At 65.0% G+C, this 109772-nt stretch carries 109 protein-coding genes and 16 pseudogenes (2 of these 125 only partly in view); 66 read left to right on the top strand and 59 right to left on the bottom strand.

Features of this window, described 5'->3' with window-relative positions; genetic code table 11:
• Positions 1-161, top strand: partial view of a 23S rRNA (uracil(747)-C(5))-methyltransferase RlmC gene (rlmC, locus tag ACFQDL_RS16195; protein ID WP_379909946.1) — the end only. It extends 1054 nt beyond the left edge of the window; the window shows 161 of its 1215 coding nt (coding positions 1055-1215); its start codon lies off the left edge, out of view; its stop codon occupies positions 159-161.
• On the opposite strand, the gene ACFQDL_RS16200 is transcribed toward rlmC, so the two are convergent.
• Positions 158-1015, bottom strand: coding sequence for a transglycosylase SLT domain-containing protein (locus ACFQDL_RS16200; protein WP_465263965.1), 858 nt, complete (start codon positions 1013-1015; stop codon positions 158-160). The genes rlmC and ACFQDL_RS16200 overlap by 4 nt on opposite strands.
• Positions 1016-1319: 304 nt before the next feature.
• On the opposite strand from ACFQDL_RS16200, the pseudogene ACFQDL_RS16205 reads away from it, so the two are divergent.
• The 6 genes and pseudogenes from ACFQDL_RS16205 to ACFQDL_RS16230 all read left to right on the top strand — a co-directional run.
• Positions 1320-1529: pseudogene (locus ACFQDL_RS16205) on the top strand (pirin family protein); the annotation flags it as partial.
• 80 nt (positions 1530-1609) lie between these two features.
• Positions 1610-2116 (top strand): pirin-like C-terminal cupin domain-containing protein, encoded by a 507-nt coding sequence (locus tag ACFQDL_RS16210; RefSeq protein ID WP_379913122.1) that lies wholly within the window; start codon positions 1610-1612, stop codon positions 2114-2116.
• A gap of 29 nt (positions 2117-2145) precedes the next feature.
• The gene (locus tag ACFQDL_RS16215; RefSeq protein WP_379909947.1) at positions 2146-2772 is read left to right on the top strand and encodes a hypothetical protein; all 627 of its coding nucleotides are present in this window, start codon (positions 2146-2148) and stop codon (positions 2770-2772) included.
• Positions 2664-3620 (top strand): AAA family ATPase, encoded by a 957-nt coding sequence (locus ACFQDL_RS16220; protein WP_379909948.1) that lies wholly within the window; start codon positions 2664-2666, stop codon positions 3618-3620. The genes ACFQDL_RS16215 and ACFQDL_RS16220 overlap by 109 nt, the downstream gene beginning before the upstream one ends.
• 32 nt (positions 3621-3652) lie before the next feature.
• The gene (locus tag ACFQDL_RS16225; protein ID WP_379909949.1) at positions 3653-4066 is read left to right on the top strand and encodes a GFA family protein; all 414 of its coding nucleotides are present in this window, start codon (positions 3653-3655) and stop codon (positions 4064-4066) included.
• Between the two features lie 425 nt (positions 4067-4491).
• On the top strand, positions 4492-5526 hold the full coding sequence (locus ACFQDL_RS16230) for an acyltransferase family protein (protein WP_379909950.1): 1035 nt from the start codon (positions 4492-4494) through the stop codon (positions 5524-5526).
• 3 nt (positions 5527-5529) lie between these two features.
• Here the strand turns inward: ACFQDL_RS16230 and ACFQDL_RS16235 are convergent, their stop codons facing one another.
• Positions 5530-5943, bottom strand: a complete 414-nt coding sequence (locus ACFQDL_RS16235; RefSeq protein ID WP_379909951.1) for a DUF4399 domain-containing protein — start codon at positions 5941-5943, stop codon at positions 5530-5532.
• A 220-nt stretch (positions 5944-6163) separates the two neighbouring features.
• On the opposite strand from ACFQDL_RS16235, the gene ACFQDL_RS16240 reads away from it, so the two are divergent.
• Positions 6164-6571: a hypothetical protein gene (locus ACFQDL_RS16240; protein ID WP_379909952.1), complete on the top strand. Its 408-nt coding sequence runs from the start codon at positions 6164-6166 to the stop codon at positions 6569-6571.
• 30 nt (positions 6572-6601) lie between these two features.
• Here the strand turns inward: ACFQDL_RS16240 and dacB are convergent.
• A pseudogene (gene dacB / locus ACFQDL_RS16245) lies at positions 6602-8055 on the bottom strand (D-alanyl-D-alanine carboxypeptidase/D-alanyl-D-alanine endopeptidase).
• A gap of 141 nt (positions 8056-8196) precedes the next feature.
• Complete coding sequence (locus tag ACFQDL_RS16250; RefSeq protein ID WP_379909953.1) at positions 8197-8391, bottom strand: hypothetical protein; 195 nt, start codon at positions 8389-8391, stop codon at positions 8197-8199.
• A gap of 180 nt (positions 8392-8571) precedes the next feature.
• Between ACFQDL_RS16250 and ACFQDL_RS16255 the strand changes: the two genes are divergently transcribed.
• The 3 genes and pseudogenes from ACFQDL_RS16255 to ACFQDL_RS16265 all read left to right on the top strand — a co-directional run bounded on the left by ACFQDL_RS16255 (position 8572) and on the right by ACFQDL_RS16265 (position 10957).
• Positions 8572-9186 carry a hypothetical protein gene (locus ACFQDL_RS16255; protein WP_379909954.1) on the top strand — a complete coding sequence of 205 codons (615 nt, stop codon included), beginning with the start codon at positions 8572-8574 and terminating at the stop codon, positions 9184-9186.
• A pseudogene (locus tag ACFQDL_RS16260) lies at positions 9138-9929 on the top strand (sensor domain-containing diguanylate cyclase); the annotation flags it as partial. The gene ACFQDL_RS16255 and the pseudogene ACFQDL_RS16260, both read left to right, overlap by 49 nt.
• Positions 9930-10180: 251 nt before the next feature.
• Positions 10181-10957 carry an EAL domain-containing protein gene (locus ACFQDL_RS16265; RefSeq protein ID WP_379909955.1) on the top strand — a complete coding sequence of 259 codons (777 nt, stop codon included), beginning with the start codon at positions 10181-10183 and terminating at the stop codon, positions 10955-10957.
• A 25-nt stretch (positions 10958-10982) separates the two neighbouring features.
• Here ACFQDL_RS16265 and ACFQDL_RS16270 read toward each other — a convergent pair whose 3' ends face one another.
• The 11 genes and pseudogenes from ACFQDL_RS16270 to ACFQDL_RS16320 form a co-directional block, all read right to left on the bottom strand.
• Complete coding sequence (locus ACFQDL_RS16270) at positions 10983-11384, bottom strand: AIR synthase-related protein (RefSeq protein ID WP_379913124.1); 402 nt, start codon at positions 11382-11384, stop codon at positions 10983-10985.
• The gene (locus ACFQDL_RS16275) at positions 11381-11998 is read right to left on the bottom strand and encodes an AIR synthase related protein (protein ID WP_379909956.1); all 618 of its coding nucleotides are present in this window, start codon (positions 11996-11998) and stop codon (positions 11381-11383) included. The genes ACFQDL_RS16270 and ACFQDL_RS16275 overlap by 4 nt, the downstream gene beginning before the upstream one ends.
• Positions 11991-13112 carry a hydrogenase formation protein HypD gene (gene hypD / locus ACFQDL_RS16280; RefSeq protein ID WP_379909957.1) on the bottom strand — a complete coding sequence of 374 codons (1122 nt, stop codon included), beginning with the start codon at positions 13110-13112 and terminating at the stop codon, positions 11991-11993. Before hypD ends, ACFQDL_RS16275 begins: the two co-directional genes overlap by 8 nt.
• A gap of 46 nt (positions 13113-13158) precedes the next feature.
• Positions 13159-13356: pseudogene (locus ACFQDL_RS16285) on the bottom strand (HypC/HybG/HupF family hydrogenase formation chaperone); the annotation flags it as partial.
• 2 nt (positions 13357-13358) lie between these two features.
• Positions 13359-14048, bottom strand: coding sequence for a hydrogenase nickel incorporation protein HypB (gene hypB / locus ACFQDL_RS16290; protein ID WP_379909958.1), 690 nt, complete (start codon positions 14046-14048; stop codon positions 13359-13361).
• Complete coding sequence (hypA, locus tag ACFQDL_RS16295) at positions 14048-14389, bottom strand: hydrogenase maturation nickel metallochaperone HypA (protein ID WP_379909959.1); 342 nt, start codon at positions 14387-14389, stop codon at positions 14048-14050. Before hypA ends, hypB begins: the two co-directional genes overlap by 1 nt.
• Positions 14377-14598 carry a hypothetical protein gene (locus tag ACFQDL_RS16300; RefSeq protein WP_379909960.1) on the bottom strand — a complete coding sequence of 74 codons (222 nt, stop codon included), beginning with the start codon at positions 14596-14598 and terminating at the stop codon, positions 14377-14379. The genes hypA and ACFQDL_RS16300 overlap by 13 nt, the downstream gene beginning before the upstream one ends.
• A gap of 44 nt (positions 14599-14642) precedes the next feature.
• A complete protein-coding gene (locus ACFQDL_RS16305) occupies positions 14643-14864 on the bottom strand; it encodes a hypothetical protein (RefSeq protein WP_379909961.1) in 222 nt (73 codons plus the stop codon).
• Positions 14857-15723 carry a Kae1-like domain-containing protein gene (locus ACFQDL_RS16310; protein WP_379909962.1) on the bottom strand — a complete coding sequence of 289 codons (867 nt, stop codon included), beginning with the start codon at positions 15721-15723 and terminating at the stop codon, positions 14857-14859. The genes ACFQDL_RS16305 and ACFQDL_RS16310 overlap by 8 nt, the downstream gene beginning before the upstream one ends.
• Entirely contained in the window at positions 15714-16049 is a 336-nt protein-coding gene (locus ACFQDL_RS16315) for a hypothetical protein (RefSeq protein ID WP_379913126.1), read from the bottom strand. Before ACFQDL_RS16315 ends, ACFQDL_RS16310 begins: the two co-directional genes overlap by 10 nt.
• 24 nt (positions 16050-16073) lie before the next feature.
• Positions 16074-17158, bottom strand: a pseudogene (locus ACFQDL_RS16320) (Sua5/YciO/YrdC/YwlC family protein); the annotation flags it as partial.
• 150 nt (positions 17159-17308) lie between these two features.
• Here ACFQDL_RS16320 and ACFQDL_RS16325 point away from each other — a divergent pair.
• The 9 genes from ACFQDL_RS16325 (at position 17309) to ACFQDL_RS16365 (ending at position 24540) form a co-directional block, all read left to right on the top strand.
• Positions 17309-17653 carry a hypothetical protein gene (locus ACFQDL_RS16325; protein WP_379909963.1) on the top strand — a complete coding sequence of 115 codons (345 nt, stop codon included), beginning with the start codon at positions 17309-17311 and terminating at the stop codon, positions 17651-17653.
• Positions 17623-18429, top strand: a complete 807-nt coding sequence (locus tag ACFQDL_RS16330) for a 4Fe-4S dicluster domain-containing protein (protein ID WP_379909964.1) — start codon at positions 17623-17625, stop codon at positions 18427-18429. Before ACFQDL_RS16325 ends, ACFQDL_RS16330 begins: the two co-directional genes overlap by 31 nt.
• Positions 18422-19252, top strand: a complete 831-nt coding sequence (locus ACFQDL_RS16335; protein WP_379909965.1) for an FAD/NAD(P)-binding protein — start codon at positions 18422-18424, stop codon at positions 19250-19252. The genes ACFQDL_RS16330 and ACFQDL_RS16335 overlap by 8 nt, the downstream gene beginning before the upstream one ends.
• 1 nt (position 19253) lies before the next feature.
• Positions 19254-20051, top strand: a complete 798-nt coding sequence (locus ACFQDL_RS16340; protein WP_379909966.1) for an NADH-quinone oxidoreductase subunit B family protein — start codon at positions 19254-19256, stop codon at positions 20049-20051.
• A 100-nt stretch (positions 20052-20151) separates the two neighbouring features.
• The gene (locus tag ACFQDL_RS16345; protein ID WP_379909967.1) at positions 20152-21342 is read left to right on the top strand and encodes a Ni/Fe hydrogenase subunit alpha; all 1191 of its coding nucleotides are present in this window, start codon (positions 20152-20154) and stop codon (positions 21340-21342) included.
• A 265-nt stretch (positions 21343-21607) separates the two neighbouring features.
• Positions 21608-22024 carry a DNA-J related domain-containing protein gene (locus ACFQDL_RS16350; protein WP_379909968.1) on the top strand — a complete coding sequence of 139 codons (417 nt, stop codon included), beginning with the start codon at positions 21608-21610 and terminating at the stop codon, positions 22022-22024.
• A 94-nt stretch (positions 22025-22118) separates the two neighbouring features.
• Positions 22119-22631 (top strand): DUF2726 domain-containing protein, encoded by a 513-nt coding sequence (locus ACFQDL_RS16355; protein ID WP_379909969.1) that lies wholly within the window; start codon positions 22119-22121, stop codon positions 22629-22631.
• An 86-nt stretch (positions 22632-22717) separates the two neighbouring features.
• The gene (locus tag ACFQDL_RS16360; protein ID WP_379909970.1) at positions 22718-22858 is read left to right on the top strand and encodes a hypothetical protein; all 141 of its coding nucleotides are present in this window, start codon (positions 22718-22720) and stop codon (positions 22856-22858) included.
• 236 nt (positions 22859-23094) lie between these two features.
• Positions 23095-24540: a two-component system sensor histidine kinase NtrB gene (locus tag ACFQDL_RS16365; protein WP_379909971.1), complete on the top strand. Its 1446-nt coding sequence runs from the start codon at positions 23095-23097 to the stop codon at positions 24538-24540.
• 34 nt (positions 24541-24574) lie between these two features.
• Here ACFQDL_RS16365 and ACFQDL_RS16370 read toward each other — a convergent pair whose 3' ends face one another.
• Positions 24575-25531 carry a DMT family transporter gene (locus tag ACFQDL_RS16370; RefSeq protein WP_379909972.1) on the bottom strand — a complete coding sequence of 319 codons (957 nt, stop codon included), beginning with the start codon at positions 25529-25531 and terminating at the stop codon, positions 24575-24577.
• Between the two features lie 159 nt (positions 25532-25690).
• Between ACFQDL_RS16370 and ACFQDL_RS16375 the strand changes: the two are divergent.
• From ACFQDL_RS16375 to ACFQDL_RS16405, 7 genes and pseudogenes are all read left to right on the top strand, one after another.
• Positions 25691-26032: pseudogene (locus tag ACFQDL_RS16375) on the top strand (AraC family ligand binding domain-containing protein); the annotation flags it as partial.
• Positions 25930-26619 carry a helix-turn-helix domain-containing protein gene (locus ACFQDL_RS16380; protein WP_379913128.1) on the top strand — a complete coding sequence of 230 codons (690 nt, stop codon included), beginning with the start codon at positions 25930-25932 and terminating at the stop codon, positions 26617-26619. The pseudogene ACFQDL_RS16375 and the gene ACFQDL_RS16380, both read left to right, overlap by 103 nt.
• Positions 26620-26677: 58 nt before the next feature.
• Positions 26678-27848: pseudogene (locus tag ACFQDL_RS16385) on the top strand (thiamine pyrophosphate-dependent dehydrogenase E1 component subunit alpha).
• Positions 27849-27850: 2 nt separating this feature from the next.
• Positions 27851-28828 (top strand): alpha-ketoacid dehydrogenase subunit beta, encoded by a 978-nt coding sequence (locus ACFQDL_RS16390; protein WP_379909973.1) that lies wholly within the window; start codon positions 27851-27853, stop codon positions 28826-28828.
• A gap of 11 nt (positions 28829-28839) precedes the next feature.
• Entirely contained in the window at positions 28840-30135 is a 1296-nt protein-coding gene (locus ACFQDL_RS16395; protein WP_379909974.1) for a 2-oxo acid dehydrogenase subunit E2, read from the top strand.
• Between the two features lie 75 nt (positions 30136-30210).
• Positions 30211-32025 carry a protein kinase domain-containing protein gene (locus tag ACFQDL_RS16400; protein ID WP_379909975.1) on the top strand — a complete coding sequence of 605 codons (1815 nt, stop codon included), beginning with the start codon at positions 30211-30213 and terminating at the stop codon, positions 32023-32025.
• Between the two features lie 56 nt (positions 32026-32081).
• Entirely contained in the window at positions 32082-32357 is a 276-nt protein-coding gene (locus ACFQDL_RS16405) for a hypothetical protein (protein WP_379909976.1), read from the top strand.
• 216 nt (positions 32358-32573) lie between these two features.
• On the opposite strand, the gene ACFQDL_RS16410 is transcribed toward ACFQDL_RS16405, so the two are convergent.
• The 7 genes and pseudogenes from ACFQDL_RS16410 to ACFQDL_RS16440 form a co-directional block, all read right to left on the bottom strand.
• The gene (locus ACFQDL_RS16410) at positions 32574-33251 is read right to left on the bottom strand and encodes a nitroreductase (RefSeq protein WP_379909977.1); all 678 of its coding nucleotides are present in this window, start codon (positions 33249-33251) and stop codon (positions 32574-32576) included.
• A gap of 9 nt (positions 33252-33260) precedes the next feature.
• Positions 33261-33737, bottom strand: coding sequence for a MarR family winged helix-turn-helix transcriptional regulator (locus tag ACFQDL_RS16415; protein ID WP_379909978.1), 477 nt, complete (start codon positions 33735-33737; stop codon positions 33261-33263).
• A gap of 65 nt (positions 33738-33802) precedes the next feature.
• Positions 33803-34105, bottom strand: a complete 303-nt coding sequence (locus ACFQDL_RS16420) for an acyl-CoA dehydrogenase family protein (protein WP_379913130.1) — start codon at positions 34103-34105, stop codon at positions 33803-33805.
• 247 nt (positions 34106-34352) lie between these two features.
• Positions 34353-34940 (bottom strand): annotated as a pseudogene (locus ACFQDL_RS16425) (acyl-CoA dehydrogenase family protein); the annotation flags it as partial.
• A 49-nt stretch (positions 34941-34989) separates the two neighbouring features.
• The gene (locus tag ACFQDL_RS16430) at positions 34990-35772 is read right to left on the bottom strand and encodes an enoyl-CoA hydratase-related protein (protein ID WP_379909979.1); all 783 of its coding nucleotides are present in this window, start codon (positions 35770-35772) and stop codon (positions 34990-34992) included.
• A 34-nt stretch (positions 35773-35806) separates the two neighbouring features.
• Complete coding sequence (locus ACFQDL_RS16435) at positions 35807-36574, bottom strand: SDR family NAD(P)-dependent oxidoreductase (RefSeq protein ID WP_379909980.1); 768 nt, start codon at positions 36572-36574, stop codon at positions 35807-35809.
• 30 nt (positions 36575-36604) lie between these two features.
• Positions 36605-38287 carry an AMP-binding protein gene (locus ACFQDL_RS16440; protein ID WP_379909981.1) on the bottom strand — a complete coding sequence of 561 codons (1683 nt, stop codon included), beginning with the start codon at positions 38285-38287 and terminating at the stop codon, positions 36605-36607.
• 190 nt (positions 38288-38477) lie between these two features.
• Between ACFQDL_RS16440 and ACFQDL_RS16445 the strand changes: the two genes are divergently transcribed.
• From ACFQDL_RS16445 to ACFQDL_RS16490, 10 genes and pseudogenes are all read left to right on the top strand, one after another.
• On the top strand, positions 38478-39254 hold the full coding sequence (locus ACFQDL_RS16445; protein WP_379909982.1) for an enoyl-CoA hydratase-related protein: 777 nt from the start codon (positions 38478-38480) through the stop codon (positions 39252-39254).
• 46 nt (positions 39255-39300) lie between these two features.
• Positions 39301-40008 (top strand): enoyl-CoA hydratase-related protein, encoded by a 708-nt coding sequence (locus tag ACFQDL_RS16450; protein WP_379909983.1) that lies wholly within the window; start codon positions 39301-39303, stop codon positions 40006-40008.
• Positions 39978-40652, top strand: coding sequence for a 3-hydroxyacyl-CoA dehydrogenase family protein (locus ACFQDL_RS16455; RefSeq protein WP_379909984.1), 675 nt, complete (start codon positions 39978-39980; stop codon positions 40650-40652). Before ACFQDL_RS16450 ends, ACFQDL_RS16455 begins: the two co-directional genes overlap by 31 nt.
• Positions 40653-40662: 10 nt before the next feature.
• A complete protein-coding gene (locus tag ACFQDL_RS16460; RefSeq protein ID WP_379909985.1) occupies positions 40663-41859 on the top strand; it encodes an acyl-CoA dehydrogenase family protein in 1197 nt (398 codons plus the stop codon).
• Between the two features lie 15 nt (positions 41860-41874).
• Positions 41875-43038 carry an acyl-CoA dehydrogenase family protein gene (locus ACFQDL_RS16465; RefSeq protein WP_379909986.1) on the top strand — a complete coding sequence of 388 codons (1164 nt, stop codon included), beginning with the start codon at positions 41875-41877 and terminating at the stop codon, positions 43036-43038.
• A 17-nt stretch (positions 43039-43055) separates the two neighbouring features.
• Positions 43056-44117: a 3-hydroxyacyl-CoA dehydrogenase NAD-binding domain-containing protein gene (locus ACFQDL_RS16470; protein ID WP_379909987.1), complete on the top strand. Its 1062-nt coding sequence runs from the start codon at positions 43056-43058 to the stop codon at positions 44115-44117.
• A 77-nt stretch (positions 44118-44194) separates the two neighbouring features.
• Positions 44195-44598 (top strand): annotated as a pseudogene (locus ACFQDL_RS16475) (3-hydroxyacyl-CoA dehydrogenase family protein).
• A pseudogene (locus ACFQDL_RS16480) lies at positions 44595-45791 on the top strand (3-oxoadipyl-CoA thiolase). The pseudogenes ACFQDL_RS16475 and ACFQDL_RS16480 overlap by 4 nt, the downstream one beginning before the upstream one ends.
• A 27-nt stretch (positions 45792-45818) precedes the next feature.
• Entirely contained in the window at positions 45819-47000 is a 1182-nt protein-coding gene (locus ACFQDL_RS16485; RefSeq protein WP_379909988.1) for an acyl-CoA dehydrogenase, read from the top strand.
• 509 nt (positions 47001-47509) lie between these two features.
• Positions 47510-47644: a hypothetical protein gene (locus ACFQDL_RS16490; protein WP_379909989.1), complete on the top strand. Its 135-nt coding sequence runs from the start codon at positions 47510-47512 to the stop codon at positions 47642-47644.
• A gap of 32 nt (positions 47645-47676) precedes the next feature.
• Here ACFQDL_RS16490 and ACFQDL_RS16495 read toward each other — a convergent pair whose 3' ends face one another.
• From ACFQDL_RS16495 to ACFQDL_RS16550, 13 genes and pseudogenes are all read right to left on the bottom strand, one after another.
• A complete protein-coding gene (locus tag ACFQDL_RS16495) occupies positions 47677-48864 on the bottom strand; it encodes a tRNA-queuosine alpha-mannosyltransferase domain-containing protein (RefSeq protein ID WP_379909990.1) in 1188 nt (395 codons plus the stop codon).
• Between the two features lie 131 nt (positions 48865-48995).
• The gene (locus ACFQDL_RS16500) at positions 48996-50204 is read right to left on the bottom strand and encodes an alpha-amylase family glycosyl hydrolase (protein WP_465264017.1); all 1209 of its coding nucleotides are present in this window, start codon (positions 50202-50204) and stop codon (positions 48996-48998) included.
• Positions 50189-50584, bottom strand: a pseudogene (locus ACFQDL_RS32975) (alpha-amylase family glycosyl hydrolase); the annotation flags it as partial. The pseudogene ACFQDL_RS32975 and the gene ACFQDL_RS16500, both read right to left, overlap by 16 nt.
• A 109-nt stretch (positions 50585-50693) precedes the next feature.
• Positions 50694-51818, bottom strand: a complete 1125-nt coding sequence (locus ACFQDL_RS16505; RefSeq protein WP_379909991.1) for a Gfo/Idh/MocA family protein — start codon at positions 51816-51818, stop codon at positions 50694-50696.
• Between the two features lie 177 nt (positions 51819-51995).
• A complete protein-coding gene (locus ACFQDL_RS16510) occupies positions 51996-53096 on the bottom strand; it encodes an ABC transporter ATP-binding protein (RefSeq protein WP_379909992.1) in 1101 nt (366 codons plus the stop codon).
• Between the two features lie 28 nt (positions 53097-53124).
• The gene (locus tag ACFQDL_RS16515) at positions 53125-53955 is read right to left on the bottom strand and encodes a carbohydrate ABC transporter permease (protein WP_379909993.1); all 831 of its coding nucleotides are present in this window, start codon (positions 53953-53955) and stop codon (positions 53125-53127) included.
• Positions 53955-54962 (bottom strand): carbohydrate ABC transporter permease, encoded by a 1008-nt coding sequence (locus ACFQDL_RS16520; RefSeq protein WP_379909994.1) that lies wholly within the window; start codon positions 54960-54962, stop codon positions 53955-53957. Before ACFQDL_RS16520 ends, ACFQDL_RS16515 begins: the two co-directional genes overlap by 1 nt.
• 72 nt (positions 54963-55034) lie before the next feature.
• A complete protein-coding gene (locus tag ACFQDL_RS16525; RefSeq protein ID WP_379909995.1) occupies positions 55035-56300 on the bottom strand; it encodes an ABC transporter substrate-binding protein in 1266 nt (421 codons plus the stop codon).
• 72 nt (positions 56301-56372) lie between these two features.
• A complete protein-coding gene (locus ACFQDL_RS16530) occupies positions 56373-57455 on the bottom strand; it encodes a Gfo/Idh/MocA family protein (RefSeq protein WP_379909996.1) in 1083 nt (360 codons plus the stop codon).
• Positions 57455-58234 carry a ThuA domain-containing protein gene (locus tag ACFQDL_RS16535; RefSeq protein WP_379909997.1) on the bottom strand — a complete coding sequence of 260 codons (780 nt, stop codon included), beginning with the start codon at positions 58232-58234 and terminating at the stop codon, positions 57455-57457. The genes ACFQDL_RS16530 and ACFQDL_RS16535 overlap by 1 nt, the downstream gene beginning before the upstream one ends.
• A 137-nt stretch (positions 58235-58371) precedes the next feature.
• Positions 58372-59547 (bottom strand): MFS transporter, encoded by a 1176-nt coding sequence (locus ACFQDL_RS16540; RefSeq protein WP_379909998.1) that lies wholly within the window; start codon positions 59545-59547, stop codon positions 58372-58374.
• A 319-nt stretch (positions 59548-59866) separates the two neighbouring features.
• Entirely contained in the window at positions 59867-60274 is a 408-nt protein-coding gene (locus ACFQDL_RS16545) for a substrate-binding domain-containing protein (protein WP_379913132.1), read from the bottom strand.
• Positions 60178-60882 (bottom strand): LacI family DNA-binding transcriptional regulator, encoded by a 705-nt coding sequence (locus tag ACFQDL_RS16550; RefSeq protein ID WP_379909999.1) that lies wholly within the window; start codon positions 60880-60882, stop codon positions 60178-60180. The genes ACFQDL_RS16545 and ACFQDL_RS16550 overlap by 97 nt, the downstream gene beginning before the upstream one ends.
• Positions 60883-61108: 226 nt before the next feature.
• Between ACFQDL_RS16550 and ACFQDL_RS16555 the strand changes: the two are divergent.
• Positions 61109-62945 (top strand): annotated as a pseudogene (locus ACFQDL_RS16555) (ABC transporter ATP-binding protein).
• 90 nt (positions 62946-63035) lie between these two features.
• On the opposite strand, the gene ACFQDL_RS16560 reads toward ACFQDL_RS16555, so the two are convergent.
• Genes ACFQDL_RS16560 through ACFQDL_RS16570 form a run of 3 tightly spaced genes read right to left on the bottom strand, consistent with a single transcriptional unit; the run spans position 63036 to position 64080 of the window.
• Positions 63036-63371, bottom strand: coding sequence for a hypothetical protein (locus ACFQDL_RS16560; RefSeq protein ID WP_379910000.1), 336 nt, complete (start codon positions 63369-63371; stop codon positions 63036-63038).
• Positions 63368-63766, bottom strand: a complete 399-nt coding sequence (locus ACFQDL_RS16565) for a phage holin family protein (RefSeq protein WP_379910001.1) — start codon at positions 63764-63766, stop codon at positions 63368-63370. The genes ACFQDL_RS16560 and ACFQDL_RS16565 overlap by 4 nt, the downstream gene beginning before the upstream one ends.
• Positions 63766-64080 (bottom strand): ElaB/YgaM/YqjD family protein, encoded by a 315-nt coding sequence (locus tag ACFQDL_RS16570; RefSeq protein WP_379910002.1) that lies wholly within the window; start codon positions 64078-64080, stop codon positions 63766-63768. The genes ACFQDL_RS16565 and ACFQDL_RS16570 overlap by 1 nt, the downstream gene beginning before the upstream one ends.
• Positions 64081-64258: 178 nt before the next feature.
• Here ACFQDL_RS16570 and ACFQDL_RS16575 point away from each other — a divergent pair, with 178 nt between their 5' ends.
• Genes ACFQDL_RS16575 through ACFQDL_RS16585 form a run of 3 tightly spaced genes read left to right on the top strand, consistent with a single transcriptional unit; the run spans position 64259 to position 67266 of the window.
• Entirely contained in the window at positions 64259-64822 is a 564-nt protein-coding gene (locus ACFQDL_RS16575) for a hypothetical protein (protein ID WP_379910003.1), read from the top strand.
• Between the two features lie 33 nt (positions 64823-64855).
• Entirely contained in the window at positions 64856-66016 is a 1161-nt protein-coding gene (locus ACFQDL_RS16580) for an AI-2E family transporter (RefSeq protein ID WP_379910004.1), read from the top strand.
• 8 nt (positions 66017-66024) lie between these two features.
• The gene (locus ACFQDL_RS16585) at positions 66025-67266 is read left to right on the top strand and encodes a cation:proton antiporter (protein ID WP_379910005.1); all 1242 of its coding nucleotides are present in this window, start codon (positions 66025-66027) and stop codon (positions 67264-67266) included.
• Positions 67267-67435: 169 nt separating this feature from the next.
• Here the strand turns inward: ACFQDL_RS16585 and ACFQDL_RS16590 are convergent, their stop codons facing one another.
• The 3 genes from ACFQDL_RS16590 to ACFQDL_RS16600 form a co-directional block, all read right to left on the bottom strand.
• Positions 67436-69148, bottom strand: a complete 1713-nt coding sequence (locus ACFQDL_RS16590) for a DEAD/DEAH box helicase family protein (RefSeq protein ID WP_379910006.1) — start codon at positions 69146-69148, stop codon at positions 67436-67438.
• A gap of 70 nt (positions 69149-69218) precedes the next feature.
• Positions 69219-69761 carry an IclR family transcriptional regulator domain-containing protein gene (locus tag ACFQDL_RS16595; protein ID WP_379910007.1) on the bottom strand — a complete coding sequence of 181 codons (543 nt, stop codon included), beginning with the start codon at positions 69759-69761 and terminating at the stop codon, positions 69219-69221.
• Positions 69692-70015 carry a helix-turn-helix domain-containing protein gene (locus tag ACFQDL_RS16600; protein ID WP_379910008.1) on the bottom strand — a complete coding sequence of 108 codons (324 nt, stop codon included), beginning with the start codon at positions 70013-70015 and terminating at the stop codon, positions 69692-69694. The genes ACFQDL_RS16595 and ACFQDL_RS16600 overlap by 70 nt, the downstream gene beginning before the upstream one ends.
• Positions 70016-70290: 275 nt before the next feature.
• Between ACFQDL_RS16600 and ACFQDL_RS16605 the strand changes: the two genes are divergently transcribed.
• From ACFQDL_RS16605 to mhpT, 13 genes and pseudogenes are all read left to right on the top strand, one after another.
• Complete coding sequence (locus ACFQDL_RS16605) at positions 70291-70458, top strand: hypothetical protein (RefSeq protein ID WP_379910009.1); 168 nt, start codon at positions 70291-70293, stop codon at positions 70456-70458.
• Positions 70459-70587: 129 nt separating this feature from the next.
• A pseudogene (locus ACFQDL_RS16610) lies at positions 70588-71037 on the top strand (FAD-dependent monooxygenase); the annotation flags it as partial.
• A 56-nt stretch (positions 71038-71093) separates the two neighbouring features.
• Positions 71094-72260, top strand: a complete 1167-nt coding sequence (mhpA, locus tag ACFQDL_RS16615) for a bifunctional 3-(3-hydroxy-phenyl)propionate/3-hydroxycinnamic acid hydroxylase MhpA (RefSeq protein WP_379910010.1) — start codon at positions 71094-71096, stop codon at positions 72258-72260.
• 1 nt (position 72261) lies between these two features.
• Positions 72262-73203 carry a 3-carboxyethylcatechol 2,3-dioxygenase gene (locus ACFQDL_RS16620; protein WP_379910011.1) on the top strand — a complete coding sequence of 314 codons (942 nt, stop codon included), beginning with the start codon at positions 72262-72264 and terminating at the stop codon, positions 73201-73203.
• Positions 73204-73241: 38 nt separating this feature from the next.
• Positions 73242-74099, top strand: a complete 858-nt coding sequence (locus ACFQDL_RS16625; RefSeq protein ID WP_379910012.1) for an alpha/beta fold hydrolase — start codon at positions 73242-73244, stop codon at positions 74097-74099.
• 19 nt (positions 74100-74118) lie between these two features.
• Positions 74119-74907, top strand: a complete 789-nt coding sequence (gene mhpD / locus ACFQDL_RS16630) for a 2-keto-4-pentenoate hydratase (protein WP_379910013.1) — start codon at positions 74119-74121, stop codon at positions 74905-74907.
• A gap of 25 nt (positions 74908-74932) precedes the next feature.
• Entirely contained in the window at positions 74933-75868 is a 936-nt protein-coding gene (locus tag ACFQDL_RS16635; RefSeq protein WP_379910014.1) for an acetaldehyde dehydrogenase (acetylating), read from the top strand.
• Positions 75869-75907: 39 nt separating this feature from the next.
• Positions 75908-76899 (top strand): annotated as a pseudogene (gene dmpG, locus ACFQDL_RS16640) (4-hydroxy-2-oxovalerate aldolase).
• A 65-nt stretch (positions 76900-76964) separates the two neighbouring features.
• Entirely contained in the window at positions 76965-77990 is a 1026-nt protein-coding gene (locus tag ACFQDL_RS16645; protein WP_379910015.1) for a TRAP transporter substrate-binding protein, read from the top strand.
• Positions 77991-78002: 12 nt separating this feature from the next.
• A complete protein-coding gene (locus ACFQDL_RS16650) occupies positions 78003-78512 on the top strand; it encodes a TRAP transporter small permease (protein ID WP_379910016.1) in 510 nt (169 codons plus the stop codon).
• Positions 78513-78524: 12 nt separating this feature from the next.
• Complete coding sequence (locus ACFQDL_RS16655) at positions 78525-79853, top strand: TRAP transporter large permease (RefSeq protein ID WP_379910017.1); 1329 nt, start codon at positions 78525-78527, stop codon at positions 79851-79853.
• Positions 79854-79864: 11 nt separating this feature from the next.
• Positions 79865-81106 (top strand): multidrug effflux MFS transporter, encoded by a 1242-nt coding sequence (locus tag ACFQDL_RS16660; RefSeq protein ID WP_379910018.1) that lies wholly within the window; start codon positions 79865-79867, stop codon positions 81104-81106.
• A gap of 230 nt (positions 81107-81336) precedes the next feature.
• Positions 81337-82560, top strand: coding sequence for a 3-(3-hydroxy-phenyl)propionate transporter MhpT (gene mhpT, locus ACFQDL_RS16665; RefSeq protein WP_379910019.1), 1224 nt, complete (start codon positions 81337-81339; stop codon positions 82558-82560).
• A 166-nt stretch (positions 82561-82726) separates the two neighbouring features.
• Here mhpT and ACFQDL_RS16670 read toward each other — a convergent pair whose 3' ends face one another.
• The gene (locus tag ACFQDL_RS16670) at positions 82727-84490 is read right to left on the bottom strand and encodes a SulP family inorganic anion transporter (RefSeq protein WP_379910020.1); all 1764 of its coding nucleotides are present in this window, start codon (positions 84488-84490) and stop codon (positions 82727-82729) included.
• Between the two features lie 106 nt (positions 84491-84596).
• Between ACFQDL_RS16670 and ACFQDL_RS16675 the strand changes: the two genes are divergently transcribed.
• Positions 84597-85430 carry a LysR family transcriptional regulator gene (locus ACFQDL_RS16675; RefSeq protein ID WP_379910021.1) on the top strand — a complete coding sequence of 278 codons (834 nt, stop codon included), beginning with the start codon at positions 84597-84599 and terminating at the stop codon, positions 85428-85430.
• Between the two features lie 42 nt (positions 85431-85472).
• Here ACFQDL_RS16675 and ACFQDL_RS16680 read toward each other — a convergent pair whose 3' ends face one another.
• Positions 85473-86258 (bottom strand): dioxygenase family protein, encoded by a 786-nt coding sequence (locus tag ACFQDL_RS16680; protein WP_379910022.1) that lies wholly within the window; start codon positions 86256-86258, stop codon positions 85473-85475.
• Between the two features lie 251 nt (positions 86259-86509).
• On the opposite strand from ACFQDL_RS16680, the gene ACFQDL_RS16685 reads away from it, so the two are divergent.
• Positions 86510-87466: a ketopantoate reductase family protein gene (locus ACFQDL_RS16685; RefSeq protein ID WP_379910023.1), complete on the top strand. Its 957-nt coding sequence runs from the start codon at positions 86510-86512 to the stop codon at positions 87464-87466.
• A 174-nt stretch (positions 87467-87640) separates the two neighbouring features.
• Here ACFQDL_RS16685 and ACFQDL_RS16690 read toward each other — a convergent pair whose 3' ends face one another.
• The 3 genes from ACFQDL_RS16690 to ACFQDL_RS16700 form a co-directional block, all read right to left on the bottom strand.
• Positions 87641-88654, bottom strand: coding sequence for a type I asparaginase (locus tag ACFQDL_RS16690; protein ID WP_379910024.1), 1014 nt, complete (start codon positions 88652-88654; stop codon positions 87641-87643).
• Positions 88651-90054: an aspartate ammonia-lyase gene (locus tag ACFQDL_RS16695; RefSeq protein WP_379910025.1), complete on the bottom strand. Its 1404-nt coding sequence runs from the start codon at positions 90052-90054 to the stop codon at positions 88651-88653. The genes ACFQDL_RS16690 and ACFQDL_RS16695 overlap by 4 nt, the downstream gene beginning before the upstream one ends.
• A gap of 70 nt (positions 90055-90124) precedes the next feature.
• Positions 90125-91597, bottom strand: coding sequence for an alanine/glycine:cation symporter family protein (locus ACFQDL_RS16700; protein ID WP_379910026.1), 1473 nt, complete (start codon positions 91595-91597; stop codon positions 90125-90127).
• A gap of 265 nt (positions 91598-91862) precedes the next feature.
• Between ACFQDL_RS16700 and ACFQDL_RS16705 the strand changes: the two genes are divergently transcribed.
• On the top strand, positions 91863-92678 hold the full coding sequence (locus tag ACFQDL_RS16705) for a helix-turn-helix transcriptional regulator (protein WP_379910027.1): 816 nt from the start codon (positions 91863-91865) through the stop codon (positions 92676-92678).
• A gap of 153 nt (positions 92679-92831) precedes the next feature.
• Here the strand turns inward: ACFQDL_RS16705 and ACFQDL_RS16710 are convergent, their stop codons facing one another.
• Both ACFQDL_RS16710 and ACFQDL_RS16715 read right to left on the bottom strand, forming a co-directional pair.
• Positions 92832-93182, bottom strand: a complete 351-nt coding sequence (locus ACFQDL_RS16710; protein WP_379910028.1) for a ribbon-helix-helix domain-containing protein — start codon at positions 93180-93182, stop codon at positions 92832-92834.
• Between the two features lie 123 nt (positions 93183-93305).
• A complete protein-coding gene (locus ACFQDL_RS16715; RefSeq protein WP_379910029.1) occupies positions 93306-93875 on the bottom strand; it encodes a DJ-1/PfpI family protein in 570 nt (189 codons plus the stop codon).
• Between the two features lie 148 nt (positions 93876-94023).
• Between ACFQDL_RS16715 and ACFQDL_RS16720 the strand changes: the two genes are divergently transcribed.
• The 7 genes from ACFQDL_RS16720 to ACFQDL_RS16750 all read left to right on the top strand — a co-directional run bounded on the left by ACFQDL_RS16720 (position 94024) and on the right by ACFQDL_RS16750 (position 98792).
• Positions 94024-94608, top strand: coding sequence for an NAD(P)H-dependent oxidoreductase (locus ACFQDL_RS16720; RefSeq protein ID WP_379910030.1), 585 nt, complete (start codon positions 94024-94026; stop codon positions 94606-94608).
• Between the two features lie 42 nt (positions 94609-94650).
• Positions 94651-94983, top strand: coding sequence for a YnfA family protein (locus ACFQDL_RS16725; protein ID WP_379910031.1), 333 nt, complete (start codon positions 94651-94653; stop codon positions 94981-94983).
• A gap of 75 nt (positions 94984-95058) precedes the next feature.
• Complete coding sequence (locus ACFQDL_RS16730; RefSeq protein WP_379910032.1) at positions 95059-95487, top strand: hypothetical protein; 429 nt, start codon at positions 95059-95061, stop codon at positions 95485-95487.
• A gap of 133 nt (positions 95488-95620) precedes the next feature.
• A complete protein-coding gene (locus ACFQDL_RS16735) occupies positions 95621-96487 on the top strand; it encodes a bifunctional methionine sulfoxide reductase B/A protein (RefSeq protein WP_379910033.1) in 867 nt (288 codons plus the stop codon).
• A gap of 39 nt (positions 96488-96526) precedes the next feature.
• A complete protein-coding gene (locus ACFQDL_RS16740; RefSeq protein WP_379910034.1) occupies positions 96527-97033 on the top strand; it encodes a YpsA SLOG family protein in 507 nt (168 codons plus the stop codon).
• Positions 97034-97087: 54 nt separating this feature from the next.
• On the top strand, positions 97088-98617 hold the full coding sequence (locus tag ACFQDL_RS16745) for a cryptochrome/photolyase family protein (RefSeq protein WP_379910035.1): 1530 nt from the start codon (positions 97088-97090) through the stop codon (positions 98615-98617).
• 4 nt (positions 98618-98621) lie between these two features.
• A complete protein-coding gene (locus ACFQDL_RS16750) occupies positions 98622-98792 on the top strand; it encodes a DUF2256 domain-containing protein (RefSeq protein WP_379910036.1) in 171 nt (56 codons plus the stop codon).
• Between the two features lie 595 nt (positions 98793-99387).
• Here ACFQDL_RS16750 and madM read toward each other — a convergent pair.
• From madM to mdcA, 10 genes and pseudogenes are all read right to left on the bottom strand, one after another.
• Positions 99388-100152, bottom strand: a complete 765-nt coding sequence (gene madM, locus ACFQDL_RS16755) for a malonate transporter subunit MadM (RefSeq protein WP_379910037.1) — start codon at positions 100150-100152, stop codon at positions 99388-99390.
• A 9-nt stretch (positions 100153-100161) separates the two neighbouring features.
• Entirely contained in the window at positions 100162-100554 is a 393-nt protein-coding gene (madL, locus tag ACFQDL_RS16760) for a malonate transporter subunit MadL (protein WP_379910038.1), read from the bottom strand.
• A gap of 135 nt (positions 100555-100689) precedes the next feature.
• Positions 100690-101610, bottom strand: coding sequence for a malonate decarboxylase subunit epsilon (gene mdcH / locus ACFQDL_RS16765; protein WP_379910039.1), 921 nt, complete (start codon positions 101608-101610; stop codon positions 100690-100692).
• Positions 101604-101953, bottom strand: a pseudogene (locus ACFQDL_RS16770) (phosphoribosyl-dephospho-CoA transferase MdcG domain-containing protein). Before ACFQDL_RS16770 ends, mdcH begins: the two are co-directional and overlap by 7 nt.
• On the bottom strand, positions 101950-102243 hold the full coding sequence (locus ACFQDL_RS16775; RefSeq protein WP_379910040.1) for a hypothetical protein: 294 nt from the start codon (positions 102241-102243) through the stop codon (positions 101950-101952). Before ACFQDL_RS16775 ends, ACFQDL_RS16770 begins: the two are co-directional and overlap by 4 nt.
• Complete coding sequence (gene mdcE / locus ACFQDL_RS16780) at positions 102243-103079, bottom strand: biotin-independent malonate decarboxylase subunit gamma (protein WP_379910041.1); 837 nt, start codon at positions 103077-103079, stop codon at positions 102243-102245. The genes ACFQDL_RS16775 and mdcE overlap by 1 nt, the downstream gene beginning before the upstream one ends.
• The gene (locus tag ACFQDL_RS16785) at positions 103076-103930 is read right to left on the bottom strand and encodes a biotin-independent malonate decarboxylase subunit beta (protein WP_379910042.1); all 855 of its coding nucleotides are present in this window, start codon (positions 103928-103930) and stop codon (positions 103076-103078) included. The genes mdcE and ACFQDL_RS16785 overlap by 4 nt, the downstream gene beginning before the upstream one ends.
• Positions 103927-104232 (bottom strand): malonate decarboxylase acyl carrier protein, encoded by a 306-nt coding sequence (gene mdcC, locus ACFQDL_RS16790; protein WP_379910043.1) that lies wholly within the window; start codon positions 104230-104232, stop codon positions 103927-103929. Before mdcC ends, ACFQDL_RS16785 begins: the two co-directional genes overlap by 4 nt.
• 18 nt (positions 104233-104250) lie before the next feature.
• Positions 104251-105117 carry a triphosphoribosyl-dephospho-CoA synthase gene (locus ACFQDL_RS16795; protein ID WP_379910044.1) on the bottom strand — a complete coding sequence of 289 codons (867 nt, stop codon included), beginning with the start codon at positions 105115-105117 and terminating at the stop codon, positions 104251-104253.
• 25 nt (positions 105118-105142) lie between these two features.
• Positions 105143-106783 (bottom strand): annotated as a pseudogene (mdcA, locus tag ACFQDL_RS16800) (malonate decarboxylase subunit alpha); the annotation flags it as partial.
• A gap of 143 nt (positions 106784-106926) precedes the next feature.
• Between mdcA and ACFQDL_RS16805 the strand changes: the two are divergent.
• Together ACFQDL_RS16805 and ACFQDL_RS16810 are read left to right on the top strand one after the other, a co-directional pair.
• The gene (locus ACFQDL_RS16805) at positions 106927-107847 is read left to right on the top strand and encodes a LysR family transcriptional regulator (protein WP_379910045.1); all 921 of its coding nucleotides are present in this window, start codon (positions 106927-106929) and stop codon (positions 107845-107847) included.
• A 387-nt stretch (positions 107848-108234) separates the two neighbouring features.
• On the top strand, positions 108235-109772 hold the 5' portion of the coding sequence (locus ACFQDL_RS16810) for an ABC-F family ATPase (RefSeq protein ID WP_379910046.1). Its footprint extends 52 nt past the window's final position; 1538 of the gene's 1590 nt are visible here — the first part of the coding sequence; it begins with the start codon at positions 108235-108237; the stop codon falls past the right edge of the window.

Here is a 109772-nt window from a genome sequence, read left to right on the forward strand (position 1 = left end):
CGGCTGCCCGCTGGCTGATCTACTCGAGCTGCAATGCCCCGAGTCTGGCGCGGGATCTCGAGCGCATGCCGTCGTTCAGGCCGCTGCAGGTGCGCCTGCTCGACATGTTTCCGCACAGCCACCACTACGAGCTGATCACCCTGCTCGAGCGCGATGGCTAGCAGTCTGTCGGGCTTGATCGATCGTAGTATCCGTAGGATGGGTGGAACGACGCATGGTCACGGGATATCCGATCCTTACGCAAACAGGGCGTCGTGTAACCCATCTTAGGGTGTCGGGCCGGCATCGCAGCAGCCGGAGTCATTGATGGGTTACGCCGCAGCCGATCTCCTGCGCACTGACCGTACAGTGCCATTGCGGCTCCACCCATCCTACGCTTTCTAAAGCGCGATGAACCTAGAAAAACAGCCACCCGCCGCGGCTCAGGTCGTCCTTGCAGCCCTTGTACTGGGCGGCATAGCGGCGCGAGCGCTGATCGACCTTGTCCGCGACCCGCACCAGCCAGGCCTTGTGCCGGTAGCTGCCGTTGCGATACCCCCCAGCCCTCGTGATAGGCGAGGTACTGGCCGCGGGCGTCCCATTTCGACACCCCGGTCAGGCGCTGGGTCTTGTGGGTGTACCAGCCAACGAAATCCATGGCATCGGCGAAGTCGTCCCGCGACGACCAGCCATTGCCGGTCTCCCGTTCGTAGTCGCTCCAGGTGAGGGTCTTGGCCTGACTGTAGCCGTAGGCGGAGCTGGCGCGGCCATAGGGGATCAGCCCCAGAAACCAACGCATCGGCGGTCGGGCATCGTGGCGAAAGCCCGACTCCTGGTACATGATCGCCATGGGCACGTACACCGGCGTGCCCCAGCGCTTGTTCATGTCCAGGGCCGCTTCGTGCCAGTCGCTTTTTTCCTCGAAGATCGAGCAGATATTGTCGGGCTGACGGGGCGGGGCACTGCTGCAGCCGGCCAGGGTGAGAATCCCGGCGAGGGCGGCGAACAGTCGTGGCAAGGGAAACTCGTAAAGCATCTAACCGTCCTGGTCTGGTGTTGCCCCGAAACTTTAACAGAAATTGCAGGGGCTTGAAGCGATGAGTGGTGAGTCGTGAGGGCGTTAGGACGTAAGGACGTAAGGACGTAAGGGGTGGTACCCGTGAATACAGCCGCCCGGGCTTCTATTCTTAACTGAACGGGGTAAACCGATGGAGGCGATCATGACCATGCCGGGCGAAACTAGAGCGCCGGAGCCACAACTCGATCTGTTGCACGGAAGGGCCAGCGATCTGGGCGCAGGGCTGATCGTCAACCGACTGCTGCCGCAGCGGGCGCGGCGCATGATCGGGTCCTGGTGCTTTCTCGACCTGATCGGACCTGTCGAGTTTGCACCGGGAAAGGGCGTCGATGTCGCGCCCCATCCCCACATCGGCCTGCAGACCGTAACCTGGCTGATCGAGGGCGAACTGCTGCACAAGGACAGCCTGGGTTCGCTGCAGCGCATCGAACCGGGCCAGCTCAACCTGATGACCGCCGGCGCCGGCATTGCCCATTCCGAGGAGAGTCCGGGCGATCGCAGCGCGCGCATGCTCGGCGTGCAGTTCTGGGTGGCGCTGCCGCCGAATGCCGAGTGCTGCGAGCCGGCCTTCGAGCACCATGCCGAATTGCCGGACACCCTGATCGACGGGGTGCGCATCCGGGTGGTCATGGGGACCTATGGCCATCTGATGTCGCCGGCCCGCTGCCATTCGCCACTGTTGGCGGCGGAGCTGGCCAGCAGCCAGGGCGGCATGAGGACGCTGACGCTGGATCCGGATTTCGAGTACGGCATCATGGTGCTCAAGGGGCCCTCAAGCTGGAGGGACAGGGCCTGTCCCCGGGCAGCCTCTGTTATCTTGGCGGCCAGAGGCGCGCGCTGGAGGTTGCGTTGTCGGCGGGCAGCTGTTGTATATTGCTGGGCGGCATTCCCGTCGCAGAGCCCGTCAAGATCTGGTGGAACTTTGTCGCCCATCGCGAGGAGACGATCCGCTCCGCGCTCGACGACTGGAACAATGGTCGCCGCTTTTTGCCGGTATCCAGCTATGAGGGGCCCGCGCTGAAGGCGCCGGAATGGCCGCAGAACGGGCGGCTCAAATAACCGAACAGCAGGGCAGGGAACGTCTTCGAATGTCGAAAGTGTCACAGATACAGGATCTCGCGGCGCTGCTGCGCGCACGCACGCCGCTGATCGCGATCAGCAGCCATGACGAGCAACGGGTCGAGCGCCTGCTGCTGGAGCAGTTGACGGGGAGTGGTCGTCCCTTGTTCAAATGGAGCCTGACCGAAGGGCTGGCCCGGCTCGATACGCCGATGCCGCCGCAACGCATGCACGCCAAGCCGGTCGATGCACTGGGTCATATCCGTTCGGTGACCGTCCCCGGCATCTACCTGCTGGCGGATCTGCACCCCTTTCTCGACGATCCGCTGCATGTTCGCCTGCTCAAGGATATCGCCCTCGACGAACGCCACACACTGGTGCTGGTCAGTCATGAGCTCGAGATGCCGGCGGAGCTGGAAAAGCATGGCGCCAGCCTGCGTCTGGCACTGCCCGACGGGGCCGAACTGGAGGAGATCGTGCGTGACGAGGCACGGCTCTGGGCCCAGCACAGCGGTACCCGGTCCGGACCAGTAGTCGGGCGCTGGAGATGCTGGTCCGCAACCTCGCCGGCCTCGGCCGGCTCGATGCACGGCGCCTGGCGCGCAACGCGATACAGGACGATGGCGCCATCACCGACTCGGATCTGCCGGCGGTGATGGAGGCCAAATACAGGCTGCTGAGCCGCGAGGGTGTTCTGCAGTACGAATACGAGACCGTCGAGCCCGATCAGGTGGCGGGCTTCAGCCGGATGAAGCAGTGGCTCGGCACCCGGCGGCCCTTTTTCCTCGGCGAGGCGAAAACACCCGGCGGGGCATTGCCGAGGGGGCTGTTGCTGCTCGGGGTGCAGGGGTGTGGCAAGAGCCTGGCCGCGCGCTCGGTGGCCGGTGCCTGGGGCGTACCGCTGTTGCGATTCGATGCCGGCGCGCTGTACGACAAGTTCATCGGCGAGTCCGAGCGCCATCTGCGCGACGCCCTCGCCACCGCCGAGGTGATGGCGCCCTGTGTGCTCTGGATCGACGAGATCGAAAAGGGGCTCTCGACCGGTGATGGCGATCAGGGCACCTCGAAGCGCTTGCTGGGTACCCTGCTGACCTGGATGTCCGAGCAGCGCAGGGCCGTTTTCCTGGTGGCCACGGCCAACGATATTTCCGCGCTGCCGCCGGAACTGGTGCGCAAGGGGCGCTTCGACGAGGTGTTTTTCGTCGACCTGCCCGGTCCCTCGGCCCGTGAGGCGGCGCTGCGGATCCATCTGTCGCGCCATGATGCCGACCCGGACCGCTTCGATCTTGCCGGGCTGGTGGCCCGGAGCGAAGGTTTCTCCGGTGCCGAGATCGAGCAGGCGGTCGTATCGGCCTATTACGCGGCCCATGCCGGTGGCGCCGGGCTCTGCGACGCCGGGCTGCTGGCCGAGCTGGAGGCGACACGGCCGCTGTCGGTGCTGATGGCCGAGCCGGTGGCCCAGCTGCGACACTGGGCGCAGGAGCGGGCGGTTCCCGCCGACTGAGCGACAGGAATCAATACACAAGAGGAGAGGTCATGACCCAAGCAACCCGCGGACACTGCCTGTGCGGTCAGGTGCGATTCGAAATCGGCGGCGAGTTCAGGCGTTTCATGCTGTGCCACTGCAATCGCTGCCAGCGCGCCAGCGGTTCGGCCCATGTCAGCAACCTGTTCTGCAAACCCGATCAGCTGCACTGGCTGCAGGGGGAGGACCTGGTGCGGCGTTTCGAACTGTCCGATGCCGAGCGGTTCGGCAAGAGCTTCTGCAGCCATTGCGGGTCTCCGGTGCCCCATGTCGGTCGCGACGGCAGCTATCTGCTGGTGCCGGCCGGTTCCCTGGATGCCGACCCCGGGCTGCGGCCCCAGGCGCACATCTTCTGCGCCAGCCGTGCCATCTGGGACGACGACAGCCTCGCCGACGCGCCCCGTTTCGACGAGTATCCCGTCTAGCCCTGCCGGGTGGGTCCCGGTGGGAGCGGCTAAAGCCGCTCCCACAAAGGATGGCACTCAGGGCGGCTGTTCGCGGCTAAAACCGACCTCGGAAATATCGGCGCCCGCCATAGGAGCGCCGCACCCAAAGGGCACTTCCCCGGTGCGAACAACCTCGGTACCGTAACCTTTCGCCTCGGGGCGAGGCTCCTACGAAATATCGGCCATGGCACCTGTCACGATCAGGGGTGGCCATGAACCATAGAATCTCCCACGAAAACCTCCTACAGGTGCAGAGCCGGATATTTTTCGATCGATATCTTCCAAAGTCCGCGCTTTGGTTTAGAATCGCGCTGCCGGGTCTTCAGTCGTTATTCAGGCCCGGCCGCCTACCCTCCGATACTGACAGCTTGCCTCCTGCAAGAGCGTTTTCCGGGCCACAGCATTTGAAACAGCGCTATCTCGAATTCGACTACCTGCGGGGTATCGCGATCCTGCTGATCATCCTCGGTCATGCGGTAGTCAATATCGACCGAACCTTTCCTCTGGCACTCAACAACCTGATCGCCGGCGGTTCAGGGGTTTTCGTCTTCGTCTCCGGCTTCTTCTTCCACCGTGTGTTCGCGCCGCGCTTCGACTATCGCGCCTTCATGGCCAAGAAGATTCGCAATGTCTTCCTGCCCTTTCTGCTGGTGTCGCTGGTGGCGTTGCTGCCAATGATGTGGATCTGGCTGGGAAAACCGGGCATGACGCCGGAGAAGTTCGCCGAGAACCTCTACTGGCAGCTTAATGACGGCTATGTGCTCTATCCGCACTGGTATATCCCGTTCATCATGGCGGTGTTCCTGCTGTCCCCCGTCTACCTGCTTTACGTCCGCGCCAGTACCGCGGCACAGCTGCTGCTGCTGGCCGAAGCCTGTATCGCGGCGATGCTGGTGCACCGGCCTCTGGGCAATATCAATGTGCTGCAGTCGCTGGTCTACTTCACACCCTACTATCTGGCCGGGATCCTATGTTCGCAGCATTACGGGGTGCTGGCGCGGCACCGGCGGGTCATCGCCGCCACGGCGCTGCTGGGCGTATCGCTATTCGTCGTACTGCAGACGCTGGCGTTTCCGCACCTGGCCAACTACCACAAGGCGCCGCTGCAGTTTGCCGGTATCGACCTGATGTTCTGGCAGAAACTCTGTCTGTGCCTGGTGCTGCTGGAATTCGCCCGCTGGCTCAGTGTTCATGCGCCCAGCCCGCTGCTGCTGGAGATCTCGCGGGCCAGTTTCGCGCTCTACTTCCTGCACCCCTTCCTGCTGAGCGCCGTGCACGACCCGATGATGCCCTGGCTGCGCAGCCTGCATCCAGGGGCGCTGACCAATATCGCCGCGACGGGGGTGTCGCTATTGCTGGCCACTGCGCTGACCTATGCCGTGGCACTGGCGGTCAGGCGCAGCTTCGGCCAGCGCAGCCGCATGCTGATCGGCTGGTAGCGGCTATTCCACCGTCACGGTTATCTTTTCCGACACCACGGGCGGGTCATGGGGGACATGGTTCATGTCGCCTAGCAGCAGTTGCAGGCTGTGCCGGCCGGGTGGCAGCGTCAATTCGGTTTCGGTCTGACCTGCGCCGAAGTGCATCACGCTGGCATCCATCGCCTTGCCGGCTTCCGGCAGCTCGTCCCGGTCGATCAGCAGGTGGTGGTGGCCGGTCCCTTCCCGGTCGGTTCCGGCCGGGGCCACCCCCATGCCGCTGAGACCGAAGCGGACGGTAAAGGTCTGCGGCACGGTGTCCCCGTCCTGCGGCGAGATGATGTAGGCACGAGCACCTTCCGGTGTCGGTGTCTGCGCATACAAGGGTGCGGCGGCCAGGGTGGCGGACATCAAGAGTCCGGTGAGTATCGCTTTCATTGAAGGCTCCTTGCGATACGGCAGCAACAGGAGCGTCGCCGCCGACCCGGATTACTATAGTCGAGACTGGCCCACCGTGGCGGGCCGATCCTGCCGGCTCGCGAGACCCGTTTGTTCGCGCAACCGCCATTCAGGAACTAAATTCATTAAACAGGTTTCGTTCAGGCAGGATATGCAACACTGCTCCACTGCCGTTAATCAACAAGAGGGTATGGATCCCATGAAACTGAACAAGCTCTGGTATGCAGTCCTGTTCGCGTCGGCGACGGTTCTGAGCGGTTGCGGCAACGACGATGCCGAAAAGAGCGCGACGGAGCAGAGCGCTCCGGCTGTCGAAGAGATGAAAGAGGAAGCGGCCGACGTGGTCGAGGAGGCCTCAGAGGCGGCTGAGGCGACCGGTGAAGCGGCCGAAGAAGCGACCGAGTCGGCGGGCGATATGGCATCCGACACGGTAGAAGCTGTCAAGGAGACCGCCAGTGATATCGGACAGGCCGCAGGTGAAATGATGGATAAAGCCGGTGAGGTGGCTTCCGAGGCGGTCGGGGCTGCCGGCGAGGCCATGGACATGGGAAATGCCCAGCAGAGCTCTGAGGAGGCAGCGGACGGTTCCGCGGAAAAGACCGAATAACCCCGATGCACGGATCGCAGCGGGCTGAGCTCAGCCGTTGCGATATACCCATTCAAGCAGTGCCCGTTCGAAGGCCCGGACCGGGTGCTTCATGGGGTCCCGCCGGGCGTCCTGTCGCGTGGCTTCGGTCAAACTGACACCTGAGACCATCAGCACGAAGAGGTAGCGCCGGCCGGACGCCGCAGTCAGGTAGCCGGCCAGGTTGCTGCTGCCGTTGATCGTGCCGCTCTTGCCGCGCACGTTGTCGGCCAGGGCTTTGAGCGCAGGCTGCGGCGATAGCGCAGGGTGCCGGACTGGCCGGCCACGGCCAGGGTCCTGTAACTGATGGCGTCCGGCTCCCGTGCAAGCTGACGCAGCAGGCGGGCGAGCTGCGCCGGCTGCAGCAGATTGTCCCGTGACAGCCCCGAGCCGTCGGCCAGGACGGCGGGGTCCAGCGTCAGGCCGATGGCCTGCTCGAGGCTCTCCTTCACCGCCCGGGCGCCGTTGCGATAGTTTCCGGGCTCGCCGGAATGCCGCCGTCCGAGGGTCTTGAGCAGACTGTCGGCCAGGAGGTTGTCCGAGTCCTGCAGCATCTCGGTCAGCAAATCCGGCAGCGGGGCCGAGGCGACACTGGCCGCTGCCTGCCAGCCGCTGCCGGCGGCCCGGGTTTCCGTTATGCGGCCATCGAGGCGGATACCCAGTTCGTTCAGCTGCACCCGGATCACGTCACTGGCGAAGGCCACCGGGTCGGTGACGGCGAAGTTCAGTGGCCAGATCTTGCGGTCGCTGGTCACGCAGCCGTGCAGCCGGTAGCGGTTGCCGGCTGCGGTGTCGACCTCCAGTTCGCACAGCCGCTCCCGCTGCTGCGCTGCGGTGACGGTGGTGGCGTCGCTGCTGACATCCAGCGGCTGGTGCGGCGGTATATAGAACCGTGCCAGGGAACCCGTCGCCTGGGGTGTCAGGCTGGCCGCGACGCAGTTCCGGTCGAGAATCAGCGCCGATACCGGGGCGCTGTAGCAGACGCTCAGGTTGTTCCAGGGCCAGCCCGGCCCCCAGGCATAACCGTCGAAGGCGCTTGTGTCGAGCAGCAGGTCGCCGTCGATCGTATCGATCCCCGCATCCCCCATGCGCTGCAGCAGCTGGCGCAGCTGGGCACGGCTGAAGTCCGGCGCGCCACTGAACTCCAGGCGCCAGTCTCCCTTCCAGCGCTTACCGTCAGCACGGCCACGGTGCCAGAGTCGCGTCTGATAGCGAAAGTCGCGGCCCAGCGCAAGTTCCGCCGCATAGGCGGTGAGCAGCTTCAGGGTGCTGGCCGGTGGCAGCAGCGCGCCGGGATGGTGCTCGATTCGCACCGGGCCGTCGGCGATGAGGGGCTCCACCACAAGACCGACCTGGCTGCCTTCAGGCGTCAGCGTCAGCAGTGAACGCCAGCTGTCATCGGTTTGCGCGCGAACGCCGGAAGCCGTGAAACTGCAGCAGAGCAGGAACAGATAGAGGTATTTCATGCGGTCATTCCCTGAGGCCGGTGAAGATGCAGTTGGGCAACAGCGGTCACCGATGGTTCAGAACCGCATCGACCGGATGCACAGGTCAGGGTGGCCGCCCGGGTCCGGCGGCCGGCAAGGGGCGATTGGACCGCTGCTGTGCTATTCCTTGATGCCCTCGAGGCGGTTGCCGAGCAGGGCTTCAAGCGCTTCGAGTTTCTGTTTGATGCTGTCGATATTGTTGCTGCCGTCGCTGAGCTCCGGTGAGATTCGAATCATGTCCAGTGCTTCGACGAGAAAGCTTTCCTCGTTCATCTTGGCCAGCTGTTCGGCGGTCCAGCTCTTGGTCTTGTACATCTGCGGAGTCCTCGCTGTAAGGCTTGTTTAGGTATGGTTTAGGCTCCGGCGTTTTGCAAGTAGTTCCCGCCCGCGTCGTGGCTGCCAGCCAGGACGCGGGCGGAATTGACACTGAGGTGAATTCGCGAAATAGTGCTGGGCGCAACCGACAATAATAAGAACTGGCACCGGAACCCTTCTGTGATTGTATCGAACAGGCAACTTCTTCCAGGCTGGGCCCATGGCCGCCTGTTTCGCACCGGCATTCTGTTCGCGACCCTGCTGCTCTGTCTGCTGATCTGGATCCTGGATCCCCTGGTCGATGCCCGGCTGCTGGGCAATTCCCGCTTTCTCGATCAACTGTTGTCGCCGTCCCGTACCGAGATCTACGTGCGTTCCCTGATGTCGCTGACGGCGCTGATCGCCGGGTTGGTGATCGCGGTATTGCAGCGTCGGCTGAGCCTGCAGTACCGGCTGCTGAACGAGCAGCGGGAGTCGTTGCAACAGATCATCCGGGCGGAGCCTGAATGCGTGAAGACGCTGTCGCGCAGCGGCGAGCTGCTGCAGATGAATCCGGCGGGTCTGGCCATGATCGAAGCCGACAGCCTGGAGCAGGTGCAGGGACGCTGTGTCTACGATCTGATCGCGCCCGAAGACCGGGACGCCTTCATGGCGTTCAACCGGCGCATCTTCGCGGGCGAATCGGTGCGGCTGCAATACCGTGTGATCGGCCTCAAGGGGGCTCGGCCTTTGTCGACAGCCATGCCGTGCCGCTGTTCGACGCCGACGGGCGGGTCAAGGCACATCTGGCGGTGACCCGTGATATCACTGAAACCCGGCGTTACCAGGACGAGCTGATGCAGTTCTTGTCCGCAGTCGAGCAGTGCGCCAGCATGGTGATGATCACCGACACCGGCTCGCGTATCACCTACGTCAATACGCGCTTCTGCGAGGTCTCCGGTTACAGTCGCGACGAGCTGATCGGCCGCAAGCCGGTGTTCATGCTGTCCGATACCCAGGACCGGGCGTTCTACGAAGGGCTGGAGCGGGAGATCTCCGCCGGGCGGGAGTGGCGTGGCAAGGTCCAGAACCGGCGCAAGAACGGCGAGCTGTACTGGGCCTCGGTGGTGATTTCGCCGGTCCGCAACGAAGCCGGTCGCATCACCCGGTTCCTCTGCACCCAGGAGGACGTCACCCGCTCCCACCAGCTGGCGGAGCAACTGGATTATCAGGCCCGGCACTGTCTGCTCACCGGCCTGATCAACCGCCATGAATTCGAACGCCGTCTGGCGACGGCTTGGCGCCAGGTACGGGACGACGATCGCCGTCACGCGGTGTTCTTTCTCGATGTCGACCAGTTCAAGCTGATCAACGATACCTGTGGCCATATGGCCGGGGACCAGTTGCTGAGGCAGGTCGGAAGGCAGATGCAGGCCCATGTCCGGGATCAGGGTCAGGTGGCACGCCTTGGCGGCGACGAGTTCGCCGTGCTGCTGGAAGGCTGCGACATCGACCGGGCGATGGAGGTGGCCGAAACGCTGCGTCAGGCCGTGGAGGATTTCGCTTTCCCTGGGGCGATCAGCTGTTTCGCATCACCGTCAGCATCGGGGTGGTGGCGATCGACCGGGCGTCTGCCGGTGCTTCGGAAGCGCTGCGCGACGCCGATGCCGCCTGCTATGTCGCCAAGGAGCGGGGGCGCAACCGTATCTACCGGCACCAGGATCAGCAGGCGCTGCTGCGGCGCAACGGCGATATCCAGTGGATCGGCCGCATCCACGAGGGGCTCGAGCAGGGGCGTTTCCAGCTGTACGTGCAGGACATCGTCAGTCTGCAGGGCGGCGGAGAGGAGCGCTACGAGGTGCTGCTGCGTTATCGGGGCGAGGATGGCAAGCTGGTGCCGCCGGGGGCTTTCCTGCCGCCGGCGGAGCGTTTCGGCCTGTCGCCGAAGCTGGATCGCTGGGTGATCGAGGAAGCCTGCCGGCACCTGGCCGGGAATCCCGACAGCGCCGCCCGGTTGTCGATCAACCTCTCGGGCCTGTCGATCGCCGACGACGAGCTGCTGCCGTTCGTCCGACTAACGCTCGAACGCTATGCCGTACCGGCGTCCCGGCTCTGCTTCGAGATCACCGAGACGGCGGCGATCACCAATCTGGACAATGCCACCCGCTTTATTCGCGACATGAAGGCAGTGGGCTGCTGTTTCGCCCTCGACGACTTCGGCAGCGGCCTCTCGTCTTTCGGTTACCTGAAAAATCTGCCGGTCGACGTGCTGAAGATCGACGGCATCTTCGTCCGGGACATCGTCAGTGACGAACTCGACCGGGCGATGGTGCGCAGCATCAACGATATCGGCCAGTTGCTGGGCAAGAAGACCATCGCCGAGTTCGTCGAGAACGACGAGATCGCCGCCATCCTGCGCAATCTAGGCGTGGACTACGGCCAGGGCTACGGCATCGCCCGGCCGCGGCCGATCGAGGAGGTGCTGCCGGAGGTTGCGACAGGCGACGGGCGGCAGGTCGCCGTTGGGCTTCGGCCTGCGGCCTCAGACCAACCTGCGAGCCTGTTACGCCTAGCGCGTAACGCTTAACGCCTAACGCCTAACGCCTAACGCCTCAACATATCCTCGGCAGCAGCTCGCCGCTGACCGGCGGCAGGCTGCGCTCGATACCGTAGAGCCCCTGCAGGATCACCGGTGCCGCGCGGCGCGGCTGCAGGCGGCCGATGATGGCCGCACCCTCGCCGAGGGGATGGGCCCGCATCCGCGCCAGCAGGTCGTCGGCCGCGTCGGCGCTGACCGCCGCCAGCAGCCGGCCCTCGCAGGCCAGCTGCAGCGGGTCCAGCCCCAGCAGCTCGCAGAGGCCGCGTACCCCGGGGCGTACCGGCAACGCACTTTCGTCGATCAGGGCACTGAGCCCGGCGGCATCGGCGAACTCGTGCAGCACCGCGTTGAAGCCGCCCCGGGTGGCGTCGCGCAGTGCATGCAGGCCCGATACCTCGAGCAGGGGCCGGATCAGCGGCTCGAGGCTGGCGCAGTCGCTCGAGAGGTCGCCCCCAGGGCCAGCTCCCGGCGGCTGGCGAGGATGGTGGCGCCATGTTCACCGATCGGACCGCTGACAATCAGACGGTCGCCCGGTTGCAACCGGTGGGTGCCGATATCGAGCCCGGCCGGGATCACCCCGAGGCCACTGGTGTTGATGAACAGGCCGTCGGCCGCGCCCCGTGGGACCACCTTGGTGTCGCCGGTCACCACCCGGACGCCGGCCTCGCGGGCGGCCCGGGCCAGCGACGTGCAGAGGTCCCGCAGCAGGCTCAGCGGCAGCCCCTCCTCGATGATCAGGGCGCAACTGAGGTACAGCGGCCGGGCGCCGCCGACCGCCAGGTCGTTGAGGGTACCGTTGACCGCCAGGGTGCCGATATCGCCGCCCGGGAACTGCAGCGGCGTGACGACGAAACTGTCGGTGGTGAAGGCCAGTTGCTCACCCGGCTGCAGCTGCAGCTGCAGCCGGGCCTGGTCCTCCTGGCGCGCCAGTATCGGATTGTCGAACAGCGGCTGGATCAGCTCGCGCAGCAGCTGTTGCATGGCTTCGCCGCCCGCGCCTTCGGCCAGTGTCACAAGAGGTTCATTCATTCGCGCAGTCCTGCAGTCGATACTGGTACCAGGCGGCACAGGCGCCTTCCGACGACACCATCAGGGCGCCGCGGGGATCCTTGGGCGTGCATTCGCGGCCGAACAGCGGGCACTGCACCGGTTTCATCTTGCCGCTGAGCACGGCGGCGCAGCCGCAGCGCGGGTCCTGCCCGGGGGCGTCGTCGACGACATCCAGCAGCGGCAGGGCGTCGAAATCGCGGTAGTCGTCCCGCAGCTGCAGGCCTGAGCGGGGCAGCAGGCCGAGGCCGCGCCAGTCGCTCTGGGGCGCCGGCTCGAAGACCTCGCTGACCGCTGCCTGCGCGGCTCTGTTGCCGCCGGGTGTGGCGGCGCGGCGGTACTGGATTTCGATGCGGGCCTCGTCGCGCGCGAATTGCCGCAGTAGCATCAGCACCGACTGTAGCAGGTCGACCGGTTCGAAACCGCCGATCACCAACGGTTTGCGGTATTCGGCCGGGATGAATTCGAAGGGGGCCGTACCGGTAACCAGGCTGACGTGACCCGGGCCGATAAAGCCGTCGATGCGCAGCCCGGGATCCGCCAGCAGCGCCCGCAGCGGCGGTTCGATCAGCACCAGGTGGCTGAGTGCGCGGAAGTTGCTCAGGCCTTCGGCCCGGGCGCTTCGCAGTGCCAGCGCCGTGGCCGGCGCCGTGGTTTCGAATCCGATGGCGAGAAAGACCACCGTTTTGTCCGGGTGGCGGCGGGCCAGTTCGAGGGCATCGCGCGGTCCGTAGACCACCTGGACCGCCGCGCCCGCGGCCCGTGCCGCGAGCAGGCTGCCCCGGTTGCCCGGCACCCGCATCGCGTCGCCGTAGCTGCACAGCAGGGTGCCGGGACGCCGGGCCAGTTGTACCGCCTGGTCGATCACCGACTGCGGCAGCACGCAGACCGGGCAGCCGGGGCCGTGAACGAACTCGAGGTTGTCGGGCAGCAGGCGGTCGAGACCGAAACGGAAGATGGCATGGGTGTGGCCGCCACACACCTCCATGATCTGCCACGGAAGGTCCTTTACCGGCAGCTCGGCGGCCTGCTTTTCGATAGCGCGCACCAGGTTTCGGACGACGGAGGGATCGCGGAACTCGTCGATATATTTCATTGCGTTTGGGCCTCGTCGACGGCAGTCCAGGCCTCCAGGAGGCGCGGGCTTCGTCGTCGCTGATCAGGGTCAGGGCGACGCCGACATGCACCAGCACCCAGCGCCCGATCAGGGCCTCGGGCGAACTTTCGAAGGCCACGCAGCTGAGGTCGATTTCACGCTCGATGCCGCCGCTGTCGGCCAGCGCCAGGCAGCGGGCGCTGTCGGTGATCGACAGGATGCGGGCGGGAACGGCCAGGCACATGTTCAGCGGGCCTCCAGCCAGTCGAGCCAGACATCCATGCCGACGCCACGGGTGGCGCTGAGTGGCAGGGCGGGCAGGTCGGGGCGAATGCACCGGGCATGTTCGAGGCAGCGGTCGACGTCGAACGGGACATAAGGCAGTAGATCGGTCTTGGTGATCAGCAGCAGGTCGGCATCGCGGAAAATGCCCGGGTACTTGAGCGGCTTGTCGTCGCCTTCGGTGACCGAGACCAGCACCACCCGGGCCTGTTCGCCGAGATCGAACATCGCCGGGCAGATCAGGTTGCCGACGTTCTCGATAAGCAGCAGGCCACCCGGAGCCGGCGGCAGCTGGTGCAGCGCCCGGTGTACCATGGCGGCATCCAGGTGGCAGGCCTGACCGGTCTGGATCTGGACCGCCGGCGTACCGGTCGCGCGAATGCGGGCGGCATCCAGCTCCGTTTGCTGGTCGCCCTCGATCACCAGGGCCGGACGTCGGCCTTGCAGGCGTTTCAGGGTCCGCTCCAGCAGCGTGGTCTTGCCGGCGCCCGGACTCGACACCAGGTTGACGGCGCTCAGCTCCAGGGCCCGGAAGTGCTCGCGGTTGTGCGCCGCCTCCCGGGCGTTGGCTTCCATCAGGTCGCGGTGCACATCGATGATCCGGCTGTCGGCCGGCGGCGCTTTGGGGCTATCGCAGCCGCAGTGACCGCACATCAGCAGGCCTCCATCTGTTCTATCAGCACTTCGTCTCCTCCTTCGATATCCCGGTTCTGGCCGCCGCATTCGGGGCAGTCGCCGAGCCAGTCGTGCAAAGCATAGCAGTTGCCGCAGGCCCGGCAGCGGGCGCGGCCCGGAACCCGGTGGATGCCGAGCGTGCAGCCCTCGAGGCAGGCGGGCTTGCCGATGGCCTCGAAGGCGAACTGCAGCGCCCCGGGTTCGACGCAGCTGAGGCTGCCGACCGCCAGTTCCACCCGCAGCACCCGGTTCAGGCCGCGTTGGCGGACCTCCTCCTCGAGGCTCCGGCACAGGCTCCGGCACAGGCTCAGTTCGTGCATGCCGTTCTCCTTTCAAGATCGATACCGCCGCTGCCAAGCAGCGCGGCGAGCGATTCGCAGGCCTGCGGCAGGCATTGCGCCAGCGCCGGGCTGAGGGCCCGGCCCCAGTCCAGGCATTCGAACGGGGCGCCGACGAGGCTGACGCGCTCCGGCGCATCGCCGAGCACGGTCATCAGTTGCAGCAGTTCCGAGGCGCCGAGCTGATGCACCGCCATCGCCGGCGGCGGGGCCTGTGGCGGCAGGGGGTCGACGATCAGAAGCCCTGGCGGATATCGCTGCGCACCGCATCGAGCAGCACCAGCCAGCGGCAGCCGGCGATGCGGTCGTAGTGCGCCATCGGCCGGTTGCCGCCGTAGAGGCACAGCAATGGCGGTGGGAGACGATAGTCGGCTTCGAAGCGGCGCAGCAGGCACTCGCCGAAGCCGTCGTCGCTGCGGTCGGGATGACCCAGGGCCAGCAGCACCACCTCAGCCATGGTCGGCCTCCCGCTGCAGCCGGCCGGCCACAGCCTGTCCCAGCGCCAGTCCGCCGTCGCCGGCCGGCAACTGGCGGGGGATCAATACCCTGAAGCCCGCATGTTCGAGGCGCGTGCGCAGCGCACTCTGCAGCAGGGCGTTCTGCAGACAGCCACCGCCGAGCGCCAGGGTGTCGACGTGCTGTTGCCGGGCCAGCGCCATCAGCCGCTCGCCCAGCAGATCGGCGAGCCAGAGGTGGAAGCTCAGGGCCAGGGTCGCCGGTGTCGTCTGCGCCAGTCCCTGCAGCAGCCGGGCCCAGAGCCTGTCCAGCGTCAGTGGTCCGGGCACCGGCTGCAGCGGTGGCACCTGCAGCGGATCGGCGCGGCCGGCAAGGGATTCGAGCCGCAGTGCGGCCTGACCCTCGAAGCTCAGGCGCTCGGGCGCGATGCCGAGCAGGGCGGCAACGGCATCGAACAGCCGGCCGCAGGAGCTTGCCGGCGGCGCATTGAGCCGCTGAGCGATCATCGCCCTGAGGGTGACGAGAGGGCGTTGTTGCAGTGAGTTCAGGGCGGGACTGTCGAGTTGCTCCCAGCCGGGGGCCCAGCGATCGAGGTGGGCCAGCAGGTTGCGCCAGGGTTCCCGCGCGGCCTGTTCGCCGCCGGGCAGGGCGACGGCCGGCAGTCCGTCCAGCCGCCGGTAGCGGCGGTAGTCGGCCAGCAGGATCTCGCCGCCCCAGAGCGGGTGCGGACTGTCCGCCGGTGCCTGGCCGCTGCCGTCGAGTATCAGCCCCAGCACCGGCGGCGCCTCGACGGGGTAGCGGTGCTCGGCGAGACAGGCGGCCAGGTGGGCATGGTGGTGCTGGACCTCGATCAGCGGCACCTGGTGGTGCTGCGCCAGGGTCTGTGCCGGCGCCTGCTGAAATAGCCCGGGTGGGGATCGCAGACGATCAGTCGCGGCACGCAGTCGAGCAGGCTGACCAGCTGATCGCAGCTGTCCTGCAGCTGCTGCAGAATCTGCGGCTGATCGAGGTCGCCGAGGTGCGGCGCCAGTGCCGCGCGGCCCTGGCGCACCAGACAGGGGACATTCTTGAGGTCACCGCCCAGGGCCAGCACCCCGTCGGCGGTAGCCAGGCCTGCGGGCAGCGCGAATTCCGCCGGCGCATAGCCGCGGGCACGGCGCAGCAGCCTCGGCTCGCCGTCGATCACCCGGGCCAGGGAGTCGTCGACCCGGTGCAGGATTTCACGGTCGTGCAGCAGCAGGGCATCGACCCCGGGGCCGAGTCGCTGCAGCGCCTCGTCATTGCCGAGGCAGGGCGGCGCGCCCTCGACATTGCCGGAGGTCATCACCAGGGGCGGTCGGCCGCGGCCATCAGCAGGTGCTGCAACGGCGTAGACGGCAGCATCACGCCGACAAGATCGAGGCCGGGAAAGAGGTTGTCGGGCCAGCGGCCGGGGCGGGCGGCCATCAGCACGATGGGGGCCGCCGGGCTTTGCAGCAGCTCGATTTCCGCATCGGCGGGCTGGCAGTAATACTGCAGTTGCTCGAGGTCGCGCAGCAGCACCGCCAGCGGCTTGTCGGGGCGCCCCTTGAAGCGGCGAAGGCGGGCAATCGCGGTCGGATCGAGCGCATCGCAGGCCAGGTGAAAGCCGCCCAGGGCCTTGATCGCCAGCAGCTCACCGGTCAGCAGTCGCCGGGCCGCGCCGTCGATGGCATCGCCGTCGCCGAGTTCCCGCCCGTCGCGATCGGCCAGCCAGGCGCGCGGGCCGCAGGCGGCGCAGGCGATGGGCTGGGCATGGAGACGCCGGTCCCGCGGGTCTTCGTATTCGGTGCGGCAGGCGGCGCAGAGCGCGAAGTCGGCCATCGCCGTCTGTTCGCGGTCGTAGGGCATGCGCCGGATGATCGAATAACGCGGGCCGCAATGGGTGCAGTTGGCGAAGGCGTAGCGATAGCGACGATCGCCCGGATCCCGCACTTCGGCCAGACACGCCGGACAGCTGGCGATATCGGGGAGGATCCGGGTGCGGTTGCGGCCCTCGACGCTGTGCTCGATGCGAAAGGCCGTCGGCGCCTGGTTACAGGTCGTCAGGCGAATGTCGATATCGTCGATCTCGGCCAGCGGCGGCAGGGACTGCTCGAGCCGTCGCCGGAAGCTGTCCGCGGCGTCGGCGGGAAAGAGACGGATCAGCAGGCCGTCGCCGTCGTTGTGCACCTCGCCACAGAGCCCCATCGCCTCGGCCAGCTGCCAGACGCAGGGGCGCATCCCGACACCCTGAACGGTGCCGCGCAGACGGATTTCGGCGATTTCCTGTGGCACGACAGTCCCCTTGTTCGACCGGTATCGGTTCTGGACAGTATAGGGCCGGATTCGATGCCGCTGTCGTTGATCCCGGTCAGGTCGGCCTTTATCTGCTGGTCTATGCTGATAACCCGGCAGGTATCCTTTTGAACGACCCGGGACAGAGCAATGGATCAGACGGCTTTTTTGCAACAGGGGGATCTCGAGCGGCTGTTCGCGCTGCTGCGTGCCGAGGGCTACCGCACGGTCGGCGCGATCGAGGAGCAGGGAGCCCTCGTCTATCGGGAGGTCGACGGCGCTGCAGCATTGCCGGTCGGCAAGGTCGATCGCCAGTCGCCGGGCCGCTACCGGCTCGAGCAGCAGGATCATAAGCGCTATTTCGACTGGGTCGGCACCGCCCAGGACTCAAGCCCTGGCTCTTCGCCGCCGAACAACCGCTCTGGGTCGCGCGCGAGGTGGAGGGCGGTCTGCGCTTCGAGGAGGTGCGTGAGACACCGCCGCCGACGGCCGTGATCGGGGTGCGGGCCTGCGATCTGGCGGCGCTGGCGCTGCAGGACCGGCATTTTCTCGAAGGCGACTATCCCGATCCCCATTACCGCGACCGGCGCGAGCGGCTGCTGCTGGTGGCCGTCAACTGTCATCGCAGTGCCGAGACCTGCTTCTGCGTTTCCACCGGAGACGGTCCGGAGGTGACCGGCGGCGCCGACCTGGTGCTCGACGAACTCGATCAGGGTTTCCTGGTAAAGGCCGGCAGCGATCGTGGCCGGCGGCTGCTGGATGCGTTGCCGACCCGGCCGGTGCAGGGGCGGTTCCGGCGCCGGGCCAAGGCGCTGCGCAAAGAGGCGCGCATCCAGCAACGGGCGCTGCCGTCGCGGGATCTGCGGGCGCCGCTCTACGCCGCGCGCGAGGATCAGCGCCACTGGCACTCGGTGGCCGAGCGCTGCCTCACCTGCGGCAATTGCGCGGCGTCCTGCCCGACCTGCTTCTGCTTTCGGGTCGACGAGGAAACCCCGCTGGACGGCAGCCAGAGCCAGGCGGTCAGACGCTGGGATACCTGCTTCAACGACGAGCACAGCTACCTGGTCGGCCATGTGGTGCGCAAAAGCGCCGAGCACAAGTACCGTCAGTGGCTGACCCACAAGCTGGCGACCTGGCACGACCAGTACGGCCGCAGCGGCTGCACCGGATGTGGCCGCTGCATCACCTGGTGTCCGGTCGGCATCGATATCGTCGAGGAGGCCGAGCGCCTCTGTACCGAGGTTCGGACAGGGGAGATCAGGAATGACTGATCCCTGGCTGCCGCAGACCGCCGTCCTGGTCGACAAGGTGATGGAAACACCGGAGGTGGCGACCCTGGCGCTGCGTTTCGCCGATCCCGAGGTCCAGCAGCGCTTCCGCTTCGACTGCGGCCAGTTCAACATGCTCTATCTGTACGGGCTCGGCGAGGTGCCGATCTCGATCATGGATTTCGAGGACGATTGCCTGCTGCACACCATCCGGGCGGTCGGGCGCATCAGCCGCCCGCTGGTGGCGCTCGAGCCCGGCGCACGGCTCGGACTGCGCGGCCCCTACGGCAACAGCTGGCCGCTGGAGGAGGCGAAGGGACGGGATGTGGTCTTCATAACCGCGGGGCTCGGCTGCGCACCGGTGATCGCGGCGATCCGGCGCATCATCGCCGACCGCGGCGCCTACCGCCGGCTGGTGATCATGCAGGGGGTAAAACACCGCGAAGACCTGCTGTGGCAGGCGCAGTACGACCGCTGGCGCGAGGTACCGGACTGCGAGGTGCTGCTGGCGGCGAGCGAGGAGAAGAAGGCGCCCTTCGCCTGGTCGCTCGGCATGGTCACGACGCTGATCGACAAGGCCCGTTTCGACCCGCTCAACTGCACCGTCATGATGTGCGGCCCGGAACCGATGATGCGGGCCTCGATGAAGGCGCTGGCCGATAACGGCGTGGCACTGGAGAACTGTTACGTCAGCCTCGAGCGCAACATGCAGTGCGCGCTGGGGCTCTGTGGCCACTGCCAGATGGGCCGGCCCTTCGTCTGCAAGAACGGGCCGATCTTCAAGGTGCCGGAGATCCAGGACTGGTTTCTGCTGGAGGGCTACTGAGATGGCGAACGAAAACGGCAAGGCGACGGTCGCCGTGCACAAGCTGACCTCCTGCTCGGGCTGTCAGTCGGTGTTCCTGAACCTCGGCGAGGATCTGCTGACCCTGAGCCGGCTGGTCGAGATCCGCCACTTCATCGAGGCTGGGCTGAACGATTTCGAAGCGCAGGTCGATATCGCCTTCGTCGAGGGCAGCATCACCACGCCGGAGGACGAAAAGCGCATCCGCGAAGTGCGCGAGCGCTCGCGCTTCGTTGTCGCCATCGGCGCCTGCGCCTGCAGCGGCGGCGTTCAGGCGCTGCGCAACATCAAGGATTCGCAGCACTGGGCCGGGGCCATCTATGCCGATACCGCCTATCTCGATTCGCTGGCCGACTCCCGCCCGGTGGCGCAGCTGGTCAAGATCGACCTGGAGCTCTGGGGCTGTCCGATCAGCGGCCGTCAGCTGATCGCCACGGTGCGCGCACTGCTGCAGGGCGTGCCGCCGGTGCTGCCGACCGAGAAGGTGTGCCAGGAGTGCAAGCGCGCCGGCAACGTCTGCGTGCTGGTGAGCCAGGCCGCGCCCTGCCTGGGCCCGGTGACCCGGGCCGGCTGCGGCGCGCTGTGCCCATCCTTCGGCGCCCCCTGCTATACCTGCTTCGGCGCCTCGGAACAGCCCAACTGCGAGGCGCTGGGCGAGCGGCTGGTCGGCCTCGGCATTCCGCGGCGCCAGGTGGCCGAGCGTTTCGTCTCGATCAGTTCCGGCCTCGAAACCTATCAGCAAGCCTGGGAGCGCTGGCGCATACCGGCGAAAGAGCTATGACCGATTCACGCAATATCCGCCTGCGCGTCCCCGTGATTACCCGGCTCGAGGGGAGGGTGCGCTGGAGCTCTACTGCCGCGACGACGCACTCGAGCGCGCGGTGCTGCAGATTTTCGAACCGCCGCGCTTTTTCGAGAAGTTCCTCGAGGGCAAGCACTACAGCGAGCAGCCGATCATCGCCGCGCGCATCTGCGGTATCTGCCCCATCGCCTACCAGATGACCGGGGTACGGGCGCTGGAGCATGCGCTGGGGCTCGAGCCCGGCGACTGGATCGGGCGCATGCGCCGCGTGCTGCAGTGCGGCGAGTGGCTGCAGAGTCATGCGCTGCATATCCACTTCCTGGCGCTGCCGGACTTTCTCGGCTTCTCCCATATGCTGGAGATGGCGAAGCAGTACCCCGATGAAGTGCGCCGGGGCCTGCGGCTGCAGGCGCTGGGCAACGATCTGATCAGCCTCAGCGGCGCCCGTTCGGTGCATCCGGTGGGGCTCAAGGTCGGCGGCTTCCATCGCGCGCCGGACGCCGGCCTCATCGCGGCGCTAGGTCCGCGCCTCGAAGAAGCGCTGACCGATGCCGAGGCGCTGGTGCGCTGGGCGGCGGCGCTGGAGCTGCCGGACGATCACCAGGCCTTCACCAGCGTGGCGCTGCACCATGACACGGATTATGCGATGAACGAGGGCCGGGTGCTCAGCAGCCGGGGGCTCGATATCGATGCCCGCGATTACCGCCAGCATTTCCAGGAGCATCAGGAGCCCCATACCACGGCGCTTTATTCGCTGCTCGAAGGCGAGCCCTACCTGGTCGGGCCGCTGGCCCGGCAGAACCTGAATTTCGCCCAGCTGCCGGAACGGGTGCGGGTGCTGGCCGACGACTGCGGTCTGCGGTTTCCCAGTGACAACATCTACGACAGTCTCCGGGCTCGGGCGCTGGAGTGCTATTTTGCGGTGTTCGAGGCGCAGCGGCTGCTGACGGATTACCGGACGGCGCCCGCCGCCGTGGCCGACAGCCCGGGGGCCGGCTGGGGCGCCCATTGCACCGAAGCGCCGCGAGGGCTGATCTACCACCACTACGGTCTCGATCAGGAGGGCTTCATCACCGAAGCCTGCATCATTCCGCCGACGAGCCAGAACCAGGCTCATATCGAGGCGAACCTGTTCCGGGGTCTGACCGCGTTCGGCCTCGAACACAGCGACCGGGAACTACAGTTCTTCGCCGAGCGGCTGATCCGCAACTACGATCCCTGCATCTCCTGCTCGGTCCATTTCCTCGATCTGCGCGTGCATCGGGCGTGACGGCACTGACGTCGAAGGCCAACTATACTGGGGGGTGATGTCCGGATTTACCGATTTGGTTCCGGAACGCCGGTGCAAGGGAGCGCTGTCCATTCACTCCAGAGTACCTCGAAAAACCGTAACGAGCGGTTCAGAGGCAAGGCGCACGGCGCGCAGGAACCGCAGTGTATGGTGTATACATGAGGATTCCGAGCACCGCGCAACGCAGCCTATGAGTCGCGCAGTAGGTATTTAGAGATGCTCTCCAGAGCAAAGTGTGCGTCCGATGGTTAATCCACTACTCCCCCAACTGCTCAGCTATCTTCGCCAGCATCCCGATGAGGGGGTGACCGAGTACGAGCTGATGCAGCGTCTGCAACGCCAGCGCCTGTTCGACGATATCGCCGATGACGACCTGCTGGCGTTGTATCGCAAGCACTTCCTGATCATGAATGCGCTCTACGACCTGCAGGATATTCTCTGGCAGGAGGAGCGTCGGGTGCTCGACATTTCGCCGCTGCATATCGAGCTGCACGGCGACAGGGCCGATCCGGCGGATCGCGACAGCGGGCCGGACTGGTATCCGGAACTCAGCGAGTATTATCTCGACTGGTCCTGGTTCGAACAGACCACCGCCTCCGATGTCCGGACGCTGCTGACCGGATTCTGGCAAAGCCTGAAAGACCGCTCCCCGTCGCACTGAAGGGAGCGGTACGACGTCCGTTATTCCGCTGCGGTTCAGGCGGGCGGGTCTCTAATGGGCCAGCCTCAATCCCCGTCTCGAGGAACCGCAACGGATGGAATGGTTTAACCTCCCGCTCGTCATCGCGCTCGTGCTGCTGTCCATCCTCTGGCTGCTGCTGCGCCGGCGACGCCGTCAGGTCGTCGAAGCGCCGGCCTTCCGGCTGGAGTCGGCGCTGCTGAACGACAACGAACTGAATTTCCTTCATGCGCTGGAACAGGCGCTCGGCGACCGGCACCGGGTGCAGTGCAAGGTCGGTCTGGCCGCCGTTGTCGGCCTCAGGCCCGGGCTGGAGTCGCGGCGCTGGCAACAGGCGGCGGACGAGATCTGCGATCGCCAATTCAGCTTTCTCGTCTGTCTGCGCGACAACCTGAAGCCGCTCTGTGCGATCGAACTGGACGACAGCAGTCACCGGCCGGAACCTGATCCGGTGCTGGACCGGGTCTGCAACGATGCGGGGTTGGCGCTGCTGCGCTTCCCGGCCCAGCGCACCTACGTGCCGGCCGAGATCGGGCTGCGGTTCGATCAGCTGTTCGCGCCGGCGGCGGGCTGGACGAGCCCGCCATAGGCGAGCAGGCATCGGAACAGGCGGCGCAGGGACTGCTGGGACCGGCGCGGCCGGCGGAGCCGGAGTGCCCCGAGTGCGGTGCGCCGATGACGAAGCGACAGACCAGGGGCGATTTCCAGGTCGAGCAGGACTTCTGGCTCTGCGGCCTGCCCGAATGTCGCAAGCGCATCCCGCTGGAACGCAACGATCAGAAACAGCCTTCGGCGCTCGACGGCCTGGTGCCCTGAGAGGGTACGGTGCCCTGAAAGGGTATGGTGCCCTGAAAGGGTATGGTGCCCTGAAAGTGTATGGGCCGGAGTGGCAACGCCCGGCCAATGGCAATGCCTGGGTGGCTCAAGTACAATCGGCAGCGGCGGCTTCGTCCTGACTGGGTTCCGAGTCAGCGGGGCTGACGAGGGACGAGCCTCCCGCGCGGCGACCGGACGTACGCCATCCATTCTTGCGCTGATGATCGAAGATCGAGATGAAAAAATACCTATTGCTGTCGTTCCTGCTGCTGCAGAGCCAGACGCTTCAGGCGGGCCTGGTGCAATTATTCAAGGATGAGCAGGGCAGGACCAACTGGCAATACGTGGCCAACTGGTCCAGCGGCATCCTGATCATTCTGCTGTCGATCGCGGTCATCAGCCTGTTCGTATACTGGCGCAAGGCGCACCGCTCGAACCTGGCGCTCAATGCGATCCGCAACGACCTAGAGGTGCGGGTGCAGGATCGCACCGCGTCCCTGAGCGAGACCAACCGGCTGCTGGAGAGGGAGGTGTCCGAGCACCGGGTCACGACACAGCGGCTCGAGGCTTCGGAGTCCTATATCCGCAACATTCTGCGCTCGATGCCGCTGATGCTGGTGGGGCTCGACCGCGACGGCTCGGTGACGCAGTGGAACAAGAAGGCCGAGGACGTCTCCGGCATCGCCGCCGACAAGGCGCTGGGGCGCAACCTCTGGGACCTCTATCCCAGCATCACGGTGTCGCCGAAGCTGATCGAGCAGGCGCTGGAGAAGAACGAGGCGATCACCGTTAAGCAGAGTCAGCCCGGCACCTACCATTTCGATATCACCCTCTACCCGCTGCAGGACCACGAGGCCGGGGTGGTGATCCTGGTCGACGATGTCACCAAGCGGGTCGAAGCCGAGAACATGCTGATCCACCACGACAAGATGTCGTCGATGGGCGAGCTGGCCTCGACCATGGCCCACGATATCAACATCCCGCTGCAGGGGATTCTGCTGGACCTGAGTGCCTTCCAGAATTTCCTCGCCAACAGCAACCTGCTGCAGCAGGATCCGGCACAGAACGACGAAGTCGCCCGACTCGGCGGACTGCTCGCCGACGCCTCGGAGAAGGGGCGCGAGGTCGAGTCGATCATCAACAACCTGCTGCGCTTTGCCCGCGGCCGCACCGACAAGCGTCAGCCGGCCCGCATTCCCGACATTCTTGATCACAGTCTGGAGCTGGCCGGCGATGTCCTGTCGGCCCCGTCGAAGCTGAAGTTCCGCGATATCCGCATCGAGAAACAGTATGAAGATGACCTGCCGCTGGTGCCCTGCTACGTCACCGAGCTGCAGCAGGCCTTCCTCGGGCTCTTCCGCCATGCCTGCAATGCCCTCGACGGCGTCGAGCGCGAGGGTTTCGTGCCGACCGTCAGGATCCAGGTCAACAAGTGCTACGACGCCATCTGGGTGAAGATCCAGCACAACGGCATCGGCCTGACCGGCGACGAGCAGATGTACCTCTTCGAACCCTACTTCAGCGACCAGACGCCGGACGAAGCCTCGCCGGATACGGCCTACGATGCCGGCAAGCGGCTGTCGTTCTCCTACTACGTGGTCACCGAGCAGCACCAGGGCCATATGGCGGTCACCTCCGACGTCAACGTCGGCACCACCTTCCACATCCAGCTGCAGCTCTGAACCCCGGTCGGCTCTGCCGGCGTGACGGCAGCGCTCAGGTCGGTCCGGTGTTCGAGCGCAGCCGGTTTCGGATCGCGCCGAACCGCTGTTTCAGCAGTTCGTGGCCGCTCACCAGCAGGATGCCGCCGAGTACCAGCAGCGCGCCCAGCAGGAAGCCGGACTCGACCGGCTCGCCCAGCAGCCAAGCGCCGAGGAGCACGCCGAGCAGCGGCGTCAGGAACGAGAAAACGCCGAGCCTCGAGGCCAGGTAGTGCCGCAACAGCCAGAACCAGATCAGGAAGCTGGCGAATGCGACCAGGACCGACTGGAACGCCAGGCTGGTCCATACCAGCGGCGTGGGGTTGAAGGTCGTCTGATCGGAGACGAGCGCAACCAGCAGCAGCAGCACGCAGGCGGTGACCAGCTGATAGAGCAGCGTCTGGGTCGCGGGCAGGTAGGCCAGGCGCGTGATGCGGATGACGACCGTGGTGGCGCCCCAGGCCGCCCCGGCCGCGAGTGCCAGGACGTCGCCCCAGAGCATGCTCGACAGGCCGCCGGCAACCGCCTGCTCATCGCGGCCGAGAAAGGTGGTCGCAATACCGCCGAATGCCAGGGCGATGCCGGTCCACTGCAGCGGCGCCAGCCGTTCCGACGGCAGTTGCCAGTGCAGCCCCAGGGCGGCGAACACCGGCGCCGTATAGAGGAAGACCACCAGGTGCGAGGCGGTGGTGTACTGCACCGCCTGACCGACGAGCAGGAACTCCAGCGCGAACAGGACGCCGGCCAGCAGACCGGGGCGCCAGCTGCCGTCGCCGAAGTCCAGTCGTGAACCGCGCAGCCAGACGAAGGCGCCGACCAGCCCCGCGCTGATGCCGGAGCGCAGCGCGATCTGCAGCACCGGCGAAAAATCCTCGGCCGTCGCCTTGAGAAAGATCTGCTGCAGGCTCCAGGTCAGGCAGAGCACCAGCATCAGGCCGGTGGCCCTGATGTCGAGTGGTTGTCGGTTGTCCATGGCGGCCTCCGGAACGGGAATCGGATCGGAAGGCGATTATGCGCCTGGCGTCTCGTCGATTTATAGTGAATATCCGACAGCCCATAACGATAACCGGTCAGGAGTCGACGATTGCCCCGACAGCCCCGCACGCTGCGCCCGCCGCTGTTCAGCGAGGGTATGCGTCATCAGATCGTGTTCCGCAGCGCCCGGGCACCCGAGGATTCCGCCTATCCGCAACACAGCCATGCCTGGGGCGAGTTCGTCTACGCGTTCAGCGGCGTGATGGAAATTCACATCGGCGAACGCCGCTATCTGGCGCCGTCCCAGTATGGCATCTGGCTGCCGCCCGATGTCGAGCATCAGGGCCTGACCCGCTACGAGGCCGTGCACTGCTCGCTCTATGTCGCTCCGCCGCTGTGCAACGGCATGCCGGCCGACCCCTGCGCCCTGACGGTCAGCCCGCTGGTGCGGGCGCTGCTCGAGCACCTGCGTCAGCAGCCGCCCGCCAGCGAGCCCGGGGCGGAGGAGCGGCGTCTGCTGCAGGTACTGCTCGACCAGCTCGGCAGCGCCACCTGCGCCGGCAGCTACCTGCCGGCCTCCGACGACCCGCTGCTCGGGCCGGTACTCAGGATGCTCGAAGCGAACCCCGGCGACAGCCGCTCCTCGCCGAGCTGGCGCAGAGCGTTCACAGCACCGAACGCACTTTGCTGCGCCGCTGCCAGCGCGACCTCGGCATGTCGCTCGCCGAATGGCGCCAGCGCCTGCGTGTGGTCAGGGCGATGCCGCGGCTTGAAGCCGGCGACACCGTCGAGAACATCGCCCACGACCTCGGCTACAGCACCGCCTCGTCCTTTATCGCCATGTTTCGTCGTCTGATGGGCGTCACGCCCGATGATTACCGGCGGGGGCAGGCGCATCGATCGAGGCCTGAGCCGTGGGGGATCGGGACATCCGGGCCCGGGGGAGCAGCCGTTTCGGCAGGAGCTGGCGGAGGTGGCGCGGCGGTTGGCGCACGAAGGACAGGCGTAACGCCCCCGCGCGAGTCTTTCAGCAGTCGGGTCCGGTGGCGGCGGTCCCCGGCCAACTTCCGGTCGGGCCGCCCGTGATAGGCCGCGCCGAATGGTCCACACTGGTACAGGATTCAATAAGAATATGGAGACCAGGATGGCTAAGGATCCTCTACCCCGGACGATTCATGCGCCCGAGTTTATCTCGGGCGACGCCCTGCAGATTGCGACCTACCAGGTGCTGCAGCAGGATGGCACCGTCATTCCCGGCGCCGTGGTGCCTGAGCTGGACGAGACGGAAGCCCGGAAGATCTACCGTGCCATGGTGTTCACTCGGGTACTGGATGAGCGCATGCTGGCGGCGCAACGCCAGGGGCGCGTTAGTTTCTATCTGCAGTCCACCGGCGAGGAGGCGACTACCGTCGGCTTTGCCGCGGCGCTCGACGCGGCCGACATGATCATGGCCCAGTACCGGGAGCAGGGGGCGCTGGCCTACCGCGGCTTCAGCGTGGACGAGTTCATGAACCAGCTGTTCGGCAACGACCTGGATTACGGCAAGGGGCGGCAGATGCCGATCCATTACGGTTCCCGCGACCTGTACTACATGACCATCTCGTCGCCGCTGGCGACGCAGATTCCGCAGGCGACCGGTTACGCCTATGGCCAGAAGCTGACCGGCGAAAAGCGCTGCACGGTCACGGTATTCGGCGAGGGCGCCGCGTCCGAGGGTGACTTCCACGCGGCCCTGAACATGGCTTCGGTGCTGCGGGTGCCGGTGATTTTCCTCTGTCGCAACAACGGCTATGCGATCTCGACGCCGGCCTGCGAACAGTTCGCCGCCGACGGCGTGGCGCCGCGCGCGGTGGGCTACGGCATGCGCGCCATCCGCGTTGATGGCAACGATCTGCTGGCGGTCTACAAGACGATGCAGGAGGCGCGCAAGCTGGCCGTCGAGCACAACGAACCGGTGCTGGTGGAGGCGATGAGCTACCGTCTGGCCGCCCATTCCTCGTCGGACGACCCGTCCGGCTACCGCAACAAGGCGGAAGAGGACAAGTGGCGCGCCAAGGATCCGATCCTGCGCCTGAAGAACTGGCTGCTGGCCCAGGGCTGGTGGGACGAAACGGCGGAAAAACAGCTCTATGACGAGCTACGCCAGCAGGTGCTGGAGGCGATGAAACGCGCCCAGCAGCGCCCGGCCCCCGCTCGAGACGCTGATTACCGACGTCTACGACCGGCCGACGGCCCTGCTCGAGGAACAGCTGGAGGCACTCCGGCGCCATGTCGCCAAGTACCCCCAGACTTATCCGAAAAGCGCCGGGGGCTGAACATGGCTAACATGAACCTGTTGCAGGCGGTCAACAACGCCCTGGATATCGCCATGGCGAGCGACGACAAGGTGGTATGCTTCGGCGAAGACGTCGGGGTCTTCGGAGGCGTGTTCCGGGCCACCAGCCATCTGCAGGAAAAATACGGCCGGGCACGCTGCTTCAATACGCCGCTGGTGGAGCAGGGCATCATCGGCTTCGCCAACGGCCTGGCGGCCCAGGGGGCGGTGCCGGTGGCCGAGATCCAGTTCGCCGACTACATCTTTCCCGCCTTCGACCAGATCGTCAACGAGGCCGCCAAGTTCCGCTACCGCTCCGGCAACCTCTTCGATGTCGGCGGCCTGACCATCCGCACGCCCTACGGCGGCGGCATCGCCGGCGGTCTCTACCATTCCCAGTCGCCGGAGGCGTATTTCGCCCACACGCCGGGCCTCAATATCGTCGTGCCGCGCAATCCCCACCAGGCCAAGGGACTGCTGCTGGCGGCGATCCGCGATCCCAACCCGGTGCTGTTCTTCGAGCCGAAGCGGATCTACCGGGCGTCGGTCGGCGAGGTGCCGGAAGAAGACTACGAGCTGCCTCTGGGGCAGGCCGAAGTCCTCAGGGAGGGCGAGGACATCAGCCTGCTGGCCTGGGGTGCCCAGATGGAGTTCGTGGAAAAGGCGGCGGCGCTGGCGGAAAAGGAGGGTATCTCCTGCGAGGTGATCGACCTGCGCAGCATCCTGCCCTGGGACATCGACACCGTGGCCCGGTCGGTGATGAAAACCGGACGCCTGCTGATTAGCCACGAAGCGCCCCTGACCGGCGGCTTTGCCGGCGAGATCGCCGCCACGATACAGGAGCGCTGCTTCCTTAATCTCGAATCGCCCATATGCCGGGTCACCGGCCTCGATACGCCTTTCCCGCTGGTGCTGGAAAAGGAATACCTGCCGGATCACCTCAAGATCTTCGAGGCGATCAAGAACAGCATTCATTTTTAGCGGAGGGAGCCATGATCAAAGACTTTGTGCTGCCCGATATCGGGGAAGGGATCGTCGAATGCGAGCTGGTCGAATGGCTGATCAATGAAGGCGATGTGATCGCTGAAGACCAGCCGGTCGCCGATGTGATGACCGACAAGGCGCTGGTGCAGATCCCGTCGCCCTTCGGTGGGCGGGTGGTGCGCCTGCACTACAAGGAAGGCGAGATCGCCAAGGTGCATTCGCCGCTGTTCACGGTGGAGCTGGAGCCGGACAGTGCAGCCGCAGCGGAGCCGGTCGAGGGCGCTGCGGAACCGCCTGCTTCAGCCACGCCCGCGGCGCCCAGCGTCGCCGAATCGCCGCCCGCCAGCGGGGCGCCCGAGGCCAGCCCGCCGGCGCCGGAAGAGCCGGGCAAACCCTGGCGCCGCGGCAAGGTGCTGGCCGGGCCGGCCGTGCGTCGCCTGGGGCGTGAATACGGGCTGGACCTGACCCGGGTACCGGGCAGCGGCAAGGACGGACGCATTCTGAAGGAGGATGTGTTGCGCTATCGCGAGGACCTGACGGCGTCGACCGCCGCCGCCTCACCCCGGGCTGCCGTCGAAGCGGAGCAGCAATCGAGGGGCGAGGTGCGGGTCGAGCCGATTCGTGGTATCAGGGCCGCCATGGCGAAACGGATGGTCGAGGCGGTAGCGGGCATCCCCCACTTCACCTACGGCGACGAAGTGGAGATGGGCGCGCTGCTGACGCTGCGTGCCCAGCTGAAACCGAAAGCGGAACAGCAGGGCGTGCGCCTGACCCTGATGCCGTTCTTCATGAAGGCGCTGGCGCTGGCGATACAGCAGTTCCCGATCCTGAACAGCCGGGTCAACGACGACTGTACCGAGCTGCATTATCAGCCGAGCTGCAATATCGGCATGGCGGTGGACTCCAGGATCGGGCTGCTGGTGCCGAACGTCAAGGGCGTGGAGCGCCTGAGCATCCTGGCGATCGCCCGCGAGGTGCAGCGTCTGACCGAGGCCGCTCGCGCCGGGCAACTGAAGCAGGAGGATCTGCAGGATGGCACGATCAGCCTCTCGAATATCGGTGCGCTGGGCGGAACCTATATGGTGCCGGTGGTCAGCAAGCCCGAGGTGGCGATCGTGGCGCTGGGCAAGACCCGACCCCTGCCGCGTTTCGATGCCGACGGCCAGGTGGTGGCCAGCCAGATCATGAACATCAGCTGGTCCGGCGATCATCGCGTGCTCGACGGTGCCACCATGGCCCGTTTCAGCAACCTCTGGAAAAGCTATCTCGAGGATCCGGCCTCGATGCTGCTGGAGCTGGCCTGAGGCCGATGCCGGGCGATGCCCGTCGCCCGGCATCCGGTGTAAGCTGTATATTCAGGATTCATTCCGGATCGAGCCATGGCCCAGGAGACACTGCAACAGTTCTACATACCGGAAGAGCAGTCGATCTACCTGCTCAGCCACGACGACGCCAAGAAGCTCAAGGACTGGTTCAGGCTCTGCGAGGCGCAGCTCGAGCAGCTTGGCTATCGGGATATCGAGCTGATCGGCAAGGGCGCCTTCGGCTTCGTATTCGCGGGTGTATCGGCCTGGGGCGAGTCCCTGGTGTTCAAGTTCTCCCGCATCACCCTGCCTGCGCACTACAAGGAGCGTCTGGAGGAGGAGGCCTTCATGCTCGGGCTGGTGGAGCACTCCCATGTCCCGCGGCTGATTGCCTTTCAAGCGATGCGCGGGCAGCCGATCCTGGCGATGGAGCGGGCCCGGGGCCGCGACCTGGAGCAGCTGTCGCTCGAATGGGGGCCGCTGTCGCCGCGGCGGGTGGTGCGGATCGCGGCACAGTTGGCGGATATCCTGCAGACATTGCGCCACCACCCCGGCAAGCCGATCGTCCACGGCGACATCAAACCCTCCAATATCGTCTTTGACCCGGACAGCGAAAGGGTGGCGCTGATCGACTGGGGGTCGTCGGTCTTCGCGCAGCTGGACGAGCACAATCAGCCGGTGGCCAGCAGCGTCATGGAGCTGATGTCGGACAGCATGCAGCAGACCAACGCCCGGCTCGGCGATGTCTATTTTATCGGTGAGGCCCAGCTCAACGGCGGCCTGTCCTCGCCCCGGTTCGACGAGGAAGGGCTGGCCGGCACCCTCTATGCGCTGGCGTCCGGACAGTCCTGTCGCTTTGGCCACAAAGCCATTCCGCCGACCTCGCTGGGGCTGCCGGTGGAGTTCGCCCGGGTGCTGGAGGCGATGCTGGCGCCCGATCCGGCCCTACGCGCGCGTGCCGGCGACTACTTCCTCGCCGAAATGCCCCGCATGGCCCGGATCGTCATGGAAGATCTGCCGGTCGCGTCGCCGGCGCCGCTGGTGCCGGTCTGGCTGCGGCCGGGGAACCGGGACATCGACACCGTGGTGTACAGCTCGCGCAAGTCCTTCCTGCGGGAAGAGGGGGCGCACGAGGTGCTGCAGGCACTCGACGAAGCGCCGCTGGATCGCTACTACAAGGACTTCCTGCAGGGCATGGGCGATACCGAGAAGGCTTTTCTGGCCGCGGTCAGCCGCCTGGGCAAGTATCCGGTGGTCGGAGGGTTGGCGGTGCGCTGGGAGGCCAGCGGCGTCTATATCGATTCGAGTCTGAACCTGCACGACGAACACCTGCGCGCCTCCTTCACTGCTTCGGTCAACAACATGGTGAACCTGGCACGGGCCATCAACCGGAGTGGGATTTTCAAAAGCTGCCTGTTCGATGCCCGGGATACGCTGCATATCGACCGTGCCGATCAGGATCAGCCGTTTACCGCCCCGGCAGGAATGGCGCTGCCCTACGAGGTCAGCGCGGCGCCGGACATCGAAGATCAGGCCCGGCTGCACTCCTATTTCGAGGACGGGCGCGATCCCGACGAGTATCTCGACCTGCCGCGCCGGATCATGGAGATACTCGCCCAGCTCAATCGCATCCATCATACCGGGCTGATCATTTTCGAGAGCCTGCCGACCCACCTGAAAATACACAGCTACTACCGGCTGCTGGATCCGGAGCGTGAAGCCGAGTTCGGCGACTGCCTGGACAGGATCCTGCAAAGCCTTCCGCTGATAAAAGGGCTGGGGGTGTCGGGCTTCATGAAAATGCCCTACAAGGACACCCGCTTCTTCAGCCACATCGAGCGCCTGCCGGAAAAATACTATCCCCGGGATCCCCGCAAATTTCGGCTTTGATGCGCGGGGCGTCGACGACCCTACGGCCTCGGGCCTCGAAAACCAGTCAACAGTTCGTGGCCGGCGAGGATGGCCGCGAGCTGGCGAATTATGCCCTGGCATCGAGCGCGATCGCTGTCGATGCCGCTCCGGGACGCTTTCGCCGCAACATGCCGAATCCGATTCCGGTGGTTGTCCTGGGCCGGCTGGCCGTGGATCAAGCCCTGCAGGGCAAGGGCTTCGGTCGCGCCCTGGTGCGGGATGCCGGACTGCGCGTCATCCGGGCGGCAGACACCATTGGTATTCGCGGTATGATCGTGCACGCCCTGTCGGACGAGGCGAAGGCTCTATAGGAGCGAATCGGCTTCGAGCCGTCACCGATCGATCCGATGATGCTGATGGTCACGCTGGCCGACTTGAAGGGCGCAAGCCTTCTCACCTGACCTTCACATGTGAAAGTCCGTATGACGAAATCAACACTTCCATCTAGAGCGAAACCGGTGCCGAGGCCCCAGGACATCGATGCCTGAAATAGCAATACAGGGTTATCCGGAAGTCGATCTTTAACCTTACCCTTCGAAGCCGTGGAAGGCGGCGAACTCCGAGACCGGCGCGCGCGGCGTTTCGAGACCGTTCTCGGGCGCATCGCCATCTTCGTAACCCAGCGCGATACCGCAGACCAGGATATCCTCGTCGGGCAGCGGCAGGTGCCGGCGTACCACCTGGTGGAAATTGGCGAAGGCGGCCTGGGCGCAGCTGTGCAGGCCCTGGCCGCGGGCGGCCAGCAGGATGTTCTGGATGAACATGCCGAGGTCGATGTAGCTGCCGGTATTGAGGCGCCGGTCCAGACCGATCAGCAGCCCTACCGGGGCATCGAAAAACTGGAAATTGCGCAGCATCTGGATATTGCGCGCCTCGGTATCGTCGCGGGCGATGCCGAGCTGGTGATACAGCGAAAAGCCGACCTCGCGGCGGCGACCGCGGTACGGCTCGAACCAATCGTCCGGATAGTAGGCGTACTCGGGCGCGTGCGTACCGGCGTCGTGCTGCGCGGCAGTCAGGATGTCCCGGCACAGCGCGTCCTTGATCTCGCCGGCCACCACCTGCACATGCCAGGGCTGTACGTTGTTGCCGCTCGGCGCGCGGGCGGCCAGCTCAAGAATATGCTCGATCGTGGCGCGTGGGATGGCGTCGGGGCGAAAGCGCCGCACCGATTTGCGGCTGCGGATGGCGTTGTCGATATGCATGGCTGTTTCCTATTGGGGGGCGGGTTTCTCGGTCGGTTCCAGCGAGATTCCGGCAAGCGTGCCCTGCAGTTTGTTGAGGAAGTGCAGCAGGCTGACGCTGTCGTCGAAACTGAAACCGTCCAGCCCCTGGGCGTAGAAGTCGTGGATGCGCGACTGCAGGCTGTTCCAGAAGTCTCGGCCGGTCATCGTCATCTGCACCAGGCGGGCGCGTCGGTCGTCGGGGTGTGGTACGCGCAGCACGTGGCCGTCGCGCTCCATCCGCTTCAGTACCCCGTCGAGATTCTGGCGGCTGACCACCAGGTATTCGGTCAGCTCGTTGAACGAGATGCCGTCTTCGTAGCCCTCCCGTGACAGCGCGCCCAGTACCGCCCACTGCACGGTGCTGATCCCCATCTCCTTCTGCACCTGGCGCTGCAGCACGTTGCCGGTCTGGAAGAGGCGAAAGAAGAGGCGGTTGGGGATGTCGCCGCTGGTCTGCTGGGTCATCTGGAGTCCTTGTCTGTACGGTGGCGTTGCAGGTGACCGCCGGCGCCCGCACCGCCAGGGGTGGTTCAGGGGCGGGTGGCTTCCCGGGCGATGATATTCTTCATGATCTGGGCCGTGCCGTCACCTATTTGCAGCCCCAGCACATCGCGCAGCCGCTGCGCCATCGGAAAATCCTCGTCGTAGCCCGTGTGGCCGTGGGCCAGCAGGCACTGCTTGACGACGTCGAATGCGAGCTTGGGCGCCCACCACTTGTTCATCGCCGCTTCGCTGTTGTGGGGCAGGCCGTTGTCCTTGAGCCACAGCGAATAGTAGCACTGTAGCCGGGCGGCGCCGACGTAGGTCTGCAGCTCGGCCAGCGGGTGCGTCAGACCCTGGAAGGCGGAGAGTGGCTGGTTGAAGGCGTGGCGCTCGTTGAGCCACTGCCGGTCTCGTCCAGCGCCTGCTGGGCCAGGGCCAGCACTGCAGGCCGATCAGCGCGCGGCTGTAGTCGAAGCCCTGCATCACCTGCTTGAAGCCGCTGTTTTCGTCGCCGAGCAGGTGGCTGGCTGGAATCTCCACCGAGTCGAAGAAGATCGAGCCGCGCCCGATGGCGTGCTGTCCGAGGTCCTTGAAGCGTGTGGTGCTGATGCCGGGCAGATCCATCGGCACCAGAAAGGCGCTGATACCGCCGGCGCGGGACTCCTGGCTGCCGGTGCGGGCGAAGACCACAGCGACGTCGGCCTGATCGGCGATCGAGATCGAGGTCTTTTCGCCATTGAGCACGTAGACATCGCCACGCCGCTCCGCCTTCAGACGCAGACTGGCGGCGTCGGAGCCGCCATGGGGCTCGGTCAGCGCGATGCAGACCAGCTTGCGGCCGGCGGTGATCTCGGGCAGCCACTCGCGCGCCAGTTCGGGCCGTGCGAAGTTGGCGATGATCTGGCCGTTGAGCGAGCACAGCAGCGGCAGGTAGCCGACGTTGAAGTCGCCGCGGGCGATTTCTTCGATGATCAGGCCGCTGGTGACGCAGTCCAGGCCGCTGCCGCCGAACTGCTCCGGCAGCTCGCCGCCGAGCAGGCCCCTCCCGCCGAGCTGCTCGGCGACCTCGCGTTCGATGCGGCCTTCGCGCTCGCGCTCGGCGTAGCGGGGTGCCAGCACTTCGCGGCTGAAGCGGGCCACCATTTCCCGGATCGCGTTTTGTTCTTCGGTAAATGCAAAATTCATCTCGGCCTCCAGGGCGTTCGCGCCGGGCGGGTAGGCCCGGCGCGATCGATTATTTGTAGAACTTGCGGAATTCCGGCTTGCGCTTTTCCTTGAAGGCGTTGACGCCCTCCTGCGACTCAGCCGTGTTGTAGTAGAGACTCAATGCCTGCATGCCCAGGGCGCCGATGCCGCCGATGTTGTCGCTGTCGGCATTGAAGGAGCGCTTGGCGATGGCCAGCGCCGTCGGACTCTTTTCGAGAATCTCGTCACACCAGGCACGCACCTCGGCGTCGAGATGGTCGTGCGGCACCACGGCATTGCACAGGCCCCAGTCCAGTGCCTGCTGGGCGCTGTAGCGGCGGCACAGGTACCAGATCTCGCGGGCGCGCTTCTCGCCGATGACGCGGGCCATGTAGGCGGTACCGAAGCCCGGGTCGACCGAGCCGACCTTGGGGCCGACCTGGCCGAACTGGGCCTTGTTGGAGGCAATGGTGAGATCGCAGACCAGTGCCAGCACGTGGCCGCCGCCGACCGCGAAGCCCTGCACCCGGGCGATGACGGGTTTGGGCACTTCGCGAATGAGGCGCTGCAGCTCCTCGACCGGCAACCCGATCAGACCGCGGCCGTCATACTGGCCCTCGTGGGCGCCCTGGTCGCCGCCGGTGCAGAACGCCTTGTCGCCGGCACCGGTCAGGACGATGACGCCGATCTCCTTGTTCCAGCCGGCGCGGTGGAAGGCGTCGAGCAGTTCCATGCAGGTCTGGCCGCGGAAGGCGTTGTAGCGCTCCGGACGGTTGATGGTGATGGTGGCGACGCCATTGTCTTCGCTGTAGAGGATATCTTCGTATTGCATATGTCTGTCTCCTGGGGCTGTGGATAAGTCCCGGTCAGCCGGCCATGGTCAGGCCGCCGGATACGCTGATCACCTGGCCGGTAATGAAATTGGCGTCGTCACTGGCGAGCATCGCGACGAGACCGGGGTAGTCCTCGGGCTGGGCGATGCGGCCCAGCGGAATGGCGCGGCGGAAGGCCTCGACAAGCTTGTCGGGGTTGCTGGAAGTGGACGCCACGTCCTTGAGCAGGGCAGTATCGGTCGGTCCCGGGCAGACCACGTTGAGGTTGATGCCCTTGCCCGCGAGTTCGCGCGCCAGCGTCTTCGTCAGGCCCACCAGACCCGCCTTGCAGGCGGCGTAGACCGCCTCACCGGACGAGCCGACGCGGGCGGCGTCGGAGGCGATATTGATGACCTTGCCGCCGCCGGCCTCGATCATCAGCGGCAGTGCCGTATGGTGCATGTTCAGCGCGCCGGTCAGGTTTACCGCGATCAGCTGATCCCACATTCCCGGCTCGGTTTTAAGGAATGGCATGAAACGGTCGAAGGCGGCATTGTTGACCAGCACCTGCGGCAGGCCGAGTTCCCGCGCGACCGCTTCGACGGTCGCGGACACGGCGTCATAGTCGGTGATGTCGGCGGTGTAGGCGCGGGCACTTCCACCGTTCTCCTGAATCAGGTCGACGGTAGCCTGGGCCGCGGCCGGGTCGCGGTCGAGCACCGCGACCTTGCAACCCTCTTCGGCGAAACGGCGGCAGATGGCACTGCCGATGCCGCCGCCGCCGCCGGTGACGATGACCACTTTGTTTTCCAGTCCTTTCATTCTCAGTTACCTCGTGCTTCAGGTGTTTTTTCAAGAGTGTTCGCGGGGGTGGCTGCGCCTGGCCGGGGCCAGGCACAGCCGGCTGGCCTGCTCGCGCAGCTTGAATTTCTGGATCTTGCCGGACGGGGTCTGTGGCATGGACGTCAGGACCTCGACGTACTCCGGCAGGTAGGTTTTGCTGATCTGCTGTTCAAGCAGATAGTCGACCACCTCATTCAGCGTCAGGGTCTCGTAGTCCGGATGCAGGGTGATATAGGCACAGAGCCGCTCGCCCAGCCGGTCGTCCGGGCAGCCGACCAGCGCCACCGAGGCGATCGCCGGGTGTTTGTAGAGCAGGTTTTCGACTTCGATCACCGGAATGTTTTCGCCGCCGCGCACGATCACGTCCTTGCTGCGGCCGGTGATGCGGATATAGCCGCGGCCGTCGATGCGGGCCAGATCGCCGGTCGGGAACCAGCCGTCGGCGTCGACATTGTAGAGTTCGGGGCGTTTGAGGTAGCCGATGAAGAGGCTGGCGCCGCGCACCATCAGCTGGCCCTCCATCCCCGCCGGCAAGGGCCTGCCGTCGGGATCCACCACCCGCACCTCCATCCAGGGCAGGGGCGTACCGTCGCTGTGGCTGGCGACCGAGGCGTCGTCCTCGGGCCGGGTCATGGTCACGGCGCCGTTTTCGGTCATGCCCCAGGCCGAGATGATGCGGGTCTTCATGACAGCAGCGGCCTTCTCGACCAGGGCGCCCGGAATCGGCGCACCGGCGGCGACGAAGATTTTCAGCGAGTCCAGCGCGCCGGGGTGGCGGTCGGCGGCCTCGACCAGGTCGGCGAGGAAGGGCGTCGAGGCCATGGTGAAGGCGGGCTGCTCGGCGGCGATCACCTTCAGCGCGAAGTCGACGTTCCAGATGTCCTGCAGCACCGCCGTGGTCTGCAGATAGATCGGCATCATCAGACCGTAAAGGAAGCCGGTCTGGTGGGCCATCGGCGAGGCCATCAGCACCCGGTCATCGGCGCTCAGGTGCAGCCGTTCGCTGTAGGGGCGAGCGTTGGCGAAGAGAGTGTTTGAGCTGTGCAGCACGCCCTTGGGCTCGCCGGTGGTGCCGGAGGTGTACAGCAGCTGCACCGGATCATCGCCACCGAGGCGGCGTTCGGCGAACAGCTTGTCAACATCAGTCTGCGCTTCCCAGGACGTTTCCAGCAGCCGCTGCTCGAAGCTGCACTCACCCTTGCCCCCGATCACCAGCACCTCGGCGAGATCCGGCAGGTCGGTGCGCAGTCCCGCGATCATCGCCGCGTAATCGAAGCCGCGAAAAAGCTGTGGAATCACCAGTACGCGGCTTTCGGCATGGCGCAGCATGAAACGCAGCTCGCGCTCGCGGAAGATCGGCATCAGCGGATTGAGGATGGCGCCGATGCGCACGCAGGCCAGGTGCAGTGCGGTGATCTGCCAGCCGTTCGGCAGCTGGCAGGACACCACCTCGCCCTTTTGCACACCCATCGCCGCCAGGCCCGCGGCGATGCGGGTCGCGATCCGGTCGAGCTCCCGGTAGCTCAGGGCGGTGCGCTCGTCCTGTTCCACTCGGTAGCTGACGATGGCCGTCCTGTCGGGCACAGAGGTCAGGGCCTGATCGAGATAATGTGTAATTGTATTGTCATTCCATGCGCCTGATTCAATCATGCGGCTGCGACGCTCATGGAAGGGGTGGGTCGTAGTGTTCATGATCTATCCCGGTTATATATGTTGTTTTTGTAGATCGGTGGTAATGCCTGATAACGAGTTAGACGATACGCCCTGACAAAATAATATGTCAATATATTGTCTTTAAATTTTATTGTGGCTAGACTGGCTTCAGGTTTCGGGCGCGGTGGCCGATTCGTAGCCGCCGCCAAACAACAAGACAGGAGGCGACATGGCTTATCGCACTATCCGGGTGGAAAGGCTGGACGGCGTCGGACTGATCCGACTCGACCGGCCCGAGGTGCATAACGCCCTCAATGGCGAACTGATGCGTGAGCTCGGCGAGGCGCTGTGCACGCTGGAGGCTGCGACGGCAATACGTGCGATGGTGATCACCGGCAACGAGCGTGCTTTCGCCGCCGGCGCCGATATCGCCGAGATCGCCGCCAAGGACTTCGCCGATCTCTACCTCGAGAACTTCGTCACCACCGACTGGGAGGAAGTGACCCGTTGCCGCAAGCCGGTGATCGCGGCGGTGGCGGGGCTGGCGCTCGGCGGCGGTTGCGAGCTGGCGATGATGTGCGACTTCATTATTGCCGCCGACAACGCCCGCTTCGGTCAACCCGAGGTGAAGGTCGGCACCCTGCCGGGTGCCGGCGGCACCCAGCGCCTGGCCCGTGCCGTCGGCAAGGCCAAGGCGATGGATCTGTGTCTGACCGGGCGCCTGATGGACGCCGAGGAAGCGGAACGCAGCGGCCTGGTCAGTCGGGTGGTGCCGGCGGTGGCGTTGCTCGACGAGGCCCTGGCCGCCGCACGACAGATCGCAGCGCATTCCGGCATGGCGGTACGGCTCAACAAGGCGGCGGTCGACCGTGCCTTTGAAACGCCGCTGGCCGAGGGCGTGCTGTTCGAGCGGCATCTGCTCTATGCCAGTTTTTCCAGTGCCGACCAGAAGGAAGGCATGCGTGCCTTTCTCGAAAAACGCGAACCCCACTGGCAGGACCGCTGAGTCGGCGACGGGCCGCAGCAAGAATTACGAGCGACAGGAGGTACCGATGTCCGATCTGGTTGCCACTACTCTTATCGACGATATCTGCGTGATCCGGGTCGACAACCCGCCTGTAAACGCCCTGAGCCAGGCCTTGCGTGCCGCTCTGTTAAACGCCTTTTCAGCTGCCGATGCTGATCCAGATGTTCGCGCGGTGGTGTTGCTGTGTGAGGGGCGCACCTTCATCGCCGGCGCCGATATCCGCGAGTTCGGCAAGCCGCCGCAGCCGCCGCTGTTGCCTGACCTGGTGAACCGGGTCGAGGCATCGACCAAGCCGTCGGTGGCGGTGATCCACGGCTCGGCGCTCGGCGGCGGCCTCGAGCTGGCACTGGGCTGTCATTATCGCATCGCGCGTCCCGATGCCCGACTCGGCTTGCCGGAGGTGCGGCTCGGACTGCTGCCGGGGGCTGGCGGCACGCAACGCCTGCCGCGCCTGGTGGGCGTGCCGGTGGCGCTGGACATGATCGTCAGCGGGGAGGCGCTGGATGCGCCCCAAGCCTGTCGTACAGGGCTCGTCGACTCGCTGTTCGATGGCGACCCGCAAGTGGCCGGACTGGCGTTTGCCTGGGAACTGCTGGCACAGGGCCAGGGCCGCGACGCAGCGGCGAGCAGCGGGCGCAGCTCGAGACCGGCGTCGATGTTCGGGCGCTGCTGGCTGCCCGGCGGCACGAGGTCGACCGGCGGATGCCGGGGCTGTTTTCGCCGCAGCGCGTGATCGACGCGATCGAGGCGGCGGTGCAGTTGCCGCTGCGAGACGGGCTGCGCCTTGAACGCGAACTGTTCCTGCAGTGCATGGCGTCACCCCAGCGGGCGGCGCTGGTACACCGTTTCCAGGTCGAGCGGCGCTTTGCCCGTCGGCTCAAGGAGCAGCGCCAGGACCCGAGTCGAGAGGTCGGCGCACGCTTGACCGGACGCTATCGCGAGACGATAGCGCAGCTGCTCGATGAAGGAGCCGACGAAGCCGGCCTTGATGCTGCCCTGCGTGCCTTTGGCATGGCAGAGGGACCTTTGCGTCCCGCTGTTGTCACGGCGACTGCCGACGAGGCCGACGCTGTCGAGTCGGAACGGCTGATCGAACGTCCGTTGCTGGCGTTGGTCGACGAGGGCGCGCGCCTTCTGGGCGAGGGCCTGGTGCAGGACGCCGGCGATATCGATCACATCCTGATTCGCGACTGCGGCTTCCCGCCCCAGCGCGGTGGCCCGATGTTCTACGCTGACACCCTTGGCCTGTCACGGGTGCTCGAACGGATGCGCCACTGGCAGGAACGTTTGGGCGCCGCCTGGACCCCGGCGTCGCTGCTGCAGCAACTGGCCGCCGCGGGCCGCACCTTTGCCGATCTGAACGGCAACCCCCGATAGAGGAGTGCTTATGAATATCCGATACAGCGCCGATGAACTGGCGTTTCGAGACGAGGTCCGGGCCTTTCTGCGCGAGGCGTTGCCGGCCGATATCGCCGACAGCGTGCGTCTGGGCCGACGCCTGCGAAAAGAGGACCACCAGCGCTGGCAGCGCATACTGGCCAAAAAGGGCTGGTACGCCGCCAACTGGCCCATCGAGCACGGCGGCACCGGCTGGAGCCTGGTGCAGAAGCACATCTTCGAGGAGGCGTGCGCGGCCTTCGGCGCGCCACGGCTGATCTCCTTCGGCGTCAATATGGTGGCGCCGGTGATCATCAAGTTCGGCACCGAGCAGCAGAAAGCGCATTACCTGCCGCGGATTCTGTCAGGCGAGGACTGGTGGTGTCAGGGCTATTCGGAGCCCGGCGCGGGGTCCGACCTGGCGTCGCTGAAAACCCGGGCGGTGCGCGACGGCGACCACTATGTCGTCAACGGTCAGAAGACCTGGACCACCCTGGGACAGTACGCCAACCGCATTTTCTGCCTGGTGCGCACCAGCTCCGAGGCGCGACCGCAGCAGGGTATTTCCTTCCTGCTGATCGACATGGACAGCCCGGGTATCAGCGTGCGGCCCATCATCACTCTCGACGGCGAACACGAGGTCAACGAGGTGTTCTTCGACAACGTCCGGGTACCGGTCGCAAACCTCGTCGGCGAGGAGAACCGCGGCTGGACCTGCGCCAAGTACCTGCTGACCCACGAGCGTACCGGCCAGGCCGGTATCGGTTTTTCCAAGGCCGCGCTGGCGCACCTCAAGCAGATCGCCGCGCGCGAGACCCGCGACGGCCGGCCGCTGATCGAGAATCCGCGGCTGCGGACCCGCATCGCCGAGGTCGAGATGCGCCTGCTGGCGGTGGAGGTGAGCACGCTGCGGATCCTCGCGGCGACCCGTGACGGCGGTGTGCCCGGAGCGGAAAGCTCGATCCTGAAGATCCAGGGCTCGGAGATCCGCCAGGCGATCAGCGACCTGACGCGCCGGGTGCTCGGTCCCCAGGCGTTGCCGTTCGTCGAGGCGGAGCTCGAAGCGGGCTTCGACGGCCAGCCCCGCCACGCCGACTACAGCGCCGCGCCGGCAAGCCAGTATTTCAATCTGCGCAAGCTGTCGATCTACGGCGGTTCCAACGAAATCCAGAAGAACATCGTCGCCAAGACGATGCTCGAGCTGTAACGGGAGGCCGGATCGATGGACTTCAATCTGAACGAAGAGCAGCAGATGCTGCAGGACACCCTGGCCCGGCTGGTCCGGGAGCAATACGACTTTGAAAGGCGCGAGCGGTTGCTGCAGGCGAACGACGGCAGCGAGGCCTTCTGGCAGCAGTTGGCGGAACTGGGGCTGACCGCGGTGCCCTTCGCCGAGGAGTACGAGGGTTTCGGCGGCAGTGCCGTCGACAATCTGGTGATCATGACCGAATTGGGCCGTGGTCTCTGTCTGGAACCCTTCCTGCATTCGCAGATATTCGGCGGCGGCCTGCTGCAGCAACTGGCGACCGGACCCGCGCAGCAGGCGCTGTTGCCGCGGGTGGCCGCCGGCGAGCTGCGCCTGGCCGTGGCGCTGGAGGAGCCGCAGAGCCACTACCGCCTCAACGACGTCGCCTGCCGGGCCGAAGCGGTCGACGGCGGCTGGCGCCTGAGCGGGCGCAAGAGCGTGGTGATCGGCGGCGACAGCGCCGGCCGGATCCTGGTTTCGGCCAGAACCTCCGGCGAACAGCGCGACGCGGCGGGGATCAGCCTTTTTCTGCTTGATCCCGCTACCGAAGGCATCAGCCGCACGGGCTACCCCTGCATCGACGGGCCGCGTGCCTGCGACCTGGTGCTGGACCAGGTCCGGGTGCCTGGTGATGCGCTGCTGGGCGGGGTCGGGGAAGCGCTGCCGGCGTTGCGCTATCAGCAGGGGCGGGCCATTGCCGCTCAGTGCGCCGAGGCGTTGGGGAGCCTCGAGGAGACGTTCGCGCTGACCCTTGACTACCTCAAGACACGCAAGCAGTTCGGCCGGCCGATCGGCGACTTCCAGGTGCTGCAGCATCGCATGGCTGATATGCGCAGCGAGCTGGAGCTGGCGCGCTCGATGGCGATCATGGCGGCCTGCGTCGCCGACGGGGCGGACAGCCCGGACCGCAGCCGACGTCTGGCGGCGGCACGCTTTATCGTCGCCCGGGCCTCGCAGTTCGTCGCCGAACAGGCGATCCAGCTGCACGGCGGCATCGGCATGACCTGGGAATACAGCCTGTCGCACCACGCCAAGCGGCTGGTGATGCTGAGCCACCAGTTCGGCGACGAGGATTATCACCTCGACGCCTACGCCGAGCTGCTGGACGTGGCCTACGCCGAGCTGCTGGACGTGGCCTGAGCCGGGAGGAGGCTGAGATGGAAATATTCAAACGCATCGGCGTGGTCGGCGCCGGCGCCATGGGGCGCGGCATCGTACAGCTGTTTGCGACCTGCGGCATCGAGGTGCGGCTGCACGACAGCCGCCCGGAGGCGATCGACGAGGCGCTGTTCCACAACCGCGCCTTGCTGGAGCGGGCGCATAAGAAGGGACGGCTCAGCGCCGAAACGCTGGCACGAGCGCTCGCCTGCATGACCGCGGCGGACGAACTGGACAGGCTTGCGGACTGCGACCTGGTGGTCGAGGCGATCGTCGAACAGCTCGACGCCAAGCAGGCGCTGCTGCGCGAGCTGGAAGCCCGGGTGGCGCCGGACGCGGTGTTGGCGACCAATACCTCGTCGCTGTCGGTCGCCGCCATTGCCTCGGTCTGCCGGCATCCCGAACGGGTCGCGGGCTTGCATTTCTTCAATCCGGTACCGCTGATGAAGATCGCCGAGGTGGTGCAGGCCGGGCGAACTGCGCCCGAGGTGGGCGAGCGGTTGGTGGCGCTGGTCGAGCGGGCCGGGCACTTCGCCGCCCGGGTGCCCGACTCGCCGGGATTTCTGGTCAACCACGCCGGCCGGGCCTATGGCCCCGAGGCGCTGCGCATCCTCGCCGAAGGCATCGCCACGCCGGCGCAGATCGACCGTATCATGCGCGACTGCCTCGGCTTCCCGATGGGCCCCTTCGAGCTGTTCGACCTGATGGGGCTGGACGTCTCCCACTCGGTGATGTGCTCGGTGCACGACCAGTTCTACCAGGATGCGCGCTACACGCCGTCGGCGCTGGTGCCGCCGCGCCTGGCCGCGGGTCTGCTCGGGCGCAAGAGCGGCGAAGGCTTCTACCGCTACACGGATGGCAAGCCGGTCCTGGACGAGAGCGCCGAGGTGGCGACCGTATCGCTCGAGCAGCCGTTCTGGCTCGACTGCGAGGATGCCGGTATGCGTGACAAGATCGCGGCGGTGCTGGCAGCCGCCGGGGCCGAGCTGGAGTCCGGCGACAGCCCCTCGACGCGTGCGATCTGCCTGGTAACGCCCTGGGCGAGGATACCAGCAGCCTGATCGCACGCAGGGGCCTGCCCGCCACACGTACCCTGGCGCTTGAGACCTTCGCCGGCTTCGAGCGGCGCCGTGTGCTGATGCGTCAGCCCGCGCTGGAGCCGACGGTACTGGCCCAGGCGCGCTGTGCGCTGACGGTGGATGGCGTACCGGTCGAGGTGATCGAGGATTCGCCGGGCTTCATCGCCCAGCGTATCGTTGCCGGCATCGTCAACCTGGGCTGCGAAATCGCCCAGCGCCGCATCGCCGAGCCCGCCACCCTGGACCGGGCGGTGGAGCTGGCGCTCGGCTACCCGCAGGGCCGCTGCGCCTGGGCGACCTTTTCGGGTCGGCGCGCATCGCGACCATCCTGCAGCAGTTGCACGACCTCTATCAGGAGCCACGTTACCGTATCAGCCCCTGGCTGCGCCGTCGTGTCCAGCTCGGCCTGCCATTGACCACCCCCGAGAACTGTCCACCTTCAAATAAGGAGGCCTTCGCATGAGCGCCTTTATCTACGACGGCCTGCGTTCGCCGTTCGGCCGCCACGGCGGCGCCCGGCGCCGGTGCGGCCCGACGACCTGCTGGCGACGCTGGTGCGCACGCTGGTGGCCCGCAACGCCTTTTCGGCCGAGGCGGTCGAAGATCTGATCGCCGGCTGCAGCAACCAGGCGGGGAGGACGCCCGCAACCTGGCCCGTCACGCCGCACTGTTGGCCGGCCTGCCGGTTGGCGTGGCCGGCGTCACGGTGAACCGGCTCTGTGGCTCGGGGCTCGCCGCGGTGCTCGGTGCCGCCCAGGCGCTCAAGGCCGGCGAGGGCGAGCTGTTCATTGCCGGCGGTGCCGAGAGCATGAGCCGCGCGCCCTTTGTGATGGCCAAGGCCGAGCGGGCCTATGATCGCGACGTGCGGATCTTCGACAGCACCATCGGCGCGCGTTTTCCCAATCCCCTGGTCGAGTCCGAGTACGGCGCCGATACCATGCCGCAGACCGCCGACAATGTAGCTCGCGAGTTGGGGATCGGCCGTGACGATGCGGACGCCTATGCCGCCCGCAGTCAGGCGCTGTACCAGGCGGCGCGGGAACGGGGCTTTTTCGACGACGAGATCCTGCCGGTCGAGGTATCGCAGGGGCGCCGTGCACCGGCTCTGAGCGTCGCGGCCGACGAGCATCCGCGGCCGCAGACGACGATGGACAGCCTGGCCAGACTGCGACCGCTGTTTGCCGACGGCGTGGTCACGGCCGGCAATGCCTCCGGCGTCAACGACGGTGCCGCCGCATTGCTGATCGGGTCGCAGAGGATCGGCGAACGTTATGACGTCCGCCCGCGGGCGCGAATTCTGGCCGGCGCCGTTGCTGGCGTCGAGCCGCGGCTGATGGGGCTTGGGCCGGTGCCCGCCATCGCCGGGTGCTGCAACGCACCGGGCTCGAACTGGTCGATATGGATGTGATCGAGATCAACGAGGCCTTCGCCGCCCAGGTGCTCGGCTGCACCCGGCAGCTCGGGCTGGCCGACGACGACAGCCGCCTGAATCCCAACGGCGGCGCCATCGCCATCGGCCATCCGCTCGGCGCCTCCGGCGCGCGGCTGGTGCTGACCGCGCTGCGGCAGCTCGAGCACAGCGGTGGGCGCTATGCCCTGGTCAGCCTCTGCATCGGGCTGGGGCAGGGAATCGCCTGCGTAATCGAAAGACAGTGAACAACAACAAAGACCTGGAGAGAGATCATGGCTGACAAGGCAAGCTTCAACTGGGAAGACCCGCTGCTGCTGGACCAGCAACTCAGCGACGAGGAACGCATGGTACGGCGCACGGCGCAGCAGTTCGCCGACGACAAGCTGGCGCCGCGGGTGCTGGAGGCGTTTCGTCACGAGCACACGGACCCGGCGATCTTCCGCGAGATGGGCGAAACCGGGCTGCTCGGCGCGGTGATTCCGACCGAGTATGGCGGCGCGGACCTCAACTACGTCTGCTACGGCCTGATCGCCCGCGAGGTCGAGCGCATCGACTCCGGCTACCGCTCGATGATGAGCGTGCAGTCGTCGCTGGTGATGGTGCCGATCTACGAGTTCGGCACCGAGGCGACGCGGCAGAAATACTTGCCGAAACTCGCCAGCGGCGAGTGGATCGGCTGCTTCGGCCTGACGGAACCGGATCACGGCTCGGATCCGGGCTCCATGGCGACCCGCGCACGCAAGGTCGAGGGCGGCTACCGCCTGACCGGCAGCAAGATGTGGATCACCAACAGCCCGATCGCCGACGTCTTCGTGGTCTGGGCCAAGGACGACGCCGGCGACATCCGCGGCTTCGTACTGGAGAAGGGCTGGGACGGCCTCACAGCGCCGGCGATTCACGGCAAGGTGGGCCTGCGCGCCTCGATCACCGGCGAGGTGGTGATGGACAACGTCTTCGTGCCGGAGGAAAACGCCTTTCCCGAGGTGCGCGGCCTCCAGGGCCCCTTCACCTGCCTCAACTCGGCTCGCTACGGCATCAGTTGGGGCGCACTCGGCGCAGCCGAGGACTGCTGGCATACCGCCCGCCAGTACACCCTCGACCGCAAGCAGTTCGGCCGCCCGCTGGCGCAAAACCAGCTGATCCAGAAGAAGCTCGCCGACATGCAGACCGAGATCTGCCTGGCGTTGCAGAGCTGCCTGCGCCTGGGCCGGATGAAGGACGAGGGCACCGCCGCAGTCGAGATCACCTCGATCATGAAGCGCAACAGCTGCGGCAAGGCGCTGGATATCGCCCGGATGGCACGGGACATGCTTGGCGGCAACGGCATCAGCGACGAATTCGGCGTCGCCCGCCACCTGGTCAACCTCGAAGTGGTCAACACCTACGAGGGCACCCACGACATTCACGCGCTGATCCTTGGCCGTGCGCAAACCGGGCTACAGGCGTTTTTCTGATCCGGATGACGGCGGGGGCGATTAGAAATGCACCGGTCACCCCCGACCTTTAGTTACCTGACTTTCTCAAAAGTAGCGTGCCGTACCAGCGGCCGGATTGTGCCGGCTAGTGTCACTCTGATTCCTACGCTTTCGCCCCTCCAACCATGACGCCAGCGGGAAATGGAAACTGGGGACTACCACTTCTAACAGTCAACGCACGGCCAAAAACGGTCATCTAATCGAGTGGTCGACCAACTGGCGGCATGGAACAGTGAAGTAGCTGAATCAACAGGCAAGTTCGTGAGCCAGTGAGCTGATCGTGCATTGGGAGGACTCCTGTAGGTCCTGGTTGGCTGGAGTCTCCGTTTGACGTGACCTGGCGGCGCTGTTCGTATTCGTACGGAACAGCTGCAGCCAGTCGCTTGGCCGGGTCGGGGTTGCGCCGGCCACAGTCGCAATCGGCGATAGCCGATGTTCGGTCCCGTTGGCTCCTTGCAGTCAAAGCGACAGGATTTGGAATTGTTGCCATGGGCGAAACCGCCGCCGCCGAGGCGCTGATGACGGCCGTCGAAAAGGTCACCGTCAGCGGCGCGGGCACACCCGACATGGGTGGCAAGCTGAGCACCGCCGAGCTGGCAAAGGCGGTACAGGGCGCGCTCTGAGCCCGCGTTGGAAGGAACGACAAACGGGTCCGTCAGCCGGACCCATTTGCTTTGGCGGCTTTTCCGTTTTCGAAGGCCGTCGCCCCGGCTGAGGCAGAGCCGGCCAGCTGGTCGATCAGCCGGGCGTAGGTCTGCCTCAGGGCTGCCCAGCTGAACCGGTCGACTGCCGGGGCGCTGACGCCCTGGTCGCGTAACCGGCTGGCGTGCCGAATCAGGGTGTCGGCGGCAGCGCAGGCCTCCTGCCTGATATCGGCAGCGCAATCCCGGTACAGGTACTGCTCATCGAACAGTTCCGGATAGACCTGCCGGTCCGGCAATACCGGAATGCAGCCGGCTGCGACTGCCTCCAGTACCGCCAGTCCCTGGAACTCGTGGGTGGCGGTGGACAGTACGATATCGCCGCCGCGCAGCCAGGCGCGGTATTCCGCCCGGGTGGCGGCATAACCGAACTGGTCCAGCCGATGGCGGAATTCGGTGGCAATGGCGTCGAACTCCGCGGGTGAGTGGCGAAAGCGCTCGCCGAGGAGCGCCAGGCGGTAATCCAGCCCTCGCCGTTCCAGTTCCCGCAGGATGGCCTGCAGCCGGTCCGGCCCCTTGTCGAACTCCCAGCGGGCTGCCCAGACGATCCGGACCGGGCCGGCCCTGTTGGCACCATGCCAAGGATGTTGCGGGGCGATGCCCGCCGGCGCCTGGAAATGCTCGTCGGCCAGCGGCACCGGCACGACCAGGGCGCGCTCGGCGAGGCGTTCCGGCAGCCCGGGCGGTACCTGGTCGGGCAGTTTCTTCAGCAACCGGCGGGCACCTTCGATCAGACTGTCGCGATTGAAGGCGCTGTTGAAAAGGATCCGGTCGGCACACAGCGCGGTGTAGAGGTTGAGGATCTGCGGCTCCACGCTGCTTTTCTCACGCCCGGAGCTCGGGTAGGCGAACTGGTTTTCATGGAAATACACCAGCGTCGGTGTGCTGGTCAGGCTCGGTACCAGTCCGCGCAGCGCGGACAGGTCGGTCATCGAGGTGGCGATCACCAGGTCGTAGCGGCGCGACAGGGTATCCCGTTCGCCGAAGGCCCAGCTCAGGCTGTTGCCGCGCACCCGCCAGGCGAAATAGCGGGCCGGCAGGGTCAGTACCGTCCAGTCGAATTCCGGAAACCGGGCAGTCAGGCCGCGGCGCCAGTGTCGATGGCTGGCGGCGTCATAGGCGGACAACAACAATATGCGCAAGGGTGATATCCGGTCGGTTGGGGCGGCCGCTATTGTAGCAGCAAATGCCCGGGCGCTCCGGTTGAACCCCTGGTCGAAAAAAGGCGGGCTTGCGCCCGCCAAGCAGTGCCCCGGTGGGAGTCGGGGTACTCTCAGAGACGGATGATGGCGAAGCCGTTGCCGCCGAGCTGCAGGGCGCCGTTGTCGAGGACGGCGGACTCACCCAGAACGATGGATCCTCCGGCGCATTCGACAGCCTGCCGTTCCGGCGAGAGGTTGAAGACGCAGAGGAACTCGTCACCGCGCACGAACGACAGGATCGGCTCCCCGGTGTCGTTGAAAACGGTGTCGCCGGTACGAAGGCTTTCGTGTTCGCGGCGCAGGCGCAGCATGCGGCGGTAGAACTCCAGCACCGAGTCCCCGACGCCGCGCTGGGTGTCGACGCTGCGCGCGCTCTGGGGTTCCTTCACCGGCAGCCAGGGCTTGACCTCGCTGAAGCCGGCGTTCGCGGCGAGTCGTTCCCAGACCATCGGCGTGCGGCAGCCGTCGCGCCCCTTGTCCTCGGGCCAGAAGGTCAGGCCCTGGGGGTCGGTCAGCTCGGTGTATTCGAGTTCGGTTTCGGTCTGACCCAGTTCCTCGCCCTGGTAGAGGCAGATCGAGCCCTGCTGGCACAGCAGCAATGCGCAGGCCTGCTTGGCCAGGGCATCCTGGTCGACGGCATGGGGCAGCCAGCGGCTGACGTGGCGCACCACGTCGTGGTTCGAGAAAGCCCAGCAGGGCCAGCCGTTCGGCGCTCCCTTGAAGAATTCCTCTATCTGGCGGCGGAAGTGGCCGGCCGAATAGTTGAAGCCGAGCATCTCGAACGAATAGGCCATGTGCAGGCGGTTGCCGGTGGTGTATTCGCCCATGATCTCGACCGGGTGGTGCGACTCGCCGACCTCGCCGACCAGGGTGCGGGCGTCGAATTCATCGAGCAGCGCGCGCATCTTCCCGAGAAAGGCCAGGTTCTCCGGCTGGTTCTTCGAGAACAGGTGGTACTGCATGTTGTAGGGGTTCCACTCGGGCTTCTGCTTTTTGCGGAAATCCGGCGGATCGCTGCGCAGCAGCGCATCGTGGAAGTAGAAGTTCACCGTATCGAGGCGGAAACCGTCGACACCGCGCTCGAGCCAGAAGCGCATGGTGCCGAGCAGCCATTCCTGCACCGCCGGGTTGTGGAAATTGAAGTCCGGCTGCTCCTTGAGGAAGTTGTGCAGGTAGTACTGGTGGCGGCGCGGCTCCCACTGCCGGCGCAGCCGCCGAAGATCGCCTGCCAGTTGTTCGGCGGGCTGCCGTCCGGCTGCGGATCGGCCCAGACGTACCAGTCGGCTTTCGGGTTGTCGCGGGACATGCGGCTTTCCTGAAAGAACGGATGGCGGTCGCTGGAGTGGGACAGCACCTGGTCGATGATCACCTTGAGGCCCAGTTCGTGGGCGCGGGCGACCATGGCATCGAAGTCATCAAGGGTGCCGAAGCTCGGATCGATATCGGTGTAGTCGCTGACGTCGTAGCCCATGTCGGCCATCGGCGAGGTGAAGATCGGCGACAGCCAGATGGCGTCGACGCCCAGGTCGGCGATATGGGGCAGGCGTTCGGTGATACCGGCGAGGTCGCCGATGCCGTCGTTATTGCTGTCCTGGTAGGAGCGCGGATAGATCTGGTAGGTGACCGAGCCTTTCCACCAGTCGGGGTTTGCGGTTGCCATAAACAGGCCTCCAAAGTCCTAGGGTTGCTGAAAGCGAGCAAAGTCGGGCCGCGGGAGCGGCCAGAGCGGCTCCCGGGCGGGTATTACGGGTTTCGGTTGCCAGCGGGTGTCAGCGCTCGAGCGGGCACCAGCGGTTGTCGTTGTCCTGCGAATCCAGGCAGGCCTCGATAAAGGCCAGGTCTGCGACGGCGTCGGAGACGTCGGTGAAGTCGCCAGAGGCAGACGTCAGACCGCGGCGGATCTCGCCGTAGAGATTGGCGAAGGCCTCGAGGTAGCCTTCCGGATGACCGGCCGGAATCCGGCACAGGTGCTGCAGCGACGGCGGGAAACCGGCGCCGTTGCGGCTCAGGATCCGCGGCGCCTCGCCGTATTCGGCGAAGCGCAGCTGGTTCGGGTGCTCCTGTTCCCAGTCGAGGCTGGCCTTCTCGCCGATCAGGCGCAGGCGCAGGGCGTTTTCCGATCCGACCGCGACCTGGGACGCCCAGAGGGCGCCGCGGATGCCGTCACCGAAATCCAGCCGTGCCTGGACGTTGTCGTCGACCTGCCGGCCCGGCACGAAGGCGCTCAGCTCGGCACTGACGCGCCTGGCCGAGCGGCCGGTGACGAAGCGCGCCAGGTTGTAGGCGTGCACGCCGATATCGCCGAGACAGCCGGCCCGGCCCGCCTGTTGCGGATCGGTGCGCCAGCTCGCCTGCTTCTGGCCGTCCTGCTCGATATTGCGGGCCAGCCAGTCCTGGGCATATTCGACCTGCACCAGTCGCAGTTCGCCCAGCGCCCCTTCGGCGACCAGCTGGCGCGCCAGCCGGATCATCGCATTGGCGCTGTAGTTGTAGGTCACCGCCAGGGTTCGCCCCTGTCCGCGGGCCAGCGCCTCCAGTTCCCGCGCTTCGCTCAGTGTCGTCGTCAGCGGCTTGTCGCAGATAACGTCGATGCCGGCCTCGAGAAAGGCGCGAGTGGCGGCATAATGCAGGTGGTTCGGCGTGACGATCGAAACTGCACGGATGCCGTCGGGGCGTTCGGCCTCGCGGCGCGCCATCTCGGCGAAATCGCCGTAGACGCGATCCGGCGCCACGCCGAACAGTGCGCCGGACTCGCGGTTGCGCGTCCCGTCCGACGAGAAGCAGCCGGCCTCGAGGCGGTAGCCGCCATCGAGACGGGCGGCGAGGCGATGCACCTCGCCGATAAAGCCGCTGATGCCGCCGCCGACCATGCCCCAGGGGATTGTTTCGGTCATGTTCAATACCTGTTATTTATGGGTTACGCGTGACATCGAGTCCGTAATCGAAGGCACGGACGTAGGATGCCGGTGAGTGTGCGAACCGCACCGTTCGGCGCGTGGTGGTGCGGTGCGCTTCGCTTACCAGCACCCTACGGTTTCGCCAACTTACGGCCAACTTACCCAGCGCCTGCGTCAGTTCACTGGGGCCGGGTGCAGCCGCTCCACCGCATCGCCGTTGGCGTCGAACAGGTGGCAGCGCTGCGGCGGCAGGTAGACGCTCAGGCGGCTGCCGATCTCCGGCGACTGTTCGCCCTGCACCGCGACCACCAGGGGCTGTTCGCACAGTTCGGTGGAGAGATACAGCAGCGTCTCGTTGCCGAGGTGCTCGACCACGGCTATTTCACCGTCGACCGCCAGGGCTCCGGGTTGCGGGCTCAGCTCGATATGCTCCGGGCGGATACCCAGGGTGGCGGCGCCGCGATGCTGGAAGGGCACCTGGAAGAACTGACCGCCGTTGCCGCGATCGGGACTGACGTGATCGTCCTCTGCCTGGACATTGATGAAGTTCATCGTCGGCGACCCCATGAAGCCGGCGACGAAGGTATTGGCCGGGGTATTGTAAATATCCAGCGGCGAGCCGACCTGCATGATGCGGCCCTGGCTCAGCACCACGATCTTGTCGGCCATGGTCATCGCCTCGACCTGGTCGTGGGTGACGTAGATCGAGGTGGTCTTGAGTTTCTGGTGCAGTTTGCTGATCTCGATGCGCATCTGCACCCGCAGCGAGGCATCGAGGTTCGACAACGGCTCATCGAACAGGAACACATTGGGCTGGCGCACGATGGCGCGGCCGATGGCGACACGCTGGCGCTGGCCGCCCGACAGCTCCTTCGGCTTGCGCTCGAGCAGATGGTCGATCTGCAGGATACCGGCCACCTCGCGCACCTTCTGGTCGATGGTCTGGCCGGACTTCTTCTCCAGCGTGAGGCCGAACGCCATGTTGTCGTAGACGCTCATGTGCGGGTAGAGCGCGTATGACTGGAACACCATGCCGATGCCGCGCTCCTTCGGCGTCAGGTCGTTGACCCGCTTCTGGCCGAAATAGAGGTCGCCGCCGCTGATGTCCTCGAGGCCGGCGATCATCCGCAGCAGCGTGGACTTGCCGCAGCCGGACGGGCCGACGAAGACGACGAACTCGCCGTCACGGATGCTGAGGTCGACGCCCTTGACCGCGTGGAACTGGTTGAGGCCCTTGTAAACCTTGTCGATTTTCACGAATTCGATGCTGGACATAGTCTTGGTCTCTTATTGTTAACCTGGATCAACCCTTGACGGCGCCGGCCGTCAGGCCTTCGACGATCTTGCGCTGGAACACCAGCACCAGTGCGATCAGCGGCACCGTCACCACCACCGAGGCGGCCATGATCGGGCCCCAGGGCAGCTCGTACTGGGAGTCGCCGGAGATCATCGAAATCGCCACCGGCACGGTGCGGTTCTCGTTGCTGAGAATGAAGGTGATGGCGAACATGAACTCGTTCCAGGCGCCGATAAAGGCCAGCAGCCCGGTGGTCACCAGTGCCGGCCAGAGCACCGGCATGAAGATCCGCGTGATGATCTGCCAGGGCGTGGCGCCGTCGACGATGGCCGCTTCCTCGAGGTCCTTCGGGATGCCGCGCATGAAGGTGGTCAGGATCCAGACCGAGAACGGCAGCGAGAACACGGTGTAGGACAGGATCAGGCTGCCGAGGTTGTTGTACAGGCCGAGCATGCGGATCAGCTCGAACATGCCGGACAGCACCGCCACCTGCGGAAACATCGAGACGCCCAGCACCGTCAGCAACAGGGTGGTGCGGCCGCGGAAATGCACCCGCGCCAGGGCGTAGGAGGCGGTCACCGCGATCAGCAGCGAGATCGCCACGGTAGCGAAGGAGACCAGCGCCGAGTTGAGGATGTTGTGGAAGAACGGCTGTTCCCGGAATACCGCGACATAGTTGCGCAGGTCGAAGTAGGCCGGCGTGTAGACGTGGTCGCCGGTACCCGCGCCGAACGAGGTCGCAATGGCGATGTAGAACGGGAATATCGTGTAGGTCAGCAGGGCCAGCACCGCCAGCGCGAAGAGTGCCTGGCCGGTGCGCAGTTTGAAGGTTCTCATCAGTGGTCTCCCGAGCCGTCCAGTTTCAGTCGCGTGGCGAAGATGTAGCCCAGCGTCAGGCCGAACACCAGCAGGAACAGCAGCGTCGACGCGGCCGAGCCGTAGCCGATCTGCTGGAAGTCGATCAGCGCCTGGCGGGCATAGACCGACATCACGATGGTGTCCTCGCTGTTCGATGTGAGGATGTAGACCAGGTCGAAGATGCGCAGCGCGTCGAGCATGCGGAACACGACCGCGACCACCAGGGCCGGCTTGATCAGCGGCAGGGTGACCTTGAAGAACACCTTGACCGGGTGGATGCCGTCGACGCGGGCGGCCTCGTAGCAGTCCTTGGGCAGCATCTGCAGCGCGGCCAGGGTCAGCAGCGCCATGAACGGCGTGGTTTTCCAGACGTCGACCGCGATGATGGTGCCGAGCACGGTGTCGGGATTGACGGTCCAGGCGATCGGCTCGGAGATCAGGTGCAGTTTCAGGAAGAGGTCGTTGATGACGCCGAACTGGTCATGCAGCATCCAGCCCCACATCTTGGCCGAGACCACGGTCGGAATCGCCCAGGGGATCAGGATGGCGGCGCGCACCAGGCCGCGACCGGGGAACTTGGCGTGCAGAATCAAAGCCACCAGCACGCCGAGCACGGTTTCGAGCGACACCGAGATCAGGGTGAGGTAAAGGGTGTTCCAGACCGATTTCCACCAGAGGCCATCGGCCAGCAGGCCATACCACTGGCCGTTGTCGTAGACCAGGTAGTTTTCGAAGCCGACAAAGCCGTAGCTGTCGATACTGGAGAGGGTGGCGTCGGTAAAGCCGAGATAGATGGTGCGCAGCAACGGCCAGCCGGCGACGAAGCCGAGCCCCAGTATCATCGGCAACAGGAACAGCCAGGCGGTGCGGATGCGCTGGCGGCTGAGGCCGCTGAGGTGCGGGCGGGCACTTTGCCGCCCCGTCGGCAGCGGCAGCGTGCCCGGCGTCGATTGAGCGTCACGGGCGCTGACGGATAGGTTGTCCATGGTGCTTCCCTTGGCGTTATTGTTGGCAGGGGGCGGGCCGCAGCTGTCGCGACCCGCCGGCGGTCAGGGGCCTTACCAGCGCCGGCCGCGGATGCGATTGAGCTTGCTTTCGAGCTGGCTCAGGGAGTCGGCGCCGCTGGACTTGCCGGACAGCACCCGGTGGGCGGCATTCCAGAACTCGTTCGAGACCTGGTTGTACTTCTCGCCGGTGACGCTGGAGGGGCGGGCGACGCTGTTCTCCAGCACTTCGCGCATATTGGCGAAGTGGGGGTTGGCCTCGAGTACCTCGGGATCTTCGTACAGCGAGGCGATGGTCGGCAGCCGGCCGTCGACGATGGCGCCGCGCTTCTGCGCCGCCTTGCTGGTGACGTAGAGCACGTAGTCGGCGGCCACCTCGACGTTCTCCGAGTATTTGGAGACCGCCATCTGCCAGCCGCCGAGGGTGGCGCTGTGCTTGCCGTCCGGGCCCATCGGCAGCGGCGTGATGCCGATCTTGCCTTTTACCGGGCTGTCGTCGCCGTTACCCAGCGCCCAGGCGTAGGGCCAGTTGCGCATGAACACCGAATCGCCGCCCTGGAAGACGCGACGGGCGCCCTCTTCGTCGTAGTTCAGCACGCCCTGGGGCGTGATGTTGCCGACCCAGCTGCCGGCCAGGTCGAGCGCCGCGGCGCTCTTCGGGTTGTTGACGGTGATATTGCCGTCGCCGTCGATGATGGTGCCGCCGCCGAAGGAGTCGATCCATTCCAGGGCGTCACAGGTCAGGCCTTCGTAGGCCTTGGCACGGAACACGAAGCCCCACATCCTGTCGTTGCCGTCCTCGCGCTCGGCCTGCTGGATCCGTTCGGCGGTGGCGGTCATCTGCTCCCAGGTCTTGGGGACCGGCTCGTTGTATTTCTCCAACAGGTCCTTGCGGTAGTAGAGCACCGGCGCATCGGTGTACTGGGGCATGGCGACCAGTTTGCCGTCGTAGTGGTTGTTGGCAACCACCGATTCGAAGTGCTCGTTTTCGACGCCCCCGGTGTAGGGGCCGAGGTCGGCCAGGTGGGCGCCGAGGATACCGGGCCAGACGACGTCGACGTCGAAGACATCGAGGTCGGCGGATTTGCTCGCGAGAATCTGCTGGTACAGTGCCAGCTTGTCGCTGGACGAGAAGGGCACGGTGACGATATTGACGCTGTGGCCGCGGGCTTCGGCCCACTCCTGCGCGGTCCCTTCGCAGGAGGCGAAGCCGGCGCCGGTGGAGCAGGGGATGTTCAGGGTGGCGGCCTGGGCGACGTTGCCGGCCAGGGCCGCGCCGAATGCGGTGGAGGCGATCAGTGCTTGAAGGGTCTTGTTCATGGTGCAGGTCTCTTGTTGTTATACGATTTCGAGGCTCCCGGCCTGCCGCTCGGACAGGCCGGGAGCGGCTGCTCAGGCCGTGGCGGCCATCGCGGGTGCATCTGTCTGCAGGCCGAGAGTGCGATCCTGCCGGTCCGACTCGAAGCAGGTATCGAGCACTTGCTGCAGCTCCAGGCCCCGGGCGAAGTCGGGCTGATCGTTGCAGCCCTGCTCGATGCTGCGGATAAAGCGCTGGTAGATACTGGGGGTCGCGCCGGTTTCCAGCGTAACCCACTCGGCGCGGTCGACATCGTCGCCTTCGCACAGGCTCAGTTTCTCCCAGCCCTGATCCATATTGATTTCAATTGTGACAGCGCCGCGGTCACCGAAGATCCGCAGTCGCAGCGAGTTCCTGTGCCCGGTGGCCCAGCGCGTCGTATGGACGGTGCCCAGGGCGCCGTTGGCGAACTCGACCCGGATCAGGGCACTGTCGTTGACGTCGAGCGGGTAGTCGCCGATGCGGTTGCCCTCGGCCTTGTCGAAGCATTTCAGCCGGCAGTTGACGGCACTGATCTCACCGACCGGGAAGCTGGCGAAATCGAGGATATGGATGCCGACGTCGCCGAGCACGCCCTTGCTGCCGTGCTCACTGGAGAGCCGCCACAGCCAGCTCGGATCGGTGTGCCAGTCGCCCCAGACCTTGCTGCTGAGCCAGCTCTGCAGGTAGCTGGCCTCGACGTGCATGATGCGTCCGATACGGCCTGCGGCGATCAGATCGCGGGCCTGTTGCAATGCCGAGGAATCGCGGTAGCTCAGGTTGATCATGTTGATCACGCCGGCCTGCTGCGCCGCCGCTGCCATCTCCGCGGCATCCGCCGCGTGGGTGGCCAGAGGCTTCTCGCAGAGGATGTGCTTGCCGGCGGCGATCACCCTGAGCGCCGCGTCCTTGTGGAACTTGTCCGGCGTGACCACGGTGACGGCGTCGAGATCGCACTGCGCCAGCATCTGGTCGACATCGGTGTAGACCTCCTCGATGCGGTGTTCCGCGGCGAATGTTTGGGCGCGTTCGGCGTCCAGGTCGCAGACCGCGACCAGCTGGCAGCCGGGGATCTCGCTGAATTTTCTCGCCTGATGGCCGCCCATGGCCCCGGCGCCCACAATGCCGAGTCTGATCATCACTTGAACCCCTCTTCACCGGGCTTGTGCAGGCCTTCGCCTTTGATTTCGACCGGGTTCGGCGCCTGGTCGGCCGGGACGTTGGGGCAGCTGTCGACCCAGCGGGAGCCTTCCGGCTGCGCCCACTTGACGGCGTTCTTCAATACCCGGCGCACCTTTTCATCGTAGTAGATCGGGTAGGTCTCGTGACCCGGGCGGAAGTAGAAGATCTTGCCGTTGCCGCGGCGGTAGACGAGGCCGGAGCGGAACACTTCACCGCCCTCGAAGGCGCTGATGAAGATCACTTCGTCGGGGTTCGGCACCGCGAAGGGCTCGCCGTACATCTCGGTGTGGGGCAACTCGATGTAGTCGCCGACACCCTGGACGATCGGGTGGCCCGGGTTGACGACCCAGAGGCGCTCGCGCTCGCCCGCTTCGCGCCATTTCAGCGAGCAGGTGGTGCCCATCAGGCGCTTGAAGATCTTGGCATAGTGGCCGGAATGCAGCACCAGCAGCCCCATGCCCTCCAGCACCCGCTTCTGCACCCGGTCGACGATCTCGTCGGCGACCTGGCCGTGGGCGGCGTGCCCCCACCAGAGCAGCACGTCGGTGTTGTCCAGCACCTCTTCGGTGAGGCCGTGTTCGGGATCCTGCAGCGTGACCGAGATCGCCTCGATGCCCGGGTCTTCGTTCAGGGCCTGGGCGATGCAGTTGTGCATGCCTTCGGGATAGATGCGGGCGACGACTTCGTTGGTCTGTTCGTGAACGTTCTCACCCCAGACGGTGGCGCGGATGGTCATTCTCGTGCTCCTGGTCAGATGCGTTGTTGTTGTTAGCCTTCTGGCCCTTGCAGCCAGTGTCGGTTGAAGCAAGAGTAAACGTTTACGCAATTAGAGTAAACGTTTACGCATGAAAGATTTTAATGCCCCCTGAAGGCTTAATATGCTTCGCCTATCGGTTGTGCGACCCGTTCGTCGCAGCGCCAGTAGAGCCAAGCCCCGCCCAGTGCCACCAGGGCGGCGATGCCGAAGGTTTGAAAGGCTCCCAGACCCTGCCAGCTGAGGCCGCTGTAGAAGGCGCCAACCGCATTGCCCAGGCCAATGCTGGCGCTGCTGTAGAACGCCTGCCCCTGGCCGGCCAGGGCACCGGGGAAATGACGCCGCACCGACTCGATGGCGGCGGCATGGAAGCTACCGAAGGTCGCGCCGTGCAGGCACTGGGCGAACAGTATCACCGCCAGCTGCTCCGGGAAGGCGCCGATCAGACCCCAGCGCAACGCCGCCAGCAGCAGGCTGAGCAACAGGATCGAACGCAGTGAATAGCGGTTCAGCCAGCGGTGCATCAGCAGAAAGACGCCGACCTCGACCGCGGTGCCCAGCGACCAGAGCAGGCCGATGGCGGTGGCGCTGTAATCATGCCGGGCCAGGTAGATGCTGAAGAACGTATTGTAGGGGCCGTGGGATGCCTGCATCAGGAAGCAGGTCAGAAAGAAGATCAGCACCGGCGGCTGCTTCAGTACCGCGAGAAAGCCGCCACTGATCGGTACGCCGGTAGCCACCCGGTGGTCCCCGATGGCGTAGCTGGCGGCAATCACCAGCAGCAGCATCGCGGCGATGAACCCGGGCAGCAGGCCGGGGCCTGCGATATCGAGCAGGCGGCCCAGCGCAATAACGGTAAGGATGAAGCCGATCGAGCCCCAGAGCCGGATATGGCTGTAGCGCCCCGGTTGCTCGCCCAGGTAGCTCAGGGTGACCGCCTCGAACTGCGGTGCCATGGCGTTCCAGAAGAAGCCGAATCCCAGCAGCGTCAGCGCCAGGGCGGCGAAACCCTCGACGAAAAAGACGCCGGCGAAGCAGAACAGCGACAGCCAGACGCCGAGCCGGACCAGTCCCATGCGCCGGCCGGAACGGTCCGCCAGGTAACCCCAGAGATAGGGGGCGGCGACCTGGGTGCCCATCAGGATCGCCATCAGGCTGCCGATGGCCCGCTCGTCGTAGCCCAGTTGCTGCAGGTAGAGTCCCCAGTAGGGCATCAGGGCGCCGATCACGCAGGCCCAGAAAAAGTAGAAAGCCGAAAGCCGCCAGTAGGGCAGCGTCGAATCCCGGTGTGACATGGTCCGTTTTTCCTGTGAGCGAGGCGATGTGGCTGTTGTTCTTCAGGAATAGTAAACGTTTACGCTGCGGGCGGGGAAGAGGGCGGGTGTTTTTTCTGGTGGGAGCGGCTTTAGCCGCGAAGAGGAGCGGCACCGGTGGTGGTTGTTCGCGGCTAAAGCCCACCCACGGAAATTTCAGCGCCCGCCGTAGGAGCGCCGCCCCCGGTGCGAACAGCCTCGGTACCGGAGCCTTTCGCCTCGGGGCGAGGCTCCTACGCAATATCGGCCATGGCACCTGCCACGATCAGGGGTGGCCATGAACCATAGAATCTCCCACAAATCAGGTGGTCCTGCGCAGGACCAGCTCGACCGGCATCAGGATCTGGTATGGCTCGGTGCCGGCGATGGCGTCGCCCAGCAACCGGACGGCTTCCACCGCCAGCTGCGGAATATCCTGGCGCACGGTGGTGAGGTTTTCGGCCAGCAGCGGCAGGTCGTCGAAACCGGTGACGGCCACCTGTTCGGGTACCTGAATGCCTTCGTCTTCGAAGGCGGCGATGCTGCCCAGCGCGTGTTCGTCGGTTTCGCAGGCCAGGGCATCGAACGGCAGGGCTTCTTCCTGCAACAGCCGGCGCATCTGGCGATAGGCGTTCAGTGTCGGGTTGTAGGAGAAGGGCACCGCGATCTCGCGCGCAGGCCTGAGGCCCGCTTCATCCAGCGCTTGACGAAAGCCGTTGACGCGAAAGATGGGTTCGAGTGGATGGGTGAGTTCCTCGCCAACATAGCCAATACGGCGGCGCCCTGGCCGATCAGGTATCGCGTCGCCTGGTGGAGGCCGTCGATGCCGTCGGTGCGGATCGAGAAGCCGGGATCCGGCTGGTCGATGCGGATATAGGGAATCCCCTGTTCCGCCAGCCGCTGCGCACGCTGGTCACCCGGCTCCTGGCCGAGCAGAATGGCGCTGCCGGCCTGCTGGCAAAGGTGCGTCGTTTCGTCATAGCTGAAGGTGACCGGCACCATGCCGCGCTTGTGCAGTTCCAGCGTCAGATTGCGGTACAGCAGGTTGTAGTAGGGGCGCAGCTCGAAGCTGTGGCGCTCCAGCGATATCCCGACCACCGCGTTCTTGCCGCTGATCAGCTGCCGCGCCGCGGCGCTCGGCTGGTAATGGATCTCTTTGCTGATCTTGAGGATATGGGCTCGCAGTTTCTCGCTGATACCGGGCTTGTTGTTCAGCGCCCGGCTCACCGAGGCGATCGAAACGCCCGCCGCTCGGGCGATCTCGTGGATGGTCGCGCTTTTCGGCGACGTCGTGGCGTCGGCGCTGGAAGCCGTTTTGCGGGACGAGCGGCTGGACATGGGGGATGCGATCCTTCTTCGGCCGAAACTGCGGAATGGAACCGCCCACCAGGCTGGGGAGCGGTAAAAGCCGCGTCGATGGTCGGGTGTTTGAATGCCATTTGAGAGCCAACCATGATAGCGCCGGGACGACGGGCTGGGTAGGGACCTGCCGGCTCGATACATCGACATGCGAATGATAAGCATCTAATATCCCCGCTTCACCGCTTATCTGGAAAGGATTCTCATGTCTGACAAGGTCCAGGTGTCCAGCTTTCAATCCCTGCTGCGACTTTTACGCTATGCGCGGGGGTACCGGCGTCAAATCATCGCGGCGACGGTCTGCTCCATCATCAACAAGCTGTTCGATATCGCACCGGAGATTCTGATCGGCATCGCCATCGACGTGGTGGTAAACCAGGAGCAGAGTTTCGTTGCCCGGCTGGGCCTGGAAACGCCGCAGGCGCAGATCGGGGCCCTGGCGGTGCTGACCTTCGTGATCTGGGCCGGAGAGTCGCTGTTCGAATATCTCTATATGCTTGCATGGCGAAATCTTGCACAGCGGTTGCAATCGGATTTTCGCCAGGACGCCTATCAGCACATCCAGCAGCAGGATATGGGCTTTTTCGAGGCGCGCAGCAGCGGTCAGTTGATCTCAATCCTGAACGACGACGTCAATCAACTGGAACGTTTCCTGGACGGCGGTGCGAACGACCTGATTCAGGTGTTCGTGACGGTGATCGCCGTTGGCGCGGTGTTCTTTGTCCTGTCGCCGTTGATCGCCATGCTGGCCTTCACGCCGATTCCCATCATCATCTGGGGGGCGTTTTTCTTCCAGAAACGGGCAACCCCTGTACGCGGATGTGCGTGACAAGGTCGGTGTGCTGGCGACGCGGCTGGCCAACAACATCGGCGGCATGGCGACGATCAAGTCCTTTACCGCGGAAGACAGGGAAGCGGCCCGGGTGCGGACAGACAGCGAAGCCTACGCCGAGGCGAACCGCCGGGCGATCCGGGTGAGCTCGGCCTTCATTCCAGTAATCCGGATGGCGATCCTGACCGGCTTTCTGTTCACCTTCGTCGTCGGCGGCCTGCAGGCGCTGAACGGCGACCTCAACGTGGGGGCTTACGGCGTCCTGGTATTCCTGACCCAGCGGCTGCTCTGGCCGCTGACCGGCCTGGCGCAGACGATCGACCTGTACGAGCGGGCGATGGCCAGTACGCGCCGTATCCTGGGGCTGATCCATACCCCGGTGGAGGTGCCGGATAGCGGCAACGAACCGCTACCGCAGCCGGTGCGGGGCGAAGTCCGCTTCGAGGGCGTCGGTTTCGAATATGGCTCGAGCGGGGCCGGCGTGCAGGACGTCTCCATCGAGGTGCCGGCGGGCACGACGCTGGCGCTGGTGGGCGCGACCGGGTCCGGCAAGTCGACCCTGATGAAACTGCTGCTGCGCTTCTATCAGCCGGGCCGCGGGCGGATCCTGCTCGACGGCATTCCGATCGAGCGCCTGCCACTGAAGTCCCTGCGCTCGACCATCGGCCTGGTCAGCCAGGATGTGTTCCTGTTCGAAGGCTGCATCCGCGACAATATCGCCTACGGCCGCCCCGGCGCCGGCGACGACGAGATCATCGCCGCGGCGAAAACCGCCGAGGCCTGGGAGTTCATCCGGCGTCTGCCGCAGGGGCTGGATACCGCCGTGGGCGAGCGCGGCGTGCGTCTGTCCGGTGGCCAGCGCCAGCGCCTGTCGCTGGCCCGGGCATTGCTGAAGGACCCGGCGATCCTGGTGCTGGACGAGGCCACCAGCGCCGTGGACAACGAGACCGAGGCCGCGATCCAGCGTTCGTTGGCGCACATCTCCCACGACCGCACCGTGATCATGATCGCGCACCGTCTTTCGACCATCGTGCACGCCGACCGCATCCTGGTGCTGGAGCACGGCCGCATTGTCGAGAACGGCACCCACGACGAACTGCTGCTGCGCCGGGGCGCCTACTGGTCGCAGTGGCAGGTGCAGACCGGCGGGATGGGCGACGGTGATCTTCCACCGCAAATTCGCCGAGCCGATGCCGATCGAAGTTCATGAAGGACCCGGCCATGGCCGGCGGGCGCCGGCGTATCGGCAGCAGAACGCCGCGAGCTGCGGCCTGGGGTTCCGTCGTGACCCGGTACGCACTTATGGGGTTGTTGTTTCGCTGTTCGCGGCGCGGGGTGGGTGACGCCTGAGCATCGGGAAGGCGATCAGGGCGATGCGCAGCCAGCGCCGCCAGTTGCCGTGGCGTACGCCACACGTGGCCAGCAACAGGGCTCCAGCGGCGACCCAAAGTGGCGCATTGCTGTTGCGCAGTTCGTCACGCCAATGGCTGCCGAGGTACTGCGCTTGGCGCATCGGTTGCAGCAGTACCAGGGTTTCGTGGCGCAGTTCCTGGCGGTGCATTTCCAGGCGCAGGCGTAGCATGGCTTTGCGCAGCTCGCTGCGGCTGGCCTTGGTGGGCAGTTCCGGTAGGTTCATGGCATCAGTTGCTCGCGGTCGCGGGCCAGCTCGTCAAGGCTGGCGCTGAACGGTGGCGGGGCGTTGCGCAGCTGTGTCCGCAGACACAGCAGGCACGTCAGCAAGCCCAGCCCATAGAACGCACACAGGATCGTGATTACGGACAGTCGGTGGCTGTCCCAAAAAACGATCAGCAGTGCGGCGGACAGGCCGATCACCAGCAGCAGGCCGAACAGCAGGCTCAGGCTGATCAGCACGAACAGCCTGAGCGCGCTGCTCTGCTGTTCTTTCAGCTCTTCGCCGAAGAGCGCGAGATGGCTGTGCAGCAGGCCGAGCAGGGCGCCGGCAAAACGTCGCGGTGAGGGGCCGCGGGCGGGTGCGGAAGGCGGTGGCGTGGCTTCCATGTCGTCACTCATCAGCGCCGCGCGATCAGCATACCCAGGAGCATACCGACACCGGCGGCAATGCCCAGGGTTTGCCAGGGGGCCTGTACATAGCCCTCGGAGGCCTGGACCGCTGCCTTGCTGCGCTCGCCCAATGCATCTTCGGCGTTGTGCAGGGTCGCACGGGCACGGTTGAGGCCGGTGCGGATCTGTTCGCGCAATTCATCCGCCTGCTCGCCGGCCAGACCGGCCGAATGTTGCAGCAGCTTCTCGGTGTCGCTAACCAGTGCCTGGAAATCCTTGAGCAGTTCATCCTGGCTGGCTGGGTCGGCGTTTTTACGGGGCATCGGAATTCTCCTTGAGGGGGGGGCGGACAGTCAAAAGGGTAACAGTGTCGTGAAACCCCTGAATTCAGGGGTCCAACACCCTGTTGATCCTGCTCTGTGCAGTCAGGGGGCTGGCCACGCATGCCGGCTTCGCCTGTCTCGAGGTGGATACGGTTCGCCGGAAAACCAAGTCAAAGCCTTGGCGAAGATCATCTCGGATTTCGCCGTGTCAGCCTATTTCTTTATAGACCATTGGACCCTGTATGGCGTGACTTTCTTCGCAGCGGCGAGCGTGCCTGGTTTGGTCCGCATCCGTCCTGTACAGGTACGGGTCTTCGCAGTTGATGGATTGGCAGCGCTTCATCAGGCTGGAGCCGGCGAGCTAAAGGGCGACAACCGTCTGAATCACCCAAGCCGCGTTCGCAGGACTGAGCGGGTGCAACCGATTGATCGCCTTTGTCGGTGCGAAAACGCCCGCCTGGGGCCACAACTGGAAACCGGTCAGGCAACCGCACCGGGTGAGATTGGCGAAGCCTTGGCCGCGACATGGCCGGGCCGACCCGGGATGGCAAGGTGGTTTTTCAGCGAAAAGGGGGTTTATACACCGGCAGGAGCTATCCACAAACGTCAACAGCCCCTAGTATGCATACACGAGGGATTCGACAATCTGACTGGTGAAGCCTGGGGCGATTATGAGCAACCACCTTTGCCGCATTCAACGCTGGGGTCGGAAACTAGGGTGCCGAGTAAGGGCCATGCGTGAACGGGGAGCAAGTCATAGCGGGACCGATTGGTCATGATACCCCTCGGCAAGCCGCTCGAACAGGTCCTGGGAATCGGTGCCCTCCTTTTGCTGGCGGTCGGTTGCGTGCTAACGCTCTGGCCCTTCCTGTCAGCCCTGCTGTGGGCGGCGGCCATATGCTTCTCCACATGGCCCGTCTACAGAGGGTGCGAGCGGTCACTTGGCGGCCGTAGGGGCCTGGCAGCCGCCCTGATGACACTGCTGGTCGCCCTCGCCCTCGTCGCGCCATTCGCCGTCATAGTGGCGGCACTTGCGGACAACATCGTCAGCTTTCTCGCGACGGCGGCCAGCGTCCTTGAACAAGGCCCGCCAACACTGCCGCCTTGGGTCGCGGAGCTCCCGCTGGTTGGCGAGAGCCTGGTTTTCTATTGGGAAAGCTCAATCAACAATGCACCTGCCTTCATCACCGAACTCAAGAAACTGATCGGCCCTGCCACTGACCTCGCCGTAGCCAGTGGGGCGATGCTCGGCAGCACCCTTCTTGAACTGGGGTTGAGCGTGTTCATCTCCTTCTTCTTCTATAGCCATGGCCGCCAGATGGCCGCCCATATGCGGGAGATCGCCGAACGATTAGCCGGCCCACGCGCGCGGCGCCTGGTCGAGGTCGTCGGCGCGACGGTGAAGGGCGTCATCTTCGGCATGATCGGCACGGCGCTCGCTCAGGCCCTGGTGGCGGCCATCGGCTTCTGGATCGCCGATGTGTTTCAGCCGCTCCTGCTTGGCTTCCTTACCTTTGTCCTTTCATTCGTGTCGGCGGGAGCACTGGTATGGGTCCTGGTAGCGCTGTGGCTCCTTGCCCAGGGAGACATTGGGTGGGGTATTTTCGTTGTGGCTTGGGGTTTGCTCCTCGTCAGCAGTATCGATAACTTTCTCAGGCCCTATATCCTTGGCAAGACCAGCGACCTGCCCATGGTGCTCGGCTTTTTCGGGTTCATCGGCGGCATCCTCGCCTTTGGCTTTATCGGCCTGTTCCTCGGCCCAACGCTGCTGGCGGTGGGCTACAGTCTCTTCGTTGAGTGGCGTGCCGCCGAGGTTGAGGAGCGCAGACATCCCACGCCAGCCCCTTCGGGCGCTGACGTGGGACATATGGGTCGATCATCGCCTGGTGGCGAGGGGCGGGCCCAATCTATCGTCGATCACGAATCGCATGATTGAGATCCGCTATGGAAAACGGCAGCTTTTTCGACCTTTCCGCCTACCACATGCTGATGGCGGCCATAGGCGCCGCCATCTTTGCCGCCTATTGGCTCCCTCGCCTGGTGTTCCCGCGCGCGACCTCATCCGCCGCGCTTCTGATGATCGTTGGACTGGTTACCTACTCCATTGTGCCGGGGATGGAAGCGCTCGATCCCACGACCTCCCCACGTCTGTGGGAGATGATCAGCGAGATCGTGCTGATCGTCGTGCTGTTCGCCACCGGCCTTCGCATCGACAACCTCGGGAGCTATCGCTTCTGGTCGCCCACCCTCCGCCTTCTCCTGATTGCGATGCCCCTCACCATCGCGGCCGTCGGCGGACTCGCCTGGGGACTCGCCGGAATGACCGTGGCCGGGGCCGTGCTGCTCGGTGCGGTGCTCGCGCCGACAGACCCGGTACTGGCCGGCGACGTGCAGGTTGGGCCGCCGCATGAAGGCAACGAACATCCGGTACGTTTCACCCTCACGGCGGAAGCGGGCCTGAACGACGGGCTCGCCTTTCCCTTCGTCTATCTCGGCCTGCTCATCGCGGCACAGGGCACTGATCCGTCCGCCTGGCTGACTGAATGGCTCCTGCGCGATGTCCTCTATCGGATCGCCGTCGGGGTCGGCCTCGGCGCCGCGGTGGGCTGGCTTCTGGGGATGACACTTTTTTCGACCTGGGGTAGCCGCGCTATCCAGAAAAGCGGGCCGGGCGTGATTGCGTTGGCGGCGGTGCTTCTTTGCTACGGGATCGTTGAGCTGGCCGAGGGATATGGCTTCATCGGCGCCTTCGTGGCCGGCCTCGCCTGCCGGCGGGTCCAGAAAAAGCACCATTTTCACCGCCGCCTTTACGACTTCAGCGAAGCAATCGAGCACGCCCTGACTGCAATCCTGCTGGTCCTTGTGGGAAGCACGCTGCCGGCGTTGTGGCCGGCGCTCGACTGGCGCCACTCCCTGATCGGTTTCAGCCTGCTGCTGGTCATCCGCCCCATCGTCGGATGGCTGGCGCTGCAGGGAACGGACCTTGCCTCCAGAGACCGCTGGATTGTCGGCTTCTTTGGCGTGCGGGGCGTCGGCTCGGTCTACTATATCGCCTATGCATCGGGGCACGTGGAGCTGATCAACGAACGTCCGCTATGGGCGCTGGTCGCTTTCACGGTGTTCGCCTCGGCGGTGATCCATGGCACGACGAGTTTTCTTGTCGACCGCTTCGTATCGAAGCGGTAACAGGGATTGCTACGCTAGTGGTCGTGACGCGGTCAGCTTCACCCATCCATGTCATCATAGCCATAGCCATAGCCGTAGGGCACCGTCGGACCCTCCTCGCTGGTGCGCTCAGGGCCGCGAGGCGCGCAGGCCGCGACCAGAAGGACCAGGACAACTCAAGGCATGAGCTTCATTGGTGAAATCCTCGAGCTGGCGCCATCAATGTTTGAAAGGCCTCTCGGGTCTCCGGGTCGGAAAGCTTTGCTGCCATGACACGGGGGATTACAACCTGAAAAATTCCTGACTCGACCCGGAGATAAACCTCATTCGATGTCTCGTCGATAAAGTTTATCCTGGGTATTTTGCCGAGACATTTCGCCAGAAAACTCAGGTTGTTCCTGACGGCCAGCACCTCGGGTTCAGGATAAACCTCCTCGGGAGATTTGGCCTTTATATTGATCTTTTGATAACGCACGATATTGACAAACGCCAGGGGATCGAGAATCGTCATCTCGTTTTGATTACCGAAAGCGATGGTCTTCGGATAGGTCCCCTTGGGTACGCTGTTGTCGAGAAATTCGTATTTATAGACAGGCTTGCTGCAGGCCAGCCACTTGAAGAACAGCTTCGGGATGCCGGTATAGGTTTCGACGCTGTGGCCGAGAAAGTCTTCGACCGCCTTGTAACGCCCGACCTGCAGGCCCCGTTCCCAGCCCCGTTGCACCGTTTCTTCCGGCGGCGTGATCACGAAATACATCAGCATCGTATCGACGTGCCTGGCATAGGTGTCGTGCAAAATCCGTGAAATGCGCTCGGTCGAAAAGCTGTCGAAACGGAAGCGGTCGACCAGCAGATGGGGAATCGACTTGTCCCGCTTGGCTTTGTCACGGATATAGTAATCCAGTTTGCGATCGATGATCGCCACCTCCTTGCTGGTCAGCCGTCCTGCGTACTTGTAGGCCTCGCCCAGGGCGTCGTAATCGAGCAGAAAGCGCCGCCAGATATCGGGACTGATGGTGGCGTAGCCCTCCGACTGAATGCCGAGATCGCCCATGATTTTCTTGAGCATCGGGCGCAGGGAACTCTTGCCGGCGGCCGATGCGCCCTTCAGGCTGATCAGTACCGGTGCCTGTGCCGTGACGGTCGGCGTAAGACCGAGCTGCTGGATGGCTTGCTGCACCAGGGGCGAAATCCGCTGGCCAATGACCTGGCTGCCATAGTTGTTGCAAACATGGCGGGAGACCAGCCTTGCGAGATAATCGATATCCGATCCGACGAAGCCGCTCGAACTGGCGATGGATCCGAGTATGCGGTAGAGACTTCTATAGACCGCCTTGGCGAGGGGATCCTGCTCGACCAGGCCTTTTTCCCTGAATCCGGCAATGATGCGATACTGCTTTTCCTGAATCGACTCCTGAATCGCGGGAGCGGGTTTCGGCCTGGGTCTCAGAAATCGCTGAAGGACAGCAAAGCGTCTTTTGGCCGGCTCGTCCCGAACAGGCGTAAACAACGAGCGCTCCAGTTCCTCTCGCACCCGGGTCTCGACCTGCTGCCGCAGCGCCTCGTACGCCTGCGTAATCGACTCCATCTTCGGTCGGATATAGTCGACGAGAATCTTCTCGGCAATTTCCCGGAAATGTACGCCGAGACCGGTTTCGTCCTCACCCTCCAATACCACGATATCGGCGGTGACCCTGACCAGCAGCTCATGAACGACCAGACGCTCAGGCCTGAAAGCGACCAGCTCCTCCTGTGGCAGCCCAACCTGTTGGGCGACCTCCTCCACATCGCAAAGACGCGTAAAGACATTTTCCGGTCGATGGATCGTTTCAAGTGACCGGTATTCGACAGGAATCTCTGATTCCAGGCCGGGATTCCATGCTGAATATTCGGTGCTTTTCATACATCAGGCCTGAGTGTCATCAGTGTTATCGAATTCTGCAACATTGCACCATCCTGCGACAGTTGACCTGTCAGCCGTCACTTTCGACCCGGTCCAGCCCCTTTTCGATCTTGGCGATGGTTGCCTTCATTTTCTCGAGATAGCGGCTGGCGGCCTCGTGCGGGCGCATCGCCTTGGCCATGTAGACCAGGTTCAGGCAGCCGTAGACCCGATCGTTGTGCATAATCGGCAGTGCGATGGCGGCGAAGCGGCTTTCGGGGTTCCATTCGCCCAGGTTGGCCCCATAGCCCTGTTCCCGGGTGGCGGCGACGATACGGCGGATATAGCCGGGATCCCGGGCTTTCTCACCTTCCTCGCCGTCCTTGGACGCGAGCATCGCGATCAGTTGCTCGCGTTCGGACCCGGGGCAGAAACTCAGGTAGGCGCGGCCCGAGGCGGTGAACAGCAGTGGCATGCGCCGGCCGACCATCGAGCGGTGGAACGACAGCCGGCTGAAGCGGTGGGTGGTCTCGCGGATCACCATGGCGTCGACGTCGAGCGTGGTCAGGTCGGTGGGCCAGAGCACCTGCGGCAGCAGTTCGCTGAGCAGGGGGCGGCCAGCGACGAGATCCACTGCTCGTCGCGGTAGCCCTCGCTGAGGTCGCGCACCCGGCGCTCGAGCCAGTAGCTCTCGTAGGATTCGCTGCGGCGGACGTAGCCTTCGCCGATCAGGGTCTCGAGCAGGCGCCGCACCGTGGTGCGATGAAGCCCGGTCTGGCTGCTGAGGTCGGCGATGCTGGCGCCGCCGTCGAGGCGGTTCAGGGCGTAGAGGACGTCGAGGCCGCGCACCAGCCCCTGGACGGTCTTGTATTTGCTGTCGTCGGTCATCGCGACTCTCCCTTTTCCGGGAATTCACATTGTGAGTTTCGGGTACCCGGAGCCAAGCGTCGGAATTCGGCCCTTCGGGCCTCATTCCAACCTACGGCTCGTGGTATCCCATACTCCGCGCGGCGTCTACGATCCGTAGCCTGGAATGAGCGGAGCGAATTCCGGGGATCACTCTCGGTGCACTAGGTGCACACAGGGCCAGTTTATCGTTGTTGGCGAAAATCTGCACCCCTATACTCGATTCCAACCTGGAGCTGAATCGGGAGACTATAACAATGATCGACTCCGATATTCGGAATATCAGCAGCCGGGAAATGAGGCCGCTCGTCATAAATGGCAAGCCTCATGAAAATAACCGGTTGGCCTTCAAAATGCGAAATAGTAACCGCAGCCACGTATCCGGAATTTTTGTTTTGTTGGTCTCGCTATCCTTTGCGGCCTGAATAAAACGGCCGATATCTCTTAAACCCTAATCCAGGAATCAAGCCTCCGGCAGCCGGCCCTTTTCGGGGCGGCACGGGCGCGGCTTGCCCGAAAATGGATTCTGATTCCCTGAAGCAGGCAGAAAGAAAATGAAAACAACCATCGCAAACACCCATACCACCGATCGCCATGCCGACGTCGTGATTCTCGGAGCCGGTCCCGTCGGACTGACCATTGCCAACTACCTGGGCCAGTCGGGCGTCGAGGTGCTGGTGATCGAGAAGCTGGATCAGCTGATCGACTACCCCCGCGCCATTGGCATCGACGACGAGTCGCTGCGGGTGCTGCAGTCCGTCGGCCTCATCGACCAGGTGCTGCCGCATACCACGCCGAATCACTGGATGCGTTTCCTGACGCCGAAAGGGCGCTGCTTTGCGTCGATCGAGCCGAAGACCGACGAGTTCGGCTGGTCGCGGCGCAATGCCTTCATCCAGCCACAGGTCGACCGGGTGCTGTTCGAAGGCCTGCAACGCTTCGACAACGTTCGCGTGCTGTTTTCCCGCGAAGTGACCGACTTCAGCCAGGACCCGTCCGGAGTCAGGCTGCATATGCAAAGGGCGACGCGCCGGTCGAAACCGTCGAGTCGCGCTACCTGGTGGCCTGCGACGGCGGCAACAGCTTCGTGCGCCGTACCCTGGATGTATCGTTCGATGGCAAAACCGCGCCGAACCAGTGGATCGTCATCGACATCGCCAACGACCCGCTTGGCACGCCGAACATCTACATGTGCTGCGATCCGGTGCGCCCTTATGTCTCGGCCGCACTGCCCCAGGGTATCCGTCGTTTCGAGTTCATGGTGATGCCGGGCGAGACCGAGGCGGAGCTGAGCCAGCCCGAGAACATGCGCAAGCTGCTGTCCAAGGTGCTGCCGAATCCCGACAAGGTCGAGCTGATCCGTCAGCGTGTCTACACCCACAACGCCCGCCTGGCCGGCCGCTTCCGCGTCGACAACATCCTGCTGGCCGGCGATGCCGCCCACATCATGCCGGTCTGGCAGGGGCAGGGCTACAACAGCGGCATCCGCGACGCCAACAACCTCGCCTGGAAACTGGCGATGGTGGTCAAGGGACTGGCGGATCCGTCGCTGCTCGATACCTACGAGCTGGAACGCCGCGACCACGCCAGGGCGATGATCGATCTGTCGGTGACCGCCGGTCACGTGCTTGCGCCGCCGAAGCGCTGGATGGGGACGGTCCGCGACGGCATCTCCTGGCTGCTCAATTACCTGCCGCCAATCAAGCGCTACTTCCTCGAGATGCGCTTCAAGCCGATGCCGCAGTATACCGAGGGGGCGCTGGTGGCCGCTGCGCCTGCGCTCAAGCAGTCGCCGGTCGGCAGGATGTTCATCCAGCCGAAGGTGCATACCGAGGACGGTGACAGGGTGCTGCTTGACGACGTCATCGGCAATCGATTCGCCATCATCGCCTGGGGCACCGATCCGACCTGGGGACTGAGCCAGGAGCAGGTGGCGTACTGGCAGCAGCTCGGGGCCTGTTTCATCCAGGTGCTGCCGTCGGTGCAGCTCGAGGCCGGCACCGAGGCGCCGGACGGCGTGACCCGCCTCGGTGATGCCGACGGTCGCCTGAAGGAGTGGTTCGGCAACTACCCCGCGTCGGTCGCCGTGTTGCGTCCGGACCGCTTCGTCGCGGCACTGGCGATCCCGCAGACCCTGGGCGTCGTTTCCGAACAGCTGTTCAAGGCGCTGGGTGCGCGCAAGCCCGTCGCGATCGGCAAGGCGGCCAGGCTCGGCGAGGTGGCCTGAGATGAGCGTACTGCTGCAATGCCTGTCCCATACGCCGCTGGTCGGCGAGGTGGACCCCGAACGGGCGGTGCTGTCCGAGGTGGACGGCACCCTCGCCGCGGCTCGGGCGCGCATCGAGCGCTTCGACCCGGAGCTGGTGATCCTGTTCGCGCCGGATCATTACAACGGCTTTTTCTACGACATCATGCCGTCCTTCTGCATCGGTACCGCGGCCCGTGCCATCGGCGACTTCGGTACCCAGGCCGGTGATCTGGACGTGCCCGAGGCGCTGGCCGAGGCATGCGCCCGGTCGGTGGTGGAGGCGGGCGTCGACACGGCGGTGTCGTACGGTATGCAGGTCGACCATGGTTTCGCCCAGCCGCTGGAATACCTGCTCGGCGGCATCGACCAGAAGCCTGTGATCCCGGTGTTCGTCAACGGCGTGGCGACGCCGCTGCCGACCTTCAAACGCGCCCGTCTGCTGGGCGAAGCGATCGGCCGGTTCGCCCGCGGCCTTGACCAGCGGGTGCTGCTGATCGGTTCCGGCGGCCTGTCGCACCAGCCGCCGGTGCCGGAACTGGCCACCGCCAACGCCCATATGGCCGACCGTCTCAAGGGCAGCGGCCGCAACCTGCCGCCGGACGAACGCGAAGCGCGCACCCGTCGGGTGGTCGAGGCGGCCCGCGACTTCGTCGAGGATCAGCAGTCGCTGCATCCGCTCAATCCCGAATGGGACCAGCGGTTCATGGCGACGCTGGCCGAAGGGCGCCTCGCCGATCTCGACGCCGTCGGCAACGACGAACTGTCGGCGCTTGCCGGCAAGTCCACCCACGAGGTCAAGGCCTGGGTGGCGGCCTTCGCGGCGCTCTCGGCCTTCGGCCCCTATATCGCGCGCGACGGCTACTACAGGCCGATCCCGGAGTGGATCTGCGGCTTCGGCGCCCTCGCCGCCGAGCCGGCCTGACACGAACAACAGAATTCAATTTGCACAGGAGTCATCCGATGACCACTTTAACCGAAGCGTCTAGCAGCAAGTTCGTCCGCATCAACGAAGGCGAACTCGACCTGCTGATCCACTACAACGACTGCGGCCAGGGCGACGAAACCGTCGTCATGCTGCACGGCTCCGGCCCCGGTGCCAGTGGCTGGGCCAACTTCAACCGCAACATCGAACCGCTGGTCGAGGCGGGCTTTCGCGTCATCCTGATGGACTGCCCGGGCTGGAGCAAGAGCGATTCCATCGTCTGCGAAGGCTCCCGTTCGGACCTCAATGCCACCGCGCTGAAGGGCCTGCTCGACGAGCTCGACATCGAGAAGGTGCATATCCTCGGCAACTCCATGGGCGGTCACAGCGCCGTCGCCTTCTCGCTGCGCTACCCGCAGCGGGTCGGCAAGCTGGTGCTGATGGGCGGCGGCACCGGCGGCGCCAGCCTGTTCACGCCAATGCCGACCGAAGGCATCAAGCGCCTGCAGGGGCTCTACCGCGAGCCGACCATCGAGAACCTCAAGTCGATGATGGATATCTTCGTCTTCGACACCAGCGACCTGACCGAAGAGCTGTTCCAGGCGCGCCTGGACAACATGCTGGCCCGTCGCGACCACCTGGAGAATTTCGTCAAGAGCATCCAGGCGAATCCGAAGCAGTTTCCGGACTTCAGCCCGCGCCTCGCCGAGATCAGCGCCGAGACCCTGGTGATCTGGGGCCGCCAGGACCGCTTCGTGCCGATGGACACCGGTCTTCGCCTGGTCGCGGGGATTCCGAACTCCGAGCTGCACATCTTCAACCGCTGCGGCCACTGGGCGCAGTGGGAGCACGCCGACAAGTTCAACCGCATGGTCCTGGACTTCCTGACTCACTAAGGCCGGCGAGGGCACTGCCATGACAATCCATCAGCAAACCCTGGAAAACCTGGCCGCCGCGCTGCGCCGGGCCGCGACCACGGGCGAGACGATCGAGCCGCTGCGCGACGTGATCGGCGAAACCAGCGCCGAAGCGGCCTACGCCATCCAGCGCCTCAACGTCGCTCACGAAGTGGCCGCCGGCCGCCGTGTGGTCGGGCGCAAGATCGGCCTGACCAACCCCAAGGTGCAGCAGCAGCTGGGCGTCGACCAGCCCGACTTCGGCACCCTCTATGCGGATATGTGCTACGGCGACAACGAGACCGTGCCGCTCGAGCGGGTGCTGCAGCCGAAGATCGAGGCCGAGGTCGCGCTGATCCTCGAGCGCGACCTGCCGCGCGCCGACACCACCTTCGCCGAAGTGGTCGAGGCCACCGGCTGGGTGCTGCCGGCACTGGAGATCGTCGGCAGCCGCGTGCGCGACTGGAATATCCGCTTCGTCGACACCGTTGCCGACAACGCCTCCAGCGGTTGCTTCGTGCTCGGCGGCCCGGCACGGCGCCTGGCCGATGTCGGCCTGCGCGAAGCGCGCATGCAGATGAGCCGCAACGGCGAACTCGTCTCCAGCGGCAGCGGCGCCGAGTGCCTGGGCCATCCGCTCAACGCCGCCGTCTGGCTGGCGCGCACCCTGGCTGGACTCGGCGAACCGCTGCGCGCCGGCGATATCGTGCTGACCGGCGCGCTGGGCCCGATGGCGCCGGTCGCCGCGGGTGACCGTATCGAGGCCCGCATCGAAGGGCTCGGCAACGTCGCCGTCGATTTCGCCTGAAGTCAGGACAACAAAGGTTAATGACATGAACAAACGTAAAGTCGCCATCATCGGATCCGGCAATATCGGCACCGACCTGATGATCAAGATCCTGCGCAATGCCCAGCACCTCGAAATGGGCGCGATGGTCGGCATCGACCCCAACTCCGACGGTCTGGCGCGCGCCGCCCGCATGGGGGTCGCCACCACCCACGAAGGCGTCGAGGGCCTCGCCCGGATGCCGGAATTCGCCGACATCGATTTCGTTTTCGACGCCACCAGCGCCGGTGCCCACGTCAGAAACGACGCCTACCTGCGCACCCTCAAGCCCGGCATCCGGCTGATCGACCTGACGCCGGCGGCTATCGGTCCCTACTGCGTGCCGGTGGTGAACCTGGAACAGCACCTCGATCAGGCCAACGTCAACATGGTGACCTGCGGCGGTCAGGCGACGATTCCGATGGTCGCCGCGGTCTCCCGTGTCGCCAGGGTGCACTATGCCGAGATCGTCGCGTCGATCTCGAGCAGGTCCGCCGGCCCCGGTACCCGCGCCAATATCGACGAGTTCACCGAAACCACCTCCCAGGCGATCGAGACCGTCGGCGGTGCCGCCAAAGGCAAGGCGATCATCATCCTCAACCCGGCCGAGCCGCCGGTGATGATGCGCGACACCGTCTACGTGCTGTCCGAAGCCGCCGACCAGAGAAAGGTCGAAGCCTCGATCGAGGAGATGGCGCAGTCGGTGCAGGCCTACGTGCCGGGTTACCGCCTCAAGCAGCGCGTGCAGTTCGAGGAAATCCCGGCATCGGCACCGCTGAATATCCCGGGCCTGGGGCGTTATGCCGGCCTCAAGACCTCGATCTTCGTCGAGGTCGAGGGCGCCGCCCACTACCTGCCGTCCTACGCCGGCAATCTCGACATCATGACGTCCGTGGCGCTCGCCACCGCCGAACGCATGGCGCAGTCGATCAACCACGCCTGAGGAGAGGGTCATGACGTTCAATCCCGAGAAAAACTCTACATCTCCGACGTGACCCTGCGCGACGGCAGTCACGCGGTCCGTCACCAGTACTCGATCCGCAATGTCCAGGAGATCGCCCGGGCGCTGGACAAGGCCCGCGTGGACAGCATCGAGGTCGCCCACGGTGACGGTGTCCAGGGTTCGAGCTTCAATTACGGTTTCGGCGCCCACACCGACCTCGAGTGGATCGAGGCGGTGGCCGACGTCATCGAGCATGCCCGGGTCGCCACCCTGCTGCTGCCGGGCATCGGCACCCTCCACGACCTCAAGGCCGCTTATGACGCCGGTGCGCGCATCGTGCGCGTGGCCACCCACTGCACCGAGGCGGACATCTCGAAGCAGCATATCGAATATGCCCGGAACCTGGGAATGGACACCGTCGGCTTCCTGATGATGAGCCACATGACCCGCCCGGAGAACCTGGCGGTCGAGGCGAAGAAGATGGAAAGCTACGGCGCCACCTGCATCTACGTCGTCGATTCCGGCGGTGCCATGGGCATGCAGGATATCCGCGAGCGCTTTCGCGCCGTCAAGGCGGTGCTGGACCCGGCCACCCAGACCGGTATTCACGCCCACCACAACCTCAGCCTCGGCGTTGCCAACTCCATCGTCGCGGTGGAGGAGGGCTGCGACCGCATCGACGCCAGCCTTGCCGGCATGGGCGCCGGCGCCGGCAACGCGCCGCTGGAGGTGTTCATCGCCGCGGCGGAGCGCCGGGCTGGAACCACGGCACCGACCTCTACACCCTGATGGACGCCGCCGACGAGCTGGTGCGCCCGCTGCAGGACCGGCCGGTGCGGGTCGACCGCGAAACCCTGGCGCTGGGTTATGCCGGCGTCTACTCCAGCTTCCTGCGCCACGCCGAAGTGGCGGCGCAGCAATACGGCCTCAAGACCGTCGACATCCTCGTCGAACTGGGCAAGCGCCGCATGGTCGGCGGCCAGGAGGACATGATCGTCGACGTCGCGCTGGACCTGCTCAAGGCCAGATAGGCATCACCGGGGCAGGGCGCTGCTCCGGTGCAATCAATCTAAAACAACGATAAAGGTACCCGACTATGCTGAAGCTCCGTTCCGTTGCCATCCTCCTTGCGTCGCTGCTCTGTATCAGCAACGCCGCCCAGAGCCAGACCGTGATGCATTTCGCCACCTGGATGCCGCCGGGCCATCCGATCAATGCGGTGGTGTTGCCGACCTGGACGAAATGGATCGAGGAGGCGACCGACAACCGCGTCACCGTCGAGGTCGAATACGATCTCGGCGATCCCAAATCGATGTTCGACCTGGTGGAAGACGGCGTCGCCGACGCCTCCTGGGGCTTTCACGGCTACGTGCCGGGGCGCTTCCGCCTGACCCAGATCGTCGAGCAGCCGCTGCTCGGCGCCAACGCCGAGGCGGCCTCGGTCGCGCACTGGCGCGTGCACCAGAAATACTTTGCCGACACCGACGAGTTCGACGGTCTGGTGCTCACGGCCCTGGTGACCCATGGCCCGGGCCAGATTCACAGCAAGGAGGCGCTGAGTGCGCTGGCCGACCTGAGCGGCAAGAAGATTCGCGTCGGCGGCGGCGTCCAGAGCCTGATCGCCTCGCGGGTCGGTATCTCGTCGGTCGGTGCGCCGGCGCCCAAGGTCTACGAGATGCTGCAGCAGGGCGTGATCGATGGCGTTTTCCTGCCCCTGAGCGAGCAGAAAACGCTGCGTCTGAACGAGGTGGCGCCGAACCTGACCGTGCTGCCGGGCGGCATGTATCTGGGCAGCTTCTCGTTCTTCATGAACCCGGATTTCCTCGACAGCCTCAGTGATGAGGACCGCGCGGCGATTCTGAGCGTCTCGGGCGAGAGGCTGTCGGCGCTGGGCGGCCGCGCCCAGGACGACTTCGACCGGGCAGGTCTCGAGCTGGCCAGGTCGAGCGGCGTCAACATCCATGAAGTGGCGGCGGGCGACCCGATGGCGGCGGAGTTCCGCGAGCTGGTCAAGGGCTTCGATGAGCAGTGGATCGAGAGTGTCTCCGACTACAACGTCGAGGCCCGGGCGGCACTGCAGGAACTGCGCGATATCGCCCAGCGCTACCAGCCGCAGCCGTAACGGAGTGCGATCATGTCGATCAACGACTGGATCCGGGCCCGCTACGCCGAATGGGGGCCGGCCCGATGGCCGGCCTTCGCCCTCGAGCTGCTGGCCGGCGTCACGCTGTTCGCGCTGATGGCGATGACCTGCGTCGACGTCGTCGGCCGCTACTTCTTCAACCATCCGCTGGATGGCGGTACCGAACTGACGGAAGTCGGGCTGGCGATCCTGGTGTTCGCCGAGATGCCGCTGATCACCTGTCGCGGCGGCCACGTGGTGGTGGACATCCTCGACCGCCGGCTCGGGCACCGGCTGGTCAAGGTGCTGGGGCTGCTGGCCACGCTGCTGATCTCGACCGCCTTCTATTTCCTGGCGGTACGGATCTTCGAGCTGGGCGAGCGTTCGCTGCGCCGAAACGAGGTCAGCGAGATGCTGCAGCTGCCGCTGGGCCTTGTGGCGCAGTATATCGCCGTCATGAGCTGGGTCACCGCCGCGGCGATGATCAGCTATGGCGCCTACCGCCTGATCAGACGTCACTGAGGAACTGTAACAATGACTGCCGCCCTTATCGGCTTTGCCGTTCTACTGCTCTGTATCATCGTCGTGCGCATTCCCATCGCCTTCGCGATGGGGATCGTCGGCTTTTTCGGCTTCGCCTTTCTGCAGGGGCTGTCGCTGGACGCCTTCCTGGATTTCCGCTGGAACAGCGTGCTGACGCTGGCGGCGAAAAGGGTCATCGACACCGTGCAGAACTACAGCCTGTCGGTGGTGCCGCTGTTCATCCTGATGGGCAACCTGATCACCCGCTCGGGACTGTCCCATGACCTCTACCAGGCCTCCAACGCCTTTCTGGGTCACCGCAAGGGCGGCCTGTCGATGGCCACCGTCGTCGCCTGCGGCGGCTTTTCCGCCATTTGCGGCTCGAGCCTGGCGACGTCTGCCACCATGGCCAAGGTGGCGATGCCACCGATGCGCAAGTTCGGCTACTCGGACGAACTGGCCACCGCGTCGATCGCCGCCGGCGGCACTCTCGGTATTCTGATCCCGCCCAGCGTGATCCTGGTGATCTATGGTCTGCTGACCGAGACCAGCATCCGCGAGCTGTTCGCCGCCGGTTTCATTCCGGGGCTGATCGGTATCCTGCTATACCTGGCCGCGGTGCGCTACGTCGTCTGGCGCAACCCCAAGGCGGGCCCCTGTGGCGAGCAATTCGACTGGTCGCAGCGGCTCCAGGCCCTCAAGGGCGTCTGGGGCGTGCTGGCGCTGTTCCTGCTGGTGATGGGCGGCATCTATCTGGGGATCTTCACCCCGACGGAAGCCGCCGGCATCGGCGCCGGCGGCGCCTTCCTCATCGCGCTGCTGCGCCGCTCGCTGAGCCTGGGGTCTCTGCTTGATACCCTCAACGAAACGGTGCGTACCACGACCATGCTGTTCAGCGTGCTGATCGGCGCACTGATCTTCTCGGACTTCGTCAACCGCGCCGGCCTGCCGGGCGACCTGCTGGGGCTGGTGGCCGGTCTCGATGTGCCGCCGCTGGTGGTGATCCTGGCGATCCTGGCGATCTACGTGGTGCTCGGAATGGTGTTCGAGAGCCTGTCGATGCTGCTGCTGACGGTGCCGATCTTCTACCCGCTGGTCGAGGGGCTGGGCTTCGACCTGGTCTGGTTCGGCATCGTGGTGGTGGTGGTCACCGAGATCAGCCTGATCACGCCGCCGGTCGGGATGAACATCTTCGTGCTCAGCGCCGTGTTGCAGGATGTCAGGACCGGCACGATTTTCCGCGGCGTCACGCCTTTCTGGTGCGCCGACATCGTGCGGCTGGCGCTGATCACGCTGGTGGCGCCGATCTCGCTGCTGCTGCCGCGGCTGCTCTACGGCTGAGAGACTGAGACTTGAGCACACAGAAAGCGGTCCCGCTGTCGCTATTGATTCTCCTGGGCGGCCTGACGGCGATAGCGCCGCTGTCGACCGACATGTACCTGCCGGCCTTTCCGGCCATGCGAGCGCAGCTGGGTCTGGCTCCCGGCGATATGGAGCTGAGCTTTTCGGCCTATTTTGTCGGCATGCTGCTTGGGATGCTCTGCTACGGCCCGGTCAGCGACCGTTTCGGGAGGCGTCCGCCACTGCTGTTCGGCATGGCACTCTATACCGTCACGTCGCTGCTGATCGCCGCCAGCGACTCGCTACCGGAGCTGGTGGCCTGGCGCCTGCTGCAGGGGCTCGGCGGCTGCGCCGGCACGGTGCTGACGGTCGCCATCGTGCGCGACCGCTGCCCACCGCAGCAGGCCGCGCGGGTGATGAGCCTGATCACCCTGGTGATGGGGCTGGCGCCGATCCTGGGTCCGCTGCTCGGCGGATGGATGCTGGCGCGCTGGGCCTGGCCCGCCATCTTTCTGGTGCTGGCCGGGTACGGTCTTGCCTGCCTGGTCGGCCTGCTGGTGCTGCTGGACGAAAGCCTGGCGCAGTGCCAGGAGCGCCTGCGAGTGGTTCCCGTGGTGCGCGGCTACGCCAAACTGCTGGTCGATCGCCGCTTTATCGGCTATGCGCTGAGCCAGGCCGGCACCAACGGCGCCATGATGGCCTATATCGTCGCGGCGCCCTTCGTGCTGATCGACCTCAACGGCGTGTCGCCGTCGCAGTTCGGCTTCTATTTCGGCGCCAATGCACTGGGGCTGGTAGCGGCCAGCCAGCTCAGCCGCTGGCTGCTGCGCACGCGCCCCGCGGCGGTGTTGCTGCACCGGGCGCTCTGGTTGCCGTCCCTGGCGGGCGCGCTGCTGCTGCTCAACCAACTGCTCGGAATGGACGGACTGGCGCTGGTACTGCCAGCCTTTTTCCTGCTGGTCACCAGCGTCGGCCTCGTGGCCCCCAATGCCACCGCGATGGCAATGGCGCAGCAGTCGCACCAGGCCGGCCAGGCGTCGGCGCTGCACGTCAGCCTCTACTTCGGCACCGGCATGCTGGGCAGCCTGCTGGTCGGGGTCTTCCATGACGGCAGCCTCTGGCCGGTGACGCTGGTGATCTTCGCGGTGGTCGTGATGGGGCGCCTGTCGCATCTGTGCATAAGCCGGCCGCTCGAGCGGCGAAACAGGGCGGCGGAGGAGGCGGACGTCGCCTTGGCAACCGAGAGCAGATGAGTGCGGGTGTGCACTGGGTGCACGCCAGGGCAGTTAATCGTTGTTGCTCCTGTGTGCCCCTCGCGATAATCGACATCACCTGATTGCCAGAACCTTAATACAGAAAGGTCTCAAGAAAGCCTCAAGCGCTTTCGCGCCGGACAGGAGATTCAACCGATAGTGGCGAGGAAAGGGATGCCGTCGCCGTTCGCCGGCCGGGCCTTTAAATAACTAGAAACCGGTACCCGACAATGAACAACAGTATTTCCCACGGCGTCACCGCCGAAAACTCCCGACTCTGGATCACCGTTGCCCTCTGCTTCACCGTCGCCCTGCTCGAGGGGATGGATCTGCAGGCGCCCGGTATCGCCGCGCCCGGCATGTCCGCCGCCTTCGGCCTCGACAGAATGGCCATGGGCTGGGTCTTCAGCGCCGGCATCCTCGGCCTGCTGCCCGGCGCGCTCGCCGGCGGCCGCCTGGCCGACCGCATCGGCCGCAAGGCGGTGCTGATCATGGCCACTGCGCTGTTCGGCCTTTTCTCCATCGCCACGGCCTATGCCTGGGATCTCTGGAGCCTGGTGGCGGCGCGTCTGCTGACCGGCGTCGGCCTCGGCGCGGCGCTGCCGAACCTGATCGCCTTGACCTCGGAATCGGCCGGCGAGCGTATGCGCGGCTTCGCCGTCAGCCTGATGTACTGCGGTGTGCCGCTCGGTGCCGCCCTGGCCGCGACCATCGGTATCGCCGAGTTTTCCGGCGGCTGGAAGGTGGTATTCCTGGTCGGCGGTCTGGTGCCGCTACTGATCCTGCCGCTGCTGATGTTCTGGCTGCCCGAATCCGCTGCCTTTCGCGCGCAGCAGAGCCGGCGTGGCGAAGTGTCCACTTCGGTCTGGCGCAGCCTGTTCCGTGATGGTGCCGCGACCCCGACGCTGCTGCTCTGGAGCTCCTATTTCTTCACGCTGCTGGTGGTCTACATGCTGATCAACTGGCTGCCGACGCTGCTGGTCGGCCAGGGCTTCTCGGCCTCCGAGGCGAGCTGGGTGATGTTTGCTTTCCAGATCGGCGCCGTCTTCGGCACTCTTGTACTGGGCCTGCTGATGGACCGTCTCAGCGCCCTGGCGCTGTCGGCGCTGATCTACTGTGGCATCCTCGGTTCGCTGGCCGGACTCGGTCTTTCGAGTCAACTCGAGTCGATGGTCGCGGCGGGCTTCCTCGCCGGGCTCTTCGCCACCGGCGGCCAGTCGGTGCTCTATGCGCTGGCGCCGATCTTCTACCGCACCGAGGTGCGCGCCACCGGCGTCGGCACCGCGGTGGCGGTCGGTCGCCTCGGCGCCATGAGCGGTCCGCTGGTCGCCGGCCAGGCGCTGGCGCTCGGCGCCGGTACCGCCGGCGTCATGGCCGCCACCGGTCCCGGTATCCTGATCGCCGCCGGCGCGGTGTTCGTTCTGCTGGGTCGTAAAAGCAACGAACAAAGCTGATAGCTGAAATCTTAAAGCTACAAAACGACACTGATGCATCCGCGTTGCGCGCCCCTAGCCTGGAATGAGCCGGAGGCGAATTCCGGGGGCGAAGGCAGGGGGCTCCAGCCGATCTGGTCCAGCGCTGCGGGCTGGCACTGCAGTTCCTGTCGACGTCCCGAGCTATTTAGCCTGACGAGGGCTGGATCAAGGTTGCCGCCGGTCGAGCGCACTCGTTGAATATCCGCCTGTCGCAGCGGCTGCAGACATCCGCATTGGCCTTCGGTACAGCCGAGGCGATGGCGGCCTTCGGCGTTTCGAAGATGCGTTCGGGACCGAGCTTGTCGAAGTAGCCGCTGCCCTTGAGTTCGTCGATTACCGTGCCTTTGAGCGAACTCAGCATCAGCCGTCCGCCCTGTTGTTCCATTCGGCGAGCTTCCTGAATCAGCATCTCGGCGCCGGCGACGTCGACGAAGTTGATGCCCTTGCCGACGATCAGCAGTTGTGTCCCCGCTGTCTCGCTCAGTCGGCGGATACGCTGCTGCACATGGTCGATGGCGCCGAAGAACAGCGAGCCGTCGATGCGCACGATCTTCAGCTGCGGACACTGGGCCAGTCCATAGCGACCGATATTGCGAATGCGGCGCTCCGGATGGTCCTGGATCGGCGCAACTTCCATCACGGTCGGACGGGAGGTGCGGCGCAGGTACACCACCAGCGACAGGATCACGCCGATGTAGATGGCGAACTCCAGCTCGATGAACAGAGTCGCCATGAAGGTGACGCCGAGCACCAGGGCTTCGTTGCGGTTGGCCCGCAGGATGCCACGGATATGGTGGAAGTCGATCAGGTTCCAGGCGATCAGCAGGATGGCGCCGGCCATCGCCGGCAGCGGCAGGTAGGCGGTGAGCCCCGGTACCAGCAGCAGGATGATCGCCAGCAGCACGGCGGCGAAGATCGCCGCCATCGGCGTCCGGGCGCCGGCATCGTAATTGGCGCCGGAGCGGGTGAAGGAGCCGGAGCCGGCATAGCAGGAAAAGAGGCTGCCGACGACGTTGGACAGGCCTTGGCCGATGAACTCCTGGTTGCCGTCGATCTGCTGCTGCGAGCGGATGGCGATGGCGCGGGCGATCGAGACCGCCTCGATCAGCCCCAGCAGGGCGATGGCGAAGGCGCCGGAGGTCAGCGCCTGCAGTGAGTGGGCTGACAGGTCCGGCATTGAGAGCGGTGGCAGGGTGCCGGGCAGGGCACCGACCAGCGCTACGCCGTTGCCGGCGCCATCGAGCAGCAGGCTGGTGAGGCTGCCGGCGAACATGCCGATCAGCAGGTGTGGCCAGCGTCGGTTGAAACGGCGTACCGCCAGGGCGGTCACCAGGGTGATCAGACCGATGGCGAGCGAATGGTGATTGAGCGTCATCAGGTCGGCGAACAGTGCCGCCATCCCCTCGATAAAGGAAAGGCCGCCGGGGACCTCGATACCCAGCAGATGCTTGAGCTGGCTGGCGCCGATCAGGATGGCCGCCCCGGCGGTGAAGCCGATCACCACCGTATGGGAGATGAAATTGACCAGGCTACCGAGACGCAGCAGCCCCAGCGCCAGCTGCATCAGGCCCGCCAGCAGTGTGATGGTCAGGACCGCGGCCAGGTATTGTGCCGGATCCAGTTCGCCGAGGCCGCTGGCGACGCTCATCACCACGATCGAGATCGCGGCGGTCGGGCCCGAGATCAGATGCAGCGACGAGCCGAACAGCGCGGCGACGACCGGTGTAATGATGGCGGTATAGAGACCATACTCCGGCGGCAGACCGGCGATGAAGGCGTAGGCGACGCCCTGCGGCAGCACGATGACGGCACCGGTCAGGCCGGCAACGAGGTCCCGGGTCAGTGTCTGTCGGTTGAGCGTCCGGCCCCAGCCGAGAAAGGGGAGCCAGGGTGCCAGTTTGCGGTTCATCTGTTTGCGCCTCCTCTGATCGAGCGGCCAGAGTAGAAAAAAATCGACATGCTGAAAAACGAAAAAAAATGGTTATGATGAACAAAAATTCCGAATAACGGCCGCCATGGATACCCAACTGCTGCAAACCTTTCTCGAAGTGAGCCGGACCCGCAACTTCGGCAAGGCCTCGGAGAATCTCTGTGTTTCGCCGTCGACGGTCAGCGCCCGCATCCGCCAGCTGGAGCAGCACCTGGGTCTGTCGCTGTTCACCCGCAGCCATCACCAGATCGGTCTGACCCCGGCGGGCGAGCGCATGGAGCGCCACGCCCGTTTCATTCTCAGTGCCTGGGAGCGGGCCTACGAGGACACGGCCCTGAGCGAACGGCACAAGCGCCGACTGGTGATCGCCGGCGTCGCCAGCCTCTGGGACATCTTCCTGCAGGACTGGCTCAACGGCATCTATCGCGACTATCCGAGCCTGGGCCTGCGCGCAGAGGAGAGCACGCCGCTGCGGGTGATCGAGAAACTGGAACAGAAGATGATCGATGTCGGCTTCATGTACGAGCCGCCGCGGATCCGGGACGTTGCCGTCGAGGAAGTGGCGACGGTGCCGCTGCAGCTGGTCGCGAGCCGTGCCGGATTAGCGGTCGAAGCGGCCATCGGTGAAGGCTATATCCGCGTCGAATGGGGCACCACCTTCGCCAGCCTGCACGAGAGCCATTTCCCGCAGCGGCTGCTGGCCCGTGGCCGCGTCAACAGCGGCCGTGTCGCATTGAACCTGATGCTGGGCTGTGGTGGCGCCGCCTACCTGCCGGCCTCGATCGTCGCGCCGTTGATCGAACAGGGCCGGTTGCATGCCGTCGAAGAGGCGCCGGTGATCGAGATGAAGGCGTATGCCGCCTTCGGCCTGCACAGCGAGCACCGGGCGTTGATTGCGGACCTGCTGGGCCGATTGTAGGAGCGCCGCGTAACCCACCCTGTCGGACCTTGGCCCAACCTGTCAGTCACCGGGAAGCCCCCAGACATAGGAGTCCATCGACAGCACGCTGTAGCTGATACCACCCTCGATGAAACGTGGCCGTTCCTGATCCGACGCGGCCCCCATCGCCACCAGCAGTGGCAGATAGTGTTCGTCGGTTGGATGGGCGCGCGCGGCATGGGGCGCGAGCCTTCGGTAGGCCAGCAGCTGCTCGACATCCCCGGCCATGACGGCATTCTGGTTCCACTGTGCGAATTCACGGACGTAGGCCGCCTCCGGTCCGGACTGGCGGATTTCATACAGGTTGTGGGTCATGCTGCCGGACGCCAGGATCATCACGCCCTGTTCGCGCAGCGGTGCCAGGGCTCTGCCGAGGCGCAGGGCGCCGGCGGTGTCGAGATTCCAGGGCATCGATACCTGAAATACCGGCACCCCGGCATCCGGCAGCAGGTGCAGCAGCGGCACCCAGGCGCCGTGGTCGAGTCCCCGCCGCGAATCCACATCCACGGCCAGGCCTGCCTCCGCCAACAGGCGCGCGGCCTCGGCGGCAAAGTGCAGAGTGCCGGGCGCCGGGTACTGCAGCTCGTAGAGCGGGCGGGGAAAACCGCCGAAGTCGTGAATGGTGTCGGGCCGGGCGGTTGTCGTCACCGCGACAGCACGGGTCTGCCAGTGCGGCGAGATCACGGCGATGGCCTCCACACCGCTCAGTTGCCCGCCGAGTTTACCGAGTTGCGGGCCCAGTCGACCTGGCTCGAGGGCAAAGGTCGGAGAACCATGGGATACAAAGAAAACCGGGGCGGTGGTCATGCCGTCTTCACTCTTGCAGGGAAAGGGCCGGGTGCGGGCTGGAAAAACATTTCAATCTAGTGCCGATACGATTGCGAATAAACATCGAATAATCGGACAGATCGTTGCATGGATAGCAACAATGCCAAAGGTCGCGTTATCAGGCGGGCGCGGGGCGGCGAAGCGCCACCGCCGCGTAATGCAGCTTAACAACGATGCCCCTTGTCTGTAACTTAGCGTTCTGGACAGTGATGACGAGGACAGCTTTGTCGATGAAGTTCCTGATTATCGGCGCCGGCGGTATCGGCGCCTATTACGGCGCCCGCCTGATCGAAGCCGGGCACCAGGTGGTGCTGGTGGCGCGCGGCGAACACCTGCGGGCGATGCAGCAGCGGGGGCTTAAGGTCCGCCACGAATCGCTGAATTTCAACCAGGCGGTCACCGCATTCGATGCTGGCACGCTGATGCGGCACTACGGTCCGGACGACTTCGACGTGGCACTTTTGGCACTGAAAAGCACCGCCACGGCGCCGGTTCTCGAAGAGCTGTCCGGCTGGCTGAAGCCCGGCAGGCTGCCGGTACTGTCGCTGCAAAACGGCGTCGACAACGAGCCGCTGCTGGCCGAGGCCTTGGGCAATGAGCGGGTGATCGGCGGTCTGGCGGTGCGCATTGGTGGCCATATCCTCGAACCCGGCGTGGTCGAAGCCGAGGGGCCGGCGCAAGTGGTCATGGGCGCCTGGCCGATGGAGCCCGAAACGCCCGATACCAGAGCCGACCTGCTGCAGCGCCTCGAGACCTGCTTCAACGGTGCCGGTATTCCGGCCAGAACGAGTCCGGATATCCGCACCGAGCTCTGGCGCAAGCTGGTGATCAACAACGGCGTCAATCCGCTCTCTGCGCTGACACTGCTCGATACCCGTAGCCTGACTCATCATGCGGAATTCGGGCCCATCGTCTACGGCCTGATGCAGGAGACGGCAGAGGCGGCCAGAGCGGACGGCGTCGAGCTGTCGCAGGCCGACATCGACGAGATGCACGAGTTGATTCGTTCGTTCAACGCCATCAAGACCTCGATGCTGGTGGACCGGGAGAAGGGCCGGCCGCTGGAGCTCGACAGCATCGCCGGTGCTGTGCTGGACCGCTGCCGCCACCAGGATGTCGCCGCGCCCTATACCGAGCTGGTCATGGCACTGCTCAGGCATGTAGGAGCTGCGCCCCGCAGCGAATAACGCCGACACCGAAGGAAAGCGTTCGCACCGGGGCGGCGCTCCTACGCAAGCACTGCAATCCCATCCGTAGGAGCTGCGCCCCGCAGCGAACAACGTCGGCACCGAACACAAGCATTCGCACCGGGGAAGCGCCCTTTGGGGGAACTCCTACAATACCCGAGCGGTGGGCGTTGCTCAGGCCGTACACTCGCCGCGCAGCGGCCGGCCCAGGGCCTCGCGCAGCGGGTCGCCGGCCAGGCCCAGGCCGGTCAGCACCTGCAACTTGGCGAAGGCGGCCTCGGGCGTGATATCGGCGCCGGGAATGACGCCGATGCGGTTGAGGGTGGCGCCGGTCGCATAGGTGCCCTGGCTGACGGCGCCCTGCTGGCACTGGCTGATGTTGAGGATGGCGATGCCACCTGCGGTCGCCCGCTCGAGGGCGGCGATCAGCGCCCGGTCGGCATCCGGCGGGTTGCCGACACCGTAGGTCTGCAGCACCAGGCCGCGGATGCCCGGTCGCTGCAGTACCGTTTCGATGAGATCCGCGGGGATGCCGGGAAATACCGGTATCATCACCACCGCCGCAGGATCGAAATCCGGGATCTCGAAGCGCGGTTCGGACGGCGGCAGCAGCCGATGCGTCTGCAGCTCGATATCGATGCCGACCCGCCCGAGCCAGGGAAAGTTGGGCGAGTCGAAGGCATCGAAGCCGTCGCTTCTGACCTTGCGGCTGCGGTTGCCGCGCAGCAGGCGGCCGTTGAAGCAGACGCAGACCTCGGCGATATCGCAGTTGCCGGCCAGCAGCAGGGCGGTGATCAGGTTGTCGAGGGCGTCGTTGCGCAGTTCCGCCAGCGGGATCTGGGAGCCGGTGAGGATCACCGGCTTGTCCAGTCCCGGCAGCATGAACGACAGCGCCGAGGCGCTGTAGGCCATGGTGTCGGTACCGTGCAGCACGACGAAGCCGTCGTACTGCGCCCAGTGTTCGGCCAGGGTGCGGGCGATGCGTTGCCAGTGGGCCGGTACCAGGTTGGCGCTGTCGATCAGGTGCCCGTACTCGATGAGATCATAGGCCGGCAGTTGCCCGGTCGCCCGACTGTCGAGCTGCTGCAGCAGCCGGTCGTGAAAGCCCGGCATCGGCACGTAGCCGTCCCCGGTCGACAGCATGCCGATGGTGCCGCCGGTATAGAGGATCAGGATGCGCCGGCTCATGGCGCCTCCGGTAGCGGTGCCAGCATCGCCTGCGGGCTCAGCAGCCGGTCGAGCTGCAATGCGTCCAGCAACCCCTCGGCCACCACCAGTTCCCGCACCGTCGAACCGCTGTTGAGCGCCGTAGCGGCAATACGGGACGCATTGCCGTAGCCGATATGGGGCACCAGGGCGGTGATGACGCCGATGCTGTTTTCCAGGTGACGGGCGCACTGCTCGCGATTGGCGCGAATGCCGCGGATGCAGCGCTCTTCCAGCATGGTGCAGGCGTTGCAGAGCATGCGGATCGAGTTCAGCAGGTTGTAGACGATCATCGGTTCCATGGCGTTGAGCTGCAGCTGGCCGGCTTCGGCCGCCAGGGTCACCGCCAGGTCGCTGGCGATCACCTGGTAGGCGGTCTGGTTGACCGCTTCGGGGATCACCGGGTTGACCTTGCCCGGCATGATCGACGAGCCCGGCTGCATCGGCGGCAGCAGGATCTCGGCGAAACCGGTGCGCGGACCGCTGGACAGCAGGCGCAGATCGTTGCACATCTTGCCGATCTTGACGGCAAAGCGCTTCAGAATCCCCGAGAAGAACACGAAGGCGCCCATATCGGAGGTCGCCTCGACCAGGTGCGCCGCCGGCACGATCGGCTTGCCGGAGAGTTCGGCCAGGTAGCGCACCGCCAGCGCCTGGTAGCGCGGATGGGCGTTGATGCCGGTGCCGATGGCGGTGCCGCCGAGATTGACCTCGCACAGCAGGGCGCAGGCTTCGTGAATGCGGTCGATATCCTCTCCGAGGTTGACGGCGAAGCCCTCGAACTCCTGGCCCAGGGTCATCGGCACCGCATCCTGCAGTTGGGTGCGGCCCATTTTCACGACATCGGCGAACTCCTCGCCCTTGGCCAGCAGCGCCTTTTTCAGGCTGGCAATCGCGTCGATCAATGGCTCTGCGGCGAACTGCACACTGAGGCAGGCGGCGGTCGGATAGGCGTCGTTGGTCGACTGGGAGCGGTTGACGTCGTCGTTGGGGTGCAGGTGCTGGTACTGTCCCTTTTCATGCCCCAGTTTTTCCAGCGCCAGGTTGGCGATCACCTCGTTGGCATTCATGTTGGTCGAGGTGCCGGCGCCGCCCTGGATCAGGTCGACGACGAACTGATCGTGCAGCCGGTCGGCGATGATCTCGTCGCAGGCCGTGAGGATCGCTTCGGCCTTGCGGCCGTCGAGCACACCGAGGTCGCGGTTGGCGCGGGCGGCGGCGGCCTTGACCATCGCCAGCGCCTTCACCAGTTCCGGAAAGTGACTGATCGGCACGCCGGTGATGGAAAAGTTGTCCAGGGCGCGCTGGGTCTGGATGCCGTACCAGGCATCCTCGGGTACTGCCAGATCGCCAAGCAGGTCGTGTTCAATGCGCGTGTTCATCGGGTTCAATGCACTCAGCAAAAGTGAGGGTAGGGAGCCCGCAGGCGGTATGCCTGCGGGCCGGTGGCAATCAGTTGGATGTGGCGGTCGCGGGGCGTGTGGCGGCCTGCCGGGCCCGTTCGAGGTCTTCGGGTTCGATCTCCCAGGCCACCGGATCGACGTTCATATCGGCGAAGCGGGCGGCATCGAACACCGGCTGCTCGACGCCGGCCCTGATCTGATCGTCGAAGTCGCGCATGATACGCAGGCCGGGCTTGATCAGCATGATCAGCGCAAACAGGTTGGCCAGTGCCAGCAGCCCCATGGTGACATCGGCGAAGGCGAAGACGGTGCCAAGATCCGTGGTGGCGCCCCAGCACACCAGGCCGATGATGGCGACGCGGAAGCCGTTGAACAGGTTCTGGTTCTCGGTGCTGAAGAAGTTCAGGCTGTTCTCGCCCAGGTAGTAGTTGTAGAGGATGGTGCTGAAGCCGAACAGCAGCAGCGCGACGCTGACGAAGCTGCGGCCCCATTCGCCGACGTGTTCGGCCAGCGAAGCCTGGGTCAGGGCGACGCCGCCGACATCGGAGGCCGTGGCCGGATCGTAGACACCGCTGAGCAGGATGATGAAGGCGGTGGCCGAGCAGATGATCAGGGTGTCGATAAAGACCGAGAAGGCCTGGACGATGCCCTGGTTGGCCGGGTGTGGTACATAGGCCACCGCGGCCACGTTGGGGGCGCTGCCAAGGCCCGCCTCGTTGGAGAACAGGCCGCGCTTGACGCCCATCAGGATCGCCGCGCCGATACCCCCGCCGACCGCCTGCTCGAGGCCGAAGGCGCTGTTGACGATCAGCATGAAGACGTCGGGAATGCGCTCGAGGTTCAGCCCCAGCACCGCCAGGGCGATGAGGATGTAGCTGCCGGCCATCACCGGCACCAGCACTTCGGAGACCCTGGCGATGCGCTTGACGCCGCCGAAGATGATCAGGCCGACGATCATCGCCAGACCAATGCCGGTGTAGAAGACCGGTACGCCGAAGGCGTCGTCGAACGAGGTCGCCACGGCATAGGATTGCAGCGCGGTGAAGCCGAAACCGAAGGTCGCCAGCAGCAGCACCGAGTAGAGGCCGGCGAGCCATTTCCAGTTGCGGCCAAGGCCGCGGGAAATGTAGTAGGCGGGGCCGCCGCGGTAGGTGCCGTCCGGCTCGGCCTGCTTGTAGGCCTGGGCCAGGGTGCATTCGAGGAAGCTGGTGGCCATGCCCATCAGGCCGACCATCCACATCCAGAAAATGGCACCGGGGCCGCCGAGGGTGATGGCGACGGCGACGCCGGCGATGTTGCCGCCGCCGACACGGCCGGCGACCGACAGCAGCAGTGCCTGGAAGGAACTGAGGTGGCCGTGCTTGTCGCGCTGGAATGCCTGGCTGGCGCCGAGGATCCGGAACATCCGGCCGAAGTAGCGAAACTGGACGAAGCGGGAGGCGACGGTGAAGCCGATACCGACGGTGATCAGCAGCACGATCAGGACCTTGCCCCAGAGCAGGTCGTTGAGAAAGTCCAACATAGGGTAACTCCGCTGTTGTTGTTGTATGTACGCCTGTCCATTTAAACAGCGGGGCCTATCGGATAGAATTTGACGCACTGGTGATCTTTGGCGCACACTGGTGCTTGAAACTGCGCCAAAGTGCGCCAAAATCCGTCGGTGCCTGGTCAGGTGTGGGAGCGGCGTACCCAGAGGGCACTTAACCCGCAGCGAACCGACGGCGGCAGGGAACTCTCTATTCGCACCGGGGCGGCGCTCCTACGGACTCACGACTCAGCATGAATCCATGAACGAAGATTTCGGCCGAAACCTCCGGCTGCTCTGCAGTTACTACAAGTCGATTGCCGAAGTCTGCCGGCGGCTGGATATCAATCGTCCGCAGTTCAACCGCTATCTGAGCGGACGCTACCGGCCCTCCGCCAGCACCCTGCGCCGCTTTTGCGAGTTCTTCGGTGTCGAGGAGGACGAGATCCTGCTGCCCCACAGCCAGTTTCAGCGTCTGGTGCAGGTGCGGCCGCAGGCCCGCACCGCTGCGCCCGAGTCGACCTCGCCGGAAGCCGTTCATCTGGCACGGCTCGGCGAACTGGGCAGCGGCGGGCTCGATCGCTACTTGGGTTACTACTTCGAGTATTACCTTTCGATGGCCAGCCCCGGCAAGCTGTTGCGCACCCTGGTCTGCCTCGAGCGGCGCGATGGCCGGGTCTACTACCAGCGCACCGAACGGATGGTGCCGCATCCCGGCGAACCTCCCTGTCACAACCGCTACCTCGGTGTCGCCCACTTCCTCACCGACCGCATCTTCATGACCGACTACGAGTCGCTCAACAGCCACGAGATCACCCAGACCATTCTCTTCCCCAGCTTCAAGAACCGCCTGTCGCGCCTCACCGGCCTGAAAATCGGCGTCTCGGACAACAGCGAACGGATGCCCTGTTGTGCCCGGGTACTGTACGAGTACCTGGGAGCGGAAGTGAATCTCAGAAAGGCGCTGGCGCTGTGCGGCGCCTACGATCTCGACTCGCCCGAGATCGACGACTCCATCCTGCGCGCCGTGCGCAACGATGTCGGGGAAGGGGAGTGGCACTTCCGCGCAAGGCATTGATCAATGGCGAGTGGACAGAGAACAGTTAACAGCCGATATGATGGGTGCAGCGCAGCGTAACCCATCATATCGATCGTAGTCCCGATCGATTGGTTGCGCTTGGCAGCGGCGTTTGGTGTTGGGTTAGGCGGCTTCGCCGCTGCACCCAACCTACTAGTGCAACTCCTTGCGTTCGCGGGCCAGGATGCGGTCGGCATCGAGTCCGGAGATCGGCGAATCGGTATCGGCCGGGATATCGCCGCTCAGTTGCAACGCCAGGTAACGCATCGAGCAGACGCGCAGGAAGGAGGTGAAGTTGCCGAGGTCATGGCCGGCGTCGATCGACTCGTGGTAGAGCCGGGTGATCATCTGCGGCACGTTCATCCCGTCGCGCCGGGCGACCTCCTCGAGGATGCTCCAGAAGCAGTTTTCCAGCCGCACGCTCGTCACCATGCCGTCGATACGCAGCGATCGCGTGGTACTGACCCAGAGCTTCGGGTCGGCGTTGATAAACAGCTTGCACATGGGGCGATCTCCGGTCGAGTCTGCGTATAGCATTCTAGTGCGACGGGGCCGCAACCGACAGTGTGCCGGCGCCGTCCCACGGGAGATCGCCCCGTGGAAGGCCGCCCCGTCGAAACAGCGCTGTCAGCTGTCGAGCAGTGCCATGAACTGGGACAGCCAGGCCGGATGGGCCGGCCAGGCCGGAGCCGTCACCAGGTTGCCGTCGGTGATGGCGGCGTCGATGGCGATATCGGCATACTCGCCACCGGCCTGTTCGACCTCGGGGCGGCAGGCAGGGTAGGCGGAGCAGGCGCGGCCCTGCAGCACGCCGGCCGCGGTCAGCAACTGGGCACCATGACAAATGGCCGCGACCGGCTTGTCGGTTTCGAAGAAGTGCCGAATCGCCTTCAGCACGGCCGGATTCAGGCGCAGGTATTCGGGGGCACGGCCGCCGGGTATCACCAGCGCATCATAGGCTTCGACGTCAATGGTGTCGAAATCGGCATTGAGGCTGAAGTTGTGGCCGCGCTTTTCGGTGTAGGTCTGGTCGCCCTCGAAGTCGTGGATCGCCGTCGCGACGGTTTCGCCCGCTTTCTTGCCCGGGCAGACCGCATCGACCCGGTGACCGACGGCCAGCAGGGTCTGAAAGGGCACCATGGTCTCGTAGTCTTCGGTGAAATCGCCGGTGATCATCAGGATGTTCTTCTTGTTCACTGTCTGGCCTCCGCTTGTTCAGGTGGAGGTCAAGTTCTAACAGCTGCGGCCGGTCAGGTGGTATTAGTGGATTACTACCAGTCACCCATGCCGCTGTTTTGGCTAAGCTAAAGGCATTTGAGTGCGACCTGTGCCGGGGAATGGAACTATGGGCAAACGCATTACCATCATTCAGGGACATCCGGATCCCGACCGACAGCATCTGGGCTACGCGCTCGCCGATGCCTATGCCGACGGTGCCCGTACCGCCGGTCACGAAGTGCGCCTTCTCGAGGTCGCCCGGCTGGATTTCCCGCTGTTGCGGACCAAACAGGCGTTCGAGGAAGAGAAGCCGCCGGAAGTGATCCTCGACGCCCAGGACGCGATCCGCTGGGCTCAGCACCTGGTGATTTTCTATCCGCTCTGGCTCGGCACCATGCCGGCACTGCTTAAGGCCTTCCTCGAGCAGGTACTGCGGCCGGACTTCGCGTTCAATATCCGTGACGACGGTCAGTGGGACAAGCAGCTGCGCGGGCGCAGCGCCCGGGTGATCATCACCATGGGCATGCCGGCGCTGGCCTACCGCTTTTACTTCGGCGCCCACGGGTTGAAAAATCTCAAGCGCAACATACTCGGTTTCTGTGGTGTCGAGCCGGTCAACACGACCCTGTTTGGCCGCGTCGAAGCGGCCGACGAAAGCCGGTGTCAGAACTGGCTGCTGGAAGTCTACAAGCTGGGGGCGGATGCGGAATAAGCCTGTACCCTGTAAAGCGTCATTTTCAATCGGGATTGACCGATGTTCGTGCTCAAGACCTTTGCGCTTTTTGCGCTGACCGCACTCTTCGAGATACTGGGATGCTATCTGCCCTGGCTCTGGCTGCGCAAGGAGGGACCGGCCTGGTTGCTGCTGCCGGCGGCGCTGAGCCTGGCCCTGTTTGCCTGGCTGCTGTCGCTGCATCCGACGGCGGCGGGGCGGGTCTATGCGGCCTATGGCGGCGTATATGTCGGTATCGCCATAGTCTGGCTCTGGATTGTCGACGGTGTCCGGCCCACGACCTGGGACCTGGTGGGCGTTGCGGTCTGTTTCGTCGGCATGGGTATCATCATGTTCGGCAGCCGCCCCGGCTGAAGCGAGGCGGGTTCAGTGCAGAGTCAGGCCGAATGGGCCAGAATGAAAGCCTGTCCCCAGTTGGAGGCTGGATCGATGAAAAAGAACATACTGGCGTCGCTCGGTATTGCGCTATTGCTCAGCGCCGGTCTGGTAAGCGCCGATCCCGGGAAGAACGAATCGGGGCACCCGGGCAAGGGGCCCAAACACGGGGCTCCCGCGACCCAGCACGATTCCTGGTTCCACCAGCACGGCTACAGCCGGCTCGATATTCCGCCGGGTCACTATCCGCCGCCAGGCCAGTGCCGGGTCTGGTTCCCGGACCGCCCGCCGGGCCATCAGCCACCGCCGGAGCGCTGTCGCGGGGCCGGGGTACCGCCGGGCGCCTGGCTGATACGGCACCCGGCCGACCGGCCGGATCATGTCCATATTTCGGTCTACGACCCTTACGAGCCGGGGGCGATTCAGGTGGTTGGCGAGTTCGAGATCGGCTCCGGCCTCTTCATCCGGCTGGTCCTGGACTGAGGGGATTTTCAGTCCCGTTTCAGCGCCCGGCGCCAAACTGGCAATCGTCATTCCGCGTACAGGTGTAACACCCGGAGTCCCGCTTATGGATAATGGGGCCCTGTGAATGCCGGATCCGACGAGGGGAAACGATATGCCGTACAAAGAACTCAGCGCCGAAGAGAAGCACATCATCATCGACAAGGGGACCGAACGCCCCTTTACCGGGAAGTACAACGACTTCTTCGAGACCGGCATCTACACCTGCAAGCAGTGCGGTGCGCCGCTCTATCGCTCCGAGGACAAGTTCCCGTCCCATTGCGGCTGGCCCAGTTTCGATGACGAGATCGAGGGCGCCATCCGTCGCGAAGTGGATGCCGACGGACGTCGCACCGAGATCCTCTGCGCCAACTGCGGCGGCCATCTCGGCCATGTGTTCGAAGGCGAGATGCAAACCGCCAAGAACGTGCGCCATTGCGTCAACTCTGTGTCGATGAATTTCCTCAGTGCCGAGGAACTGGCCCGGCGTGCCGGAGGCGAGCTGAAGAAGGCCTATTTCGCCGGCGGCTGTTTCTGGGGTGTCGAGCATCTGATGCAGCAGCAGCCGGGTGTCGTCTCGGTGGTCTCTGGTTACATGGGCGGTCACAAGGACGAGCCGACTTACCGGGAAGTCTGTGGCAAGACCACCGGCCATCTCGAAGTCGTCGAAGTCAGCTATGACCCGAAGCAGGTGAGTTTCGAGACCCTGGCGAAGCTGTTCTTCGAGATCCACGACCCGACCCAGGTCGACGGCCAGGGGCCGGATCTCGGTGAGCAGTACGCCTCGGCGATTTTCTGCAACGACGAGCAGGAAAAGGAGACTGCCCAGAAGCTGATCGATATCCTCAGGGGCAAGGGCTACGACGTCGTCACCCGGCTGCTGCCGATGGCGCCGTTCTGGCGTGCCGAGGAGTATCACCAGGACTACTACGCCAAGACCGGCAAGATGCCGTACTGCCACCGCTATCAAAAGCGATTCTGACCAGCTTTCGGCTCTTGTAGGCGCTCGCTCCGCGAGCGAATGACCGCGATTCAACACCGCTATCATCCCATGCTTGAGAAGATCATCAGCGGCGGCCAGACCGGCGCCGACCGGGCGGCCCTGGATGCCGCCCTCGAAGCCGGCTTTCCGGCCGGCGGCTGCTGTCCCGTTGGCCGCAAGGCCGAGGACGGGACCATCGATGCCCGTTACCCGTTGCAGGAGATCGGCGGCGGTTACCGGGCGCGCACGCGCCGCAACGTCGAGGATGCGGACGGCACCGCCATTTTCTATTCCTCGACGCCGAGCGGCGGTACCGAGCTGACGCTCCTGTTCTGCATCAAAACCGGCAAGCCCTACAAACTGATCGATATCGACCTGGTTACCCCTGAACGGGCTGCGCAGCTGCTGGCTGTTTTTGCAGGGGGCGCGGGTATCGCGACGCTTAACGTCGCAGGTCCCCGGCACAGCGGTTGTCCGGCCGTTTATGCCTTTGTCAAAGACAGCGTCAGCAGGCTGATCGCCGCGGGTGACCACAGGCAGGGCTGAACCGAATGGCCGCGCACCGCGTATCGGGCGTTAAATCCCTGTAGCGGACAGTCCATGCGTATCGGCCTGATTCTCGGCGACCAGCTCAGCCTTGAGCTCGCCACCCTGCGAGTTCTCGATCACGACCGCGACCGGTTGCTGCTGGCCGAGGTCGGGGCCGAGGCGACCTACGTCAAGCACCACAAGCAGAAGATCGCGTTGATCTTCAGTGCGATGCGCCACTTTGCCGTTGAACTGCGACAGCGGGGATGGCAGGTCGATTATCATCACTATAATCCGCTGCAACCAAACCTTAGCCTGTCCGAGGTTTTGCAGGCACAGGCGAGCCTGTTCGGGGCCGATGAGGTCGTCGTCACCCGCTGCGGCGAGTACCGGTTGCAGCACGAGATCGACAGCCGCTGGTCGCAGGCGCTCGGCATTCCGGTGCAGGTCTGCGAGGACGACCGGTTCGTCTGTTCGCCGGACGAGTTTGCGGCCTGGGCAGAGGGCCGGCGGCAGCTGCGCATGGAGTATTTCTACCGCGAGATGCGGCGCCGAACCGGTCTGCTGATGGAAAACGGCGAGCCTGTCGGCGGCCAGTGGAACTTCGATGCCGACAACCGAAATCCCTGGCGTGGCGAGGTGCCGGTTCCTGCACAGCTGGATTTCGAGCTTGATTCTGTCGACCGCGAGGTGCTGGCGCTGGTGGCGGAGCATTTCCCGGCGCACCCCGGCACCCTGGAGAGCTTTCGCTGGGGCACGATACGGGAGCAGGCGCTGGCGGCGCTGGAACATTTCATCGCGCATCGGCTGCCCTGGTTCGGCGACTACCAGGATGCGATGGTTCAGGGCGAGGATTACCTCTTTCACAGCCTTCTCTCGCCCTATCTCAACTGTGGCCTGCTGACACCGCTGGAGGTCTGCGAAGCGGCGGAACGGGCCTGGTGGCGGCAGGAGGCGCCGCTCAACGCCGTCGAGGGCTTTATCCGCCAGATCATCGGCTGGCGAGAGTACGTGCGCGGCATCTACTGGTTGCGGATGCCGGAGTATGCGCAGGAGAACCGGCTTGGCAACGAGCGCGCGCTGCCGGCCATGTACTGGCACGGCCAGACCCGGATGGCCTGCATGCGCGAATGTTTTCGCAACACCTTCGACCATGCCTATGCCCACCATATCCAGCGGTTGATGGTCACCGGCAATTTCGCGCTGCTGGCGGGAATACGGCCGGCCGAAATCTGCGACTGGTATCTGGCGGTCTATGCCGATGCCTACGACTGGGTCGAGCTGCCCAATACCCTCGGCATGGTGATGCATGCCGACGGCGGCTACCTCGGCAGCAAACCCTATGCGGCCTCGGGCAGCTACATTAACCGGATGTCCGACTATTGCCGGCACTGCGAGTACAACGTCAAAACGGCGACCGATGACGACAGCTGCCCATTCAACAGCCTCTACTGGCATTTCGTTGCTCGCCACCGCGAAGCGTTCGCGGCCATTCCGCGGATGCAAATGATCTATCGCAGCTTTGAGCGCATGGTGGACGAGAAAAAATCCGCGTTGCAGCAGCGCGCCGAGCGGCTGCTGGCAAATCTTGACGGGATCTGAGTTGGTGCACAGCAAGCCGCATCTGCCGCAAAAAACCGGTGTGAACTGCCGCCGGCCCTTCGCCTGGCGTCGCAAATGGCGCCTGTTCTGGGAAGAGGTACGCTATTGCAGTGAACGGTGCCGGCGAACGCACCATCGCCGGGAGGTCTCAGGTGCGGAGGAGTCCTGCAGCTGAGCCGGTTTCCCAATGAGTATGGCCTGCTCCCGCTTATCCAACGCCAGTGGTCTGCGTGGCCGAGGGAGGCAGAAATGCCTGACGCCCCTGTCGGCATTGCTCCAGCAGCCTGCTCACCCCGGAGCGCTGGCACAGTGCCGCGGATATTGCCAGCTCGAAGCGACCGAAACCATAGACCATGCCTGATCTCCACCGGAGTGGGCTGCTAACCGAAGAATTACCGTTCAATAATCGGAGCTTGATCAGAATCCGAAAAGGGCTCCAGAACGGTGCTGGCTGCATGTTTATGCCGTACTTTGGACGAATACCCGGCGTCCAGACGCCAGCGGAGTCATCAGAAAACGCACATTTTTAGAGTCTATATCATGAACACCTCTGCGATTCGCCACTGTGGCAGTCAGGGACAATCCGGCCGAGGAAAAGGAGCAGGCGGCCTGATACTTTTGTACCGTCATGCGGTTATCGGCTCGGGCCTGACGCGCCTACCCCATAACTGAAGAACGGCTACCTCGTACCCTGTCTCAATGTAAAAAAGCCCCTCCCGGAAATGGGAGAGGCAAGGCTATGTGCGCTTGTGTCTCCGGATTCTCAGCTTTTAACCCATGACGCCGCGTATCAGGATGAACAACAGCGACGGACCCAGCAGGCAGCCCAGCGCTGTATAGAAGGCGGCGGTCAGGCAGCCGTAAGGCACCAGTTTCGGGTCGGTCGCGGCCAGCCCTGCGGCGACGCCGCTCGATGTGCCCATCAGGCCGCCGAAGATCACCGCAGTGCGCGGGTTGTTGAGGCCGATCATGGGCGCGACGAAGGGCGTGGTGACCATCACCAGGATCGACTTGACCAGCCCCGCGGCGATCGACAGTGCGATCACTTCAGAGCTGGCGCCGATTGCGGCACCGGTGACCGGGCCGACAATGTAGGTCACGGCGCCGGCACCGATGGTGGTCAGGCTGACGGCGTCGGTATAACCGAACGCCAGGGCAATGGCGACGCCGGCGAAAAAGGACGACAGTATTCCCATCACCAGCGCGATTACGCCGGACAGGCCCGCGCGTTTCAGTTCGTCGATATTGACGCCGAAGCCGGTGGCGACGATGGCGAAATCGCGCAGCATCGAGCCCCCGAGCAGACCGATACCGGAGAGCAGCGGGATATCGACCACGCCCTTTTCACCACCGGTGAAAAGTCCTCCCAGATAGGCCATCGTCAGACCGAGCAGAATGGCGATGGCCGAGCCGTGCACGCGTCCACGCGTAAAGCGCCCGGAGATCCAGTAAGAGAACCACATGGTAATGCCGATCACGGCAAAAGCGGTGATCAGGTTGTACTTGCCGGTAACCTGGAGCAGAGCTTCGTACATGCTGTCACCTCAGGAGTTGGTGGCCGTAGCGGCGCTGGTTTTACATTCATCCTTTCCCAGGCGGTCGAGCATCGGGACCAGGGCAAAGCCGCAGGCGACGGCGGTTACGCCGGCGAGAATGGCCATGGGGCCGCCAGTCAGGGCCCCCATCACGTTCTGCTTGGCCGCCATCGCGACGACCACCGGAATATAGATCGCGCTCCAGAACTCGACGCCCTGTTCCGTCTTGACGTCGATCAGACCGCGCTTGTTGAGGTAGCTGCCGGCCAGGATCAGCAGGATCATGGCGATCCCGACACCACCGACGTTGGCCGGTACGCCAATCAGTTTGCCGAGAATCTGGCCGAGGGTGATGCCCGCCAGCGTACAGACGGACAGCAGGGTGACTCCGTAGATGATCATAATGTTGACTCCAGTTTACTTGTTCGTATTGTTCCTGGTTGCGCCTTGGCGTGTTGTGGACTCATTTTAAACGGCCGTTGCTTTCAATAAATGTTTTGCTCCTTATTACGTTGAAATTATTGATGTTTCGGTTGTTTAATCGGGTTGTGCATAACCCACGAGGGCAGCTGGCTGCGTTGTCGCCAACGCCTGACATAACCCCTGTGGCAGCAGGCGCCTGAACAGCCCGGTCAGGGTGCTGCCCGGGGGCATCTCGATGGCGCGATCGAGGCCGCGCTCTGCGAGCATCCGGCAGCTGTCGTGCCAGTGCACCTGATGCGCCATGTTCTGTACCAGGTCCTGGCGGATGGCGTCCGCCTGGCGCAGTACCCGCGCCCGGGCCGCGCTGACGTAGCCGCACTTCGGTGCTTGCATGACGACGTCGGCGAAAGCTTCGGCCAGCCGCTCGGCCTGCGGCGCCAGCAGTTCGCAGTGCGACGGTACCGGGACGTCCAGCAATCGCCCCGAACATTGGCCCCGGGCGCGGATCCGTTCGGCGGTGTCTTGCATGGCTTTCCGGCATCCCGCCAGCACGAACTGCTGTTCGCCGTTGAGATTGGCGAGATACACCGGCCGGCCTTCGGCGCGTTGTTCCGCGATCTCCGCTTCAACCTGAGTCTGTCCGACACCGGTCAGCGCCAGCATGCCATAGCCGCTCGGATAGGCTTGCTGCATCAGCCGGCCGCGCAGGTCGACCAGTCTCAGCGCGTCGTCGAACGCCAGGCTGCCGGCGACCACGGCGGCCGGATAGGCGCCGATCGACAGGCCCAGCACAAAATCCGGTATGCAGCCGCGCCCTTGCAGGTATTCGGCCCAGAGCACGCTGCTGATCAGCAGCGACAGCTGCACATTGCGGGTATCCGTCAGCGCCTCCGGGCTGTCGAGTGCATGCAACGGTTGTCCCAGCACGGCTTCCGCTTCAGCGATGCGCTCCCGCGCGGCGCTGTCTCTCGGCAGCTCGCTCAGCATGCCGGGATGCTGGGCGCCCTGGCCGGGAAAGGTGAAGGCACTCAGCATGGCAGTTGTCCCCCTTCCGGTTCCCAGGGAGTCGCGGTAAGCCGCGGGCCCGCTTGCGTTTTTTGCAGGACCCGGTGCGAGGGGCCCGCCCACTCAACCAACGCGATAGCACCCTGCGGAGTCTCCAGCTGGATATCCACCCGGCACGCGCGTTGCTCCAGGCGTTGCAGCAGCCACACCGCCTGCTGGCGTGAGAGCGGCCGGGGGCGTCGATCACCAGGTCCAGGTCGCTCGCCGGACCGATCTGCGGGTCCCCTGTTGCGAACTCGTAGCCAAGGCTGCCGGTCACACCCCAGCGCAGCGCCTGCTCATCCAGCAGCGGCGCCAGGCATTCGAGCGTCACCAGTACCGGGTGTATGCCGCGCTGGGGATGGTCGAACCAGGGGCGTTTGGCGCAGAGGCCGAACGGGTCGATATCTTGTTCGATTGCCGCAAGCGGGGCGAAGGCGGCACAGCGCTCGCTTTTGTCGCGACCGCGCACACCGACCGCGATCTGGCCGGCGGCGGCCGCGCGCGGCGCACCACCACCGGGCCAGAGCCCGCGACCACCCAGTCGGGCAGGGCGGCGCTGCTGCCAGCCGGCAGCAGCCGGTCGCGCCGGACCCAGAGCAGATCGTGCGGCCGCCAGTCCATCAGGCGCTCCACTGCTCGCGCAGCAGCTGCCGTACCCGGCGCGAGGCCTCGCGATTGCGGCCGTTCAGCCGTCGCGCCAGGCTGGTGTCACCGGGCTCAATAGTGTGCAGGGCATTGGTCAGTACGGCCTGGACCCGCTCGACATCCGCTGCGGTCGGCGCGTCCGCGGACTCGACTTCGATCAGAGATTCGAGAAGACCGAGCGAGGCATAACTGTCCAGGTCGTAGGCCATCGGAGGCACGTCGGCCGCGAGCCGGTCCAGCTCCTCTTCGGAGCGCAGGGTCACCCGTGCCGCAGCGGCCTTGCCCATGGCATGTACCTGAACGCCGCTGTCGGCGAGCGCGAAGATGCAGTTGGCCTGGTAGCCGTGGGCCAGGAAGGCGCCGGACATCGCCTTGCCGACCAGCAGCGAGATCACCGGATGCCCGGCCAGGCGGGCACGGGCGTAGGCGCTGACCGCGGCGGCCAGTGCCTGATGGATGCCCAGCGCCTCTTCGCGGCGGCCGTAGGCCTGGCTCGGCACGTCGACCACGGCGATCAGTGCACGCTTGACCGGGGAGCCGGCATCGGTGCGGATGACCTCGTCGATCGCCTCGGCCAGTCCCCAGCCTTCGAGCAGCCCGACCTCGCCGCGGCGGGCGCGCGGGTAGCGGTTGTTCGGGTCGGCCTGTACCACCAGGAAACGGCAGGCGCGCCCGGCGATTTCGCCGTCGGCGATCCGCAGCGACGGCACCGGGCTCTCGCGGCGGGGCATATCGCCGGTCAGGGCATCGAACCAGGTACGGCCTCGTGTGCTGGCAGTGGGCGTGGAGCTGTTGTCTTTGAATGCGGTCATTGGACGGCTCCCTGTGTCAGGATCTGGAGAGCGCCGGTGGCGTCGGTCTGCTTGCGGGTATCCACCTGCTGCAGCCGTGCCAGCGGCGTGGCGATATCGTCGCTGCGATGCGTCTGCGGCACAGCGCGCGACAGACAGTCGGCCACCGATGCCTGCACCGCGGCGATATCGTCGTCGACGAAGGCATCGACGAGGCCGGAGGCATGGCGTTGGGCGCCGCCGGTCAGGCCCCAGATCAACGCCCGGTCACGGGAGTCGTACTCGGCCACGCCGGCTTCCTGCTCGATCACCTGGGGGCCGTTCAGCCCCGGGCGCCCCTCGCGGGTCATGATCAGGTAGCTGCACAGGCCCGCGGTGATCGACATGCCGCCGAAGCAGCCCACCGGCCCGGTGATGACGCCGATGACAGGCTGGTACCGGCGAAGCGCGACGATGGCCGACTGGATTTCGGCAATCGCGGCCAGGCCCAGGTTGGCCTCCTGCAGGCGCACGCCGCCGGTTTCGAGCAACAGCACCGCGGCGGTGGGATTGCCGCGTCGGTTTTCTTCCAGCGCCAGCTCCAGCGCGCCGGCGATCTTGGCGCCGCCAACCTCACCCAGGCTGCCGCCCTGGAAGCTGGCTTCGATGGCGGCGACCACCACTGCTTTGCCGTCGAGCGTACCCCGGGCGATTACGACGCCGTCGTCGAACTGCGGCACGACACCCTGCCGCTCGAGCCACGGAGAGGTGAGCCGGTCGAAGGGGGTCAGCAGTTCGTGCAGGGTGCCCGCGTCCAGCAGCGCTGCGATACGTTTGCGGGCGCTGAGGTCGATAAAGCCGGCCTGCTGCCGTTGTTGCGTAGTCGCAGTCATGCCGTTTCCTCCCGGGCCAGTTCGAGCGCCTGTTCGATGCGCAGCCGGATCACGCCGGGCGTCGCAGCGAAGTCGTGGATGTCCATGCGCATCGCCGGCAGCGTCGTGACGGACTCGATCAGCTCTATCACCTGCCGCCAGCGGGCTTCACTGCCGTCGGTCGAGGTATGGATATGGATGTCGGCGCAGGCGTCGGTCGCCGGCTCGATCATCACTTCGAGATCGCCGGAGCCGACGTAGCCCACCAGGGCCGGCCGGATCTCCGTCGCCCGGGCCGGGCGGTTGAAATGCAAAATGTCCATGACTGATCTCCGTTGTTATTAGTTTGCGTCGCTGAGATGACGGTCTACGAATAGCGTCGCGGCCAGCAGGTCGGCGGCACCGCCGGCGGAGGCGTTGAGGGACAGCAGGTGCTGTTCGAACTGCGCCAGCGCGCGGCGTCCGGCGAAGCTGCCGCAGCCGCCGGCCTCGAGCACCGCGCGGGCCCCCTGCTGCATCGCCTCGAGGCCGGCAAGACCGGCACGCGACAGCACGCAGGTATCGGTCAGTGCAGACATGATCGCCAGCAGCGCGTTGAGCCGTGCCACCGACTCGGAATCGCCAGAGGCGCGGCTTTGTCGCAGCGTTGGCAGACCGCGCTGGTGCAGGTGCGGGAAGCCCTGCTGGGCCTGTTCGCGAGCCCCTGGCAGCCGGTACTTCCGGCACACCCGCTGGCCCTTGCTCTGGGTCTCGCTGCTCGGACAGTCGGGGTCCGGCAGCCGTGCCAGCTGCGCGGCGCGGTCGAACAATGCGGCTTCGCCGTTGGCTTCGTTAGCGGCCGCCGTAACCAGCAGTCCCAGGGCCCAGATGGCGCCACGATGAGTGTTGATGCCGCCGGTGACCGCCATCATTGCGGCTTCCGCATCCCGGCCCAGCTGGCCGATGCGGCGCCGCAGTTCGACGACGGGCGTCTGGGCCAGAGCGGCTTCCGCCATGCGTGCGAACCAGGGCCGCAGGCTCCGGGCCGAGGCCAGCATCAGCGACAGGTTCATGTCGCTGTGGGCGCCGGTGCCGCGGCTGTCGACCAGCGCGGGCTTGGGGCTGAGTCGGGCTTCCTGCTCCAGCGCCCAGCAGGCCAGCGCGCCAAGGTATTCGGCGCGCGGCGAGAGCGACTCGAGGGCAGCGACGTGTTGAGTGGCAGTCTGCATCGGGATCACCAGTTGCGAAATTTTGCGGGGGCTGGTAGAGGCCGCCAGACCAGCGTTCCAGTTCGCCGATGCTGCGCGCGGCAAGCAGGTCGCGGCTGGCGACGTTGCGGCGGATGCCAAGGTCTTCGGGGTAGGCGACCAGACCGTCGGCGCGCAGCTGTGCCGTGACCGCCGGGTCGCGCTTGAGGCCGATCGGAGTGACGCCGGCGACCGCGGCGATCATGGCGCGGCGCTGTTCCAGCGACTGCGCCCTGTAGAGGTAGGCGATACCCTCTTCGGTCAGCACATGGGTGACATCGCTGGCGTAGATCATCACCGGCGCCAGCGGCATCCGGTAGTCGCGGGCCATCGCCAGCGCATCCAGCTCCTCGACCAGCGTCGGCTTGGCGCTGTCCTGGAAGGTCTCGACCATCTGCACCACCAGTTTGCGGCCCTTGCTGAGCAGGTGATCGTCGGGTTTCATGTCGAGCCAGGCAGGGGAGGAGTGTCTTCGGCCGCCCGGGTCATGGCCCATGTTGGGCGCGCCGCCGAAACCGGCGAGGCGACCGCGGGTCACAGTGGAGGAGTTGCCGTCGCCGTCGACCTGCAGGGTGGAGCCGATGAACATGTCGACGGCATACTGGCCAGCCAGCTGGCAGAAGGCGCGGTTGGAGCGCATCGAACCGTCTTTGCCGGTGAAGAAGATGTCGGGGCGGGCGGCGATGTAGTCTTCCATGCCCAGTTCCGTGCCGAAGCAGTGCACACTCTCCACCCAGCCGCTCTCGATCGCCGGGATCAGCGTCGGGTGGGGGTTGAGCGTCCAGTGGCGGCAGATCTTGCCCTTGAGACCGAGGGACTCGCCGTAGGTCGGCAGCAGCAGCTCGATGGCGGCGGTGTTGAAGCCGATGCCGTGGTTGAGCGACTGCACCTGGTGACGCTCGTAGATGCCGCGGATCGCCATCATGCCCATCAGCACGTGGACGTCGGTGACCAGGCGCGGGTCGCGGGTGAACAGCGGTTCGATGAAGAACGGCTGATCGGCCTCGACAATGTAGTCGACCCAGGACGCGGGAATGTCGACGCGCGGCAGATCCGAGACGTCATCGACGATCTCGTTGACCTGGAAGATGACGATGCCGTCACGAAAGGCCGTGGCCTCGGCCAGCGCCGGGGTGTCTTCGGTGCTCGGACCGGTGTAAATGTTGCCGGCACGGTCCGCCTTGAAGCCGGCGAGCAGTGCGACGCGCGGATTGAGGTCGACGAACAGCCGGGCATAGAGCTCGATGTAGGTGTGGATGGCGCCGACTTCGAGCAGCCCGTCCTCCATCAACTGACCGATGCGCAGGCTCTGGGGGCCGGAGAAGGAGAAGTCCAGCTTGCGGGCGATGCCCTTTTCGAACAGGTCCAGGTGCTCCGGGCGGCCCACGCTGGGCATCACCATGTGCAGGTTATTGACGACGTCGGGGCTGACCCCGGCCAGAGAGCGGGACAGGAAGTCGGCCTGCTTCTGGTTGTTGCCTTCCAGGACGACCTTGTCGCCGGGACGCAGCAGCCGTTCCAGCGCTGCCTTGATGGCGTCGGTGGGGATGACGACGCCGTCGGCGAGTCCGTCGAGCCCGGCCATGCGGCCGTGTTTGTCCTGGCGACGGCTGTGCCAGTTGACCGAGGGTTCCGCAGGTGCGTGCATGGGAGGTCCTCTGCTGTGTTGTTGTAGGGTCCACACTAAAAGCGGGGCCGGAAACCATCAATCAAGCCTGTTGACGGACCGTTACTCTGAGGGTAATGATTGGGGTGCGCCTGATCGGAGCCATCGTGGCAAGGAGTGGAAAATTGCTCGACGACACCCTGACGCTGAAGAAACTCGAGATCTTCCTGGCGTTTATGAAGGTCGGTACCCTGGCGGAAGCGGCGGAAAAGCTGAACATGAGCACGGTCAGCGTACACCGCGCCATCCACTCGCTCGAGGAGGGACTCAAGTGTCCGCTGTTCCGGCAGGAGGGACGGTTGCTGGTGCCGCTGCCCAGCGCCCGGGTGCTGGAGGAGCGGGCCGAGCAGGCGGTGCTGGCACTGGATGAGGCGGTCAAGGCGACGCGGGAAACCGCCGGTATCTATTCCAACCAGTTCAAGCTCGGTGCGCTCTATTCGCTGACGCTGAATACGGTGCCGCGGCTGATCGCCGGGCTCAAGCTGCGCAAGGGTGACCTCAACATCGAGCTGACCCTCGACTCCAACGAGGTGCTGTTCCGCAAGCTCAAGGCATTGGAGCTCGATGCCATCCTGGTATCACTCGAGCCGGATTTTCGTGACGACGACTACACCTGTCTGCCGCTGTTCAGCGACGAGGTGCTGCTGGCCGTACCCGCCGACGCGAACTTGAGCGCGCTCGAGGCATTGGATCTTGCCGACTTGAGGGACCAAACCTTCGTCACCCTGACCCGCGGCTTCGCTACCTACCGAGACAGTTTCAAGGCGTTCGAGCGCGCAGGCTTCGAGCCCAATGTGGTGATGGAGGTCAGCGATATCTTCTCGCTGATCAGCATGGTCAGCGCCAGCGTCGGCTACGCGCTCCTGCCGCGTCGGGTCGAGGCGGTGTTCGAGAACAAGATCCGCATGCTACCGCTAAAAGGACTCGAGGATATCCGTCAAAACATCGCCATGGTGTGCCTGGCCAGCCGCGAGCGGGATCCGCGCATCCTCAACTGCATCGCCGAGTGCCGCGCCTATGCCAGGCAGCACGAGGCGGACGCGTAGGTTGGGGTCTAGCGGCGCAGCCGCGTAACCCAACAAACCTTACAAACTCTACATGCGCGAGTATCCGTCTTGCGCTGCGTGCTGGGCCTGGACGATGGGTTGCGCTTCGCTCCACCGCATCCTACGAAAAGTGCGATGCCGCAGGCGCCGCTGGTGCCGGGTGAGGTGTTGGGTTACGGCCCTGAGGGCCTAAACCCAAACTACGATCTGCGAAGATCACCGTGCGTCCCGGTTGGACAGGGCCAAGCCGCTGACGAATTTTTAACCGCCCGCTCATTGGTTGAGGCGGCTGTCTGTGGCATAATGCGCGCCGTTTTTCCGCACTTTGCAGATCGTACATCATCGGATCTGTCGTCTTTCCACGTTCAATCTAATTGGTACAAATCATTGCTGACTACTGCGAACATCACCATGCAGTTCGGCGCTAAGCCGCTGTTTGAAAACGTCTCCGTCAAGTTCGGCGAGGGCAACCGCTATGGCCTGATCGGCGCCAACGGTTGCGGCAAGTCCACCTTCATGAAAATCCTTGGCGGCGATCTCGAGCCTTCGGCCGGCAATGTGTCCAAGGACCCGAACGAGCGTATCGGCAAGTTGCGTCAGGATCAGTTCGCCTACGAAGAGTACAGCGTGGTCGATACCGTGATCATGGGTCACGAAGAGCTGTGGAAGGTGAAGGCCGAGCGCGATGCGATCTATGCCAACCCCGACATGACCGAGGAAGACGGCATCCGCGCCGCGGAACTCGAAGCGGAGTTCGCGGAAATGGACGGTTACACCGCCGAATCCCGTGCCGGGGAACTGCTGCTGGGCGTCGGCATCCCGGTGGAGCAGCATTTCGGCCCGATGAGTGAAATCGCGCCGGGCTGGAAGCTGCGTGTACTGCTGGCGCAGGTGCTGTTCTCCGACCCCGATATCATGCTGCTCGACGAGCCGACCAACAACCTGGATATCAACACCATCCGCTGGCTCGAAGGGGTGCTCAACGAGCGCAACTGCACCATGATCATCATTTCCCATGATCGCCACTTCCTCAACAGCGTCTGCACCCATATGGCGGACGTGGACTACGGCGAAGTGCGGATCTACCACGGCAACTACGACGAGTACATGACCGCCTCGACCCAGGCGCGCGAGCGCATGCAGGCGGACAACGCCAAGAAGAAGGCACAGATCGCCGATCTCAAGGCCTTCGTCAGCCGCTTCTCGGCCAATGCCTCGAAGTCCAAGCAGGCGACGTCCCGCGCCAAGCAGATCGACAAGATCAAGCTGGACGAGATCAAGCCGTCCAGCCGCCAGAGCCCCTTCATCCGCTTCGAGCAGGACAAGAAGCTGCACCGTACCGCCCTGGAGGTGGAAGGCCTGGCGAAAAGCTTCGACGAGGCGCTGTTCTCCGGTCTCAACCTGCACGTTGGCGTCGGTGAGCGCATCGCCATCATCGGCCCCAACGGCATCGGCAAATCGACACTGCTGAAGTGCCTGGTCGGCGATCTGGAGCCCAACAAAGGCACCATCAAGTGGTCCGAGAACAGCAGTATCGGCTACTACGCCCAGGATCACGCCCACGAGTTCGAGAAGGATTCCAACCTCTACGACTGGATGTCGCGCTGGGGACAGGAAGGGGACGACGAGCAGGTGATTCGCGGCACCCTCGGCCGCATGCTGTTTTCGCAGAAGGAGATCGGCAAGTCGGTGAAGGTGATTTCCGGTGGCGAGCAGGGCCGCATGCTGTTCGGCAAGCTGATGCTGCAGCGTCCCAATATCCTGGTGATGGACGAGCCGACCAACCACATGGACATGGAGTCGATCGAGTCGCTGAACCTGGCGCTGGAAAACTACGAAGGCACGCTGCTGTTCGTCAGCCACGACCGCGAGTTCGTCTCGTCACTGGCCACCCGGATCATCGAGCTGACGCCCACCGGCATCGT

Source organism: Marinobacterium aestuariivivens, from assembly GCF_042661465.1.
Taxonomy (GTDB): Bacteria; Pseudomonadota; Gammaproteobacteria; order Pseudomonadales; family Balneatricaceae; genus Marinobacterium_A; species Marinobacterium_A aestuariivivens.

Bases quoted from the DNA above. Each gene is read 5' to 3' on its own strand.
- ACFQDL_RS16200 (WP_465263965.1), bottom strand. From the start codon at position 1,015: ATGCTTTACGAGTTTCCCTTGCCACGACTGTTCGCCGCCCTCGCCGGG.
- ACFQDL_RS16215 (WP_379909947.1), top strand. From the start codon at position 2,146: ATGTCGAAAGTGTCACAGATACAGGATCTCGCGGCGCTGCTGCGCGCA.
- ACFQDL_RS16220 (WP_379909948.1), top strand. From the start codon at position 2,664: ATGCTGGTCCGCAACCTCGCCGGCCTCGGCCGGCTCGATGCACGGCGC.
- ACFQDL_RS16225 (WP_379909949.1), top strand. From the start codon at position 3,653: ATGACCCAAGCAACCCGCGGACACTGCCTGTGCGGTCAGGTGCGATTC.
- ACFQDL_RS16235 (WP_379909951.1), bottom strand. From the start codon at position 5,943: ATGAAAGCGATACTCACCGGACTCTTGATGTCCGCCACCCTGGCCGCC.
- ACFQDL_RS16240 (WP_379909952.1), top strand. From the start codon at position 6,164: ATGAAACTGAACAAGCTCTGGTATGCAGTCCTGTTCGCGTCGGCGACG.
- ACFQDL_RS16250 (WP_379909953.1), bottom strand. From the start codon at position 8,391: ATGTACAAGACCAAGAGCTGGACCGCCGAACAGCTGGCCAAGATGAAC.
- ACFQDL_RS16275 (WP_379909956.1), bottom strand. From the start codon at position 11,998: ATGAATGAACCTCTTGTGACACTGGCCGAAGGCGCGGGCGGCGAAGCC.
- hypD (WP_379909957.1), bottom strand. From the start codon at position 13,112: ATGAAATATATCGACGAGTTCCGCGATCCCTCCGTCGTCCGAAACCTG.
- hypB (WP_379909958.1), bottom strand. From the start codon at position 14,048: ATGTGCGGTCACTGCGGCTGCGATAGCCCCAAAGCGCCGCCGGCCGAC.
- hypA (WP_379909959.1), bottom strand. From the start codon at position 14,389: ATGCACGAACTGAGCCTGTGCCGGAGCCTGTGCCGGAGCCTCGAGGAG.
- ACFQDL_RS16305 (WP_379909961.1), bottom strand. From the start codon at position 14,864: ATGGCTGAGGTGGTGCTGCTGGCCCTGGGTCATCCCGACCGCAGCGAC.
- ACFQDL_RS16325 (WP_379909963.1), top strand. From the start codon at position 17,309: ATGGATCAGACGGCTTTTTTGCAACAGGGGGATCTCGAGCGGCTGTTC.
- ACFQDL_RS16335 (WP_379909965.1), top strand. From the start codon at position 18,422: ATGACTGATCCCTGGCTGCCGCAGACCGCCGTCCTGGTCGACAAGGTG.
- ACFQDL_RS16340 (WP_379909966.1), top strand. From the start codon at position 19,254: ATGGCGAACGAAAACGGCAAGGCGACGGTCGCCGTGCACAAGCTGACC.
- ACFQDL_RS16350 (WP_379909968.1), top strand. From the start codon at position 21,608: ATGGTTAATCCACTACTCCCCCAACTGCTCAGCTATCTTCGCCAGCAT.
- ACFQDL_RS16355 (WP_379909969.1), top strand. From the start codon at position 22,119: ATGGAATGGTTTAACCTCCCGCTCGTCATCGCGCTCGTGCTGCTGTCC.
- ACFQDL_RS16360 (WP_379909970.1), top strand. From the start codon at position 22,718: ATGACGAAGCGACAGACCAGGGGCGATTTCCAGGTCGAGCAGGACTTC.
- ACFQDL_RS16365 (WP_379909971.1), top strand. From the start codon at position 23,095: ATGAAAAAATACCTATTGCTGTCGTTCCTGCTGCTGCAGAGCCAGACG.
- ACFQDL_RS16370 (WP_379909972.1), bottom strand. From the start codon at position 25,531: ATGGACAACCGACAACCACTCGACATCAGGGCCACCGGCCTGATGCTG.
- ACFQDL_RS16390 (WP_379909973.1), top strand. From the start codon at position 27,851: ATGGCTAACATGAACCTGTTGCAGGCGGTCAACAACGCCCTGGATATC.
- ACFQDL_RS16395 (WP_379909974.1), top strand. From the start codon at position 28,840: ATGATCAAAGACTTTGTGCTGCCCGATATCGGGGAAGGGATCGTCGAA.
- ACFQDL_RS16400 (WP_379909975.1), top strand. From the start codon at position 30,211: ATGGCCCAGGAGACACTGCAACAGTTCTACATACCGGAAGAGCAGTCG.
- ACFQDL_RS16410 (WP_379909977.1), bottom strand. From the start codon at position 33,251: ATGCATATCGACAACGCCATCCGCAGCCGCAAATCGGTGCGGCGCTTT.
- ACFQDL_RS16415 (WP_379909978.1), bottom strand. From the start codon at position 33,737: ATGACCCAGCAGACCAGCGGCGACATCCCCAACCGCCTCTTCTTTCGC.
- ACFQDL_RS16430 (WP_379909979.1), bottom strand. From the start codon at position 35,772: ATGCAATACGAAGATATCCTCTACAGCGAAGACAATGGCGTCGCCACC.
- ACFQDL_RS16435 (WP_379909980.1), bottom strand. From the start codon at position 36,574: ATGAAAGGACTGGAAAACAAAGTGGTCATCGTCACCGGCGGCGGCGGC.
- ACFQDL_RS16440 (WP_379909981.1), bottom strand. From the start codon at position 38,287: ATGAACACTACGACCCACCCCTTCCATGAGCGTCGCAGCCGCATGATT.
- ACFQDL_RS16445 (WP_379909982.1), top strand. From the start codon at position 38,478: ATGGCTTATCGCACTATCCGGGTGGAAAGGCTGGACGGCGTCGGACTG.
- ACFQDL_RS16450 (WP_379909983.1), top strand. From the start codon at position 39,301: ATGTCCGATCTGGTTGCCACTACTCTTATCGACGATATCTGCGTGATC.
- ACFQDL_RS16455 (WP_379909984.1), top strand. From the start codon at position 39,978: ATGCCGGGGCTGTTTTCGCCGCAGCGCGTGATCGACGCGATCGAGGCG.
- ACFQDL_RS16460 (WP_379909985.1), top strand. From the start codon at position 40,663: ATGAATATCCGATACAGCGCCGATGAACTGGCGTTTCGAGACGAGGTC.
- ACFQDL_RS16465 (WP_379909986.1), top strand. From the start codon at position 41,875: ATGGACTTCAATCTGAACGAAGAGCAGCAGATGCTGCAGGACACCCTG.
- ACFQDL_RS16470 (WP_379909987.1), top strand. From the start codon at position 43,056: ATGGAAATATTCAAACGCATCGGCGTGGTCGGCGCCGGCGCCATGGGG.
- ACFQDL_RS16485 (WP_379909988.1), top strand. From the start codon at position 45,819: ATGGCTGACAAGGCAAGCTTCAACTGGGAAGACCCGCTGCTGCTGGAC.
- ACFQDL_RS16490 (WP_379909989.1), top strand. From the start codon at position 47,510: ATGGGCGAAACCGCCGCCGCCGAGGCGCTGATGACGGCCGTCGAAAAG.
- ACFQDL_RS16505 (WP_379909991.1), bottom strand. From the start codon at position 51,818: ATGACCGAAACAATCCCCTGGGGCATGGTCGGCGGCGGCATCAGCGGC.
- ACFQDL_RS16510 (WP_379909992.1), bottom strand. From the start codon at position 53,096: ATGTCCAGCATCGAATTCGTGAAAATCGACAAGGTTTACAAGGGCCTC.
- ACFQDL_RS16515 (WP_379909993.1), bottom strand. From the start codon at position 53,955: ATGAGAACCTTCAAACTGCGCACCGGCCAGGCACTCTTCGCGCTGGCG.
- ACFQDL_RS16520 (WP_379909994.1), bottom strand. From the start codon at position 54,962: ATGGACAACCTATCCGTCAGCGCCCGTGACGCTCAATCGACGCCGGGC.
- ACFQDL_RS16525 (WP_379909995.1), bottom strand. From the start codon at position 56,300: ATGAACAAGACCCTTCAAGCACTGATCGCCTCCACCGCATTCGGCGCG.
- ACFQDL_RS16530 (WP_379909996.1), bottom strand. From the start codon at position 57,455: ATGATCAGACTCGGCATTGTGGGCGCCGGGGCCATGGGCGGCCATCAG.
- ACFQDL_RS16535 (WP_379909997.1), bottom strand. From the start codon at position 58,234: ATGACCATCCGCGCCACCGTCTGGGGTGAGAACGTTCACGAACAGACC.
- ACFQDL_RS16540 (WP_379909998.1), bottom strand. From the start codon at position 59,547: ATGTCACACCGGGATTCGACGCTGCCCTACTGGCGGCTTTCGGCTTTC.
- ACFQDL_RS16550 (WP_379909999.1), bottom strand. From the start codon at position 60,882: ATGTCCAGCCGCTCGTCCCGCAAAACGGCTTCCAGCGCCGACGCCACG.
- ACFQDL_RS16560 (WP_379910000.1), bottom strand. From the start codon at position 63,371: ATGAACCTACCGGAACTGCCCACCAAGGCCAGCCGCAGCGAGCTGCGC.
- ACFQDL_RS16565 (WP_379910001.1), bottom strand. From the start codon at position 63,766: ATGAGTGACGACATGGAAGCCACGCCACCGCCTTCCGCACCCGCCCGC.
- ACFQDL_RS16570 (WP_379910002.1), bottom strand. From the start codon at position 64,080: ATGCCCCGTAAAAACGCCGACCCAGCCAGCCAGGATGAACTGCTCAAG.
- ACFQDL_RS16580 (WP_379910004.1), top strand. From the start codon at position 64,856: ATGATACCCCTCGGCAAGCCGCTCGAACAGGTCCTGGGAATCGGTGCC.
- ACFQDL_RS16585 (WP_379910005.1), top strand. From the start codon at position 66,025: ATGGAAAACGGCAGCTTTTTCGACCTTTCCGCCTACCACATGCTGATG.
- ACFQDL_RS16590 (WP_379910006.1), bottom strand. From the start codon at position 69,148: ATGAAAAGCACCGAATATTCAGCATGGAATCCCGGCCTGGAATCAGAG.
- ACFQDL_RS16600 (WP_379910008.1), bottom strand. From the start codon at position 70,015: ATGACCGACGACAGCAAATACAAGACCGTCCAGGGGCTGGTGCGCGGC.
- ACFQDL_RS16605 (WP_379910009.1), top strand. From the start codon at position 70,291: ATGATCGACTCCGATATTCGGAATATCAGCAGCCGGGAAATGAGGCCG.
- ACFQDL_RS16620 (WP_379910011.1), top strand. From the start codon at position 72,262: ATGAGCGTACTGCTGCAATGCCTGTCCCATACGCCGCTGGTCGGCGAG.
- ACFQDL_RS16625 (WP_379910012.1), top strand. From the start codon at position 73,242: ATGACCACTTTAACCGAAGCGTCTAGCAGCAAGTTCGTCCGCATCAAC.
- mhpD (WP_379910013.1), top strand. From the start codon at position 74,119: ATGACAATCCATCAGCAAACCCTGGAAAACCTGGCCGCCGCGCTGCGC.
- ACFQDL_RS16635 (WP_379910014.1), top strand. From the start codon at position 74,933: ATGAACAAACGTAAAGTCGCCATCATCGGATCCGGCAATATCGGCACC.
- ACFQDL_RS16645 (WP_379910015.1), top strand. From the start codon at position 76,965: ATGCTGAAGCTCCGTTCCGTTGCCATCCTCCTTGCGTCGCTGCTCTGT.
- ACFQDL_RS16650 (WP_379910016.1), top strand. From the start codon at position 78,003: ATGTCGATCAACGACTGGATCCGGGCCCGCTACGCCGAATGGGGGCCG.
- ACFQDL_RS16655 (WP_379910017.1), top strand. From the start codon at position 78,525: ATGACTGCCGCCCTTATCGGCTTTGCCGTTCTACTGCTCTGTATCATC.
- mhpT (WP_379910019.1), top strand. From the start codon at position 81,337: ATGAACAACAGTATTTCCCACGGCGTCACCGCCGAAAACTCCCGACTC.
- ACFQDL_RS16670 (WP_379910020.1), bottom strand. From the start codon at position 84,490: ATGAACCGCAAACTGGCACCCTGGCTCCCCTTTCTCGGCTGGGGCCGG.
- ACFQDL_RS16675 (WP_379910021.1), top strand. From the start codon at position 84,597: ATGGATACCCAACTGCTGCAAACCTTTCTCGAAGTGAGCCGGACCCGC.
- ACFQDL_RS16680 (WP_379910022.1), bottom strand. From the start codon at position 86,258: ATGACCACCGCCCCGGTTTTCTTTGTATCCCATGGTTCTCCGACCTTT.
- ACFQDL_RS16685 (WP_379910023.1), top strand. From the start codon at position 86,510: ATGAAGTTCCTGATTATCGGCGCCGGCGGTATCGGCGCCTATTACGGC.
- ACFQDL_RS16690 (WP_379910024.1), bottom strand. From the start codon at position 88,654: ATGAGCCGGCGCATCCTGATCCTCTATACCGGCGGCACCATCGGCATG.
- ACFQDL_RS16695 (WP_379910025.1), bottom strand. From the start codon at position 90,054: ATGAACACGCGCATTGAACACGACCTGCTTGGCGATCTGGCAGTACCC.
- ACFQDL_RS16700 (WP_379910026.1), bottom strand. From the start codon at position 91,597: ATGTTGGACTTTCTCAACGACCTGCTCTGGGGCAAGGTCCTGATCGTG.
- ACFQDL_RS16705 (WP_379910027.1), top strand. From the start codon at position 91,863: ATGAACGAAGATTTCGGCCGAAACCTCCGGCTGCTCTGCAGTTACTAC.
- ACFQDL_RS16710 (WP_379910028.1), bottom strand. From the start codon at position 93,182: ATGTGCAAGCTGTTTATCAACGCCGACCCGAAGCTCTGGGTCAGTACC.
- ACFQDL_RS16720 (WP_379910030.1), top strand. From the start codon at position 94,024: ATGGGCAAACGCATTACCATCATTCAGGGACATCCGGATCCCGACCGA.
- ACFQDL_RS16725 (WP_379910031.1), top strand. From the start codon at position 94,651: ATGTTCGTGCTCAAGACCTTTGCGCTTTTTGCGCTGACCGCACTCTTC.
- ACFQDL_RS16730 (WP_379910032.1), top strand. From the start codon at position 95,059: ATGAAAAAGAACATACTGGCGTCGCTCGGTATTGCGCTATTGCTCAGC.
- ACFQDL_RS16735 (WP_379910033.1), top strand. From the start codon at position 95,621: ATGCCGTACAAAGAACTCAGCGCCGAAGAGAAGCACATCATCATCGAC.
- ACFQDL_RS16740 (WP_379910034.1), top strand. From the start codon at position 96,527: ATGACCGCGATTCAACACCGCTATCATCCCATGCTTGAGAAGATCATC.
- ACFQDL_RS16745 (WP_379910035.1), top strand. From the start codon at position 97,088: ATGCGTATCGGCCTGATTCTCGGCGACCAGCTCAGCCTTGAGCTCGCC.
- madM (WP_379910037.1), bottom strand. From the start codon at position 100,152: ATGTACGAAGCTCTGCTCCAGGTTACCGGCAAGTACAACCTGATCACC.
- madL (WP_379910038.1), bottom strand. From the start codon at position 100,554: ATGATCATCTACGGAGTCACCCTGCTGTCCGTCTGTACGCTGGCGGGC.
- mdcH (WP_379910039.1), bottom strand. From the start codon at position 101,610: ATGCTGAGTGCCTTCACCTTTCCCGGCCAGGGCGCCCAGCATCCCGGC.
- ACFQDL_RS16775 (WP_379910040.1), bottom strand. From the start codon at position 102,243: ATGGACTGGCGGCCGCACGATCTGCTCTGGGTCCGGCGCGACCGGCTG.
- mdcE (WP_379910041.1), bottom strand. From the start codon at position 103,079: ATGACCGCATTCAAAGACAACAGCTCCACGCCCACTGCCAGCACACGA.
- ACFQDL_RS16785 (WP_379910042.1), bottom strand. From the start codon at position 103,930: ATGACTGCGACTACGCAACAACGGCAGCAGGCCGGCTTTATCGACCTC.
- mdcC (WP_379910043.1), bottom strand. From the start codon at position 104,232: ATGGACATTTTGCATTTCAACCGCCCGGCCCGGGCGACGGAGATCCGG.
- ACFQDL_RS16795 (WP_379910044.1), bottom strand. From the start codon at position 105,117: ATGCAGACTGCCACTCAACACGTCGCTGCCCTCGAGTCGCTCTCGCCG.